The following is a 113,673-nucleotide window of genomic DNA, read 5'->3' as shown; positions in this document are numbered from 1 at the left end:
CGGGAACGCGGCAGGCGGATTCGAGGGTGCGCAGGGCTGTTTCGGAACGCAGGGCGGCGGGCAGTCCGCCGTGGTCGCGAGCGAGGTCGGCGAGACCGTACAGCCCTTCGGCGAAGCCTTCCCCACCGGTACAGAGCGCGGCCGCCAGGTCGGCGAAGTGCCCGGTGAAGCGCAGTCGTTCGCGCCGTCCGTGGCGCACGCCGTCGGCGGCCGGCGCCCACAGCCGCGCGCTGCGCACTCGGCGCACCTGCGGCGGCAGCGCAGGGTGGCGCTGCTCCTCCTGCCGGGCGCTGCGACGGAGCGCGTAGACGTCGAACTCGTGCTGCGCGAGTCCGTGCACCAGCCGGTCGCACCAGAGCCCCGACTCACCCGGCGCATACGGATAACCACCGTCCGTGAGTAGTCCGATCCGCACAAATACACCGCCGATCTCCCTTGTGGACGGCCGCCGTTGGTTTCCGGCGACTCACAGCGGGACGACGTTATGCGGATGTGGCGGTGGTGCGACGGACGGTTGTCCATCGCACCACCGGAAGGGGTGAATGCACGTAACTTTCGCACCCAGGTAGCGTTCTGTCGCGCTACAGTACCGTTTCGTTACGCAGAGTCATGCTGCGGCCAGTCCGAGGCGGGCCTCGATGACCGCTCGGCGCGGCCCCGTATAGCCGCTCCGGCGCGGGCTCACTCGCCGGGGTGCACCCAGGGGTTCGCCTTGCACGCGATACCACCGATGTCCAGCGACTTCGTCTGCTGCTGCATCACGGGCGCCAGGGCTCCCGGCGTCCGGCAGTTCACATGGTTGTGCCCGAGCCGGTGGCCGACCTCGTGGTTGATCAGCATCTGCCGGTAGGCGAGCATCGCCTCCGGTCCGTACGTCTCGGCACCCTGCGCCCACCGGAAGGCGTTGATCATCACGCGCTCGGTCGACGCCGAGTCGCAGGAGACGTTGTCGACGGTCGTGTCCAGACCGGACTTGGCGCACCAGGTGGCGGTGGTGCCGGGGCTCGCCAGGGTGATGACGAACTCGGGCCGGCCCGAGGAGATCCGCTCGAAGGTCATGGCCCCACCGTGGGCCCAGCTCCGCTCGTCGTTCAGCGTCTGCTGGACGGCCCGGGCGAACAGGCCCTGATCCAGGCCGAGCCCCTTCTCGACGTCGATGCGGTAGCGGACCGTGCGCCCCTTGCCGGGCGCCTTGTCGAATCCTGGCACCGCCTCGAAGTCCCCGGACGCCTGCAAGTCGGGGTCGATGGGGAACTGCCGGGCCATCAGCTGCTCGTACGTCGGAGCCGCGCGAGGCGGCGCCGCCTCCTGCGGCGCCGCCGGCCTGCCGTCGGACCGGCCCGGGCGCTCCTGCACGGCGGCGCGGTCCTGTTCCGTCGACCGGGAGCCGACGCTGCCGCTGTGGTCGGCGGCCACCTGCCCGGCGACGACGACCGCAAGGACGGTGATCACGGCGGCGGCCGCGACACCGGTGAACGTGCGCCCCTTGCCGCCCTTGGCCGGCTGCTCCTCCGCCTCGTCCCCGGCGTCGTCCGCCTCACTGTCGACACCGGTCCCGGGCGGCCTGCCGTGACCGCCGTCCTGGTCGGAGTCGTGCGGACCGGATGCGTAAGGGTCCGAGTCGTACGAACCGGTGGCGTACGGATCGGATGCGTACGCAACGGATGCGTACGGATCATCGGCCGGGGCGCCCGCCGGTGCGTCGAAGGCCTCGATGAACTCACGGCGCGGGCCCGGTATCCGCGGCCCGCCCACCGTCGTGCGGGGCGGCGCGGTCCGTACCTGCTGCCCCGCACCCGTCTGCCAGTCGCCCCAGCCGCCGCCGGCCTCGTGGTGCTCGGGATGCCCGCCCCTGGCCGGACCCCCGAGGGGGCCGGTGGCGGAGGTGTGCTGCTCGGGACCGGGACCACGACCCGGGCCTGCGGCCCTGCGCCGGCCGTTCCCGGAGGAGGCCGCGGCGTCCCGCTCGCCGGACACCGGCCCGGGTGCGCCCCCGGTGCCGGCGCCCTTGGCTGCGGGGCCCTTGCGGCTGTGTCGTCCCACGCCCCGGATCAGCTCCTATTGCAGTCGTCGAGCAGTTCCCGGAATGCCTGGGCGACCGTCTCCGGGTACTCCATCATCGCAACGTGCCCGGCGGCCGGGAGCGTCAGCAGCCGGGAGTCCCGGAACGTCGCTGCCGCCTTGCGCGCCATACGGTACGAGACGAGACGGTCCTTGCGCCCGTAGACGAGCAGGGTCGGCGCGAGCACACGCTCCGCCTGACGCCACAGCCCGTGCTGTCCCCCGAGGGTGTACGCGTCCACGATTCCGCGCGCCGACCTGGCCATCGCGTCCCAGAAGTACGGAAGGCGCATGCGCCGCTCCATCTCCTCGACCGCGTGGCGCAGCGCCTCCTCCGTCACCCGTGCGGGGTCCCCGTAGCAGAGCCCGAGTACCCCGCGCGTGCGCTGTTCGGCGCCCCATTCCTTCGTCAGCCGCGCGAAGAGCAGAGCCACGCCGGGCAGGGCGAGCAGCGCGGTCGGCACGGCGGAGCGCTGGACGCGGAGCTCGGGAAGTGCGGGCGAGACGAGGGTGAGCGTGCGCACGAGGTCGGGACGGACGGCCGCCACCCGGGTGCACACGGCGCCGCCGAGCGAGTTGGCGATCAGATGGACGGGGCCGCGTCCGCTCGCGTCAAGGAAGCGGATGACCGCTCTGGCGTGTCCGGTGACCGAGTAATTGCCGTCGTCCGGCGGCGGCGAGTCGCCGAATCCGGGCAGGTCGATCGCCTCCCCGTCCACGGCGTCCCCGAGGAGCGCCATCAGTGCCGACCAGTTCTGCGAGGAGCCGCCGAGGCCGTGCACATACAGCGCGGGCGGCAGCCCGGCGGTGGCCGGCGGGCGGGACCGGACGGTCAGGGTGAGGCCGGGCAGGGTGACGGAGCGCAGCTCCTCGCCCTCGGCGACATGAACCGTCGCGACCTTGGGGGCCACCGCGGCATTGGCGGCGGCGGTTCCCGGCAGCTCGGTCGAAGACATGCGGGCAATGTTACGAGACGATCACGCCCTGACTCGTGTGTTCGGTGTCACAGATCCAGCACGTACCGCGTAGCGCCCGCGATCGGGAACTCCTAGGCTCGTACTAAAGGGCGCATTCCAGGGAAAGCGGTGCGGTATGACAGTCGATCCCACAGAACCGGAAACCTTCACCGAGGACGACGACACCGCCACGAACGACACGGAGGTCCCCGAGGCCGACGCCGCCGAGCAGCACACCGATATACGCCAGGAACGAGACGATCCGGTGAACCGGTCCGAACCGGACGCCGCGAACGAGGCTGACGCGGCCGAACAGGCACGTGTCGTGACGCTCGACGAGGACGACTACCGGTGACCTGCCGCGCTTGCCGCTGGTATGTCCCCGTATTGCCCCCGAACAGGCAGCTTCCGTGACCGTCCGGTCCGTGAAATTCTGCGTCCGCACCACGCGCACCGTCGTTACCCAAAAGTACGATGGCGGGCGCGGCGCACAGCGCATACGGAAGAACTGTGCTTGTTCAACACATTGGGAGGCGGCGTGACAGCCATCGAGCAGACAGAGGCGGCGCGCCCGCGGGGCACGCGCCTGCCACGCCGAGCCCGCAGGAACCAGCTCCTGGGCGCGGCCCAGGAGGTTTTCGTGGCTCAGGGGTACCACTCGGCCGCCATGGACGACATCGCCGAGCGGGCCGGCGTCAGCAAGCCCGTGCTCTACCAGCACTTCCCCGGAAAGCTGGAGCTCTACCTGGCGCTGCTGGACCAGCACTGCGAGTCGCTGCTCCAGGCGGTCCGTACGGCGCTCGCCTCGACGACGGACAACAAACTGCGCGTGGCGGCCACGATGGACGCCTACTTCGCGTATGTCGAGGACGAAGGCGGCGCGTTCCGGCTGGTGTTCGAGTCCGACCTGACGAACGAGCCCGCGGTCCGCGAGCGCGTGGAGCGGGTGTCACTGCAGTGCGCGGAGGCCATCTCCGACGTGATCGCCGAGGACACCGGTCTGTCCAAGGACGAATCCATGCTGCTGGCCGTGGGCCTCGGCGGCGTCTCCCAGGTCGTCGCGCGGTACTGGCTCTCCAGCGGCTCCCGGATCCCGCGGGACACGGCGGTGCAGCTGCTCACGTCCCTGGCATGGCGCGGTATCGCGGGCTTCCCGCTGCACGGCAGTGAGCAGCACACGGCCGAACAGCACTGAGCACTGTTCGCTCCTGGCGTTGTCCACCCGCGCCTGCCGCGTCCGGTCTCCGGGCTAATGTGTGCTGCGTACAGCGCGTTGATCGCGCAACGCAACTGACCGTTCGGAGGGACATAGCCGTGGAGGTCAAGATCGGCGTGCAGCACGCGCCCCGGGAGATCGTTCTGGAGAGCGGGCAGTCCGCCGAGGAGGTCGAGCGCGCGGTGAGCGATGCGCTGGCCGGCAAGGCGCAACTGCTCAGCCTGACGGACGAGAAGGGCCGCAAGGTCCTGGTGCCGGCCGACCGTCTCGCCTACGTCGAGATCGGCGAGACGACGGCGCGGCGTGTGGGGTTCGGCGCCCTGTAGGCACGTCCCGACACGGGCGCCCGGGCGGCGCGGCAGCATCACATAGGGTGAGGGCCCGGCGGTTTCCCGCCGGGCCCTCACCCATGTCCACCGCGCTGCCGGAACTGATCGGCCCATCCCATGTCCGGTCACCCCTGCCCTGGCCCAGGCCCTGCCCCTGGCCCCGAGAAACCCACCACCGCCCGCAACCACCAACGGCCCCGCCCTGTCGAACCACGGCCGCGTAAGGCGGGGATGCCAGTTCAGAGCCCGCTTTCGCCCACTCAGCGAGGGTTGTGCTCCGCTGCCCCGGGGTAGTACGGGCTACGACCGTCCCCTGCCCGCGCCGGTTTCCGTGAGGTGATCAGCAGTGCTTCTGGAAGCGCTCGGTTCCGTCCTGATCGGCTTGGCCCTGTCCTGGGCCGCGACGCGTCATCTCGCCGAACGTCTCCCGTCCCGCCGGGCGGTCTTCACCACGGGCACGCTGGGCGCACTGTTCGGTGCCTATGTGACGCACGTGGCGATCGGCCCCGGCCATGAGACGGCGACGCTGATCGGCTCCGCGGCGATCGCAGCCGTGCTGCTCTCTCTGCTGCTGCGCCCCTCGTCGCGCAGACTGCACCGCGCGCTCCCTTTCTGAAGGGCGAAGACGACCGGCCGGGCCCGAAGGAGCGGCCGGACGAGGACGAACGGCCGCATGAGAATGAGCGGCCGCACGAGAAGGAGCGGCCGGACAAGAGACTCCGCCGCTACCGGCGGCGCTGAGGTGAGGGCGCAGGACGTCCGGCCGGACCGGCCCCCGAAGGTCCCGGCCGGCCGGCTTCCGTGCTCCGTGCTCCGTGCTCCGTGAACGGTCAGGCGGCCAGCCCCAGGGCCGCCATCCGCTTGGTGTGCGCCTTGGTGATCCGGGAGAACATCTCGCCGACCGCGGCAAGGTCGAAGCCGTCCGCCACACCGCCCACGAGCATCGTGGAGAGCGCGTCGCGCTCCGCGACGACCCGCTGCGCCTGGGACAGCGCCTCACCCATCAGCCGCCGCGCCCACAGGGCGAGCCGACCGCCCACCCGCGGGTCGGCCTCGATCGCGGCGCGCACCTTCTCGACGGCGAAGTTGCCGTGACCGGTGTCGTCGAGCACGGCCAGCACCAGCGCGCGGGTGTCGCTGTCCAGGCGGGCCGCCACCTCGCGGTAGAAGTCGCTGGCGATCGAGTCGCCGACATACGCCTTGACCAGGCCCTCCAGCCAGTCCGACGGCGCGGTCTGGCGGTGGAAGTCGTCCAGCGCCTGGGCGAACGGCTCCATCGAGGCCGTCGGCTCGGCCTCGATGGCCGTCAGCCGGTCCCGCAGCTGCTCGAAGTGGTGGAACTCCGCGGAGGCCATCTTCGCCAGCTCCGCCTTGTCGCCGAGCGTCGGCGCGAGCTTCGCGTCCTCGGCGAGCCGCTCGAAGGCCGCCAGCTCGCCGTACGCGAGCGCGCCCAGCAAGTCCACGACGGCTGCGCGGTACTGGGGGTCTGCGGACGCCGTGGCCCAGTCCTGGGCGGCGATCCCGGTATGTTCAGTGGCGTTGTCAGGCGTCTCCATGGAGCGCACAATAGCCCGCCCGCCGATCGGGGGAAGGGCCTGGTCAGCCGTGCCCCGGGCACACTTCCCGTGAACTGTCCCGACACACATGCGCGAATCCGGGGTACAGTGGTAATGCGCCTGCTGAGCATCAGCGTTATTTTCCTCTGCTCAGTGGGCCGTCTGATGAATGAGGATGCCCGGTCGGTGGCCCGATCGGCTCCGACCCGACCGCCCTCCACGCGGATGATGCGCACACCAGGTGCGTACGACCGCAGATGAGGGTCCCCTCCAGCGGCACGACGCTCGAGCGACGGCAGTGGTCCCGCGCCATCCAGCCAATCCACGGCCGGCCCAGTACCCAGGTGCGGTACGACCCCCAGCGTTCGCCTCGCGCCGCGTCTCACAGAAGAGGCAACACCCTGACTACGCAGCCCATGACTTTCCGGGATCTCGGGATCCTCCCCGAGACCGCCGAAGCCCTCGAGGCCGTCGGCATCGTTTCCCCCTTCCCCATCCAGGAGATGACGCTCCCCGTCGCGCTCTCCGGCACCGACGTCATCGGCCAGGCCAAGACCGGCACCGGCAAGACTCTCGGTTTCGGCCTGCCCCTGCTGGAGCGCGTCACCGTCCCCGCGGACGTCGAGGCCGGCCGGGCCAGGCCCGAGGAGCTGACGGACGCGCCGCAGGCGCTCGTCGTCGTCCCCACCCGCGAGCTGTGCACGCAGGTCACCAACGACCTGCTGACCGCCGGCAAGGTGCGTAACGTCCGCGTGCTCGCCATCTACGGCGGCCGGGCGTACGAGCCCCAGGTCGAGGCGCTCAAGAAGGGCGTCGACGTGATCGTCGGCACCCCCGGGCGTCTGCTGGACCTCGCGGGCCAGAAGAAGCTCGACCTCTCGCACGTCCGCGCGCTGGTCCTCGACGAGGCCGACGAGATGCTCGACCTGGGCTTCCTGCCCGACGTCGAGAAGATCATCAAGCTGCTGCCCGCGCGCCGCCAGACGATGCTGTTCTCGGCGACCATGCCGGGTGCGGTCATCGGCCTCGCCCGCCGCTACATGTCGCAGCCCACGCACATCCGCGCGACCGCGCCGGACGACGAGGGCGCGACCGTCGCCAACATCACGCAGCGCGTCTACCGCGCGCACTCCATGGACAAGCCGGAGATGGTCTCCCGCATCCTGCAGGCCGAGGGCCGCGGGCTGGCGATGATCTTCTGCCGTACGAAGCGCACCGCCGCCGACATCGCCGACCAGCTGGCCCAGCGCGGCTTCGCGTCCGGCGCCGTCCACGGTGACCTGGGCCAGGGCGCGCGTGAGCAGGCGCTGCGGGCCTTCCGCAACGGCAAGGTGGACGTGCTCGTGTGCACCGACGTCGCCGCGCGCGGCATCGACGTCGAGGGCGTGACGCACGTCATCAACTACCAGTCGCCGGAGGACGAGAAGACCTACCTCCACCGCATCGGCCGCACCGGCCGCGCGGGCGCCAGCGGCATCGCCGTGACGCTGGTCGACTGGGACGACATCCCGCGCTGGCAGCTGATCAACAAGGCGCTGGACCTGAAGTTCCCCGACCCGGCCGAGACGTACTCCACGTCCGCGCACCTGTTCGAGGAGCTGAACATCCCGGCGGGCACCAAGGGCGTCCTGCCGCGCGCCGACCGCACCCGCGCGGGCCTCGCGGCGGAGGAGCTCGAGGACCTGGGCGAGACGGGCGGCCGCGGCCGCCGGTCCGCGGGCACGGCCACGGCCACGGCCACGGCCGTGCGCGAGGAGCGTCCGGCGCGCACGCCGCGTCAGCGCCGCCGCACGCGCGGTGGGTCCGAGCTGACCGCACCCTCGGTGCCGGAGCAGGCCACCAGCTCCGGCGAGGAGCCGACGGAGCCGCGCACGCCGCGCCGGCGTCGCCGCACCCGGCCGGGCGCGCAGGCGTCACCCGAGGCGACGGCCGTGATGGACCAGGTCGAGACCGTCGAGACCGTCGTCGAGACGGAAGAGGCTCCTCGTCGGGCGCGTCGCCGGACGCGAGCGGCGCAGGAGACCGAGGCGCCGGTGTCGTCCGTGGCCACGGAGACCGAGGCGGCCCCGGAGGCTGTGGAGTCCGCGGAGGAGAAGCCGCGCCGTCGCCGCACGCGCGCTGCGAAGCCCGAGGCCGAGCAGGCGGCCGTCACGGTCGCCGTTGAGGAGCCGGAGGCGGAGCCCAAGCCGCGCCGCACCCGCACACGCGCTGCCAAGGCCGTCGAGCCCGCCGACGCCGTCGAGCCCGAGGCCAAGCCCCGCCGCACCCGCGCCACCAAGGCGGTCGAGACCGTCGACGCCGCGGAAGGCACCGAGCCGGAGGCCAAGCCCCGCCGCACCCGTACGCGCAAGGCGGCGGAACCCAAGGCCGCCGCAGTGGCTGCGCCCGAGGCGGAGGCGGAGCCCAAGCCGCGCCGCACCCGCACACGCGCTGCCAAGGCCGTGGCGCAGCCGGAGAGCTGACGCTGTTCCCGCGCCGATGGCCCGGCCCCACTGGGGGCCGGGCCATCGGCGTTTTCCGCGCCCGCCGCCCCCGCATTCACCAGGCCCTGAACCCCTACCGCCGCCGCCGGGGCATCCGACACCCACAGGGTGCCGGGCACCGCCCCGCGAGCCCGCCGCGTTAGCCTCGTGCGCATGAGCCGGCCGCCCACCTTCGTACCGCCGCCCTGCGCCCGTTCCCTGCGCCTGCCCACCGCACGCGGGGACTTCGCCGTGCTCGACGCCCGGCCGCCCACTGGGAACGTGCGCGGCACCGCGCTGCTGCTGCCCGGATACACCGGGAGCAAGGAAGACTTCATCGCCATGCTCGAGCCGCTCGCCGAAGCCGGTTACCGGGCTGTCGCGGTCGACGGGCGCGGGCAGTACGAGACCGACGGGCCGAACGACCAAGGCGCTTACGCACAGAGCGAGTTGGCCCATGACGTGCTGGCCCAGGCCGCGGCCGCGGGCGGGCGTGTGCATCTCGTCGGGCATTCGCTCGGCGGGCAGATCGCCCGTGCCGCCGTGCTCCTGGACGCCTCTCCGTTCCTCTCGCTGACCCTGATGTCCTCCGGCCCGGCCGAGATCAGCCCGGCGCAGCGGCAGCGGGTCGAGCTGCTGGCCGACGCTCTCGGGGTCATGACGATGGACGAGGTCTGGTCGGCCATGCAGGCCATGGACGCGGCCGCTCCGGAGGACTTCGACGCGGTACGCAACGGTCACCGCGAGGATCTGCGGCGGCGCTGGCTTCGCCATAATCCCGCCCAACTGCTGGTCACCGGGCAGCAGCTGGCCGCCGAGCCCGACCGGATCGACGAACTCGCATCGGTGCGGCCGCTGCCCAAGCATGTGCTGTCGGGAGAGCGGGACGACACCTGGCCCGTACCGCTGCTGGACGAGATGGCTCGGCGGCTCGGCGCGCACCGGACCGTCGTCCAGGGTGCCGAGCACTCCCCGAACACCGACCGCCCCCGGGAGACCGCGCAGGCCCTGGTGCGGTTCTGGGACCGCCACTGAGGACACCGCTGAGGACCGTCAGAGCCCTCGCTCGGCGGGACGTGGTCAGAACTGGGACTGCAGGTGCTGCCAGAAGCCGTCCCGCAGCGCACGCCGCAGGACCGCGTGTCCGCGCAGCGACCGCTGGAGCAGCCGTTCCGCTTCGATCAGCAGGTCCTGGTCCACCGGACCGGGCAGATAGGGCTGACCGGGCAGCAGCTCGGACATCGCGGCGATCCCCCGCTCCCCCAGCCATGTCGCGGCGATCTGCGCACCGATGAAGCGGACCTCGTCGCGGGAGGGCGGCGGAGTGCCCTCGTTCTCGTACGTCGTGACGGGCCGGCGCGTGATGTAGGGGCGGCAGAAGTCGAGATCGAACGTCCGCCGGCTGTCGACCTCCCAGAGCAGCGGCTCCGCCTGGTTGCTGCCTTCTGCGGCCTCGATGCCCCACAGGTGGACCCGTGCGCCGTACCCCTGGGCCGCCTCGACGGCCGACACGAGGTCCTCGTCGCCCCCGATGAGAGCCGCGTCGCTGATGGCGCGGTGCCGGGCGAGGGACTCCAGGTCGGAGCGGATGAGGGAGTCGACGCCCTTCTGCTGGTTGTTCGCGTTGAGGTTGCCGAGGCGCACTTTGACGTCGGGCAGTTCGGCGATGGACTGCTGCTCGGCGGTGTGGATGCGCCGCCGGGCGCCGTCGTACCAGTACACGCGCAGCAGTCGGCTGTCGGCGAAGATCGTGCGGGCCCGGTCGATGAAGGCCTCGATCATGCCCTCGGCGTCCAGGTCGAAGGAGCGCCGGTCCTCGGTGCCCGCAACCAGCAACCCGGCCGCAGCATAGACGTAACCGGCGTCGACGAAGATGGCGTGTGTCGAGGGGGTCTTGGCAACTTCGGCGAGCATCCGCTGCAGGAGCTCATTGGTGCGCTCCAGGCGGTCGGCGATCGGGGTGGTGTCGGCGTCGTTCATACGGTGCTCATTGTCCGTGCCCCGAGCGCTACCCGCCAGTAGTTAGGCATCCGAAAAATTTCCTTAGCGTAGGGAATGTTTGCAGGATGCATCGCGTTGTGGACCTGTGTACCCAGACGGAGAATTCCGTCTGTCAGCAGTTCTCCTTCAGGAGGATCAGACGAAGGGAGAAGCCGTGCGCTTCGAGATCATGCGACTGGACGACGTCGACGGCACCGCCGTGGACAGCACCGTCGTGGACGCCGCCTCCGTCAACCGGATCGTGCAGCAGGCCGCTTCGATCGGCCAGCGCATCCTCATCCGGCCTGCCGAGACCTCGGCTTCGTAGCCCTTACGAGCCCCTACCCTCCGCGCCCCCGTACGACCTCCGTACGGGGGCGCGCTGCGTCAGGCGTCAGGCGTCAGGCGCCCTGGATCACCTGGGTGACGCCGTTGATGATCTGCTGCACGGCGATCGCGGAGAGCATCATGCCCGCGAGCCGGGTCACGAGCACGACACCGCCGTCCTTGATCAGGCGGATGATCAGCAGCGAGTAGCGCATGGTCAGCCAGAGCACGACGTGCATCGCGACGATCGCCGCCCAGACCGAGAGCTGCTCGCCCGGGCTCTGCGCGTGCTGGACCGCCAGGATGACCGAGACGATCGCGCCCGGGCCGGCGAGCAGCGGCATGCCGAGCGGGACCAGGGCGACGTTGACGTCCTTGGTCTGCTTGGGCTCGTCGGTCTTGCCTGTCAGCAGGTCGAGCGCGATCAGCAGCAGGAGCAGCCCGCCGGCGATCATCAGCGCCGGCACGGAGACATGCAGATAGTCCAGGATCTGCTGACCGAGGATGCCGAAGACGGTGATCACGCCGAAGGCGACGGCCACGGCCTGCCAGGCCATCCGGCGCTGCACCTTGGCGGCGCGTCCGGAGGTCAGGGCGAGGAAGATCGGTGTGATCCCGGGGGGATCCATGATGACGAAAAGGGTGAGGAAGAGGGAGCCGAAAACGGCAGCGTCGAACACGGTGAAGGGCCTTGCGGGAGAGGGGTGTACGAGGGTCGGCGGGTCCTACGGGCGCGTTCCGCCCGTACCCGGCACCGGGAACGCGCCCGTGGCGCGGCGGGTGATCTCGCCGTAGATCTCCGGGTCGGTGGTGTACTCGCCGAGCCGGCAGGTCTTGCGGCTGCCGTGGTAGTCGCTGGAGCCGGTCGTCAGCAGACCGAGCTCCCCGGCGAGGCCGCGCAGCCGCGTACGCGTCGCCTCGTCGTGGTCCATGTGGTCGACCTCGATGCCGTCCAGGCCGTGTGCGGCCAGTTCGGCGATGACGCTCTCGGGCACGGTGCGGCCGCGCTTGACGGCGAGCGGATGCGCGAAAACGGTGACCCCGCCGGCGGCCTTGACGAGGCGTATCGCCGTGAAGGGATCGAGCTCGTGCTTCTCGACGTACGCCCGGCCGCCGTCCGCGAGCCAGTCCGGCGTGAACGCGTCCGAGACGGTGCCCACGACGCCGAGCTCGACGAGGGCCTCGGCGACGTGCGGGCGGCCGACGGAGCCGTCACCAGCGATACGGGCGACCTGCGCCCACTCGACGGGGACGCCGAGCTCCTGGAGCTTGCCGACCATGGCCCGGGCGCGCGGCACGCGGTCGTCCCGTACGAGCTCACGCTCCCGCAGCAGGTCGGGCTCCGCCGCGTCGAAGAGGTACGCCAGCATGTGCAGGCCCACACCGTCGAGGCGGCAGGACAGCTCGGCGCCCGTGACGAGGGTCAGGCCCTCGGGGAGGGCGGCGAGGGCGTCGGCGTGGCCGCGGGTGGTGTCGTGGTCGGTGAGGGCGACGACATCCAGCCCGGCAGCGGCGGCGCTGCGCACCAGCTCGGCCGGGGTGTCCGTACCGTCCGAGGCCGTGGAGTGGGTGTGCAGGTCGATGCGCACGCGTGGCTCCGGGGCTCGGGCGGACAGGGGACGATCCAGGATAACCGGCCCGCAGCCCCTCTCGGCGCCATGCGCGTAAGCCGGGCTTCCCCGCACGGCCCCTTACAGGGCTCGACGGCGAGGCACCGACGGCAGTACGCGGACGCCTACGACAACAGTCGCGGCGACAGCGCTCCGCAGGGCAGCAGCTCCACCTCGGCACCCGCGTCGCGCAGGTCCGTCAGCACCAGCTCGTCGTACATCAGCAGCCCGGACTGCTCGGGCCAGACGACGGCCCACAGCCACAACCCCCGCGCCTCACCGGCGAACACGGCGCGATCCTCCGGGGCGGCCGCCACATGCCACAGCGGGGTGGGGCGGCCGGCGGCCAGCATCTTGACCTGCGGCGACATGTCCACCCTGATGTGCGGGCCAGGATCGGGGCCGTCGATGCCCGCATACCGCGCGCCGAGCCCGACGCCCAATTCCTCGGCGATGAGCAGCAGTTCACCGATGCCGCCGAGCGGTCCGGGGCCCGAGCATGCAACGGCGGTGGCGCGGCCGCCACTGCGGTCGTCGCCCGCATAGGCGACGCCCGTGAACAGCCAGCCGACCGGCAGCGGCCAGGGCATCCACACGGGGACCTGCGCGCGGTGCACCACGACACCGAGGGCTTCGACACTGGGCGGGATCACCGGCTGCAGCGGGTGCACGGCGCCGTGCACAGCGCACTGCCAGGAGTCGGCAAAGAGACCGGGCGCCCTCACCCGGCCACCGCACTTCGGGCAACTGGGTTCGCCCCTCATAGGGCTCAACGGTCCTCCCCGGTCGACTCCGCGTCAAGGACGATCACCCGTCCGGAGCGTGCCAGACCGGACGAAAACAGATGCAAGATACATTCATTAGAGGAGGTTGTCTCATTCTCAATTGCGTGGATACGCGTCCATCACGCATCCAGACGGAGGGACAGAGGCGGTGTTGCGTGCGGGGGCAGGGAAAGGGCTGGGCGGATCGCCCGGCCTGCTCGCCGCCGATGTGACGGTCCTCGGGCAGGGCAGCCACACCACGGCGAGCGCGTAGACGATCCTGTCCGGCGGGCGGCGCTGCTCCGCCCGGCACGGCGATCGGCTGGGCCAGGCGTGGCTCGCCGGCCACGAGGGCCGAGGAACCGGAGACCCGGCCGGGGACGGCGTCACCGCCTTCGCGAACCAGCCGTCCGGGATCTCGCGTTGGGGCCCTGCCCACCGGTCCCGTACGGGCCGTCAGTCCAGAGGCACGGACCTGCGCAGCGGATCACGCAGGTCCGTGCCGCGCGCCAGCCAGCGCTCCTGGAGCTCCGCGGCCCCGTGAACACGCTTCCACGCGGCCTCGTTGGACGTCATCGGCAGCAGCGGCAGGAATCGCACCGGGTCCATCGGCTCGTCGAGCTCCAGGTCCTCCACCAGACCGCCCGGCTCGGCCACCAGCACCGAGCTGAACGGCGCGCCCGGCCACAGCGGTTCACCGACGTCGAGCGAGGCACCCGGAGCCACGACCACACCCTCGACCTGCGGGGAGGCGGCCAGTACGGCGAGAGGACGCAGCACCTTGTCCGTGTCGGCGAGCCCGGCCCGCACCGAAAGGATCAGCTCCGCGCGCGGGCCGGCGACCGGGTCGGCGAAGGCCGCCGTGGGATCCGTCATCGGCTGGGCGGACATGCCGAGAGTGGCGTACCGCACGATGTCCCCGCCGTCGCCGGGGAAGCGCAGGACCTCGATGCGGTCCGTGCCGAGGAACGTCACCGCGGCGCGCGCGTCCGGTTCGCCGAGGGCGCTGTGCAGCCGGGCCTCGACCAGAGCAAGAACATCGTTCATGTCGCGAGCATAAAACGCGTAAGGAACGGGCAATCAGAGGGATTGGCCCGTAGTCGGCTGATAGGCTTGGCCGCTGGTCGGGGCAGTTCGCCGACGGGAGCACCTGCCGGCGGCAGCCGGAGGGCGTGTTCCCCGGTCCCCGACGACACGTCATCCCCCAAGGGGGACCGGCCGGAGGAGGTGAGGCTGCGGTGGATCGAAGTCGATCGTGCAGTACCAGCAGCTCTTCCGCACGGCACCGCTCCTCTCGCCACGTCTGATTCGGCGACCGCGGACCGGTGAGCTGAGGCCTTTCCGTACAGGGCCCACGGCATTTCGCACGACGGAAGAGCACTTCGTTTTTGCCTGTCTGTAGCGAACGCCGTCACCGCGACCCTGCGGTGCCGCCCGCTTTGCGGACGTATGTCACACGTCCCCATTCCGGGCTGCGCCACGCCATTCGCCGACGGCCTCTCCGTGAAGGAGCCAGCCATGTCGATGATCCGTGACCTGCGCGCAGCGGTCCGCCCCGCCCTGCGCAAGAGCAGCACGCCGTACAGCACGTACGACACGACGCGCGACCCGTCCGCCTCCAGCGCGGTGGTCGACTGCGCCGTCTACCGCGACGGCAAGCGGATGGAGAGCCCCGCCTGCCAGACGCCGCACGAGGCGATGCTGCAGGTGCGTGAAGGCGGCGGCTTCGCCTGGATCGGACTGCACGAGCCGACGGAAGCGGAATTCGCCGGTATCGCCGCCGAGTTCGGGCTGCACCCGCTCGCGGTCGAGGACGCGGTCCACGCCCACCAGCGGCCCAAGCTGGAGCGGTACGACGACACCCTGTTCACCGTCTTCAAGACGATCCACTACGTCGAGCACGCCGAACTGACCGCCACCAGCGAGGTCGTGGAGACCGGCGAGGTGATGGTCTTCACCGGCCGGGACTTCGTCATCACGGTCCGGCACGGCGGCAAGGGCTCGCTGCGCGCGCTGCGGCACGGCCTGCAGAAGGACGCCGAGCTGCTGGCCAAGGGCCCCTCGGCGGTGCTGCACGCCATCGCCGACCATGTCGTCGACGGCTACATCGCGGTCGCCGCCGCCGTGCAGGACGACATCGACGAGGTCGAGATCGATGTGTTCTCCGCCCCCGCGAAGGGCAGCCCGCGCGGCAGCGACGCCGGGCGGATCTACCAACTCAAGCGCGAGGTCCTGGAGTTCAAGCGGGCCGTGTCCCCGCTGCTGCGGCCGATGCAGCTGCTGAGCGAGCGGCCGATGCGGCTGGTCGACCCGGACATCCAGAAATACTTCCGCGACGTCGCCGACCACCTCGCCCGGGTCCAGGAGGAGGTCATCGGCTTCGACGAGCTGCTGAACTCCATTCTCCAGGCCAACCTGGCGCAGGCGACCGTCGCGCAGAACGAGGACATGCGCAAGATCACGTCCTGGGCGGCCATCATCGCCGTGCCCACGGCGGTGTGCGGCGTCTACGGCATGAACTTCGACCACATGCCGGAGCTGCAGTGGAAGTACGGCTACCCGATGGTGCTCACCGGGATCGTCGGCATCTGTCTCATGATCCACCGCACCCTGAAGCGCAACGGCTGGCTGTGAGGCGTCGGCAGGTCGATAGGCTGCGACCATGACATCCCATCGTCTCGACCAGGCGCTCGTCGAGGAGGCCACGAAGAAGTCCGGCCTCATCTGGGTGCGCGGCGACGGCCCGGAGCAGGCGCTGTGGCACGTGTGGCACGAGGGTGCCGCGCACGTCGTCGGCGACGGGCCCGGTGAGCAGCCGCTGCCCGGCCTGGTCGACGGCGGGGCCGCCGAGGTCACCGTCCGCAGCAAGGACAAGGGCGGGCGGCTGGTCGCGTGGACAGCCGTCGTACGCGAGCTGGCGCCCGGGTCCGAGGCGTGGGAGGCGGCCGTCGGCGAGCTCAAGGGCAAACGGCTGAACGCGCCGGACGCGGAGCGGATGACGGACCGCTGGGCGCGGGAATGCCGCGTGCTGCGGCTGGAGCCACGGGACACGCTCACCGATCTGCCGGACGCCTCGCTCGCCGCGGCGCCGGTACCGAGCCCAGCGATCACCCGCAGGCCCGCCCCGGCGGCCCTGCCGAGGCTCCTGCTGAAGCGCCGCGCCGGCCGCCGCCGCCGCCGCTAGGCGAGCCGACCACGTGGCGCGCAGGCCGGTTGCAGGCGTGGCCGCCGCGCCTGGGCCTGCCGCCCGCGGGCGTGGCCGCGGGGCCGCCTGACGGGCCCGTCACCTGCCTTTCGTGGCCGCTGGGCTCCGAGGCCTGCTCGCTGTGGCCGACGCATCGTCCATCGCCCGCGCCCGCCGTGCGCGCCCCACCCGGAAACGCGCCGCCTGCCGCGCCTGGACGCGCTGCCGCCGGCCAGCGCCGGCCGTGTAGCCGCCGCGCCTGGGGCCGCCGCCTGGCGCTCGTGGCGCACCGCCGCCCGCGGGCGTGGCCGCCGGGCTGCCGTGACGGGACCGTCAACTGCCCGCCGTGGTCGGCGCGTCGTCAATCGCCCGCCCCCGCCCTGCGTGCCCCACCGGGAAGTCGCGCCTGCCGCGCCTGGACGCGCTGCCGCCGGCCAGCGCCGGCCGTGTAGCCGCCGGCCTGGGCCCCGCGCCGCTTCATGGGCGCACCGCCGCCCGCAAGCATGGCCGCTGGGCTCCGACGCCTGCCCGCCGTGGCCGACGCCTCCTCCATCGCCCGCGCCCACCGTGCGCGCCCCACCCTGAAACAGCACCACCCGCGGTCGTGGCCGCCGGGGCCGCCGAGACGGGGGCCGTCAACTGCCTGCCTTGGGGCCTTCGACGCCTGCCCCCCGTGACCGGCGCGCCGTCCACCGTCCGCGCCCGCCGTGCGCGCCCCACCCGGAAGCCGCGCCGCCCGCGGGCGTGGCCGCCGCGACCAAGGTCGTCGTGCCCTCCACCGCTGCCCAGCGCGCTCGGGGGCCAAGCCCGCAGGCGTGGCCGCCCGGGCTGCCGTGACGCGGGCCCGAGGCCTGCCCCCAGTGATCGAGACCTTCGTGCCCCGCACCGATGGCCGGCGCGCTCGGGCAGCGGGGAGCCGTCACCATGGAAGGCGTGGTCCCCGCCGGACGAGGAGGCAGCATGGTCACGCTGCACATCGAGCACGCGATCACCGATCTCACCACCTGGAAGACCGCGTTCGACCGGTTCGGCGACTTCCGGCGGAAGCATGGCGTGCGGGCGTACCGCATCCAGCAGCCAGTCGACAATCCGGCGTACATCGTCGTCGACCTCGAATTCGCGACCGCGGGCGAGGCCGAGCGGTTCCGCGACGCGCTCGTCGCGGATGTCTGGACATCGCGCGAGAAGGCACCCGCGCTGATCGGGACACCGGTGACGAGAGTCCTCGACGTCGTCGAGGAGGGTTAGCGGCGGAGCCGGGGTGTCAGTCGCCCGAGGTCTTCGGGAGCTGGCCGCCGTAGTCCAGCGTCTCGTCCTTCGACGGCTCGGTCAGCGCGAAGTCCTTGTCCCAGTCGCCGAGCGCGAGGACCCCCGCCCCGCCTGCCCGGGTGAAGCGCAGCGGGTACGGCTTGCCGATCAGCGACACGTCGAGCACACCGCCGGCGCCCTCGGCCGCGAGGACCTCGACGGTCCGCACGCCGCCCACCTCTGTCCGGTCCCCCTTGGTCAGCTTGCCCTGCATGCCGAGCAGCCCGTCGAGCAGTACGTCCATGTCCGTGAAGCCGCGGAACTGCTTGTACGCCGGGTCGCCCTTGGGGACCTTCACGTACTTGTCCTCGAGCTTGTCCGCGACCTCCTCGTCGGACCTGCTCGGCTCCTCGCCGTCCTCATCGTCCGTGTGGCTCCAGAAACCGGCGTCGGCCTTCAGGAAGAGGACGTCGCCGATGCGCAGCAGTTCGAAGGTGTTGTCCTTCGAGGTCACCGAGCCGGTGCCGCCGTCCTGCTTAAGCCGCATGTTCAGCTTGTACGTCCCGCCCTTGCTGACCAGCGTGCCGGACAACCGCACCGCGGAAGCCCCGTCGGCGGCCGCGCGCGCCTTGTTCTCGATCTCCTGGGCCGTCAGCTTGCCGATCCCGTTGGTTCCCGCGTCCGGGTCCTCGCCGCAAGCCGTGACCCCGGCGGTCAGCCCGGCACACAACGCGACGGCAAGCACGGCACGACGGGCCCGGCCGGCCGAAGGGAGGGGAGTCACCAGCGCCCTGCCTCTCATCTGTGGGGGGATGGCAGACCGCAGCGTACCCGTGCCGGATGCGCGGTCTTGCAGAGAGCCGTACGGACGTGAGACAGGGCGGCCGTGAACGGTACGGGCTAGCCTGAATCACCTGAATCAGTCGAACAACGGCATCCCGGTAAGGAGGGGCGGCATGGCCGCAGGCGCCCCCCGGGTCTTCGTCTCGCACCTCGCGGGCGTACCCGTCTTCGACCCCAACGGTGATCAGGTCGGCCGCGTACGCGACCTGGTGGCGATGCTGCGCGTCGGGCGGCGTCCGCCCAGGCTGCTGGGCCTCGTCGTCGAGGTGATCAGCCGCCGCCGTATCTTCCTGCCGATGACCCGCGTCACGGGCGTGGAATCGGGTCAGGTCATCACCACGGGCGTGCTGAACATGCGCCGCTTCGAACAGCGCCCGACCGAGCGCCTGGTCCTTGGCGAACTGCTGGACCGGCGGGTGCGCCTCGTGGACAGCGGCGAGGAGGTCACGGTCCTCGACGTGTCGATCCAGCAGCTGCCCGCCCGCCGCGACTGGGAGATCGACAAGGTCTTCGTCCGCAAGGGCAAGGGCGGGGCGCTGCGCCGCAAGGGCGAGGCGCTGACCGTCGAATGGTCCGCGGTCACCGGCTTCTCGCTGGAGGAGCACGGCCAGGGCGCCGAGAGCCTGCTCGCCACCTTCGAGCAGCTGCGCCCGGCCGACCTGGCCAACGTCCTGCACCACCTCTCGCCGAAGCGGCGCGCCGAGGTGGCCGCCGCGCTCGACGACGACCGGCTCGCCGACGTGCTGGAGGAACTCCCGGACGACGACCAGGTGGAGATCCTGGGCAAGCTCAAGGAGGAGCGCGCGGCGGACGTGCTGGAGGCCATGGACCCCGACGACGCGGCCGACCTGCTCTCCGAGCTGCCCGAGGAGGACAAGGAGCGGCTGCTGACGCTGATGCGCCCGGACGACGCGGCCGACGTGCGCCGGCTGATGTCCTACGAGGAGCGCACGGCGGGCGGCCTGATGACCACCGAGCCGATCGTGCTGCGCCCGGACGCCACGGTCGCCGACGCGCTCGCGCGCGTCCGTCAGGCGGACCTCTCCCCCGCGCTCGCGGCCCAGGTGTACGTCTGCCGGCCGCCGGACGAGACGCCGACGGGCAAGTTCCTGGGCACCGTCCACTTCCAGCGGCTGCTGAGGGACCCGCCGTTCACCCTCGTCAGTTCGATCGTCGACAGCGATCTGCCGCCCCTGTCGCCCGGCACCCCGCTGCCCGACGTCACCAGCTACCTCGCCGCGTACAACCTGGTGGCCGCGCCGGTCGTGGACGAGAGCGGCTCGCTGCTCGGCGCCGTCACCGTCGACGACGTGCTCGACCATCTGTTGCCCGAGGACTGGCGCGAGACCGAGTTCGAGGAGTCCGCCCATGGGTAGCGGCGGAGAGCTCGGATCGACCGAGCGGGGCGAGCCGCGCGAGCGCATGCCGGCGGGCGCGAGCGCCGCGTCGCGTGCACGTGTACGGCTGGACCTGCCGCGCCCGCCGCGCCGCACCCTGCTGCCGGAATACGACCCCGAGGCGTTCGGGCGGCTCTCGGAGAAGATCGCACGGTTCCTGGGCACCGGTCGGTTCATCGTCTGGATGACGGTGACCATCATCGTGTGGCTCTGCTGGAACATCTTCGCGCCCGAAGAGCTGCGCTTCGACCAGTATCCGTTCATCTTTCTCACGCTCGCGCTGTCGGTCCAGGCCTCCTACGCCGCCCCGCTGATCCTGCTGGCCCAGAACCGCCAAGGCGACCGGGACCGGGTCACCTACGAGCAGGACCGCAAGCAGAACGAGCGGTCGATCGCCGACACCGAGTATCTGACGCGGGAGATCGCGGCCCTGCGGATGGGCCTCGGCGAGGTGGCGACGCGGGACTGGATCCGCTCCGAGTTCGAGGACTTGATCAAGGAGCTGGAGGAGCGGCGCACCGTATTCCCGTCCGAGCGTCCCGGGCACCGTGACGAAGGCGACCGCTGACAGGGCTTTCCCGAGGCGGGAGGCAGCGCCGTACCATCGTCTCTATGGTTACGGAAGACGCGGTGCTCGAGGCACTGGCGACAGTGAACGACCCCGAGATCAACCGACCGATCACCGACTTGGGCATGGTGAAATCGGTCGACATCGGGGACGACGGCACGGTCGCCGTCACGGTGTACCTCACCGTCTCGGGATGCCCCATGCGCGAGACGATCACCAAGAACGTGACCGACGCGGTCGCCCGTGTCGACGGCGTCAGCCGCGTCGACGTCTCGCTCGACGTGATGAGCGACGCGCAGCGCAAGGACCTCGCGGCCTCGCTGCGGGGCACGACCGCCGAGCGGGAGGTCCCGTTCGCCAAGCCCGGCTCGCTGACCAGGGTGTACGCGGTCGCCTCCGGCAAGGGCGGCGTCGGCAAGTCCTCGGTGACCGTGAACCTGGCGGCCGCGATGGCCGCCGACGGCCTGAAGGTCGGTGTCGTGGACGCCGACATCTACGGCCACAGCGTGCCGCGGATGCTGGGCGCGGACGGCCGTCCCACCCAGGTCGAGAACATGATCATGCCGCCGTCGGCGAACGGTGTGAAGGTCATCTCCATCGGCATGTTCACCCCGGGCAACGCACCCGTGGTGTGGCGCGGCCCGATGCTGCACCGCGCGCTCCAGCAGTTCCTCGCGGACGTGTACTGGGGCGACCTGGACGTGCTGCTGCTCGACCTGCCGCCGGGCACCGGCGACATCGCGATCTCCGTCGCCCAGCTCGTGCCGAACGCCGAGATCCTGGTGGTCACCACCCCGCAGCAGGCGGCGGCCGAGGTCGCCGAGCGGGCCGGGTCCATCGCGGTCCAGACGCACCAGAAGATCGTCGGCGTCGTGGAGAACATGTCGGGGCTGCCGTGCCCGCACTGCGACGAGATGGTCGACGTCTTCGGCACCGGCGGCGGCCAGAGGGTCGCCGACGGCCTGTCACGGACGACCGGCACGACGGTGCCGGTGCTCGGCTCGATCCCGATCGACGTACGGCTGCGCGAGGGCGGCGACGAGGGCAAGCCGGTCGTGCTGACCGACCCCGACTCCCCCGCGGGGTCGGCGCTGCGGTCGATCGCGGGCAAGCTGGGCGGGCGCCAGCGCGGCCTGTCGGGCATGAGCCTGGGCATCACGCCGCGCAACAAGTTCTGACGGGGTCCGGCGGGGTCAGTCCCTGACCGCGCGGTGACCGGGGCCGTGACCGACGTCGGCCGTGCCCCGGCGCCGTACGGCCTCCGGTGGTCGCCTCGTACGGCCTCCGGCCGCGTCCTCGGCCGCCCTCCCGGGCGGATCTCCCGTCCGGGAGGGCGGGTACGGAACGGTCGGGCAGGCCCCGCCCGTCACGCGTACGCGGACACGTCCCGCACCACCGAGAACCCGAGCCCGTACGCGCTCATCCCGCGCCCGTACGCGCCGATGTGCACGCCGTTCCCCGTCGTCCCGGCGAGCACCCAGCCGAACTCCGACTCCCGGTAGTGGAACGGCGTGGGCACCCCGTCGACCGGCAGCGACAGCGTCGACCACGCGGGGCCCGCCAGGTCGTGCGCGAGCTCGAACGCGGTCTCCGTCTGCTGGTCCAGCCAGTCGTCACGCAGGCAGTGGTCCAGCTGCGGCGGCCAGGTGTGCGCCAGCAGCCCCGAACCGGCCAGCAAGGCCGCGGACGAGGCCGTCGTGGCGTCCAGGACGCCCGTGCCGTCGCCGCTGCGTCTGAGCGGGCTCGCCGCGACGGTCACGACCACGGCGAAGCGTTCCTTCTCCGCGCCGGCGACCTCGGACCGTATCGACGGCTCGTCGCCGTGGCCGATCGCGCCGTGCTGGACGGTGCCGTCCGCGGCGGTGCCCACCTGCATCAGCCGACGCGGGCCGGTGAAGGCCTCGTCCAGCCCGTACCAGGGGAAGCCGGCACTCCTGAAACCGTCGGCCGTACGCCGAGCGGCCGCCGCAGCCGTGCCCCCCACAGTCGTGCGGGGGCCGCTGCCGCCCTGGGCCGACGCAGCGCCGGCCGTGTCCTGCGCCGTCACCCCACTCGTCGTCGCCATCTCCGGCCGCCTCCTCTGTCGTTCGTGCCTTCAGCGGACCCGCCCCCCTCGGGCGTCCTCACTGCCGGACAGATGGAGAGAATAGCCATCCCGTCGCTGTGCGCAGGGGATGACAGTGCTCGGGCGTGCTCAGGTGGCGTCCGCGTCGAACGGCGGCCGCTCGTCGCGATCGGCGCCCTCGCGCTTCTTGAGCAGGTCGGGGCCGCCCGCGGGCGAACCGTTCACCGCGGCCGGGACGGCGCTTTCCGACACGCCGGAGAGCTCCTTGCCGTTGACGGCGTCCGCGACCTCGTTGATCTCCTTCTTGAGATCGAAGCTGCTGCGGAGCTCCTTCAGGTCCTTGAGGTCCTCGTTCTCCGCGAGCTGCTTGCGGAGATACGCCTTCGGGTTGAGGTCCTCGAACTCGAAGTCCTTGAACTCCGGCCCGAGTTCGCTGCGGATGTCCTCCTTCGCGCTCTCGGAGAACGCGCGGACCTTCCGGATGAAGCGGGCAGCGTCCTGAATGACCTTCGGCAGCTTGTCGGGGCCGAAGACGAGCACGGCGAGGATGACGAGAGCCACCAGCTCCAGTCCGCCTATGTCATTGAACACCCTGCTGCTCCTCGTGTTCTCTGCGGCCCGCAGGTCGGATGAGGTCCGGACCGGCTCCACGGTACCTGTCGGAGCTGTCGCCCCGGTACTGTCCGGGCACCGCGCAGATGGTCATGAGCTGTCCGCCGAACCGAGGGTCAGCGTCACCGTCCGCTCGTCGCCGCCGCGGGTGAGGGTGAGCTCCAGCCGGTCGCCCGGCCGGTGGGCGCGGATCTTGACGATCAGCTCCTCGCCGCTGTGCACCCGCTGCCCGTCGACCTTGGTGATGACGTCGCCCGGCCGGATTCCGGCCTTGTCGGCCGGGCCGCCGGCGGTGACGGACGGGGTGTTGTCCTTGCCCTTCTCGCCCACGCGCGCGCCGTCCCCGGTGAACTTCATGTCGAGGCTGACGCCGATCACCGGGTGTGTGGCCTTGCCGGTGTTGATCAGTTCCTCGGCGACGCGCTTGCCCTGGTTGATCGGGATCGCGAAGCCGAGACCGATCGAACCGGCCTGGCCGCCGTCGGCCCCCACTCCGGTGTCGGCGGCCCGGATGGCGCTGTTGATGCCGATGACCCGCGCCTTGCTGTCCACGAGCGGACCGCCGGAGTTGCCCGGGTTTATCGGGGCATCGGTCTGGAGTGCGTCGACGTAGCTGACGTCGCTGCCGTCGCCCTTCTCACCACCGGCCGTGATGGGGCGCTCCTTGGCGCTGATGATCCCGGACGTGACGGTGTTCTGGAGGTCGAACGGGGCGCCGATCGCGACGACGGGGTCACCGACGCGGACGTTGTCGGAGTTGCCGAGCGGCAGCGGCTTCAGGCCGGAGACACCGGTGACCTTCACGACCGCGAGGTCGTATCCGCTGTCCTTGCCGACGAGGGTGGCCTCGGCCGTCTCCCCGCCGCTGAAGGTGATCGTGATGTCGCCGGAGGTACCGGCCGGGTCGACGACATGGTTGTTGGTGAGGATGTGGCCCTGCCTGTCGAGGACGAAGCCGGTGCCCGTGCCCTGCTCGCCGCCGCCACTGACGTGCAGGGTGACGACGCTGGGCAGGGCGCTGGCCGCGATGCCGGCGACGCTGTCGGGCGCACGGTCCCTGCTCTCGCGGTCCGCCTGGGGGAGCTCGACCTGGGTGATGCCGCCGTTGCGCTCGACGTACGCACCGACTGCACCGCCGATACCGCCCGCGACGAGCGCGATGACCAGCGCGCCGACGAGCAGCGGGCCGCGCCTGCGCTTCCTGGCGGCGGGCTCGCCGGGCTCGGTGAACGGCCGGCCCGGTGCGCTCCACGGGTCGTACTGGAGCCAGATCGAGTTCAGCGGCTGCGGCCGCTCGGGCGGCAGCGGCTGCGGCTGCGGCTGGTGGAGGTGGTGGGGAGCGGTCGGCTGCGGCTGCTGCGGCTGCTGGGGTACGGACGGCTGCTGGGCGGCCGGCTCGGGCCGCACGGGCGGCAGCGGCGCGGTCTGCGCGTCCAGCGACACGGGCGGCACTGCCTGCGGTGCCTGTGGTGCCTGCGGAGCCGCGTACTGCGGAGGCACGGGCGTGCCCTGTGCCGGGGTCGGGACGGGCCGCTGCACGGGGGGCGCCGGGGCCCACGGGCCCGGGCCGCCGTAGGGCGGGGTGCTGTACGCGTCGGGCTCGTGCAGGGGCGTCGGCCGGGAGGCGGGCGGCGCGGCGGTCGGCGGAGGAACGACGACCGTGTCCGCGGTGCTCGGCTCGGCGGACTGCGTCGCGCCCACCGGGACCGTCGCCTCGGCCGCCGACTGCGGGCTCGCCTCGGGCTCAGTGGCCGACTGCTGTGCGTCGGCCACAGCGGATTGCTCGGGCCCGGAGGCCGTCACCCGTCCCGCACTGGGGCGGCTCCACCACTTCGCCTTCGGTTCGGTGGGCTTCCCGTCGTCCATGCTCTCCCCGCAAACTGCCGGCCACTGCGGTACCCCCGCGGGGCACGCACCCAGGATTCAACCAGGTTTGCGAATCCGTGCGCAGGGGCCCGTCCTTGGTGCCGTCAGTGCGGGGGCGCCAACGACGAGTGAGGAGCCGTCGGAGCCGCGAGATGTGTCGGGGCCGGGGTGGCGGACGGCGACGCCCCGGAGTCGGTGGCAGGCGGGAGCGCCGACGCCGTGGGCCGTATCAGCGGCGGGAGGGCGGTGGAGTCGTACATGAGCAGCGCGGCGGTGTACGGGTGCGCGTGCTGCGGGGCGGGGGGTGCTGTGGGCGCGACGGCGCGGAACGGGCCGCTGCCCGGCCTGACCGGCGTGCCCACCGTGCTGCGGCGCCGGTCGCCCTCCGTGCCGCGCAGGGAGACCACGCCGCCGGTCGTCGTGGCACCGGAAGAGGATCCGCTCGGCCCGGCGGAGGTGCGCACGGGGGTCACCTTGCTGCCGGCGCCCTGGCCACGAGCGCTCGTCTCACCGGAGACGTCCAGGGGGACGGCTCCGCCGAGCGCGATGGCGGCGAAGGACACGGCGCTGGCCGCGGCGAACGCGAAACGTCTGCCGCGCCATGGCGAGCGCTCAGCGTCCCCGCGGCCCACCTCGTGAATGCGGAAGCCGCCGCCCGCTCCCGGCAGGACGGCCGCGTGCGCGCCCCCGGGGACGTACCCGAAGGTCTCCCCGCGCGGTTCGCGGGTATGTCCCGCGGACGGGTTCAGAGCTCCGAGCGCACCGTCGCCGGAGCGGCCACCGAAGGGGCCCCCGCGGTCGTCGTCGACACTGGGCTCCGCCGGCAGGCCCTGGAGCCGGGCGAGCAGCCCCTCGGACAGCGGCGGCGGCGCGGACTGCGCGAAGACGCTCTTCAGTCGGCGCTGGGCGTCCGCCTCCGCCTTGCACTTGGGGCAGGTCGCCAGATGCGCGAGGACACGGTCGCGCACGTCGTGTTTCAGCTCGCCATCGACAAGCGCGGCGAGTCGGTCCCCCAGATGCTGCTCCGCCGGGGTCGGACTGGTGCCGCTCACGCCGTCCCGCCCTCCACGGCAAGGCAGACCACACCCGCCGGCTGCCGCTGCTGCTCGGCACGGGCCTCGGGAGACCGGTGCTGCAGGGCCTTGCGCAGATGCGAGCGGCCGCGGTGGATACGGCTGCGAACGGTGCCGAGCTTCACGCCCAGGGTCGCGGCGATCTCCTCGTACGACAGCCCCTCGATGTCACAGAGCACCACGGCGGCGCGGAACTCCGGTGCGAGGGTGTCCAGCGCCTGCTGGACATCGGCGTCGAAGTGGGTGTCGTTGAAGACCTGCTGGGGGGACGGCTCGCGGCTGGGCAGGCGCTCGGCCGCGTCGTCGCCGAGGGCGTCGAAGCGGATGCGCTGCTTGCGGCGGACCATGTCCAGGAAGAGGTTGGTCGTGATGCGGTGGAGCCAGCCCTCGAACGTGCCGGGGGTGTACGTCGACAGCGAGCGGAAGACGCGGACGAACACCTCCTGGGTGAGGTCTTCGGCGTCGTGCTGGTTCCCCGTGAGGCGGTAGGCCAGGCGGTAGACCCGAGCGCTGTGCGTGCTGACGATCTCCTCCCAGGTGGGAGGGGTCCACGCCTGCGATTCCGCATCCGATGCGAAGGTCGCGGTGGCTACGGAGTCGGAGGGCACGGAACGGTCAGCAATGTTGGTCACGGATTTGGGCTCACCCACCGACCTGAGGAAGCGCCTGAGCACTCCGGTCCGATCCGCAGGTGCAGCCGCACCTCCCCTGTCAGCTCTGGTGGTGTCCAGTGGAGCCCCTACCATAGCCACCTCGCCCGTTAGCTCCGGATAAGAATTTTTACGTGGATTTGGGTCCTGCTGCCGGCCTCGATCCATGTGCTCCCCCCCAACTCCCCCCGTCCTTCTCCAACGTCCGGTCCCATCTGCGGGTTCCCGGCGCAGCGGATACAGTCAGCGTCGCGCCACCTACGGGGACAGGAGAGGGTCATTACCGCCAACCGGCAGACGAGCTGGGCGTTCGCCGACGCCTTTGTCGCCGAGGACGACGCTCTGCGCTGGGCCCGGGAGCGGGCCCGGGAGGCAGGGCTGCCCTCGGTGTCGCCCGGCACCGGCTCCGCGCTGCGCCTGCTGGCGGCCGCCGCCGACGCCAAGGCCGTCGCGGAGATCGGGACCGGGACCGGCGTTTCGGGGATCTATCTCCTCCAGGGCATGCGGCCCGATGGTGTGCTGACCACGGTCGATCTGGAGCCGGAGCGCCAGCAGTTCGCGCGGGAGGCGTTCCGCGCGGCGGGCTTCGCGGGGAACCGCGCGCGCTTCATCCCGGGCGGTGCGCTGGACGTGCTGCCGCGGCTGGCCGACGGCGGATACGACCTCGTCTTCTGCGACGGGGACCGTACGGAGTCGCTGGACTACCTCGCTGAATCGTTGCGCCTGCTGCGTCCGGGCGGGCTCGTCTGCTTCGAGGGCGTCTTCGCGGACGGCCGCACGGTGGACTCGGCGGCCCAGCCGTCGGAGGTGCTGCGGGTGCGGGAGCTGCTGCGTACGGTCCGGGAGAGCTCGGAGCTGCTCCCGACCCTGCTCCCGGTGGGCGACGGCCTGCTCTGCGCGGTCCGCCGCGGGTGAGCGCTGCGCGCTCTTGGGGGGTGCGGCCCGGCCATGCGGCCCACGCCGCAGTGAGCGCGGCCCTCACCGCCATGCAGCGCTGCCTGGGGTGAGCGCGGCACCCTCATGGACATACGGCCCCGCCACAGGGAACTTGGCCCCCGTCGCCGCACAGCCCCGCCACAGGTGAGTGCGCTCGTCGGCCGCGGGGCCCGCATCACGGGAGCCTTGGCCCTCGTGGCCATGCGGCCCACGCCGCAAGTGAGCGCGGCGCTCGTCGCCATGGGGCCCACGCCGCAAGTGAGCCGCAGCCCTCGTGGCCGTGCGGCCCAGCCGAGGTGAGCACGGCACCCTCGTGGCCATGCTCCGCTGCCGCAGGTGAGCGCGGCCCTCGTCCTGTCACCCCGCCGAAGACGAGCGGCGGCACGCTCGTGGGACCTGCGGTCTGCGGCCGGGGGTGACCCTTGGCGCTCGGCGCCGTGGGGCACTGCCGCGGAGCGCTCGTGGGCCGTGCGGCCCGTCCGGCCGGCCGGCCGTGTGCTGACGCCACAGCACAGCGCGGCCCGCCGCAGGGCGAGCGCGGCGCTCATCGCCATGCAGCGCCGCCGCAGGTGAGCCGCGGCGCCCTCGCCGCGTGGGCGTCGCAGCCTGCCGGAACGCCCCAAAAAAAACGCACTGCCCCGGCACCTTCGTGCCCGGGGCAGTGCGAAAGATCAGGGCGTGTCAGCCGACGACCTTCTTGAGCTCGTCGCCCAGCGCGTTCGCTTCGTCCGGAGTCAGCTCGACAACAAGCCGACCGCCGCCTTCGAGCGGAACGCGCATGACGATGCCCCGCCCCTCCTTGGTCACCTCGAGCGGGCCGTCGCCCGTCCGCGGCTTCATGGCCGCCATGCTCGTTCCCCTTCCTGAAACCAGCTCATCGCAGCCGGCGGCCCCATGAGAGGTGCTGTGTCACCGGCATCGAACACATTGCTTCCAGGCCATTATCCCGCATGGCGGGACCCAAAGACCAACATCAGTCGGCATCGCTTACGCAACGCGCTCTCGCAAAACCACCCAATTCGGCGATCCGCCTGCGATACTTCGCCACCGTCCGCAGCCGTCGCGACGAGGATTCTTTGACGCAGGTCACATGTCCTGACCCGGTGATCTCCGCCATGCTGGGCCTCGACACTGCCGTCCTGACCGCAAAGGGGACCCGCCATGGCCGACGCCGTGCTGTACGACGTGAACGACGGACTCGCGACGATCACGATCAACCGGCCCGAGGCCATGAACGCCATGAACGTCGAGGCGAAGGTCGCGCTGCGCGACGCCGCTCAGGCGGCCGCGGCCGATCCCGCCGTGCGCGCGGTGCTGCTCACGGCGACGGGCAAGGCGTTCTGCGTGGGGCAGGACCTCAAGGAGCATGTGGAGCTGCTCGCCGCCGACCGGGAGACGGGCAGCAGCCAGACCATGAGCACGGTGCGCGAGCACTACAACCCGATCGTCCGCGCCCTCGCCGGGATGCCGAAGCCGGTCGTCGCGGGCATCAACGGCGTGGCCGCCGGCGCGGGTCTCGGCTTCGCGCTCGCCGCCGATTACCGGATCGTCGCCGACACCGCCAAGTTCACGACGTCGTTCGCGGGTGTGGCGCTGACCGCGGACTCCGGCGTCTCATGGACGCTGCCCCGGCTGATCGGCCGGAGCCGGGCCGCCGATCTGCTGCTTTTCCCGCGCTCGTTCTCCGCCCAGGAGGCGTACGACTGGGGCATCGCGAACCGCCTCGTCCCGGCCGACGAGCTGGCGGCGGAGGCCGCGGCCGTGGCCCGGGGGCTGGCCGAGGGGCCGACCGTCGCGTACGCCGCGCTCAAGGAGTCGCTCGCGTACGGCGCGGACCGTTCGCTCAGCGAGGCGCTGGACAAGGAGGAGGAGCTCCAGGCGAAGGCGGGTGCCTCCGAGGACCACGCGATCGCCGTGCAGGCCTTCCTGGCGAAGGAAGCGCCCAGGTACCTGGGCCGCTAGGAGTATTCGCGCCGTATGGTCGTCCGCCCGCAGGGCGCGGTCCGCGGCGTCGGTGCCGGGGATCCCACCGTGCCGGAAGGGCTACGGGGCTTCCGCGGCCGAGCCGGTCGCAGATCGGTGAGGCGGCCGGAAGCCCTCGTCGCGGAGCTACTCGGTCTTTGGCCCGCGCAGCGTGGGGCGCCTCCCATGGCCGCAGGGCTACGGCGCCGGAGGCCATGGGGAGCCGGGCGTCGCGAGCCAGGTGAGACGTTGCGGATACGGCTCAGCCCCGGCGGCCGCGGGCCACGCAGTCGGCGAGGTGGTCGTCGACCAGGCCGCATGCCTGCATCAGCGCGTACGCCGTCGTCGGGCCTATGAAGCGCAGGCCGCGCTTCTTGAGCGACTTGGCCAGCGCGGTGGACTCGTCGCTGACGGGCGCCACATCGGCGAGCGTCCGGGGGACGGGGCGCTGTGCGGCGTCGGGGGCGTAGGACCAGATGAGCGCGTCGAGCTCGCCGGCGGGCCAGTCGGCGAGCACGCGCGCGTTGGCCACGGCCGCCTCGATCTTGGCGCGGTTGCGGATGATCCCGGCGTCGGCGAGGAGGCGCTCCTCGTCGGCGTCGGTGAACGCCGCGACGGACGCGATCTTGAAGCCGTCGAAGGCCGTGCGGAAGCCCTCTCGGCGGCGCAGGATCGTGATCCAGGAGAGGCCGGACTGGAAGGCCTCCAGGCAGAGCCGCTCGAACAGGGCGTCGTCGCCGTGGACGGGCCGGCCCCATTCCTCGTCGTGGTACGCCAGGTAGTCCTCGGAGGACAGGCCCCAGGGGCAGCGCGGTGCGCCGTCGGGGCCGGGCAGGGCACCGCCCGTCATCGGTCCGTCTCCTCGCCCGGCTTGGTGAACAGGTCGCGGCGGTCACCCGCCGTCGTCTGTGCACCGGCCAGCGCCGACTCCAGCTCGGCGATGCGCGCGTCCCGCTCGGCGAGCTCGGCCCCGAGCCGGTCCAGGACGTCGTCGACGTCCACCATCCGGTATCCCCGGGGGGACACGGGCAGGCGCAGGGCGTCGAGGTCGGCGCGGCCCACAGGGCGGTGCAGCGGCAGGGGGTCGGCCGGCTGCTCCGGCGCCGCATCGGGCAGGGCCGCGCTGTCGCCGCCGCCGACCACGGCGAGCGTGACCGCGGCGACGACCACGACCATCGCGATCAGCAAGAACAAGAACACGAGCGACCCTCTCCCCGAAGACCCGGGGACACCCCGGGTGGAAACCGTCCCGTGCCGATCGTGCCACGGGACACTGACAGTAGGGTCGCAGGGCGGACGATCTGAGGAGGAAACTGCGGATGCTGCGGCTGGGACGGCGCGAGTTCGACGCGCACGAGCCGGTGATCATGGCGATCGTGAACCGGACGCCCGACTCGTTCTACGACCAGGGCGCCACGTTCCGCGACGAGCCCGCGCTCTCCCGGGTCGAGCAGGCGGTGGCCGAGGGTGCGGCCATCATCGACATCGGCGGGGTGAAGGCGGGCCCCGGCGAGGAGGTGAGCGCCGACGAGGAGGCGCGGCGCACGGTCGGCTTCGTGGCCGAGGTCCGCCGCCGGCACCCCGACGTGGTGATCAGCGTCGACACCTGGCGGCACGAGGTGGGCGAGGCCGTGTGCGTGGCGGGGGCGGATGTGATCAACGACGCGTGGGGCGGGGTGGACCCCCGGCTCGCGGAGGTCGCGGCGCGGTACGGCGCGGGTCTGGTGTGCACGCACGCGGGCGGCGCCGAGCCCCGTACGCGGCCGCACCGGGTCGCCTACGACGACGTGATGGCGGACATCCTGCGGGTCACGGTCTCTCTCGCCGAGCGGGCGGTCGAGCTGGGCGTGCGCCGGGACGGGATCATGATCGATCCCGGGCACGACTTCGGGAAGAACACCCGGCACAGCCTGGAGGCCACCCGCAGACTGGACGAGATGACGCGGACGGGCTGGCCGGTGCTGGTCTCGCTGTCGAACAAGGACTTCGTCGGCGAGACGCTCGACAAGCCGGTCAAGGAGCGGGTGCTCGGCACGCTGGCGACGACCGCGGTCTCGGCCTGGCTCGGTGCGCAGGTGTACCGGGTGCACGAGGTGGCCGAGACCAAGCAGGTGCTCGACATGGTGGCGTCGATCGCGGGCCGGCGTCCGCCCAAGGTCGCCCGGCGCGGTCTGGCCTGACGGCCGTCCGCCCGGCACGCCGCCGTAGGCGTCCGGAGCATGCCGGGTCGGGGCGGGCGTGACGAACGGGCCTACCTGCCCGTCTCCTTGGTGACCATGGCCACGGCTTCTTCCACGTCGTCCGTGACATGGAAGAGCAGCAGGTCACGCTCCGACGCCTTGCCCTGTGCGACCACGGTGCTGCGCAGCCAGTCGACCAGGCCGCCCCAGTACTCGCTGCCGAACAGGACGATCGGGAAGCGGGTGACCTTGCGCGTCTGGACGAGGGTGAGCGCCTCGAACAGCTCGTCCAGGGTGCCGAGGCCGCCGGGCAGAACGACGAAGCCCTGCGCGTACTTCACGAACATCGTCTTGCGGACGAAGAAGTAGCGGAAGTTCACGCCGATGTCGACGTGCGGGTTGATGCCCTGCTCGAAGGGCAGCTCGATGCCGAGGCCGACGGAGATGCCCTTGGCCTCCCGGGCGCCCTTGTTCGCCGCCTCCATGGCGCCCGGGCCGCCGCCGGTGATCACCGCGAAGCCCGCGCCGACCAGCGCCCTGCCGAGCTGCACGCCCACCTCGTACTCCGGCGTGCCGGCAAGGGTGCGGGCGGAGCCGAAAACGCTGATGGCGCTGGGCAGTTCGGCGAGTGCGCCGAAGCCTTCGACGAACTCCGACTGGATGCGCATGACCCGCCAGGGGTCGGTGTGCACCCACTGGGAGTCGCCTTCGGTGTCCAGCAGCCGCTGATCGGTGGTGGTCGGCTGGACCTGTCCCCTGCGGCGCAGTACCGGTCCCAGTCGCTGCTCCTCCAGCGCGCGCAAACCCTCGGAGTTGCTGCTCATGACCTGCTCCCTCCGCCGGACATCATTTTCTTCGGGCCAGGGTAGGGCGGCGGACGTGAAGAATGGCGAAATAAGGGCGATCCGCCAGAATGCGATGGCGGAAAGCACGGCCGCCGGGGGCGCCCGGCGGGTCAGGCGGTGAGCCAGTCCCGCAGCCGCTGCTCGCAGTGTGTGATCTTGTCGACGGCCACGTGCTCGTCCCGCTTGTGGGCGAAGAGCGCGTCACCCGGGCCGTAGTTGACCGCCGGCACACCGAGCGCGCTGAACCGTGAGACGTCGGTCCAGCCGAACTTGGGCTGTGCGGTGCCGCCGACCGCGGCCATGAACGCGGCCGCGGCAGGGTGCGAGAGGCCGGGCAGCGCGCCGCCGGTGTGGTCGTCCACCACGAACTCGCTCACTCCGCAGTCGGCGAACACCTCACGGACATGGGCTTCGGCCTCTTCCATGCTGCGGTCGGGCGCGTACCGGTAGTTGACGACCACCGTGCAGGCGTCGGGGATGACATTGGTGGCCACACCTGCCTCGATGCCGACGGCGTTGAGGCCCTCGCGGTACTCGAGCCCGTCGATCACCGGCCGGCGCGGTTCGTACGCGGCGAGGCGGGCGAGGATCGGAGCGGCGGCGTGGATGGCGTTGGAACCCATCCAGCTGCGGGCGGAGTGCGCGCGCTCGCCCTCCGTGCGGAGGTGCACCCGCAGCGTGCCCTGACAGCCGCCCTCGACCTGGGCGTCGGACGGTTCGAGGAGGACGGCGAAGTCGCCCGTCAGCCAGTCGGGACAGGCCTCGGCCACATGCCCCAGACCGTTGAGATGTGCCGCGACCTCCTCGTTGTCGTAGAAGACAAAGGTGAGGTCGCGGTTCGGCTCGGGGACGGTGGCGGCGATGCGCAGCTGGACCGCGACGCCCGACTTCATGTCGCTGGTGCCGCAGCCCCACAGGACGCCGTTCTCGTCGAGCCGCGAGGGGAGGTTCCCCGCCACCGGAACCGTGTCGATGTGCCCGGCGAGCACGACGCGCTCGCCCCTGCCCAGGTGCGTACGGGCCACGATGTTGTTGCCGTGCCGGTCGACGGTCAGGTGCGGCAGGAGACGCAGGGCTTGCTCGATCGCGTCGGCGAGGGGCTTCTCCTCGCCGCTGACCGAGCGGAAGTCGACCAGCGCGGCGGTGAGCGCCGGGCCGTCCAGAGTGAGGTCAAGCACGGTTTCGGGCATGACTCAGACCCTAACGCCACCTCCAGTAACGTGGGCGTCGTGTCCGAGACCGCCTCCTCCGTCCGGCGCGGCCGCCTCCTTCGCTTCGCGGCCGCGCTCCTCGTGCTGCTGGCTCTCATCGCCTACGTCGTCGTGCAGTACGTCACCGGCGGCGGCCCGCCACGCTGTGTCGTGCGCACGACGGAGGGCAGCGGCACGTCGTACGAACTCTCGGCCGAGCAGGCGGACAACGCGGCGACCATCTCCGCGGTCGGCACCACCCGGGGCATGCCCCAGCGCGCGGTCACCATCGCGCTGGCGACCGCCCTCCAGGAATCGGCCCTGCGCAACATCGAGCACGGCGACCGGGACTCGCTCGGCCTGTTCCAGCAGCGCCCCTCCCAGGGCTGGGGGACGCCGCGGCAGATCCTCGACCCGGTCTACTCGGCCGGGAAGTTCTACGACCACCTCGCCGAGGTTCCCGGCTACTCGCGGCTGCCGCTGACCGTGGCCGCCCAGCGCGTGCAGCGCAGCGGCTTCCCGCAGGCGTACGCGAAGCACGAGCCGGACGCCACGCTGCTGGCCGCGGCGCTCACGGGCCGGGCGGCGGCCACTTTGACCTGTGAGTCCAGGGACGGCGGCAAGGCCGGCGACCCGGCGAAGCTGCGCGCGGAACTGGTGCGGGCCTTCGGCGCGGAGGTACTGCCGCGCGGCGGTGCGGGGCGCGGGAACACCGGCGTGCGCGAGACGGCGGAGCTCACCGTCCCGGTGCCGTCCACGGCGGCGGACAACGGCGGGGCGTCTCCCCGCGGCTGGGAGCTCGCGCACTGGGCGGTGGCCCGGGCGGACGCGCTGCGCATCACGGAGATCTCGTACGGAGGCCGGGTCTGGAGCGCGGCGGAGTCCGGAAAGGGGTGGCGGAAGGAGCCCGCCGGCGCGAGCGGCCCTACCGGAGCGGGTACGCCCGGCGGTGGCACCGCCGATCAGGGCACCGGCGACGTCCGCATCCGCGTCGCACAGTAGTCCGGCTACTCCCCCGAACGAAGCAGTCCGTTCACCGCGCGCGAAGACCGCGCACCCCCGTCGCGCTTGCTCGCACGCCCTCACCGAATCCCTTGCAGTGAAAGGGAAGTGACGGTTCATCACCGTAACGGACATCGCAGCGTTTGCCCGTTTTCCGACGAAACCGATTATGCGACGCGTTACCAATTCTTTACCCGGGGGCACCGCAACTTCCCCCGCCCTCCTCGCGGTTGTCAGGACGTCCGTACGCCGGACAGCACGATCACGCACCACGCACAGTCCGAACGTCCTCTCGCTTCAAGGAGCATCATGTCCCTCCCCCTGACCCGTCGGATCGCCCGTGCCGCGCTGCTCATCGCGGCGGGTGCAGCTCCCGTGGTCGGTGCGGCCGGCTCCGCAGGCGCCGTGGAAGTCCCCCAGGCCCCCGTCGGCGGCCTGACGGCCCTCGACACGGACACCGTCGACGACACGGTCGACGGTGTCTCGAAGGAGACCACCGAGGTGGCCGGCCAGGTCGGCGGCAAGTCGGCCGAGAAGGCCGCGCCTGTCGCGGCCAAGACCGTCGGCAAGGCCGCCAAGACTGCTGCTCCCGTGGCGGCCAAGACCGTCGGCAAGACCGCCAAGACTGCTGCTCCGGTCGCGGCAAAGACCGTCGGCACGGCCGCCGGGACAGCTGCTCCGGTCGTCAAGGAGGCCGCCGGTGAGACCACCGGCGAGGCGGGCGGTCTGGTCGGCGGCGCGGCCAAGGGCGGCGGACTGCCCACCGACTCCCTCGGCGGTGGCGGACTGCCCACCAGCACTCTCGGCGGTCTGCCGCTGGGCGGCTGATCCACTGCCCGCCCGTCGGCCGGCGGGTGAACACGAAGGGCCCGGGAGCACAGCTCCCGGGCCCTTGGCGCATCTATTGGAAGGCACTCAGCCCAGGCGCTTCACGGCCGCCTCGACCCGCTCGTCGGTCGCCGTGAACGCCACCCGGACGAAGCGCTCTCCCGCCTCGCCGTAGAAGTCACCGGGCGCGACCAGGATGCCGAGGTCCGCCAGGTGGGCGACGGTCTCCCAGCACGGCTCGTCGCGGGTCGCCCACAGGTAGAGGCTGGCCTCGCTGTGCTCGATGCGGAATCCATGCGTCTCCAGCGCCGAGCGCAGGGCGGCGCGGCGGGCGGCGTACCTGGCGCGCTGCTCGGTGACGTGCGCGTCGTCGCCGAGGGCCGCCACGGTCGCCGCCTGCACGGGCGCGGGGGTCATCATCCCGCCGTGCTTGCGGATCCGGAGCAACTCGCCGAGCACGTCCGCGTCACCGGCGATGAACGCGGCCCGGTAACCGGCCAGGTTGGAGCGCTTGGAGAGCGAGTGGACGGCGACGACGCCCTCGTACCTGCCGCCGCACACGTCCGGGTGCAGCACGGACACCGGCTCGGCCTCCCAGCCGAGTTCCAGGTAGCACTCGTCGCTGAAGACCAGCACCCCGTGCTCGCGCGCCCAGGCGACGATCCGGATCAGCTCGTCCCTGGCCAGCACCCTGCCGGTCGGGTTGGACGGCGAATTGAGCCACAGCAGCTTCAGCCCGGCCGGGTCGAGCTCGGTCGGATCGTCGTACACCACGGGGTCCGCCCCGCACAGGCGCGCGCCGACCTCGTACGTGGGGTAGGCGAGCCGCGGGTAGGCGACCCGGTCCCCCGGCCCGAGTCCGAGCTGTGTGGGCAGCCAGGCCACCAGCTCCTTGGAGCCGACGACAGGCAGGACATTGGTGTCCGCCACGCCCACCGCGCCGAGCCGCCGGCCGACCCAGCCGACCAGCGCGTCCCGCAGGGCGGCCGTGCCCCACACGGTCGGGTAGCCGGGTGAGTCGGCGGCTGCCACGAGGGCCCGCTGGATCAGCACGGGCACCGGGTCGACGGGCGTGCCGACGGAGAGGTCGACGATTCCGTCCGGATGGGCCGCGGCCGTCGCCTTGTACGGCTCGAGCTTGTCCCAGGGGAAGACGGGGAGGCGCGAAGAGACTGAGGCCACGGCGGCGCTCGCTTTCTGGTACGTGGGCGTCAAACGCCTCGGTCCCGTACGGACGACGAGCCGTACGGGACCGGAGGATGCGGATCGGATCTGCCGTCCCGCGACGGATCAGCGGCTCAGCGGCCGATCCGCCCGCGGGCTGCACCCTGCGGGACCGGATCAGTCGTGGCGGCCGATCAGCCGTTCTGCGGCGGCAGCGCGGCGATGAAGGGGTGGTCGCGCTCGATCAGGCCGAGCTTGGAGGCACCACCGGGCGAGCCGAGCTCGTCGAAGAACTCGACGTTCGCCTTGTAGTAGTCCTTCCACTCCTCCGGGGTGTCGTCCTCGTAGAAGATGGCCTCCACGGGGCAGACCGGCTCACAAGCACCGCAGTCGACGCATTCGTCCGGGTGGATGTACAAGGACCGAGAGCCCTCGTAGATGCAGTCGACGGGGCACTCCTCGATGCACGCCTTGTCCTTGACGTCGACACAAGGCTGCGCGATGACGTAGGTCACGCTGTCGTTCCTCCTCGGTAAGGGCTGGCTTGCGCGGGAGCGCGGCGTCGTCGATGCCCGCCCCTAGTATCTCCGTTCTTGGCAACGATCCGAACAGGAGGGGCTCGCAGAGCTGTGGAATTCACTGCCGGCGGACGACTCGAGATCCGTATTACACCTGATGACGTGGGGAAACGAGTGTCCGTACGGACCCTGGACCCGGCCGGCGGTCCCGGTGCGAAGTTCACCGACACGGTCGGTGTTCTCACATCATGGACCTCCGGTGTGCTGCTGATCACACGAAGGACCGGCGAAACCGTCCGCATCGCGGAATCCTCCCTGGTCGCGGGCAAGGTCGTGCCCGCGGCACCGGCCCGGCGACGGGGACCCGCGGCGGGCTTCGAGGAGCTGGCGCGGGTGACGTCCAGGGCCTGGCAGCCGGTGGAGAGCGAACGGCTCGGCGACTGGGAGCTGCGGGCGGCGTACGGATTCACCCGGCGCGCCAATTCGGTGCTGCCGCTCGGCGACCCGGGCATGGACCTCGACGCGGCGCTGGAGCGGGTGCGTGCGTGGTACGGGCGGCGCGGGCTCCCGGCCTATGTGCAGACCGCGACCGGCGCTGCGGGCACCCAGGAGGAGCTGTGCGCCGAGCTGGAGGAGCGCGGCTGGCAGCGCGAGGTGTCGGCGCAGGTGCAGGTCGGCGGCCTGGCGCAGCTCGGCGATCTGGACGCGGACGTCACGCGGGTGCGGCTGGCGCGCACCGTCGACGAGGCGTGGCTGCGGCGTTACAACCGCGCCGGTGTGCCGGGGCCCCATGTGCTCCAGGTCCTGGGCAGCGGCCCTTCGGTGTGGTTCGCCTCGATACCGGGCACCGGGGAGGTGCCCGCGGCGATCGGCCGGTGTGTGGTCGACGGACGCTGGGCGGGCTTCATGGCCGTGGAGGTCGACCCCGAGAACCGCCGTCAGGGTCTTGCGACGGCGGTGATGGCGGCCTTGGCCCGCCGCGCGCTGGAGGAGGGCGCGTCGGCGGCCTGGCTCCAGGTGGAGGCGGACAACGAGGCGGCCCGGGCGCTGTACGGCGCGATGGGCTTCGCGGTCCATCACCACTACCACCACTTCCGCGCGGCGTAGACGGGTACGAAAAGCGTATGCAGCACGACGCGTGGCGGCAGCCCCGGCGGGAGCGGTTCGCCGAGGAGGCACGGGCCGAACGCCCCGACCTGGCCCTGTTGTGCCTGCTCATCGGCACACAGGCGGACCCCGCGCTGGACGAGGAGGGTATCGACGAGGCCCAGATCGAACTGGACCGCCTCGCGGGGGCGGTGCCGTACGGGCTCACCACACCGCAGGCCTGGGCGGCGGCACTGGCGGACCTGCTCGGCGGCCGCGAGGGCTTCCACGGCACGCCCGGCGACTACCAGCACCTTGAGTCCTCGCTGCTGCAAGAGGTGCTGCGCCGCCGCCGAGGCCTGCCGATCCTGCTCTCGGTGATCTGGACGGAGGTCGCCCGCCGGGCGGGCGGGCACGTGTACGGGGTCGCCCTGCCCGGCCACTTCGTGGTCGGCTTCGGCGACGCGGACGCGCAGGTGCTGGCGGACCCATTCGCCGCGGGCCGGCTGCTGACGGCCACGGACACCGAACTGCTCGTCACCAGCACCACGGGCGCGCCGCTGACCCCGTCGATGCTGACGCCCGCGGACCCGCTCGCGGTGGTCTCACGCATCCTGAACAACATCCGTGCCTGGGCGGCGCCCCGCCCGGAGCGCTCGGACGTCGCCCTGTGGGCGCTCGACCTGCTCCTCCTGCTCCCCGCGCACCCGGCCAGGCTGCGCTACGAGCGCGCCCAACTGCTGGTTCAGCGCGGTGATTTCGCGGCGGGCGCGGTGGAGATGGAGGCGTACGCGGATGTGGTGTCGGCGGTCGAGCCGACGGCGGCCGAAGCGATCAGGGGCCGGGCACGGGCGGCTCGGGCGATGCTGAACTGACGAGGGCGGGCCTCAGCGGAACTCGTGGACGACCTCGATCGGGCCGACGATGTGCGCGTTGAACTCGTCGAGCTCCTCGGCCGGCACCCACAGCTCCAGGATCGTCTCGCCGCCGGCCTGCTGCACGGGGTAGCGCGCGAGGAAGGCGGAGTCGACCTCGAAGCGTGTGACGAAGCCGGCGCCGTCGTATCTCACGTTCCAGTCGCGCGCGATGCGGACGGCGTAGTCCTCGTTCAGCACGGGATAGAAGATCGGCTGCTCGGGCAGGCGCGCGGGCCACGCCCGCCACCCCGACTCCCGTACGAGCTCCAGCTCGACGGGCCCGGTGGGACGCCAGAGGGTGGTGGTCGGGGCCGGGCGCGCGCTGGTCATGACGTCGCTTTCTGGGCGGCGGGCGGAGGTAGGGAGCCGAGCTCGGACGACAGCGCCGGGCCGGCCCGGGGACCGGGCGATTTCGACAGCGGCAAAGCCGCCGGCACGGTCCGTGTGCGAAGCCCCCGCCCGGGAGGAGCGGGCAGGGGCTTCGGTGTCGGTGGTGGCCGCTCAGCTCGGGTTGAGCGAGATGACCGCCGTGCGCTGCGCGGGCGTCTTGCCGCGCAGGGCGGGACCCATCGCCTGGGCCACGTCGTCCGCGGACACCTCGTGCTGCTTGCCGTCGCCCTTGGTGATCATGACACCGTCGAAGACGCCGTCCAGCAGCTGCTCGATGGCCTGCTTGTCGTAGACCTCGACCAGCCTTCCGTCGATCGCCTTCATCGAAAGGATCTGCGGCAGGGACTTCGCCGGGCCGAACTGGATGGACTTGCCACCCGCCTTGATCGTGATCAGGCCGGACATCGCGGGCTGGGCGAATTCCTTCATCGCCCGGTCCAGCTCCGTCTGCGTGATCGTCGGCTCGCGGGTGGCGACGGGCAGCTCCACCACGTTCGGCTTGCCCGTCTCGACCTGGGCGCGGTACGCGTCCTTGACCGAGATCACCGAGCGGCCGACGTCCAGGGTCTGGCCGGCCTTGCCCGGTACGGCGACCGCCTTGCCCGGCTCGAAGCGGATCGTGCCGTCGGTGGCCGAACCGGACGCGCCCGCGAGGTCCGCGAGCGCCACGCTCAGCTTCTCCTCGTCGACGAGGATGACGGGCTCGGCGACGCGTTCGCCGCCGAACAGGGAGCCGATCACCGACACGGGGTTGTAGTCGCTGCCCGCGGCGGCACGCACCGTCGCCTGGCTGTCCAGGGACAGGCCGGCCTTGTCCGGGCCGAGCTCCGCCTTCTTGCCGCCGACCGAGAGCTGGAGCGGCGTCCTGGCCCGCTCGCCGAGCGCCGCGTCGAGCTTGTTGACGGCCTCGTCCCGGGTGCCGCCGCCGATGTCGACGCCGAGGACCGTGGTGCTCTTGGGCACGTCGGAGTGGTTGAGCAGCAGACCCGCGCCGTACGCGATGCCGAGCACAGCGACCACGCCGACGCACGCGAGCATCAGCTTGGAGCGGCCCTTCCCGGCCGGCGCGGGCCGGGACGCGGGCGTCGGGTCCGCATGGGACACGGGGCCCGCCGGTCCGGCAGGACCGGCACCGGGTCCGGCCGGGAACTCCGGTGCGGAGAAGTCGGCATCCGGCCCGTGCGGGCCGTGGGACAGGTCCGCGTCGGGGCCGGCGCGGAGGCCGGAGTGCGGTCCGTCCAGCGTCGGGAACGGGGAGCGGTGCTCCTCGGGGACCACGGGGATGCCGCTGGTGAGCGTGTCACCGGAGACATAACCGCCGCCCGGTTCGGAGGCCGGATTCTGCGGCGTGAGCACCGCGGTGTCGTCGGACATCCGGGGTGCGACGCCGGGGCCGCCGGGCATCCCGCCCAGCGACATGTTCCCGGTGGCCGGGCCGGTCGTGGGACCCGCCGGCCCTGAGCGGCCGGGCGCGCCCGGAGGGCGTACGCCCAGCGGAGGCGTATTGCGGCCGGGAGCGAAGCCGTTGCCGCCCTGGCCGGGGACACCGCCGGGGCCGGGCTGCCCCGGAGCACCGCCCTGCCCGTGGCCCGGGGGAAAACCGTGGCCGGACTGACCCGGGGGGAAACCGTTGCCGGACTGGCCCGGGGCGAAACCGTTGCCGGACTGGCCCGCACCGGGCCGGCCGGGAGCGCTGCCCCGGCCGGGCTGGGGGCCGTCGGGGAAGTAGGGGGTTCCCGTGCCGGGGGGCGTGCCGTTGCCGGGGCGCGGTCGCGTGGGCAGGGCGGGCGCCGGACCGGCGTCCTCGGCGAGGGCCGCCAGGCCGGACTTGCGGGGTGCGCCGTCGTCCGCGCCGGGCCCGAAGGGACCACCGGCGCCGGAGCCGTTCGCACCGGGGCCGCCGACCGCAGCCGAGCCGTTCGCACCCGGGCCGCCCTGCGGCGAGGGCGCGGGCGTCGCGGACTTGCGCGGCGCGAACCAGTCGCTCGGCGCGGACTTCCCCTCGGCGGCCGGGGCCGGGGTCCCGGCCGTGTCCGGCGCCGCCGCGGGCCGCGGAACGCCGCCGGTGCGCTCGCTCTCGCGCTCGCCCGCGGCAGCGTCGGCGTCGGCCGCCGCGGCCCGCCCGGCGTCGGTGTCACTCATCGGCGTGCGCATCACGACGGGCGGGATCGGCCGTGATCCCGGGATGTTGATCCGGATCCGCGTCGTCAGCGTGGTCTCGGTCTTCTTCTCCTCCGGCTGCCGCGGGGAAGCGGCGCCGGTGCCCTCGTCCGGAGCGTCCTGCGTCGGATGCAGCGACGGATACTGGCGGGATCCGTACGGCGGAGTGCCCGAGGGGTACGCGGCGCCACCGCCCCCCTGGGGGCCGGAGGACGAACTGTCAGTTTCACGACTCAAAGCAGGTTCTCCCGGTTGGCTTCGCCGCCCGTTCTTACTGGATAGCTACTGCTGCGGGCGGCTCGGCGGCGCGCACCACCATACTGGCCACGGCCGACGGACACCCCGGGACCGCGGGAAGCGGTCCCGGCCGGCCCTTCGGCGCGCCATACGGGCGCGGCCGGTTCAGGGGCTTCCCGGCCCGTCGGTCGACCCACCCTAGGGGCACGCCGAACCGGCTGCGCGCTGGGGGTACGTGATGCGGCTACCCGCCAAGTCGGCCCGGCCCCCCGCCCGGTTGCGGCAGCCGCGACATGGTGGCGCAGATCACAGCCGCCGCCATGCCGCCGAGCATGTAGACGAGCGGCGCGATCCCGGAGGCGAACATGGCGTCACCCTCGGGGCGTCCGACGCTGAGCACGACGATGGCCAGCAGCCAGCCGACGGCGGACGCGGCCACGCCGAGCTGCGTCCCGGTGGCCCGCAGCGAGCCGTAGAACAGGGCGGCCGTGGCGGCCAGCGCGAGCATCAAGCCGCCCGGGAGCCAGGCGCCTTGGACCAGCGAGCCCGTGATGCCGACGACCGCGCCCAGGAGGGTGAGCCCGAGGTACGCGAGAGCGCGGCCGGGCCTCGGGGCGCGCACGAGGAGGGATCCCGGGACGGGTCCGGCCGCTCCGCCCTTACCGGCCGAACCGCTCTTTCCGGTCGTACCGCTCATGCGGTCACCCCCGAAGTTCCCTCAAGTCCCTCGGAATCCTCACCTCGTGAGACTCTCCCGAAGGGCGCGTTTGCCTCAAGTCCGCCCTCAAGTAGGCCCTCGCGTCCGCCTGCACGTCCACTCCCAGGGCCGCCCGGCGTGGCCTCCGGCTCTGCCAGGCCCGCGAACAGGTCGTGCTCGCGCTCACCCGCCGGCGCGGCGGGGCCGCCCGTGACCAACTGGTAGTACTCCGTGGCGAACAGCGGCTGCGCGAGGTCGTTGGAGAGCGCGAAGACGTCGCCGTCCACCACGATCTGGGTGGCATGCGCGCGCATCGCGGCCGCCTTGCGCTCCGCGTACCCGGAGCCGTCGATCTCCGTGGTGATCTCGGTGTCCTCCACCACACCCGGAATGTCGCCGGTCTCGGCGATGCCGGGGAAGTCCGTCCCCGTGGCGCGCAGCCGGGCGAACGCCTCCTCGGCGGCCGACCGTGGGACCCGGTTCCAGTAGATCTTGGCGATGGTGTGCGGGGTGCCGAGGTCGCGCCGGTAGGCGGGCTCGGCGGCCAGCTCGGCGGCGCGCATCGCGACGCGGTGGGTCTGGATGTGGTCGGGGTGGCCGTACCCCCCGTCGGGGTCGTACGTCACCATCACCTGGGGGCGTACGGCGCGGACGACCTCGACCAGATGCGCGGCGGCCTCGTCCACGTCGGTGTTCCAGAACGCGCCCTCGCGGTGGTTCTGCTCGACGCCCATCATCCCGGAGTCGCGGAACCGGCCCTGCCCGCCGAGGAAGCGGTGGTCGCTGACGCCGAGCTCCTTCATCGCGGCGGCCAGTTCGCCCGCGCGATGGGGGCCGAGCCGGTCCTCCCGGTCGGGCGCGAGATGCGCGAGAGCGGCCGGAATGACCTCGCCCTCCTCGCCCAGGGTGCAGGTCACCAGGGTGACCAGGGCGCCGGAGGCCGCGTACCGGGCCATCGTGGCGCCGTTGTTGATCGACTCGTCGTCCGGGTGCGCATGCACCAGGAGCAGACGACGGGCGGGAAGATCCTTCATACCGAACAGACTAGGCCGTGCGGTCCAGCGGTCGGCTCAGAACTTGATGCCTCCGATCATTCCCGCCACATTCGTGGTCAGCTCCGTGATCGTCGGAGCCACGGAGGAGCTGGCGAGGTAGAACCCGAGCAACACGCAGACCATCGCATGTCCGCCCTTCAACCCGGCTTTCCGGATCAGCAGGAAGACGACGATCGCCAGCAGCACCACCGCCGAAATCGAGAGTGCCACGGCGGTTCACCTCCACAGATATTCGGTAGGGACGGTCCAGTCGCATGTGCCAGGGGGGTCATACCCATCTTGCGCTACGGATCATAACTATCCGTGCGTACGCATCGATCGGTGCACGGCAGCACATGGGGGCGCACAAGCGCGGCTCCGGTGCCCTAGGTTCGGTGCCATGACAGCGACGCAGCAGCTCTCCTTCCCGCGTCAGTCGGCGCGGACCCAGCGCTTCACTCTCGGCGCTCCGCGGTCCTTCACGGTCTCGCCGGACGGTTCGCGGGTCGTCTTCCTGCGATCGGCGTCCGGTACGGACCGGACCGGCCTGCTCTGGGTGCTCGACCTCGACGACGCCGGGCCCCGGGAACGGCCGGCCGCCGATCCGCGCGAGCTGCTCGGCGGCTCGGCGGAGCACCTGCCGGCCGAGGAGCGGGCACGGCGCGAGCGGAGCCGTGAGGGGTCGGCGGGGATCGTCGGCTACGCGGTGGACCAGGCGGTCGAGTTGGCGGCGTTCTCCCTGTCCGGGCGGCTCTTCGCGGCCGAACTGCGGGCCGGTACGGCGCGTGAACTGACCACCGCCGGGCCGGTGATCGATCCCCGGCCGTCCCCCGACGGGCGGCACATCGCGTACGTCGCCCGAGGAGCGCTGCGGGTGACGGGCGCCGAGGGCGACGAGGACCGTGCGCTGGCGGAGCGGGGGGACGGGAACGCGTCCTGGGGTCTGGCCGAGTTCATCGCCGCCGAGGAGATGGGGCGTTCGCGCGGCTTCTGGTGGTCGCCGGAGTCCGACCGGCTGCTCGTCGCGCGGGTGGACGACCGGGAGGTGCGGCGCTGGTGGATCGCGGACCCGGCGCATCCGGACCGTGAGCCGACCGAGGTCGCCTACCCGGCGGCCGGGACGCCCAACGCCGATGTCCGCCTGCACTTCGTCACCTTGGACGGCCGGCACACCGAGGTCGAGTGGGACCGCGCGCGCTTTCCGTACCTCGCACGGGTGCACTGGTCGGCCGCCGGCCCGCCGCTGCTGCTGGTGCAGTCCCGGGACCAGTGCACACAGCTGTATCTGGCGGTCGACCCGGAGACGGGCGGCACGCGGACGGTGCACGTGGACGAGGATCCGGCGTGGCTGGAACTGTCCCCCGGGGTCCCCGCCTGGGCCCCCGAGTCGTCGTACGCGCACGATTTCGGCGGCGGGCGCCTGGTGCGGATCGCCGACGAGGGGGGTGCGCGGGTGCTCGCGGTGGGCGACCGGGTGCTGACCGGCGCGCAGCTCCAGCTGCGGGCCGTCCTGGACATCGGCGAGAGCGACGTCCTGGTGTCGGCGGCGGCCGGTGCCGAGGCCACGGCCCCGGAGATCGGCGAGATCCATGTGTACCGGGTCAACGAGCTGGGTGTGGAGCGTGTCTCTCAGGAGCCGGGAGTGCACGGGGCGGTCCGCTCGGGCGGCGTGACGGTCCTCGCGTCGTCGGCGACCGGGACGAGCGGGGCGAAGGGGGCGAATGTACGCGTACTGCGGGACGGCAAGCAGATCGCCGAGGTCGCCTCGTACGCGGAGCGGCCGGTGCTCACGGCCCGCCCGCGGCTGTTCGAGTCGGGCGAGCACCGGATTCCGTGCGCGGTGCTCCTGCCCTCCGGCCACCGGGAGTCGGACGGTCCGCTGCCGGTGCTGCTCGATCCGTACGGCGGGCCGCACGGTCAGCGGGTGCTCGCCGCGCACCATCCGTATCTGACCTCGCAGTGGTTCGCGGACCAGGGCTTCGCGGTGATCGTCGCGGACGGGCGGGGCGCGCCCGGCCGGTCCCCCGCGTGGGAGAAAGCGGTCAAGAACGCGTTCACGCTGACGCTCGACGACCAGATCGAGGCACTGCACGGGCTGGCCGGATCGCAACCGCTGGATCTGGACCGGGTGGCCATCCGCGGCTGGTCCTACGGCGGCTACCTGGCGGCGATGGCCGTGCTGCGCCGCCCGGACGTCTTCCACGCGGCGGTGGCGGGTGCGCCGGTGACGGATCTGCGGCTGTACGACACGCACTACACGGAGCGGTATCTGGGCGATCCGGCCGCGCAGCCAGAGGTGTACGAGGCCAACTCCCTCGTGGGCGACGACGGTCTGACGGTGGCGGAGACACCGCACCGGCCGATGATGATCATCCATGGTCTGGCGGACGACAATGTGGTGGTCGCCCACTCGCTGCGGCTGTCGTCGGCGCTGCTGGCCGCGGGCCGGCCGCATGAGGTGCTGCCGCTCACGGGCGTGACCCATATGACTCCGCAGGAGCAGATCGCGGAGAACCTGCTGCTGCTCCAGGTGGACTTCCTGAAGCGGTCGCTGGGGCTCGCCTGACGGGCGTCCCTACCAGCCCGGCGGCGGGGACGACGGGGGCCGGGGAGGCGTGTACGGCCCTCCGGCCGCCGGAGGGCCGCTGCCGGGGCGGGGGTATCCGTAGCCGCCGGGTGGCGGTGGCGGTGGCGGTGGCGGTGGCGGACAACCGTACGCGGGCGGCGCGCAGGGCTCCTCCTCGCCGCGCCGCAGCAGCGCGACGAGCAGCACGGCGCCCGCTGCCGACTCGAACAGCCAGGTGGCGACGAGCAGTTGGCTCTCCAGGCCGAGGTCCACGAACCGGTCGAACAGCTTCTGCCGCAGGGCGAAGCCCAGCCCCACCGCGCCGTCGGCCGCGATCAGGACAGCCGCGACAGCCCCCAGCGTCCTGGTGTGCACGGCCTGGAAGAGCCCGCCGACGGCCGCGACGAGCGCGAGGACGGCGACCACGGCGGCAAGCCAGGCCGAGGGCGGCTGAAGGAGCAGCACCGGCGCCTGTTCCCCACCCGTGAAGCGGTCGAGGTAGGCATCGGCGCCCGCCGTGTACGCCCAGCGGACCTGCCAGGCCACGGTGACCGCACCGGCCGTGCCCAGCAGCAGGAAGGCAAGGACCGCGACCGATTGGGCGGGCCTGGTCGGGGTGCGCGGCTGCGGGACGCCCGTGCTGAGCCGCGGGCCCCGGTCGTCGCCGTGGTCCCCGGCGGCTCTGCGTCCGGCGACGGCCGTGATGAGAAGCCCGACGCCGAGTCCCAGAGCGGCGAAAGCGCTGTACAGCGCCCGGGTGCGCAATGCGTCGGTGGCCTGGAGGTCCATGTAGGGCGCGGTGAGCACCCACAGGGAGGGCAGCCGGATGCCGAGGGTGACCACTCCGGCGGCCACCAGCGCGGACGCCGCCACCGGTGAGCGCGGTGCACAGACGGCCACGGCCGCGTACACCAGCAGCAGCACCGGGTCGGCGATCGTCGTCGTCAGCGGGGTCACGCCCCTGCCGCGCAGGTCTCCCGCCCAGAACCCCCACAGATCGGCGGGGTCCTGGGCGGTGAGAAGGTCCCTGAGGATCCATGCTCCGGCGATCAGCGCGAGCAGGGCGGCGAGCGCCGCTCCCGTGATCCGAGCCCCCTGTGTAAGGGTCACGTCCACGATCCTGCATCCGCGCCGGACGCCGGACAAGGGCACGGAAGCCTGCGAACGGGCGCGGCGGGACGGGGCGGGGCGGGGCGGGCGGCCGACCGGGGTCATATGGCGAGACCCCGGCCGGCCAACGGCACCCGCACGGCCGTACGCTGTTCAGCCTGACGCGTTCGTATATCGGAGTTGCGACAGTCAAGTTGCCGGTGTGTTAACGAATTTGATGCGCATTTATCACGCCTTGCACCCCACCTTGACGGAGTGTCAGGCAAGCTCCGCGGCGAAGTGACACGCCGAAGAGTGCCGCACGGGCCCCTCGGTCGTCCGCAGATGCGGGGGCACCGCGAGCAGCGGCACCTCCAGCGCGCAGCGCTCCTGCGCCTTCCAGCACCGGGTGCGGAACCGGCAGCCCGAGGGGATGTTCGTCGGCGACGGCACGTCCCCGGTGAGGATGATCCGCTGCCGGCTCTCGCGCGCCTCGGGGTCCGGGACCGGCGCGGCCGACAGCAGCGCCTGGGTGTACGGGTGGGTGGGGTGGTCGTAGATCTCGGCGTCCTTGCCGATCTCCACCACGCGTCCCAGGTACATCACGCCGACCCGGTCGGAGATGTGCCGCACGATCGACAGGTCGTGGGCGATGAAGACATAGCTCAGCGAGAACTGGCTCTGCAGCTGGTCCAGCAGGTTGATGACCTGCGCCTGCACCGACACGTCCAGCGCGGAGACCGGTTCGTCGGCCACGATGATCTCGGGCCGCAGCGCGAGCCCGCGCGCGATGCCGATGCGCTGGCGCTGGCCGCCGGAGAACTGGTGCGGGTAGCGGTTGATGTACTCGGGATTGAGACCCACGACGTCCAGCAGCTCCTGCACCTTCTGCCGGCGCGAACCCTTGGGCGCGACCTCGGGGTGGATCTCGTACGGCTCGCCGATGATGTCGCCGACCGTCATACGGGGGTTGAGCGAGGTGTACGGGTCCTGGAACACCATCTGGATGTTGCGGCGCACGGCCTTCAGCGCGCGCCCCGACAACGTGGTGACGTCCTCGCCCTTGTACCGGATGGAGCCGGACGTGGGCTGCTCCAGATGGACGAGCATCTTGGCGAGCGTCGACTTCCCGCAGCCCGACTCCCCCACGATGCCGAGCGTCTCGCCCGCGATCAGGTCGAGGTCGACGCCGTCGACCGCCTTGACCGCGCCGACCTGCTTCTTGAACAGGACGCCGCGGGTGAGCGGGTAGTGCTTGTACAGGTCACGTACCTCAAGGATCGCCTCAGCCATTGAGGGCCTCCTCCCAGAAGTGGCACGCGCTGCCGCGTTCACTGTTCACCTCGTACAGCGGAGGCACGTCCGTGCGGCACACGTCCCGCGCCAGCGGGCAGCGCGGGTGGAACGCGCATCCGGGCGGAATGTGCATCAGGTTGGGCGGCAGGCCCTTGATCGCGTAGAGCTCCCGGCCCTTCTGGTCCAGCCGCGGGATCGACTCCAGCAGGCCCTTGGTGTACGGGTGGGCGGGTGCCTTGTAGATGTCGTGGACCGGGGCGGACTCGACGATCCGGCCCGCGTACATCACGGCGATCCTGTCGGCGACGTCGGCGACGACGCCGAGGTCGTGGGTGATCAGGATGAGCCCCATGTCGAGTTCGCGCTGGAGCTCGGCGAGCAGGTCCATCACCTGGGCCTGGACGGTGACGTCGAGGGCGGTGGTGGGCTCGTCGGCGATGATCAGGTCCGGCCCCAGGGAGAGCGCCATCGCGATCATGATGCGCTGGCGCATACCTCCCGAGAACTGGTGGGGATACTGCCCGACGCGTTCCTTCGCGGCCGGGATGCGCACGCGGTCCATCAGCTCGATCGCCTTGGTCTTCGCGTCCTTCTTCGACAGGCCCTGGTGCACGACGAACATCTCGCCCAGCTGGTCCCCGACGCTGAGCACCGGGTTCAGCGAGGAGAGCGCGTCCTGGAAGATCATGGCCATCTCCGCGCCCCTGAGCTTCCGCCGCTCGTCCTCGCCGAGCGTCAGCAGGTCCCGTCCTTTGAAGAGGATCTCGCCGCCGGCGATCCTGCCGGGCGGCATGTCCAGGATCCCCATGACGGCCTGGGCTGTGACGGACTTGCCCGAGCCCGACTCACCGAGCACGGCGAGCGTCTCGCCCGCGTCCACGCTGTAGCTGACGCCGTTAACGGCCTTGGCGACACCGTCGCGGGTGCGGAACTCCACGTGCAGACCACGGACTTCGAGCAGCGTCGCGGCCTCGGCGGGCGGCACTGCGGATGTGACGGACGCGGCGGACAAGGCGGACACCTCCTAACGCAGCTTGGGGTCGAGGGCGTCGCGCACCGCGTCGCCGAGCATGATGAACGCGAGCACCGTCACAGCGAGCGCACCGGCCGGCCAGAGCAGCATGTGGGGGGCGTTGCGGATGTACGGAGAGGCGGCGGAGAGGTCGATGCCCCAGGAGACGGTGGGCGGTTTGAGGCCGACGCCGAGGAAGGACAGCGTCGCCTCCAGCGCGATGTACGTGCCGAGCGCGATGGTCGCGACGACGATCACCGGAGCGACGGCGTTGGGCGCGATGTGCCGCAGCAGCATCCGGGTGTGGGAGGCGCCGAGCGCGCGGGCCGCCTGCACGTAGTCGTTCTGCTTCGCGGTGATGACCGAGCCGCGGGCGATACGGGAGATCTGCGGCCACCCCAGCAGCACCATGAAGCCGACGACGGGCCACACGGTGGTGCTGGTGACGACGGACAGCAGCACCAGGCCGCCGAGCACCACCGGGATGCCGAAGAAGACGTCCGTCAGCCGGGACAGGACCGCGTCCAGGGCGCCGCCGAAGAATCCGGCGAGACCGCCGAGAACGGACCCGAGCAGGGCCACGCCCAGGGTGGCGCAGACGCCGACGGTGACGGAGGCCCGCGCGCCGTAGACGGTACGGGTGTAGACGTCGCAGCCCTGGCCGTTGAAGCCGAAGGGGTGGCCCGGCTGGGAGCCCTCCTGGGCCTTGGCGAGGTCGCACGCGAGCGGGTTTCCCGAGGCGATCAGCGAAGGCCACAGCGAGATGACGATCAGGAAGAGGATGACGAGGGCGGAAACGATGAAGACGGGGTTGCGCCGCAGGTCGCGCCAGGCGTCGGACCACAGGCTGCGGGGCTTGCCCGAAGGCCCGGTGCCCTCGGGCCCGCCGGGAGTCTTCTCCAGGGTCTCGCCCTCGCTCATGGCGAGGTCGGTCACTCCGCCGGCTCCCCCGGCCACGAGGGCGGAGTCCTGATAGGGGCTCTGCTGCTCAGGCATACCGGATCCTCGGGTCGAGAACGGCGTACAGGAGGTCGACCAGCAGGTTCGCCACCAGGAAGACGATGACGAGCACGCTGACGAAGCCCACGACGGTCTGCGTGTTCTGGCGCAGGATCCCCTGGTAGAGCTGGTAGCCCACGCCGTGGATGTTGAAGATCCGCTCGGTGACGATCGCGCCGCCCATCAGGGCGCCGATGTCGGTGCCGATGAACGTGACGACCGGGATGAGCGAGTTCCGCAGCAGGTGGCGGCGGATGACACGCCCCCGGGACAGTCCCTTGGCCTTGGCTGTGCGGACGTAGTCGGAGCGGGCGTTCTCGGCGATGGAGGTACGGGTGAGGCGGGTGACGTAGGCGAGGGAGACCGAGGCCAGGACCAGGCCGGGCACGATCAGCTCGTCGAGCCGCGCGCCGGAGGAGACGGACGGGTCGACGACTGCCCACTTGTAGCCGAGCAGCAGTTGCAGCAGCAGGCCGGTGACGAAGGTGGGCACCGAGATGACGACGAGGGTCAGCAGCAGCACCGAGGTGTCGACGGGGCGGCCCCGGCGCAGCCCGGTGACGACGCCGAGGGTGATGCCGATGACGATCTCGAAGACGATGGCCACGAGGGTCAGCCGAATGGTGACCGGGAAGGCCTCGCCCATCAGCTCGGTGACCTTCTGCCCGTTGAACGCGGTGCCGAAGTCGCCGGTGAAGACGTTGCCCATGTAGGTCAGGTATTGCTGCCACACCGGCTTGTCGAGTCCGAACTCCCCGCGCAGCTGGGCGGCGGTCGCCGGGTCGCACTGGCGGTCCCCGCACAGGCCGGCGATGGGGTCGCCCATGACGTTGACCATGAGGAAGATCAGCAGGGTGGCGCCGACGAAGACCGGGATCATCTGCAGCAGACGCCGGATCACATAACGTCCCATGAAGAGCTCCGGGGGTCGTGGGAAGGGTGACGGCCCGGCACAGTGTGCGCGCCGGGCCGGGTGCTTCCGCCGTCAGTCGACCTTGATCTCGTTGTAGACCGGGACACTGAAGGGGTTGAGGGCCACGCCGGAGATGCGCTCCGAGTAGCCGGCGCTGCCGTTCTGGTACCAGAGCGGGATGGCGGCCATCTCGTCCCGTACGACCTCCTCGGCCTGCTTGAACGTCTCCACGGCCCTGGTCTGGTCGCTCTCGGCGTTGGCCCGGTCGACGAGGTCGTCGAACTTCTTGTTGGTCCACTTGCCGTCGTTGGACGAGGCGTTGGTGTAGTAGAGCGGTTGCAGGAAGTTCTGGATCAGGGGGTAGTCCATCTGCCAGCCCGCTCGGAAGGGACCGGGCATCTTCTTCTCGCCGATCTTGTTGCGGAAGTCGGCGAAGGTGCCGACCGGGCGGCCGACGCAGGCCCGGTCGTTGCCGAGGGCGTTGTTGATGGAGTTGCACACGGCGTCGACCCAGTCCTTGTGGGAGCCGGTGTCCGCGTTGTACGTGATCTTGACCTGGCCGCCGGGGATGCCGCCGCCTTCCGCGATCAGCCGCTTCGCCTCGGCCGGGTCGTATTCGCAGGCCTCGCCGCACAGCGCGTGGTCGGAGCCGCCCTCCGGGCCGAGCACCGGGGAGGTCCAGTCCTTCGCGGGGGTGCGGGTCTTGTGGAAGATGGTGTCGGTGATCTGCTGCCGGTTGATCGCCATGGACAGGCCCTTGCGGACCACCGCCCCGTCAGGGGTGTTCCACGCCTTGTCGTAGAAGGGGAAGGCGAGGGTCTGGAGGATGCCGGCGGGCTCGTTGATGTAGCGGTCGCCGAGGTCGGCCCGGACGTTCTTGAGCTGGGCGGCGGGGACGTCGTCGACGAGGTCGATGTTGCCGGCGATCAGGTCCGTGTAGGCGGTGTTGTTGTCCGTGTAGACGATGAGGTCGATGCCGCCGTTCTGCGCCTTGTCCGGCCCGTTGTACGCGTCCCAGCGGCGCAGCTCCGCCTTGGAGCCCTTCTTGTAGGACTGGAGCATGTACGGGCCGTTGCCGACGGGCTTGGCGAGCCAGGCGTCGTGGTCGTCGAAGAAGGCCCTGGGCAGCGGCGCGAAGGCGGAGTAGCCGAGAGTGTCCGGCCAGGTGGAGAACTTCTGGGAGAGCTTGACGGTGAAGGTGCGGTCGTCGACGACCTTCAGGCCGGACATGGTCTCGGCGCGGGCGGTGCCGCTGGCGGGGTGGACCTGCTCGTATCCCTCGATGTAGCCGAAGAAGTACGCGTTCTTCTGATTGTTCTTCAGGTGGGCGCCGTAGTTCCAGGCGTCGACGAACGACCTCGCGGTGACCTTCTCGCCGTTGCTGAAGGTCCAGCCGTCCTTGAGGGTGACGGTGAAGTTGACGGAGTCGGTGGTCTCGATCCGCTCGGCCAGCATGTCGGTGGCGGCACCCGTCTTCGGGTCGTACTTCTTCAGACCGCGGAAGATCATGTCGAGGACCTTGCCGCCCTGCACCTCATTGGTGTTGGCGGGCTCCAGCGGGTTCTGCGGGTCGGTCCAGGAGGATGTGACGATCCCGTCGGCGCCACCAGCTCCGCTGTTGCCCCCACCGCCGCAGCCCGTCGCCACCAGGGCGACGACGGCGGCACATGCGGCCCACTTGGCGTGCGTGGCTCCACGCATGGGGTTCCTCCCGTGTCATCGGCATGATCTAGGACCGAATATCACCCCATAGCGGATCTAACGCACTTTCAGGGCGTCCGGGTGGACGGTACGGCTGCCGCGAGAGTGACCCTCCTGGGTGTCGACGGCATGGTGCAGGGTCATCCCGTGCGCCTCGTACCGGGCGAGGCCCCGCGACTCGTTCACCCGTCCGGCCATCGCCTTCCCCTACGACAAGGCCCCGCCCGCCGCGGTGCGGCAGACGGGGCCCGATGTGCCCACGGCTCACGAATGCGCGTGGACGACGTCCTTCTCCTCGGCGAAGTGGCACGCCGACTCGTGCGCGGCCGGGGAGTCCGAGCCCTTGAAGCGCTCAGGGACCGCCAGCAGCGGCACCTCGGTGGCGCACTTGTCCTCGGCCTTCCAGCACCGGGTGCGGAAGCGGCAGCCCGACGGCGGGTTGGCCGGGGACGGGACGTCACCGGTGAGGATGATCCGCTCGCGGCCCTCACGGGCCTCCGGGTCGGGGACCGGGACCGCCGACAGCAGCGCCTGGGTGTAGGGGTGCGTCGGGTGGTCGTAGATCTGCGTGTCGGTGCCGATCTCGGCCATCTTTCCGAGGTACATGACGCCGACCCGGTCCGAGATGTGCCGGACGATCGACAGGTCGTGGGCGATGAAGATGTAGGACAGGTTGAACTCGTCCTGCAGCTTCTCCATCAGGTTGATGACCTGTGCCTGGACCGACACGTCCAGCGCGGAGACCGGCTCGTCGCAGATGATGATCTCGGGGTTGAGCGCGAGCCCACGGGCGATGCCGATGCGCTGGCGCTGTCCGCCGGAGAACTGGTGCGGGTAGCGGTGGATGTACTCGGGGTTGAGACCCACGACGTCCAGCAGTTCCTGCACCCTGCGGCGCCGGTCGCCCTTCGGGGCCACCTCGGGGTGGATCTCGAAAGGCTCGCCGATGATGTCGCCGACCGTCATACGGGGGTTGAGCGAGGTGTACGGGTCCTGGAACACCATCTGGATGTTGCGGCGCACGGCCTTCAGCGCGCGCCCCGACAGCTTGGTGATGTCCTGGCCCTTGTAGAAGACCTCACCCGCGGTCGCGGACTCGAGCGTCATCAGCAGCTTGGCGACCGTGGACTTCCCGCAGCCGGACTCACCGACGATGCCGAGCGTCTCCCCCTGGTAGAGGTCGAAGGAGATCCCGTCCACGGCCTTGACCGCGCCGACGTGCTTCTTGAAGAGGATGCCCTGGGTCAGCGGGAAGTGCTTGACCAGGTTGCGCACCTGGAGGATCGGCTCACCGCGCTCGACCGTGGCGTCGAGTGCGGCCACGGCCGCCTCCTCGGTGGCCGCCTCGACGGTCTCCACCTCGGTGACGTTGGGAGTCGCGTCCACGGCCTCGTCGATCTTCTTGAGCTCAGCCATGGATCGTCTCCTTCCAGAAGTGGCACGCGCTGCCGCGGCCCGCCAGCTCGGTGCCGTCCTGCTCGGTCACCGGCGCCAGCGCCGGGATCTCGGTGCGGCAGATGTCGTCCGCCTTGGGGCAGCGCGGATTGAAGGCGCAACCGGTGGGGATCTTGAGCAGGTTGGGCGGCAGGCCCTTGATCGCGTACAGCTCCTGGCCCTTCTGGTCCAGGCGCGGGATCGAGTCGAGCAGACCCCGGGTGTAGGGGTGCGCCGGCCGCTTGTAGAGCTCGTGCACCGGGGCGGTCTCGACGATCCGGCCCGCGTACATCACGGCGATCTTGTCCGCGACGTCGGCGACGACGCCGAGGTCGTGGGTGATCAGGATCAGACCCATGTTGTACTCACGCTGGAGCTCCGCGAGCAGGTCCATGACCTGCGCCTGGACGGTGACGTCCAGGGCGGTCGTCGGCTCGTCGGCGATGATCAGGTCCGGCTCCAGGGCCAGCGCCATGGCGATCATGATGCGCTGGCGCATACCGCCGGAGAACTGGTGCGGGTAGTCGCCGACCCGGGCCCTGGCGGCGGGGATCTTCACCCGGTCCATCAGCTCGATGGCCTTGGCCTTGGCGTCCTTCTTTGACAGGCCCTCGTGCACCCGGAACATCTCGCCGAGCTGGTAGCCGACGGACAGCACCGGGTTGAGCGAGGACAGCGCGTCCTGGAAGATCATGGCGATCTTGCGGCCGCGGATCTTCCGGCGCTCCTCGTTGCTCATGGTGAGCATGTCCTGGCCGCGGAAGAGGATCTGGCCCTTGGGGATGCGGCCGGGCGGCATGTCGAGGATGCCCATGACGGCCTGGGCCGTCACGGACTTGCCGGAGCCGGACTCGCCGAGGACGGCGAGCGTCTCGCCCGCGTCCACGCTGTAGTTGACGCCGTTCACGGCCTTGGCGACACCGTCACGTGTGTGGAACTCCACGTGCAGGTCGCGGACTTCGAGCAGTGCGCCCTCGTAGTCCCCGGAGCTCCGGGGCGCGGGGACGTCCGCTGTTTTGTCGATGATGGTCACGTACGCCTCCCTCAGCGCATCTTCGGGTCGAGGGCGTTGCGTACCGCATCGCCGAACATGAGGAACGAGAGCACCGTGATCGAGACCATCACCGATGGGACGATCAGCACGAACGGCGCGTTGCGCAGCTGCTCACGGCCGCTGGAGACGTCCACGCCCCACGAGACCGTCGGATCGGCGAGGCCGACACCGAGGTAGGACAGCGTGGCCTCGGCCGCGATGTAGCCGCCGAGCGCGATCGTCGCGACGACGATGATCGGGGCGAGTGCGTTGGGCAGCACGTGCTTGAACAGGATGCGGGTGGTCGAGGCGCCGAGCGCCTTGGCCGCCACCACGTAGTCGGCCTGCTTGACGGTGATGACCGCGCCGCGGGCGACACGGGCGATCTGGGTCCAGCCGAGGAAGACCAGGGCGAGGATGACGACCCAGATGGCACGCTTCTCGAAGCTGGTGAGGACCACGAGGGCACCGAGCATGAACGGGATGCCCATGAAGATGTCGGTGAGCCGCGACAGCAGGGTGTCGGTGATGCCGCCGAAGTAGCCGGCCAGCATGCCGACGATCGTGCCGAGGACCGTCACCAGGACGGTGACGCCGACACCGACGACGATCGAGGCGCGGGCGCCGTAGATGACACGCGCGTAGATGGAGCGGCCCTGGCCGTCGTAGCCGAACCAGTCCGGGGCGAAGAAGTGGCTCCAGTTCGGCTGCTGCAGGAAGTGGTTGGCGAGGTCGGCGTCACGCGGCGAGGCCGACGTGAACAGACCCGGGAACGCTGCGATGACCAGCAGCAGCAGGATCATCCCGGCGGAGACCAGGAACAGGGGGTTGCGGCGCAGGTCGCGCCAGGCGTCGGACCACAGGCTGCGCGCCTTGTCCGGCTTGGGAGCCTGGACGGTGAGCGCGGTGTCCGGCGCGGCGGCGGTCGTGTCCTCGGCGGTCGCGGTGGACGCCGCGGTGGCGGCGGTCTTCTCAGGCATACCGGATCCTCGGGTCCAGGACCGCGTAGAGCAGGTCGACGAGCAGGCTGGCGAGCAGGTAGACGAGGACGATCAGCGAGGCGATGCCGACGACCGTGGCGCCCTCGCGGCGGAACAGCGCCTCGTAGATGGCGTCACCGACGCCCTGCACGTTGAAGATGCCCTCGGTGACGATCGCGCCCGTCATCAGGTTGCCGATGTCGGTGCCGAGGAAAGTGACCACCGGCACAAGGGAGTTGCGCATCAGGTGGACGCCGACGATGCGGCGGCGCGGCAGACCCTTGGCGACGGCGGTGCGCATGTAGTCCGCGCGCAGGTTCTCCGCCATCGAGGTGCGGGTCAGACGTGCCACGTACGCGAGGGAGAGCGACCCGAGGACGATGGCCGGCAGCAGCAGGTCGCCGAAGCTCTCGGAGTCCTGCACGGTCGGCGTGGTCAGCCCCCACTGGAAGGCGAAGAGGTACTGCATCAGGTAGCCCAGCACGAAGGAGGGCATCGAGATGAGCACGAGGGTCAGGCCGAGAAGGCCGCGGTCGCGCACCGATTCGGGCTTCAGGCCCGCGACGATGCCGAGGGCGATGCCGACGATCACGGTGAAGCTGAACGCGAAGAGGGTCAGCCGGATGGTGACGGGGAATGCCTGGCCGATGATGTCGGCGATGGGGCGCTGGCTGGCGATCTCCGTACCGAAGTCGCCCTGCAGCAGGCCCCCGAGGTAGTTCAGGTACTGCTGCCACAGGGGCAGGTCGAGACCAAGATCCTCGCGGATCGAGGCGACGATCGCGGGATCGAACGCCTGGTCTCCCATGAGCGCTCTTACGGGGTCGCCGGGGAGCGCGAACATCATGGCGAAGATCAGAAAGGTTGACCCGATGAACACCGGGATCATCTGGAGCAGTCGTCGTGCGACGTAGCGCCCCATAGGTGCCTCCGTGAGGGGTTAACGCGGTCGGGGGCGTGCCTGTGCAGCAGGGCGCGCCTGTGCAGCAGGGCGCCCCCGGACCACCGCCGCCGCCGGATGACCGACGGCGGCGGGTGATGGCCGAGTGGGGATAAGGCCCGTCAAGCGCTGAGCGCTTACTTGACGGTGACTCCGGTGAGCTCGAGGTCGCCGTGGAAGTCCACCGCGACGTTGTCGACGCCCTTGCCGTGGCCACCGTTGATGCGGTAGTACCAGAGCGGGATCGCCGGCATCTTCTCGAGCAGCTTCTTCTCGACCTCCTGGTAGCCCTTCACGGACTCTTCCAGGGAGCTGGCCTTGTCGGCCTCCGCCATCATCTTGTCGATCTCGGCGTCGTTGAAGCGACCGTTGTTCGCCTCGGCCTTGGAGTTGTAGAGCTCCTTGATGAAGTTGACGTTGACCGGGTAGTCGGCCACCCAGCCACCGCGGTACATCGACTTCACCTGGTCGTTGTCACGGGCCTCCAGGTCCGTGGCGAAGTCCGGCTTGGCGTCGCCGACACAGTCGACACCGGTCGCCTTGCGGATGGACTCGCAGACCGCGGTCACCCACTCCTTGTGGCCACCGTCGGCGTTGTACTGGATCATGATCTTGTTACCGGGGACGCCGCCGCCCTCGGTGACAAGCTGCTTCGCCTTGGTGGGGTTGTACGTGAAGACGTCCGTGCCCAGGTCCTGGTTGCCCTTGACCTGCGGCGGCGTGAAGCTCGTCGCGGGGGTACGGGTGTTGTTCAGGACGGTCTTGGTGATCGTCTCACGGTCGATCGCCATGGACAGACCCTGGCGGACCTTGGGGTCCATGTCCTTGAACGTCGCGGAGTAGAACGCCGGGACGAGCGTCTGGATCGCCGCGTACGGCTGCTCGATGGCGCCGTCGCCGAGGTCCTGCTTGTACTTCGGCAGGTCGGTCGGGCCGACCTGGCGGATGATGTCCAGGTTGCCGGAGACGACGTCCTGGTACGCGGCCTCGACGGTCGCGTAGTTCTTGAACTGGATGCCCTTGTTCTGCGCCTTGTTCGGACCCTGGTAGTCAGGGTTCGCGGCGACCTGGATGAGCTTCTTGTGGGTCCACTTCTCGAACTTGTACGGGCCGTTGCCGACGGGCTTCTGGCCGAACGCCTTCGGGTCGTCGTAGAAGACCTTGGGCAGCGGGGCGAACGTGGCGTAGCCCAGCTTGTAGTTGAAGTACGGGACCTTCTCGGTCAGCTCGATCGTGAAGGTGGTGTCGTCCACGACCTTCAGACCCGACATCTTGTCGGACTTCGGGTCACCCTTCTCGGGGTGCACGTCGGCGTAGCCGGCGATGTCGCTGAACCAGAAGCTGTTCTGCTGCTTGTTCTTGACGTTGGCGTACCAGTTCCACGCGTCCACGTAGGACTGCGCGGTGACGGCCTCTCCGTTGTGGAACTTCCAGCCCTGCTTGAGCTTCACGGTCCAGGTCTTGGAGTCTTCCGTCTCCACGGACTCGGCGTTCGTGTAGACGATGTTGCCCTTGGCGTCGAAGTCCAGCAGCTGGGTGAAGAGCGACTGAATCACGTACGAGCCGAGGCTCTCGTTGGTGTCGGCCGGGATCAGCGGCTTCTGCGGCTCACCAACGTCGATCGAGACATAGCCCGCGGGCTTGCCCGAGGCGTTGTTCTTGTCCGAGCCACTGTCGCTGCTGCCACAGGCAGTCGCGGCCAGAGCAACGACGATCGCACCCGCGACCCACTTGGCGCTCTTGGCACCGCGCATGGGTTCCTCCTCATGAGTCCACTTGTCACTACAAGAAGGGCACTGGAAGTCGCGACGACACCCCTGACGACGCTGTGTCAATGCCCCGAGTGTGCTCGTGAGTCGGCGCTCCCCACAGCGCATGACCCATTGACCCGAGCTCAACGGAGCCAACTATTAAGTACGTCCGGGCGGTAAACCACACTTAAAGGGTCTCGTTTTGACAACATCGGCAGGTGTTCACGGATCGAAATCCGGACAAAGCGAGCACAGACAGACACCCGCGAAACGGACCGTTAACACATGTTCCGGAGAGCGACGGCCGATATGCGGACACTCGGGCCATGAAAACGAGTTGACGAACGGCCCGGCCCCCCACAGTGTCTGCGGGGGGCCGGGCCGTTCGGTCAAGACGTGGTAGGTCAGCCGTGCTTGGCGCGCGAGGCGGCGCGGCCGCGCTCCTTCTGGTCGAGGACGACCTTGCGGATGCGCACGGCCTCCGGGGTCACCTCGACGCACTCGTCGTCGCGGCAGAACTCCAGCGACTGCTCCAGCGACAGCTTGCGCGGCGGGACCACGTTCTCGGTGTTGTCCGCGGAAGCAGCACGCATGTTGGTGAGCTTCTTCTCCTTGGTGATGTTCACGTCCATGTCGTCGGAGCGCGAGTTCTCACCGACGATCATGCCCTCGTACACCTCGGTGCCCGGCTCCACGAAGAGCACACCGCGCTCCTGCAGGTTGATCATCGCGAACGGGGTGACGGCACCCGAACGGTCGGCGACCAGGGAGCCGTTGTTGCGCGTGACCAGCGGCCCGAACCACGGCTCGTGGCCCTCGTGGATCGAGTGGGCGATGCCGGTGCCGCGGGTGTTGGTCAGGAACTCCGTACGGAATCCGATCAGGCCGCGGGAGGGGACGACGAACTCCATGCGCACCCAGCCGGAGCCGTGGTTCGACATGTTGTCCATGCGGCCCTTGCGGACACCCATGAGCTGGGTGACGGCGCCCATGTGCTCCTCGGGCACGTCGATCGTCATGCGCTCGACGGGTTCGTGCACCTTGCCGTCGACCTCCTTGGTGACGACCTGGGGCTTGCCGATGGTCAGCTCGAAGCCCTCGCGGCGCATCTGCTCGACCAGGATCGCCAGCGCCAGCTCGCCGCGGCCCTGCACCTCCCAGGCGTCGGGGCGCTCGGTGTCCAGCACGCGCAGCGAGACGTTGCCGATCAGCTCGCGGTCCAGCCGGTCCTTGACCTGGCGGGCGGTCACCTTGCGGTCCTTGACCGCGGACTTGGCGTCGGCGCCCTTGCCGGTGCCACCACGACCGACCAGCGGCGAGGTGTTCGTACCGATCGTCATGGAGATCGCCGGCTGGTCGACCGTGATCAGCGGCAGCGCGATCGGGTTCTCCGGGTCGGCCAGCGTCTCGCCGATCATGATGTCCGGAATACCGGCGACGGCGCAGATGTCACCGGGGCCGGCCACCTCGGCGGGCTTGCGGGTGAGCGCCTCCGTCATCATCAGCTCGCTGATGCGGACGTTGGAGATCGTGCCGTCGCGCTTGATCCAGGCCACGGTCTGGCCCTTGCGCAGCTCGCCCTGCTCGACGCGCAGCAGCGCGATACGGCCGAGGAAGTTGTCGGCGTCGAGGTTGGTGACGTGCGCCTGCAGCGGGGCGGACTCGTCGTACTCGGGAGCCGGGACGTGCTCCAGGAGCGTGGTGAAGAACGGCTCCAGGCTGTCGCTGTCGGCCGGGACGGTGCCGTCCTCCGGCTTGGTCAGCGAGGCCACGCCGTCACGGGCGCAGGCGTAGACGATCGGGAACTCGATCTGCTCCTCGGTCGCGTCCAGGTCCAGGAACAGGTCGTACGTCTCGTCGACGACCTCGGCGATCCGGGAATCCGGGCGGTCCGTCTTGTTGATGCAGAGGATCACCGGCATCTTCGCGGCGAGCGCCTTGCGCAGCACGAAGCGGGTCTGGGGAAGCGGGCCCTCGGAGGCGTCGACGAGGAGGACGACCGCGTCCACCATCGACAGACCGCGCTCGACCTCGCCGCCGAAGTCGGCGTGGCCGGGGGTGTCGATGATGTTGATGGTGATCGGGGACCCGCCGGCCTTGGGGTGGTACTTCACGGCGGTGTTCTTGGCCAGGATCGTGATGCCCTTCTCACGCTCCAGGTCGTTCGAGTCCATCATCCGGTCGTCGAGCTGCTCGGCGGCGTGCGCGGCGAAGGCACCAGCCTGCTTCAGCATGGCGTCGACCAGGGTGGTCTTGCCATGGTCGACGTGGGCGACGATGGCGACGTTACGGATGTCGTGGCGCGTGGGCATGCTGGCTGGCGCTTCTCTCGATCGTGGGATCGGGCGTCGGACCGTGATCCTCGTCCGCCCGCCGGGCGGACACGCCACGGCTTGTCCCATGGTACGGGCACGCCGGGACAAGGGCTTCCCGGAACGGGGGAGGGCGGTCGAAGGAGGCGGGGATCACGCCGCGGGACGGCGTGACGTACATGATCGGCAACGGCCGTGGGAACAGGGGGCGACGTACAGGTGCCGAGCGGCGGGCGCGCTGTAGCGGGGAGCGCGCGGGCTGCTCCGGCGCCGGGCGGAGCTGGGTCAGGAGGTGGCACGAGCTTGCCCGCCGGCTCGGCCGGCGGGCAAGGGACTTGAGCGACTTCTGAGGTTGGCGGGACCGTGCCCGGAGCTACTGCCGCCGGGGGGCCTCGGCCTTGGGCTTCTTGTACCCGATGTCCTGGTAGACGGGGGTCGCGAAGCCGAAGGCGCCGACGTTCGCCAGCGTGGAACGCACGGCGACCAGCTCGGGCCGCTGGTAGAGGGGGATGGACCCGGCCTCGGCCCAGATGCGAGCGTCCGCCCGGCGCATCAGATCACGTGCGGCGTCCTCGTCCAGCTCGGCGGCCGCCTGGTCGAAGAGCTGGTCGATGTGGTCGGTGCCGACGCGGGTGTAGTTCTGCTCGACCAGGAGCGAGCCGTCCGAGGCGGGTCTGGGCTTGGCGTAGATGGGTCGGGCGTCGGTCGCCGGGTAGGCGCTGGCGGGCCAGGAGTACACGGCGAGGTCGAAGTCGCCGGACGCGATGTGATCCTTGAAGTAGCTGTCGTCGGCGACCTTGCTGATCTCGGTACGGATGCCGATGCGCTGCAGCATCTGGGAGATCTTCTCCCCCACGGTGCGCAGCGCCTCCGAGCCCGGGCCCGACGGGAGCACGAAGCGCAGGGTGAGCGGCTTGCCGTCCTTTCCCACCGCCCCGCCCGCCGGCTGGGGGGCGGCCGTGCCGCGCGGGGCGTAGGCCCCTGCCACGCCGTCGTTGTTCCGGCCCGCCGCGGTGTCCGAGCGGTCTGCCGACCCGGTGCCGTCGGCTTGCACGCGCGCCTGGCGCTGAAGGGCGAGGCTCTGGGCCGCGGCGGCCGGGGCGGGGGCGAGGACGTGCGTCCCGGAGGGGGTGTGGTCGCGCAGCCGGGCCCGGTCGGCGGGCTTGTCGTCGCCGACGATGTACAGGCCCTCGTCGGAGGCGGTGTCGCCCGCGCCCGCGGACTTCCCGTCCTCGCCCTTCTCCGCCGTTGCCTCCCTCTTCGCCGTTCCCTTGTTCTCGTTCTCCTTCGTGGCGGCCTCGCCGCCCGCCTTGCCCGGTTCGGAGCTCTTTAGCGCGCCCTGGGGCGTCCAGCCTGCGTCGGCGAGCAGCGCCTGCGCCTCCTGTGTGTTCTGGTCGCCGAGCGCACCGCTGTTGTCGCTGTACGCGCGCTGGCCGGCCAGCGCGACGTGACTGCCGGGCGGCTCGGCCGGCAGGCCGAGCGGTGTCAGCACCGTTTCGGCCAGTTCCTTGCGGTCGATGGCCCGGGCGACGGCCCGCCGGACCCGGTCGTCGGCCAGCGGCCCGGACTCGCCGTTCATCGCGAGCTGGGTGTAGGCGGGCTCCAGCGACCTGCGGACCTGAAAGCCCCGCAGCACCGACTGCTCCGCGGCGTATTCGGCCTGCGCCTTCGCGGTCCGCTCCCGGGTCTTCCGGGCCGACTCGGCGAGGCTCTCGTCGGAGCCGTGCGCCTGGGCCCAGGATGCGAGCGCGGCGGCGGGCGTGATCTCGGAGCCGGGGCCGTGCGCGAGCGGCCGCCCGCCCCGGCCGGCGTCCTTCGCGGCATAGGAGATACGTTCCGCCGCGGACCGGTCGATGTCCGCCACGTCGAGCGTGCCGGAGGTGAGTGCGGTGATGCGCTCCGCGCGGGGCACGGCAGCGAAGACCAGGGTGTCCAGCTTGGCCCGGTGTCCCCACCAGCGCGGATTGCGGACGAGAGTCGTGGTGGCGGCCTTGCGGTCGATCTTCTTGATCGTGAAGGGCCCTGCCGTGGCCACGAGCCGAGCACGGGCCCCGTCGTTGAAGGTGGCCGGCGTCGCGGTCACCTCCTTCGGGTACAGCGGTGTGAACAGCCCCTTCCAGTCGGCGTAGGGCCTGCCGAAGGTGACCTTGACCTCCAGGTCGCTCTTGCCGCGCTCGATCCGCTCGATCCGCTCGTAGCCCGCGTTCCGTGCCGTCCAGAACGCGGAGTCCTTGCCGCTCAGCGCGCGCCACTGGGCGAGGAAGTCGGCTGCGCCGATCTCGCGGCCGTCGCTCCACACGGCCTGCTGGTTGAGCTTGTAGAGCACGACCTGCTTGGGTTCGCGCTCGATGATCTCGGCCGATTCCAGATAGTCGGGGTTGCGCTCCGGACGCCCGCGTTCGTCCAGGACGAACAGCGCGGGCAGCACGGCATCGGCGATCCGGCTGGTGGTGGCGTCGGCGTCAGCCTGGAAGGCGTTCAGCGTGGCGGGCACGGAGTCGACGGCCCAGCGCACGGTGCCGCCGTCCTTCGTCCGGTCCCGCTCGGCGGGAGCGATGTCCTGGGCAACGAGCCCGGCCGTGTTCTCGTCGTCGCCCGAGCCGCAGCCCGCGAGGACGGGCAGGGCGAGCACACCGCTGGTGAGCAGCGCGACGGAGCGGAGCCTTCGGGAGCATGTCCGCCCGCGGAGGGCCTCGACCTGGGACATGGCTTGTACCTCTTAGTCCTGTTTTGCCGAATTTGGAGATGATCACACCGATTCCCCCCACTGAAGTGGACGAGGGTGGCGAGGTAGAGCCGACACGGCGGAAGCCCGTCGAAGCTCACCCGTGCGGGTCAACCAGGAAACGGCCCACAAGTGAGCACAAGGGGCGAAAATAGGGAAACGAGACATCAACCACGAGGGGCGCGCCGGCAGCGCGTGCGCCGGGAATCCCAGCACGTCCCCTTCACAAGCGGGGATGTGACGCGCGACACTCTCAGGCGCATGAACGATGCCACCGCACCCTGCGGAAGTGAGGACACGTCATGTCCCAGCAGGAAGAGATGACGGCGATGCAGCAGCGCATCGACGAGCTGGCCCAGCGCGTCGGACACCTGGAGCAGGCCGTCGATCAACTGTGGGGGTCGGGCCGGGCCCGGCCCGGCGGCCGGTCGAAGGAGCCGAGCCGTCCCGAGCTGGTCACCATCCCGGACACCCCGTACGACAACGCCCTGTGGACGGACTCGGACGACGAGGGGCTGGGCGCTCGCGACCGGCACGCGCCCTGACCGGCCCCCGCGCCCGGACCTCACCCGATCCCACTCCACCCGGAGTCTTCGTTGGCCACAGGTACCGAACCACCACAAATCCATACGGGCGTGCAGGGGGCGGCACGCGCCGCCATCGGCCCCCGCCATCTGCGGACGGACCGCTGGTGGCTCGCCCCGGCCCTGACCGCCGCCGGGCTGCTCGCCTTCGTCGTCTACTCGACCTGGCGCGCGTTCGCGAACGCCCACTACTACGCGGCGCCGTACGTCTCACCGTTCTACTCGCCCTGCCTGGCCGAGAACTGCGTGCCGATGCGGGCGGGACCCAACTGGGAGATCTTCGGCACCTGGTGGGGCCTGTCCCCCGCCCTGCTGATCCTGATCTTCCCGCTCGGCTTCCGGCTGACCTGCTACTACTACCGCAAGGCCTACTACCGGGGCTTCTGGGCCTCGCCCCCGGCCTGCGCGGTCGCCGAGCCGCACACGAAGTACACCGGTGAGACGCGTTTCCCGCTGATCCTGCAGAACATCCACCGGTACTTCTTCTACGCCGCCCTGCCCGTCGCCGGGATCCTCACCTACGACACCGTCCTCGCCTTCCGCGACGAGAACTACGCCTGGGGCCACATGGGCCTCGGCACGCTCGTCTTCCTGGTGAACATCGTGCTGATCTGGGCGTACACCCTCTCCTGCCACTCCTGCCGGCACATCGTCGGCGGCCGGCTGCGGCACTTCTCCAAACACCCGGTGCGCTACCGCCTGTGGGGCTGGGTCGGCAAGCTGAACGCCCGGCACATGCAGCTTGCCTGGACCTCGTTGTTCAGCGTCGCGTTCGCCGACCTCTATGTGTATCTCGTCGCGTCCGGCGCCTTCGACGATCCGCGCTTCTTCTAGGGGAAGGTGCCAACCCACATGACACAGCTCGAACGGCAGCAGTGGGACGTCGTCGTCGTTGGCGCGGGCGGCGCGGGTCTGCGCGCCGCCATCGAGGCGCGCGAGCGCGGCGCGCGTACGGCAGTGATCTGCAAGTCCCTGTTCGGCAAGGCGCACACCGTCATGGCCGAGGGCGGCATCGCCGCCTCCATGGCCAACGTCAACGAGCACGACAACTGGCAGGTCCACTTCCGCGACACGATGCGGGGCGGGAAGTTCCTCAACCAGTGGCGGATGGCCGAGCTGCACGCCCAGGAGGCGCCCGCGCGGGTGTGGGAGCTGGAGACCTGGGGCGCGCTCTTCGACCGGACGAAGGACGGCCGGATCTCCCAGCGGAACTTCGGCGGCCACGAGTATCCGCGCCTCGCGCACGTCGGCGACCGGACCGGTCTGGAGCTGATCCGCACGCTCCAGCAGAAGATCGTCTCGTTGCAGCAGGAGGACAAGGAGGAGTTCGGGGACTACGAGGCCCGGCTCAAGGTCTTCCAGGAGTGCACGGTCACCCGGATCTTGAAGGACGACAGCCGCAAGGACGGCGGCAGCGTCTCGGGGGCCTTCTGCTACGAGCGCGAGTCCGGCCGCTTCTTCGTCCTCGAAGCGCCCTCCGTGGTGCTGGCCACCGGCGGGATCGGCAAGTCCTTCAAGGTGACGTCGAACTCCTGGGAGTACACCGGGGACGGCCACGCGCTGGCCCTGCTCGCGGGCGCGCCGCTGCTCAACATGGAGTTCGTGCAGTTCCACCCGACCGGCATGGTCTGGCCGCCGTCGGTGAAGGGCATCCTCGTCACCGAGTCGGTGCGCGGTGACGGCGGCGTCCTGCGCAACTCCGAGGGCAAGCGGTTCATGTTCGACTACATCCCCGATGTGTTCAAGGACAAGTACGCCGAGTCCGAGGACGAGGGCGACCGCTGGTACGACGACCCGGACAACAACCGGCGCCCACCCGAGCTGCTGCCCCGCGACGAGGTGGCGCGCGCGATCAACGCCGAGGTGAAGGCGGGGCGCGGCTCCCCGCACGGCGGAGTCTTCCTCGATGTGTCGACCCGGATGCCGGCCGACGTCATCCGGCGCCGGCTGCCGTCGATGTACCACCAGTTCAAGGAGCTCGCGGACGTCGACATCACCGCCGAGGCGATGGAGGTCGGGCCCACCTGCCACTACGTGATGGGCGGGATCGCGGTCGAATCCGATTCCGCCGCCGCGGTGGGCGTCCCGGGCCTGTTCGCCGCCGGTGAGGTGGCCGGCGGCATGCACGGCTCCAACCGGCTCGGCGGCAACTCCCTCTCCGACCTGCTGGTCTTCGGCAGGCGGGCGGGTCTCTACGCGGCCGAGTACGCCGAGGGCCGGGCCGTACGCCCCGTGGTGGACGAGGAGCAGATCGACGCGGCGGCGGCCGAGGCGCTGCGCCCGTTCAGCGCGGAGGGGGTCGAGCCGGGGACGGCCCCGGAGAACCCGTACACGCTCCATCAGGAGCTCCAGCAGACGATGAACGACCTGGTCGGCATCATCCGGCGCGCGGGCGAGATGGAGCAGGCCCTCGACAAGCTCGCCGAGCTGCGGGTGCGGGCGCGCCGGGCCGGGGTCGAAGGGCACCGGCAGTTCAATCCCGGCTGGCACCTGTCCCTGGACCTGCGGAACATGCTGCTGGTCAGCGAGTGCGTCGCGCGGGCCGCGCTGGAGCGCACGGAGAGCCGGGGCGGCCACACCCGGGAGGACTGCCCCGCGATGGAGCGCTCCTGGCGTCGGACGAATCTGCTGTGCCGCCTCGCGGATCCGAGCGGCGAGAGCGCGGCCACCGGCCCCGAGCGTGGCCAGATCGTGCTCGAACGCACCACGACCGAGCCCATCCGACCAGACCTGCTCGGCCTCTTCGAGAAGGAGGAGCTGGTCAAGTACCTCGCCGAAGAGGAGCTGACCGAATGAGCACGTACGACGCCCGCTTCCGGGTGTGGCGGGGCGACCAGGACGGCGGGGAGCTCAACGATTTCACCGTCGAGGTCAACGACGGCGAGGTCGTCCTCGACATCATCCACCGCCTCCAGGCCACCCAGGCCCCGGATCTGGCGGTCCGCTGGAACTGCAAGGCCGGCAAGTGCGGATCGTGCAGCGCGGAGATCAACGGACGGCCGCGGCTGCTGTGCATGACCCGGATGTCGGTGTTCTCGCGTGAGGAGACGATCACGGTCACCCCGCTGCGGGCGTTCCCCGTGGTGCGGGACCTGGTGACCGATGTGTCCTTCAACTACGACAAGGCGCGTGAGGTCCCCTCCTTCGTGCCGCCGGCCGGTGTGGCGCCGGGCGAGTACCGGATGCAGCAGATCGACGTGGAGCGCTCGCAGGAGTTCCGCAAGTGCATCGAGTGCTTCCTGTGCCAGGACACCTGCCATGTGGTGCGCGACCACGAGGAGAACAAGGCGGCGTTCGCCGGTCCCCGCTTCCTGATGCGCGTCGCCGAACTGGACATGCACCCGCTGGACGCGGCCGCCGGGTCGGGCATCGACCGCAAGACGGCGGCCCAGGACGAACACGGCCTCGGCTACTGCAACATCACCAAATGCTGCACGGAGGTGTGCCCGGAAGGCATCAAGATCACGGACAACGCGCTGATCCCGCTGAAGGAGCGCGCGGCGGACCGCAAGTACGACCCGCTGGTGTGGCTGGGGAACAGGATCCGGCGCCGGGAGGGGTGAGTGTCCCGGGGGCGACGGCTTCCGAAGGCAGGGGCGCGCGGCCGCGGTGGTGCGGTCGCGGCCCTTCCGCACCCGGCATAGCCTCCCCCATGTGACCCGAAGAGCCACCCGGGCGGTCGTCGCCGTGCTGGTGGCGGCGTGGTGGCTGGTCGTGCCCGCCGCCCCGGTCGCCGGTGCCGCCACCGGCGTCCGCGCCGACGACCCGGTCGAACTGTCCCGGCAGGGCCGGATCACCGACCGTGTGGGTGCGCTGGACGACCGCGAGCCGCAGGTCGAACGGGCACTGGACCGGCTCTACGACAGCTCGCGGCTCCAGCTGTTCGTCGTGTACGTCCGCGACTTCTCGGGCCGCGACGCACCGCAGTGGGCCGGCGAGACGGCCGAGAAGAACGGCCTCGGCGACAGCGACGTCCTGCTCGCCGTCGCCACCCGCGACCGGCAGTACGCGTACTGGGTCGGCGACGCCCCGCGCCTGACCGACCCCCAGCTCGCCGAGGTCGCCGCCACTGGCATCGAGCCCGCACTGCGGCAGAACGACTGGGCAGGCGCGGCGATCGGCGCCGCCGACGGCTACGGCGCCGTTCTGGCGGGCCGCCCGGCCCCCGAGGTCGCCGTCACTCCGGGCGAGGCGGACCCCGGCTCCGACCAGGGCGCCGGGACCGGCGCGGGCGATCTGGTACTGCCCATCGCCGTGCTCGGAGGGGCCGGTGCGCTGGCCGCCTACACCTACGTCAAGCGCAGGCGGCGCACCGCGACCCGGACGACGCCGCGGGGCGGCCAGGAGGGCTGGGGAGAGCCGCGGCAGACACCCCTGCCGGGGCTCGACACCAAGGCCAAGCGGGCGCTCGTGGACACCGACGACGCGCTGCGCACCAGCCAGGAGGAACTCGGCTTCGCCGTCGCGCAGTTCGGCGAGGAGGCGGCCAAGCCCTTCACCGCGGCCGTCGAGCACGCGAGGGACGAACTCACCGCGGCGTTCCGGCTGAGGCAGCAGCTCGACGACGCCCGCCCCGAGGACGACGCCGCCCGGCGCAGGATGCTGCACGAGATCGTCGCCAGGTGCGCCGAGGCCGACCGCCGGCTTGACGCGGAGTTGGAGGATTTCGACCGGCTGCGTGCCCTCGTACAGAACGCGCCCCAGGTGCTCGCGGCGGCCGAGGCCGCCCGCGACGACGTCAGGGGGCGGATGGTCAGCGCGGAGGCCGCGCTGAGCGTGATGCGCCGGCGGTACGCGGCGACGGCGTCCGCGCCGGTCGCGGACGCCGTGGAGGAGGCGGAGGTCCGGCTGCAGTTCGCGACGCACAGTCTCGGCCAGGCGCGGGAGGCGGTCGAGGGCGATGACAAAGCAACGGCCGCCGTGCACGTACGTGCTGCCGAAGGAGCCGTCGCCCAGGCCGTCCGGCTCGCCGCCGGGGTCGACCGGCGGGCGCGGGAGCTGGCGGAAGCGGCCGGAAAGCTCCCCAGCGCCCTCACCGATACCGAAACGGATCTGGCCGAGGCACGGGGGCTGCTGGAAGGGACGCCGGAAGGGAGGTCCGCCGCAGCCCTGCAGGGACGGGTGGCCCGCGCGGAAGCGGTGGCGGCCGAGGTACGGCGCGAGATCGAGGCGGGGCCGTACGACCCCATGGACGCACTGCGCCGGGTCACCGAGGCCGACGCCGCGCTCGACGAGGCGCTGACCGGGGCCCGGGAGCGCGCGCAGGGAACGCTGCACGCCCGGACGCTGCTGGACCGGGCGCTGCTCGGCGCCCGTGCGGCCACCGGCGCGGCCGCCGACTACATCACCACCCACCGCGGCGCGGTCGGCAGCGAGGCCCGCACCCGGCTGGCGGAGGCGCAGCGGCGGCTGGAGCGGGCCGAGGCGCTGGGCGAGGGCGACGCGCAGGCAGCGCTGACGGAGGCGCAGCACGCGGATGCGCCGGCGCGGCAGGCGCTGTCGCTGGCGGAGAACGACGTACGCGGTTACGTGGGTCCCGGAGGGCAGGGCGGTCCGTTCGGGCCCGGCGGCGGGAGCGGACTGGGCGGCGGCACCGGGCTGGGCGGCGCGGTGCTGGGCGGGATCATCCTCGGCGGGATGTTCGGCGGCGGGGGCGAGGGCCGTGGCGGGTTCGCGGACGGCGCGTTCGGGGACGGGTTCGCGGACGACGGGTTCGGGGACGGCTTTCGCGGCAGGCCCGGGAGCTTCGGCGGCGGGGGCACGCGGGGGCGGATGGGCGCTGGCCGGTTCTGACCCTGCTCGATCCCGCCGTATGGCCTCCAAGGTGAAGTGCGATGACCAAGCAGACGCGCTGAAGTCGCGGTAGAGGGTGGCGGCCGTGAGCGGGCTGCGCCCCCTACCCGCCTTCGCGCCACGGCCTGGCGGCCGTGGGAAGTAGCCCCCGAAACCGGGGCAAGCCCCGGACCCCGTTCACGGGCTTCGCGCGGTGTCCTCAAACTCCCTCCGGGCTTTCCCCGGGTGCCGCAGGGAGGTGATTTCGCACAGCGAATCCGGCCCCCTGTCCACGGCCTGGCGGCCGTGGACTGGCCCGGCAAAGCCAGGTGGCGTGTGGGAGTTCGAGGCGCGGGGTCCCGGGGCAGCGCCCGGTTTCGGGAGGACGGGCGGGGGCCAGACCCGCGCAGCGGCCCCGCCCCCGTCAGAACATGCTCAGCAACTGCTCCACCGTCGGCTCCGCGGTCCCCCCGCCGCCGGGGAGCGGGAGTTCGAACCAGACCGTCTTGCCCCGTGGCGTGCGCCGAGAGCCCCATGACGCGCTCAGCAGGCCGACCAGTTGCAGGCCGCGGCCCCCTTCGTCCGTGTCGCGGGCGCGGCGGCGGCGGGGCTGGACCAGGCCCGCGTCCCAGACCTCGCAGACCAGCGTCCGGTCGCGCAGCAGACGCAGCCGGATCTCGCCCTCGCCGTACCGCAGCGCGTTGGTGACCAGCTCGCTGACGAGCAGTTCGACGGTGTCGACGAGCGCCTCGAGGTCCCAGGCGACGAGCTGCGCGCGGGCGAGCTCGCGGGCCCGGCCCACGGAGCGCGGTTCGCGCGGCAGACGCCAGTCGCCCACGGACTCGGCCGACAGGCCCTGGATGCGTGCCATGAGCAGGGCGATGTCGTCCTCGCCGTGCCGGGTGTCCAGCGTGTTCAGCACGTGGTCGCAGACGTCCTCCAGCGGGCGCCCGGGCTCGGTGAGCGCGGCGCGGAAGGCGTGCAGGCCCTCGTCGAGCGGATGGTCGCGGGACTCGACGAGTCCGTCGGTGTACAGCGCGAGGAGCGCTCCTTCGGGGAGATCGACCTCCACCTCCTCGAAGGGCTCGCCGCCCACCCCGAGCGGCATCCCCGGCGGTACGTCCAGCAGGAGGGCTTCCTCGCCCGGCTCGACGAGAACGGGGGGCAGATGGCCGGCGTTGGCGAAGGTGCAGCGCCGGGTGACCGGGTCGTAGACCGCGTACACACAGGTGGCGAGATAGACCTCGGAGAGGTCGGCCTCCCGCGACCTGGGGATCTGGTGCGGGACCTGGGCGCCTCCCGTGGAGCGACGGAGCTGTGAGGGGTTGCCGGGGCTGCCGAGGCCGCGGGCGATCTCGTCGAGCGCGGAGAGCACCTCGGCCGGTTCCAGGTCGAGCAGCGCCAGGGTCCGTACGGCGGTGCGCAGTTCTCCCATGGCGACCGCGGCCCGCAGCCCGCGGCCCATCACATCGCCGACGACGAGGGCGGTGCGGTGGCCGGGGAGTTCGATGACGTCGAACCAGTCGCCGCCCACCTCGGTGGCGGTGGTGCCCGGCAGATAGCGGCAGGCGATGTCCAGGCCGGCGGCCTCGGGGTCGCCGGGCGGGAGCAGGCTGCGCTGCAGTATCAGCGCGCGCTCGTGCTCCCTGCGGTAGAGGCGGGCGTTGTCGATGCAGACGGCCGCGCGGGCCGCGAGCTCGACAGCGAGGGCCCGGTCCCGGTCCCCGAAGGGTTCGCTGCCCTTGGTGCGGGCGAACTGCACCAGCCCGACGACGGTGTCGTGCGCCACCATCGGAACGGCGAGCGTGGACTGGACGAGGCTGCCGTCGCGGCCGGGGATCGTCCGCAGGCTCGCGGTCCGAAGGGCGTCGGCGCAGGGCGAGTTGAACGGGTAGTGGTGGACCTCGCCGACCTGGGTGGGCCCACCGCCCTCGGGCACGCAGTCGGGGGTGGTCATCAGGGGCGCGTCGGACACGGCACTGGCGAAGGCGACCCGGCGCAGTTCGGCGCTGCCGCCGCCGTAGCTCTCGGCGTGCGGGGAGGCGAACTGCCCGGGCGGTGCCTCGTCGCCGGTGAGCAGGCCCTGGTAGAGGTCGACGGAGGCGATGTCGCAGAAGCCGGGGACGGCGACGTCGAGCAGTTCGCGGGCGGTGGTCTCCAGATCGAGGGAGTTGCCGATGCGGGAGCTCGCCTCGTTGAGAAGGGCGAGATTACGCCGGGCGTTGGCCGCCTCACGGGCCGCCATGTGACGGCGTGTGACATCGATGCCCAGTCCCGCGACCCCGACAGGCCTGCCCGATCCGCCGTGCACCCGGTAGAGGTTGATCGACCAGTGCCTGCGTTCGGTGCTGCCCGGTGCCGTGCCGACGATCTGGAGGTCGGTGACGGCCTCTCCGGTCTCCAGGACGCGGCGCAAGGCGGCGTTCATCCGCTCGGCCTCGGGGCGGGAGAGGTAGTCGTCGACGGTGCGTCCGCGGTGCTCCTCGGCGGCGCCGCCGAAGACGGTGGCGAAGCGCTGGTTGGCACGCTGCACCGTGAGGTCCGTACCGAAGAGCAAGAAGCCGAAGGGGGATTGGCCGAAAATGGCCTGCGATGCGGCGAGATCGCTCTCGATCCGGCGCAGTGCGCGCACATCGACGACGATGCACAGCGCGGCCTGTTCGCCGAGGTCGGTCTCGCTCGGCATCACATAGATCTCGGCGAGCCCGTGGGCGCGGTCGTGACCCGGCACACGGAAGGGGACGAGACCGGTCCACTCCTTGCCGTCCAGGATCTCGGCGACCGTGCGGTGACCCCGCGGTCTCAGGTCGGCCGGCATGAAGACCTCGACCGGGTCCTTGCCCCTGACCTGCTCGGCGGTGATGCCGAAGAGCTCCGCGGCCCGCCGGCTCCACTGATCGACGAGCCCGTCCGGGCCGATCGAGAATGACGCGACCTTGATGTAGTCATAGATCGAGCCAGGCGCGCTGCTCTGCCACATGGCACCGCTCGCCGTCTCAGGTATCTCGCTCACGCGACCGTCCCCTCCAGCTCACCGCACCGGACCGGCCATGACCGCAGTATTCAGCACTACGGCTCCGACCGGCACGGCGTTCACGATCACAGAGAGGTCTCGTTCGTTTTCGGCCGAGCCCCCCCGTGATCGTCGTCCCACCAGACACCTAACCAGTCAGGGCCAGCTCGAACCACACGGTCTTGCCGGTCCTGCCGCGCCGGGTACCCCAGCGACGGGCGGTGCAGGCCACCAGTTGCAGCCCTCGGCCACCCTCGTCGTCGGGGTGCGCGGACCGCTCGGTGGGGGGATCGGGCAGCGGATCGGACACCTCCACCAACAGCGTAGGCGCGGCGCCGTTCTCACTCGGCCGGAACATCCGCAGACCGATCGGGCCGGAGGTGTACCGCTGGGAATTGGTCACCAGCTCGCTGACCAGCAGCACGGTCACATCGCCGATGGCGGCGTCGAGGCCCCATGACCTGAGGGTTTCGCGGACGGCGTGGCGTGCGGCACGCACGGCGTTCGGCTGCGCCGGGAAGGTCCACTCGGCGCATTCGCCTTCGCTGCCGGTCACGCCGATCACACCCCATACCGAGCGCGGGAGAAATGACCCTTTTGATGGGTTTAATCAGCACATACCCGATATTGGGTGCCGAGTACCACGGCACGAGCGGGAACGAGGGCACGGCGGTCCGGGCGCACGTGGCGCGGCCCGCGCCGCGCGACCTGGAGCCGGGCCGCGCCCGGCCTGTCAAAAGGGCGTCGGCACGAAAGGCGAGCCGCTCAACTCCCGCGTACGGACCCGGCCGAGCCACACACCTGCCGCCGCTCCGGCGATGGCACGCAGCCCCCTACGCGGACCCGGCCGCCGGACACCGGGGGCCGGGCCGCCACCTCAGCCCCGCGCCACACCACCGCCCGACCGCGCCAGGAGCAGGCGAGCGGCCTCCGCCACGGCGGGCCGGTCCTGGTCGAGCCAATCGACGTCGCCGCACTCGTGGGGTGCGAGCCAGCGCAGCTCGTCATGATCCTGCAGGGCCCGCGGGCGGCCCGAGAGCAGCCGTACCGTCCACACCTGGAGCACATAGCCGGGCTTCAGCGGCCACTCGCCCGGGATGCGCTCCATCGGCTCGGTCTCCACGCCCAGCTCCTCGCGGAGCTCGCGCACCAGCGCCCGCTCGGGGCTCTCCCCCGGCTCCAGCTTGCCGCCGGGCAGCTCCCAGCGGCCGGCCAGCTCCTCGGGGGCGCTGCGCCGGGCGGCGAGGAGCCGCCCCTGGTCGTACACGGCCCCTGCCACCACCACCACGCGATCCTTCATGCGCCGGAGCGTACTGCGCCCGCCGGGCCGCCCGATCGGGGACGATCACCCCGCACGCCCGGGGCGGCGCCGTGACGCCTGCCGCCGAGCACTGCGTCAGGGGCCCGTCTGCCCGATGCGCTCCACCCAGTAGAGCTGCTTGTGACCTCGGCCGTCGAGACTGTCGGCGATCTGCTGGGCCTCGTCGCGGGTGGCATAGCGGCCGACGCGATAGCGGTTGCCGTTGTCGTCCTGCCGGATGACCTGCCAGGGGAGCGCGGCGCCGGCGTCATTCATCGCGAACCTCCCCGACTTGCCCCGCACACTCGTAAGTTGGTACCTGAAACCCCACTCAGCATATGCCTGAGCGTACGCCTGACCTTCACTGAGCGGATAAGGGTTTTCACGAAGAGGCACCGGAAGGGGGCGTATCCGGCTGGATACGCCCCCTTCCGGTGCGTGAAATATGCGGGTGCCCCACGTGCCCCCTCACCCCCTGCCGTACCGAGCGGCAGCCGAGCGGAGCCGCGGGGAACATCAGTCGACCCGCAGCGTCGGCACCGGCATCAGGACCGGCTCCCGCGCCGGTTGGTCGCACGTACGACGGAAGGCAGGAGCGGGACATGACAATGCGTGCGCTGCGGCTCACTGCCCTGGCCTTATGGGCCCCCGGCCGCGGTTGACGCGCCGTCACCACGCCAGGGGCCTACGCCCTCACTTCACGGGGAGGTGGTACGCGACGCGGTAGCGGTCCGCCGGGACGACCACGTCCGCCGTCTCGACCGCGCGCCCCGACGCGTAGTACGTCCGCTCGATCACCATCACCACATGGCCGGGCACGCCGCCGAGCGCCAGCAGCTCCTCCGCGAGGCCGGGCCGTGCGCCGACCTCCTCCACCACGTTGTCCACGACGATGTCGATGGCGGCCATGCGCTCGACGACCCCGCAGCCGCCGAGCGGGCCCTCCTCGGGGAGCATCACCGGGGTGCGGCCCGTGACCTCCAGCGGCTCCCAGGAGGTGGAGAGCATCATGGCCTCGCCCGCGTCCCGGTAGAGATAGCGGGTGCGCATCACGCGGTCGCCGAGCTGGATGCCGAGGCGGGCGGCGATCTCCGGGCCCGCGTCCTCCTGCTCGCTGCTGGACTCCCAGGTGCCCCGGGTCGCGGCCTCCGCCTGCTCCTGGCGGAACGGACTCGCGCCGGACGGCGGCCGGAAGCCGGAGCGGGCCACCCGCCGGGGAACGGGCCTCTCGCGCACATACGTCCCCGATCCGGACCGGCCCTCGACGAGCCCCTCCGCCATCAGCACCTTGCGGGCTTCGAGAGCGACGGTGTCCGAGACGCCGTACTCCTCGCGGATGCGTGCCTGCGAGGGCAGTCGGGTGTGCGGCGGCAGCGAGCCGTTCACGATCTTTTCCCGTAGATCGCTCGCAACGCGCAAGTAGGCGGGCTGCTCACCGAATGTCACTGGCCACTCCCAACAGATTGACAGACCGCAACAGCCTGACAACCGTGGGTCGTTGACCGCAAGTGTGGGCCAAAGTTTCACCCGAAGTGATGATTTGCCGGTGAGGGGTGGTTTACTGCCGGTACGTCAGGGCTCGGAGCCCGGCCCCTGTGGCGTCGGCGCCGTCTGCGGCCTCGCGGCCTCGCGGCCTCGCAGTGTGCCGGTGAGCTTCCCCTCGGTCGCCGCGTCGGCGCAGATCACCGTGTGATCGCCGAACCGCGACTCGGGTGCGGCGGCTGCCCGCCCTGGGCTGCGGGGTCCACGGCTCGTTGCTCCTCTGGTTCGCCCCATCACCTGCGAACGGGCGCGCGGATCATGCGACGTAGGCCCACACCGGACGGCAAGCGGCAAACAAAGGGGACATACGGACGAAGAAGGGGCGGCCGTGAGCGGCCGCCCCTTCCGTCCGTTCCCGACGAGGGTCAGGTGATCAGGGTCGGACTCAGAACTGCAGCGACCAGGCGTCGATCCGGCCCGTGTCGTAACGGGCGTTGTCGCTCACCCGCAGCTTCCAGGTGCCGTTGGCGACCTCGGACGACGCGTTCACCGTGTAGGTGGTGATCACGTTGTCCGCGCTGCCGCCCGACCCGTAGGCCTTCAGGTTGTAGACCGAGCCGTCGGGGGCGACGAGGTCGACCTTCAGGTCACCGATGTAGGTGTGCTTGATGTCGACCGAGACAGCAGGTTGGACGGGGCGTTGCCCGTGACACCGCTGACGGCGATCGGCGACTCCGTCGTGGCGAAGTCGTTGATCGCGTAGTCGCCGGTGTTCTCGAACTTGCTGCCGGGCGGGGTGGTGCTGCCGCCGCCGACGTACAGCAGGCGGTTGGGCGAGCCGGTGCCCGGGTTGCCCACCACGCCGGAGGTGGCGGCGGCGGTCAGGGCCGAGGACACCTGGGCCGGCGTCGCGGTTTTGTTGGCGGCCAGGTACAGCGCGGCCGCACCCGCGACGTGCGGGGTCGCCATCGAGGTGCCGGAGATGGTGTTCGTCGCCGTGTCACTGGTGTTCCACGTCGACTTGATCGACGAGCCAGGGGCGAAGATGTCCAGCACGCTGCCGTAGTTGGAGAAGCTGGAACGGGCGTCGGAGCTGGTGGTGGAACCGACGGTGATGGCCTCGGAGACCCGCGCGGGCGAGTAGTTGGAGGCGTTGGAGCCGTCGTTGCCCGCCGCGACCGCGTAGGTGATGCCGGAGGCGATGGAGTTGCGCACGGCGGTGTCGAGGGCGGTGTCGACGCCGCCGCCGAGGCTCATGTTGGCAACGGCCGGCTTGACGGCGTTCTGCGTCACCCAGTCGATGCCGGCGACGACCTGCTCGGTGGTGCCCGAACCGGAGTTGTCGAGCACGCGGACGCCGACGATCTTGGCCTTCTTGGCGACGCCGTGGGCGGACCCGGCGACGGTGCCGGCGACGTGCGTGCCGTGACCGTGGCCGTCCTGTGCCGTGTTGTCGTTGTCGATGGCGTCGTAGCCGTAGGACGCGCGGCCGCCGAAGTCGCTGTGGGAGATGCGTACGCCGGTGTCGATGACGTACGCCGTCACACCCTCCCCTGCGGTGTCGGGGTAGGTGTAGCTCTGGTTGAGCGGCAGCGCCCTCTGGTCGACCCGGTCGAGGCCCCAGGACGGCGGGCTGGGCTGCGTACCGGAGATCTTGAAGACGCGGTTCTGCACGACGGAGTCCACGGCCGGGTCCGCCGCGAACTTCTTGGCCTGCGCCTCGGTGAGCTGCACGGAGTAGCCGTTGAGCGCGGCGTCGTACGTCCGCTTGATCTTCGCGCCGTACTCGGCCGCGAGAGCCTTGCCCGCCTTCGAGCCCGCGTCTGCCTCGGACTCGTCGAGCGTGACGATGTAGCTGCCCTTGATGACGCCGGGGGCACCGGCGTTCTCGATGACGCCTTCCGGCGCCGGCTCGGCCGCGATGGCCGGAAGGGCGGAGACCGTGCCGAGCGAGAGCGCGGCGACGGCTATGGCGCTGGCCGCGGCGAGTCTTCGCCGCGAGTCACGCATCACAGACATGTGAGGGGTCCTCCTCATAGGTGGTGCGCTGCTGTGGGGGTCATGACAGACGAGCGGCAGGGGCATGCCAACGATTCGGTATCAACGCGGCTACCCCCCTTGTGCGTCTGCCGAGCGAAAGATTGGCGGATCCATAGGAATCGCACAAGAGGTCGGGCAGCAGCGAAACCCGGGCGTCATACGGGCGCCGCGCGACTGCCACGCGGCTGACATGCTGGCGGATATGACGTCCTATCGCTGCCCCGGTTGCACGAGTTACTGGCCGGTCGATTCTGCCACTTGGTGCTGCCGTGACTGCCGCGGCCCCCTGGACCTGGACTTCCGCGCCTCTGCCGTTCCCCGCGTACTGCCGGCGGGCCGCGTGAATTCACTGTGGCGTTACGAAGAGGCACTGCCGCTGTCCGGACCGGCGATCACCCTCGGCGAGGGCCGCACCCCGCTCGTTCCCCTCACGGCGAACGTCTCGGCGAAGCTCGACTTCGTCATGCCGACGCTGTCGTTCAAGGACCGGGGCGCGGTCATGCTGGCGGAGCTCGCCCGCCGGCTCGGACCGCGCCGGGTGATCGCGGACAGCAGCGGGAACGCGGGCACAGCAGTCGCCGCCTACTGCGCGCGGGCGGGTCTTGCGTGCACGGTGTACGTCCCCGAGGGCACGTCAGCGAAGAAGACCGAGCAGATCCAGGCGCACGGCGCCCGCCTGGAGGTGGTCCCCGGCGACCGCGAGGCGACGGCGTCCGCCGCGCGGGCCGCGGCCGACGAACCCGGCGTCTTCTACGCGAGCCACGTCTACAACCCCTACTTCCTGCACGGCACCAAGACCTACGTCTACGAGCTCTGGGAGGACCTCGGCGGCCGGCTCCCGGAGGCGATCGTCGTGCCGGTCGGCAACGGCACCCTCCTGCTCGGCGCCGCACTCGCGCTCGACGAACTGCTCGCGCACGGCCTGATCGACGCCCGCCCGGCGCTGGTCGCCGTCCAGGCGGAGGCGGTCTCCCCGCTGGCCACGGCCTTCCGTGCGGGCGCGGACGACCTCCCGTCCCCCTCTGCCCGGAGGCCGACCCTCGCCGAGGGCATCGCGATCCCGAACCCGCCGCGCGCCCGGCAGATCCTGCGGGCGGTACGGGAGTCGGGCGGCGAGTTCCTGACGGTGACGGAGGACGAGATCCGCACGGCCCAGCAGGACCTGGCGGCACGGGGCCTGTTCGTCGAATCGACGGGCGTGGCGTGCTGGGCGGCGACCGGTTCGTGGACCGACCGCACGGCGGTGGTCCCGCTGTGCGGGGCGGGCCTGAAGACGGGGATGGCGCGGTAGGGCGAGGCGGTCTGTGGCCCCTGACCCCGGTTGGGGTCAGGGGCCACAGCACGTGCGGGAGCGACGCGGTCCTGCGGGACGGAACAGTCACCGAATCGCTGGATGCGAGGGGGAGGTCGTCGAGGTTCGGCCGGGCGGGCTCATGCCCCCGTCTGCGACAGGAGCGGGCTGTGGATGTCGCGCTGGCCTGGCAGTCCCGACCGTGTGTCGGGCTTGTCGTGGTCGTGCTGCTTGCAGAATGTGGCGGTGGAGGGCAGGTAGGTGTCGTCACCGGCGAAGGTGGCGGTGTAACAGGTGTCCTTGTCACGCTGGCCGCGGACCTTGCAGGTCGCCTTGCCCTTGTCGTTGGTGGTGACGGTGCACAGCGTGGTGGTGTCGGTGGTGAAGGTGATGGTCTCGCCCTCCAGGGGCTCGCCCTCGGCGGTCAGCCGGGCGATCAGTTTGAGGCCGTCCCTGCCCTTCGACTCCTTCGACTCCTTTGAGTCCTTCCCCTTCTTGTCCTTCTCCGCCTTCAGCCTCAGCCGGGTCGGGATCCGCTCTTCGACGGTCCCGATCGCCACACCAAGGGGACTGTCGCCGACGGTGATGGTGTCGATGACCGTGTTGGTGGTCGTGTCGATCACCGACACGGTGTCATCGTTGAAGTTGGTGACGTAGACGCGGCTGCTGTCCGGGGTAGCCGCCACATCCTGCGGGTTGTCGCCGACGGGGACGGTGTCGATCACGGCGTTGGCAGCGACGTCGATCACCGACACGGTGTCATCGGCGGCGTTGGTGACGTAGACGCGAGTACCGTCCGGGGCAACCGCCACCCCGACGGGCTGGCTACCGACGGGGATGGTGGTGATCACGGTGTTGGTAGCGATGTCGATCACCGACACGGTGTTATCACCGGTGTTGGTGACGTAGGCGCGCGAACCGTCCGGGGTGACCGCCACTCCAATCGGGTTGTCGCCGACGGTAATGGTGTCGACGACGGTGTTGGTGGCGATGTCGATCACCGACACGGTGTTATCGCCGGTGTTGGTGACGTAGGCGCGCGAACCGTCCGGGGTGACCGCCACTCCAATCGGGTTGTCGCCGACGGTAATGGTGTCGACGACGGTGTTGGTGGCGGTGTCGATCACGGACACCGTGTCATTGAAGGCGTGGGTGACGTAGAGGCTGGAGCCGTCGGGGGTGACCGCCACCTCAAAGGGAACGGCGCCGAGGGTGATGGTGTCGATGACGGTGTTGCCAGTGGTGTCGATCACCGACAGGCTCAGATCGCCGGCGTTGGCGACGTAGACGCGCGAACCGTCCGGGGCGACCGCTACCGCCCGGGGGCGGTCGCCGACGGCAATGGTGTCGACGACGGTGTTGCCGGCGGTGTCGATCACCGACACGGTGTCATCGTCGAAGTTGGCGACGTAGGCGAAGGTTCCGGTTTGCGCGGCCGCGGGCGTGGCCACGGTGACCGGGACGGCCAGGCCCGCCAGGACCGCCACTCCCGCCACCCAGGCCCGCACCAGCACCCACCACGACCCCCCGCCCCCGCGGCTTCGCCCCCCGTTCCCCGGCTCCGAAGCCCCCCGGACCGCGATTCCTGACATGAAGACCTCCTACAGCGCATCCCACCGAGGTGTATGCGAGTGCTCCTGGGACTCGGCGATTGATGCCCCGTCATGGACGTGCGGGGCTCGCCGCAGCGCTGAAGAGCGCCGCAGCCGACGCTAAGTCCGGATCCGCCCGTTCCCCGGCGGAGGCGTCTGGCTGCGGCCGTACGGACGACCCGAATCCCCCTTCCGGCCCCGCCCCACGCGGACCACCCCCGCTACCTCGAACTGAACAGCTCCCGCGTCCTGCGGCCGGGGTGGCACACGCCGAACGCTTCGCCCGCCAGCTCATCGACGACGCGCCCCAACCACCTGGCTGCGGCTACGTGAAGTCCGCGTACGCCATGTGGCGCCCGCAGGTGCGGCACATGAAGAGGTAGCCGGTGGGCTGACTGTCCTTGTTCAGAGCACCGACGTAGCTCTCCACTGCCTCGTCGGCCCACCCCCACGCTGCGGCCTCGCTGCGCAGCGCCTCCAGCGCATCCGGGAACGCAGCCAGCTCGGCCCGCCCCTACCGCTCCCAGGAACGCAGCGCCGTCACCGCAGTGGAAGAACCACCGCGGGTCCTGCCAGGAGGAGAAGCCCGGCGTACGCGCGTCAAGGGACGTCACGACCGCGAGCGGCACATCGTCTCCGATCGGATCGCCGATGAAGTGCGCTTCGTACTCCACGGCCGCGCTGCCGTCCGCGATGCACCACGGGCACAGCGGGTTGGAAGGCGTCTCGACCGCGTACACCGGGCCCGTATGGACGTACCCCCGCGACCGCCCGCAGCAGACACAGGAGGAGCCGTCGCCCAGGGCCTTCACCACCGGCAGGGCCGCGTTGCCGCGGACCCGCCACAGCAGGCCGCCCGCGCTGGTGGCGCGGGCGGCCTGCTCGAAGCCGTGAAAGCCTCGGTCGGCGAGAGGAGCGCCCCTTCCCCGAGCTGGGTGAACAGCTGCCGGGGCAGGCTCTGTTCGGCCGCCGACTGCGGTCCGGCGGCGGCTGCGAACACCGCGTGGGTGCCGCATGGGGCGTACCAAAACACCGCAACGTCAATGAGGTCGCGGAATTGACGGCACGCCAGGAGGAGCTAGACAGGCACGCCTTGCGGGGCTCCGGCTTCATTCGCCGACCACTGCTGATTGCGGACGAGGTCCTGGTACTGCGGGCAGCGGGCGAGCAGTTCCTGGTGCGTTCCGGCATCCAGGGCGTGACCGGACTCCATGATCAGTACGTGATCGGCATGCTGCACGGTGGACAGACGGTGGGCCACGACGACCACGGAGCGGTCCTGCGCAAGCCGCGTAACCAGGTCGCGCAGACGCTGTTCGTTGATGCTGTCCAGTTGCGAGGTGGGTTCGTCCAGCAGGACCACGTCGGCGTCGGTGAGCAGTACGCGCGCCAGGGCGAGGCGCTGGCGTTGTCCGCCCGAGAGGTCCGTCGCACGTCCGAGGAGCGTATCGAGCCCGTCGGGAAGCCGCAGCACCTCGTCGCGCAGCGCCACGGAGTCGAGGGCGTTGAGGAGTACGTCGTCGCCAGGTGCTGCGTCGCAACCCAGCAGGAGGTTGTCGCGTACCGTCCCTTCGAGCAAGGTGAAACTCTGGTCTACGTAGGCCACACGCCGACGGAGGTCGTTCAGCGGCCAGTCCTTCACGTCATGCCCCAGGACGCGGATCGTGCCCTTGTCCGGATGCACAAATCGTTCGATGAGCGTCAGCACCGTGGACTTCCCCGCTCCCGAGTGCCCGACGAGCGCGGTGAGCCCGCGGCGAGGTGCCGAGAAGGTCAGGTTCCCCAGGACCGGCTCGCCGTCGTAACCGAAGGCGATGTCGCTGAATTCGACACCCGGTGCGCCCTCGACCGGCACGGGGCCGGTGGTGGCCGTGTCGTCGGCTTCCTGGGGAAGCGACAGCAGCTCGTCGAAGCGCGTGCGGGCGGCGAGCCCCGCCTGCAATTGGCTGATGCTGGAGGCCACGATCGCGACTGGAGCGACGAGTTGGAGCAGGTAGAGAAGGAAAGCCGTGAAGTCCGGCATGGACAGATCGCCGGAGGCCATCCTGGCGCCGCCACCGAGAATGATGCTGACGAGGGCGATCTGCTGGCCGAGGCCCATCACGGGGCCGATGAGTGATTGCAGCCGGGCGCTGAAGAGTGTGGATTCCGTCAGCTCGGTGGCGTCTTGGGCCAGGGAGGCGGTCGCGTGTTCCTCGGCACGGTAGGCCTTGATGGTCGGCAGCGCGGCGAGTGTGGCGGTGAAGCGCTGCGCCAGTTCGCCGAGGGCTGTCTGCTGGGCGACGATGCTGCGTCGTACGCGGACGATCACCAGGCCGATGACAGCACCGGCCAGGGCGAAGGACCCTACGGTGATCAGGACGAGCACCCAGTCGAGCACGCTCATGACGACCAGGGTGGCCAGGACGGTAATGATCGACAGCGGAAGCTGGATCGCCCCGACATCGATCACGGAGCGCAGCATCATCGCGTCGGAGGTGACACGTGCGACGAGGTTGCCCGGACCTTGGGTTCGGACCTCGCGCAAAGGAAGCCGCATGGTGTGGTCCATGACGCGCGAACGCAGTCTCAGGATCATCTGTTCGCCGATACGGGAGAGCAGATAACCGGAGATGGTCGCCGAGAGTGCTCCGGCGATGGCGACTGCGGTCATCAAGGCGACCGGCCACAGCAGTCCGCGGGTTCCCGAAAGTGCTTCCACGAGGTCTCTGACCATCAGTGGTACTGCCAATGTCGCGGCCGTCGATATCAGTGCCAACAGGGCCGCGAATACTAGCTGCAGGCGGTCTCCACCGGCCAGATATGCGCCCAACCGCAGTCCCGGGGCAGATTTCTTACGGGCGACTGGCATTCGCTTGTTCCACCTCGTGTGAGAATTTCCGGGATTCACGAGTTCATCCGTATCGCGATGGCGGCGGCGATGGTGATGGCCCCTGTCAGGCATCCGGCGTCTGGGTACGAGCCAGTCCACCACACGCTCGCGCGAACAAAGTAACGACAATTCTTGATCCTTCGGCGCTGCCCCGAGGGAGGTGCCCCGGTTCTTGTGAATTGGCCCAGTCCCGGGCGCCTCAAAGTTGGCGTTGATGCGCGGCTCCTTTCGGGCGGTTGTCACCGAGGCCGATGGCTGCCTGTAGCGTGACCGGACGTCAACCATCCTGACTTCCCGGACGGTTGGGTGCAGTGGTTGGTTCAGAAGGTCGGCGAGAGAGAAGGAACGGGCATGTTCAGCAAGAAGGAAACGCATCTGATTGCGCTCAGCGACCTCGGCGACGCTCGTGATGCGGTGCACCAGGCCCTGTCGGATGCCCCCGCTGACGAGCTCCCCGGACTGCGGCGCGCCGCGCGGATCCTGGACGACCTGTCGGAGCGGGCCGGCGAGCCGCGGCTGCGTTGGGCCCGGGGAATCCTTGAGCGTGAAGGCATTGACCCCGTGAGCCATGAGGTGTCGGCCATACGGGCCTTGCGGCTGGAGCTCCCGGGTCTGAGCCTGACGGCCGCCACCGAGCTGGCACGGGAGGTGAAGGCGGCCCAGGGGAGGTGACCGGCCGCTTGAGGCCACCGCCGCGAGAGCCCCTCCGGGATCCCGTCCGGAGGGGCTCTCGCATGCCCGGGGCCTGTTGATGGAAAGTACTTGCCAGACTGGAAAGTTCATGCCAGGCTGGAATACGTAAGCGCCCCTCGTCGACACCAGAAGCCGGAGAACTGATGAACACCTCAGGAGCGATGCAGCCGAGCGCAGAGTCCGCCGCGGCGGCACTGCGCGGCGCGCGTGCCGCGCAGACCGCGGCTCGGCGCCCCCAAGTGGTGCCTGGCTGGTATCCCGCCACGCACGGGCTGTTGCTCGCCGCGGGATTCACCGGCTTCGGCGCGGCACGCATGTGGCCCCAGTGGCAGGGCTGGTTCCTCGCGACAGCCATGCTCTGCTCCGTCGGCTTTCTCGCGGTGACCTGGATCATGATGCGCAGCTCCGGGATTGCTCCCTGGTTCGACCGGCGCGAGCGGGGGGCGTCATGGCGTTCCTGGGGCTCGCCCCTCGTGCCATTCGTCGCGGGCCTCCTGCTGGCGATCCCCTATGGCACGGCCGGCTGGTTCCTCGGGTTCGGTGTGGTCGCCGGGGCTGGGTCCTGGGTAGGGGCCGCCCGTCGGCGTGCCCGCGCTCTGGAGTCGTCGTGAACCGTGCGGACGTTCCCGGCCTGGACAAAGAGATCCATCATCCGACCCGGCTCACCGTGGCGGCGTTCCTCTCCGGTTGCGCGGAGGCCGACTTCGGCACGGTGCGGGACTACTGCGGGGTCACGGACTCCGTGATGAGCAAGACGGTCGCGGCGCTGGAGAAAGCCGGCTACGTGAGTGTGCGAAAGGGGTATCTCGGTAAGCGCCCCCGGACTTGGGTGGCGCTCACCCTGAACGGCAGGCAGGCGCTCGCCGCGCACCTCACCGCGCTCGAAGCCCTCGCGGAAGCCTCTCGGAGGGCGGGCGCACATGGGCAGGCCCCTGGCCACGCCGAGCATGAGGAGAGCTAGGGCCCCTGTCCGGGCGGGCAGAAAACACCGCTGGGTGCCTGGGGGGAGTCAGGCACCCAGCGGTGGGTGTGAATCTGCGGGCGGGAGCTGGTTCAGCAGCCCCAGTTCGCCGTGGCCGAGACGCCGGCGCCGCTGATGGCGCTGACAGCCGCGCCGCAGCCGCCGCTGGAGCCACCGATGAAGCTCAGGACCGTCGGCGTGATGGCCGGGGCGTCGGCCGACACGCCGGCGCCGAACTCCTCGGCGTTGGTGTAGGCGGTGTAGCCGGCGAGGAGCTGGTCTGCGGTGTTCATGAGAATCCTTTACTGAATGCTATGGGAAAGTGCGAAATACTTCTGCCCGAATGTCCGCCTTTTTCAGGCGGGCACCCACCGGGACAATCAGCGGTTGCTGATCAGCAGCCCCAGGCCTTGGTGCTGGCGATGCTGCCCGCGGAGGCACCGAGGGAGAAGTAGATGCACTCGGGGGAGGAAACCGTGGTGATGGTGGGCGTCGCCGCCGGGGACTGGTTGTCCGCGCTGGCGCCGAAGTCCTCGGCGGTGGTGTAGGCGGTGTAGCCGGCGAGGAGCTGGTCTGCGGTGTTCACGGCGATCCTTCACTGATCGAGTTTCAGGGCGGGTTCTTCCTGCCCTGCCTCTATTCGATCGCATGGACTGCCCGGAACGCCACGGAAAAATTATCGTTGATTGGCTCGCCCGCCTTCGCGACCTGCGCGTTGTCTCCCCCGGCCACAACAAGTGGCTCACTGACCGGAGCTGTCAAAGATATGCCCCGGTACAAGTCTGGGCATGACGGGGACTCGCTGCGCAGGAATACCGGCAGCAGGAATGCATGCAGCCCCCACCAGGAATGGTGAGGGCTGCACGGCTGTGAGCGCCTTGAGGGGTCGATCATTTCTTATCGGGTGTCCGGCGTCGGTGTCTTCTCAACGCCTGCCATACATTCAGTTCAAGGCATACCTCTCCCAGAGCGGTCTTGAGCTCTGTCATCTCTGCAACGAGCCGGCTCTCCCGCAGAGGCGGGCGGTGTGCGTCGGCCCCCTGAAGTCCCAGCAGTCCGCCTTCGATGAACGCCTCACGCCAGTCCTCGATGGCCTGCTCCGATATGTTCGTGCGCCGTCCGGCTGCCTCGGCAACCGATTCCCGGCCCGAGATGACACTCAGGACGATGCTGACCTTGTCTTCGACGGAGAGTGCCTGGGGCGGTGGGTCGTACGTGCTGTCTTCCATCCGCTCACGGCCTGGTGGTCATACCAGGCCGATTCCCGGCAGCACCGGAGAGTCCAGATTCCGGGCCGGCATCAGCGGGTCCGTCCCGGCGTTGAGGAACGCCTCGGCGACGACGGCCTCGCGTGCGACGCCGTCGGCCCGGACCGCGTGTCCCACCAGGGCCTCGGCGAGAACTTGGCAGCGATGCTCGCCGAAGCTCAGCTTGCCCTTGCCGGGCCGCGGGTCGTCGGGCTCCCAGGCCGCACCCACCCCATCGGCCACCCGGCGGACGAACGGGGAGGTGGCGGAGCCCAGACCGGGCAATCCCTGGACGGAGGCCGCGATCTCGCCCGCCGCATGCCAGGCATCCGGGCCGAGATAGACCACCAGTGCGTCGCGGCGCGGGAAGTGTTTCAGGGACGAGGTGACCTTGGCCCGGTAGCGGAGCTCCAGCTCCTCCATCCGCGACAACACCGTCCTCCAGGCATCCGGGGCCGACTCCGCGTCGGTCAGGTGTATGTAGAGGCGCAGCATCTGGGACCCCGTGACACGTCCGCGGGAGCCGTCGGTCAGGAAGAACCCGGTCGAAAGGGCGGGTCGCGGCGCCGGGATGTGAAGGGTGACGAGATCGGAGTCCGCGTCCGGCAGCCGGTCGGCGATGCGATCACGGGGGATGCGTACCCGCAGGCCGTCGAGCAGGACTGTCACGCTGTCCGCCCCGGGGACATCGCTGAGCACGGTCGCCTGGACGAGCGTGGTCCGGTGGGGCATAGCGGCGAAGAGCCGCTGGTCGAAGTCGTCGTCGCGCAGGCTTCGTTGCCGGGTGGTGTCGCCCTGCTCCGCCATGCCGGCATGCAGATTCTGGTAGAAGAGTCCGCCGAGCTTCTTGGCGAGGTCGCCTGGGGTCTTGGCGTCCAGTTCCTCGTCTCCGACGACGGCGGTCAAGCCCCCCTCGGCGACCTCGATCTGTCCGAGCTCCTCGGAGATCTCGGGAGCGATGAGCCCAATGGCGGTCGTCATGAGGTGCCTTCCAGACCGAGTACGGAGGTGAAGTTCTGCGGTGCCAGCAGCACCGTGCGTCCGATGCCGGCGGCCGCGCGGTCGCCGGCCGTCAGCCGCGTTCCGAATTTGGCACCGGCGAGCATGCGGTCGATCATGTGCCAGCCGGCGAAAGCCGCGACCCGGGTCATGAAGCCTTCCTCGGTCGTGGCGCGCGTTTCGCGGTACCCACCCCGGAACGCTTCGATCCGGGGGCGCAGACGGTCTATTTCGCGGGCCCCGTGGGCGAGGATGTCCTCGTGGGATGCCTCGCGGCCGAAGCTGTACCCGGGGTCCTCGCTGATGGACTTGGGGATGCCCTGGATCGCCCGGTACAGCCATTCGCCGACGAATCCGCCGACGTCTCGGGCGGCGTCGCCGAAGCGGAATTCCTCCCAGTCGGTCAGATAGAGGTCATCACCGGCGAGGAGGAACTGGTCGAGTCGGACGTCGCAATGGGCAGGCACCATGGGCGCGTCCGCTTCCCGGCGGCGCAACCCGTACAGGGCCGCGATCAGTTCGGCGTCCGGCTGGAGGAGTGCCCAGGACTCGACTTCGGCGAACGCGGAGTGGATGTAGACCGGCATCGACAGCGCATCGAAGTCGTCCATCGGCGGTGTCGGGTGGGGGGTGCTGTCCAGGGTTCCGGTCTCGAGCGACAGCGAGTGCAGGATTCCGAGGATGCGGCCGGCCCTGCGGCACATGTCGTCGTCGAAGTCGTCGTCGGCGGACAGTTCGGACCCGGATCGGGCGTCTTCGAGCCGTGTGAAGGCGACCAGACGCTGCTCCTCGTCCGACCCGAGCAGTTCGGGAGCCCGGAGTTCTGTTCCGCTGAAGCGTGACGCGATCTCCTCGAAGGCCATGATGCGGTGGAACCGCCGCAGTACGTCGGCGGGTTCGCCGCCGACCCGCTTGACGAACACCCCGGCGCCGGTGCTGGTCGTACCGGCCCAGTTGTCATTGCGGCCGATATGGGCCACGACGGTGTCCGGGTCGAAGCGGCCCAGACCGAGCCGTTCGAGGAACATCTCGACCTCTGGGGCCTTCTCCAGTTGAACCGGATCGAAGCGGGCGCGGGTCAGCGAGGGCTTCGATTCTTGATCTGTAATCACGATCACGGAGCGTAGGGACAGCCGGGTGGGCCGACAACAGATGGCTCATCTATCGCCCGTTGTTGTGTTGGGGGGAGGCTGACTAAGGGGGAGATGTGCGTCGGTACCGGTGCGGCACGGCTCTGCGGGTCCAAAGTAACGGGTTTTCTGTGACCTTTTTGCCGGTGGCCGGATCCCATAAGGTACCCGGCATGGCCACTCCGATCCTGCAACGCTTCACGCTGCCCAACGGTCTGCGGGTAGTTCTCTATCCGATAACAGGCGTTCCGGCTGTCGGCGTCAGTGTTCACTACGACGTAGGTTTTCGGTCCGAACCCCAGGGTCGCACCGGCTTCGCCCACCTCTTCGAGCATGTGATGTTCCAGGGCAGCGAGAGCGTTGACCGGATGGAGCACTTCGGACATGTGCAAGCAGCAGGCGGTACCGCCAACGGATCGACGCATCAGGACTACACGGATTTCTATCAAGTGGTTCCGTCAGCCGCTCTGGAGCGAATTCTGTTCCTCGAGGCCGATCGGATGCGCGCGCCGAGACTGACGGAAGAAAATCTGCGGACCCAGGTGAACGTGGTCAAGGAGGAGATCCGGCTCAATGTTCTGAACAAGCCCTATGGCGGCTTCCCCTGGACAGTGCTGCCGGGCCTGCTGTTCCGGACCTATCCCAATGCGCACAACGGCTATGGGGATTTCACCGATCTCGGGCGGGCCACGGTCGACGAGTGTGCCGCGTTCTTCGATGCCCACTACGCGCCGGGCAACGCCGTCCTGACGATCGCCGGCGACATCGAACCTGCCCGGACGGCCGAGTTGGTCCACCGGCACTTCCAGGATGTCCCGTCGCGGCGACTGCCCCCGGCCGTGGACCTGAGCGAGCCGGCACCCGATCAGGAGCTCAGGGGGGAGCACCTCGACCCCCATGCGCCGATGCCGGCCACAGCGGTCGGCTACCGCATGCCGGACCCGCTCTCCGATCTCGACGCCTATCTGGCCCACATGGTGCTCTGCGCCGTCCTCACGGGTTCGGGCGAGTCGTCCAGGCTCAAGCGCCGGCTGATCCATGGCGCCTCCCCGCTGGTCACGGATGTGAGCACCGGCTGCGGTCTCTTCGGTGCTCTGGAGGCCCGCGATCCCGAGACGTTCCTGTGCGTCGCGACGCATCCGCAGGAGACGTCGACCGACCTGTTGCTGGACGTGCTGGACCGCGAGCTCGAGGACTTGGCGGCGAAGGGCCCCGCCGAGGAGGAGCTGATGCGGGCCACGGCGTTGAGCAGCGTGGGCATGCATCGCAAGGCCGACATGTTGCTGGCGCGGACGCGCGCCCTCGGTGCGCAGGAGGTGCTCTTCGGCAGAGCCGAGCTGGTGGACGAACTGCCCGGCCGGCTCGCCGCCGTCACCGCGGAGGACCTCGCGCTGGCCGCCAAGTCGCTGCGGCCGGACTCACGCGGCGTGCTCAGTCTCCGCCCCGCTCCGTAGCTGATATTCCGCCCGAGCCTGTCAGAAAGCTGATCCGTGATCGATACGTCTTTGGTCCGCGCTTCCTCGGGGGAGCCTGCCCGTACCCATCGCAGCGCCGAGGAGATCGGCCGCACCGCTGCCGGCCCCCGCGCGCTGCCGGCCCTCGATGTCCGCAGGCGCTACACCTCGCCGGCGATGGCCGACACGGTCCTGCCCAACGGGCTGCGGGTGATCGCCGCCCGGCACCCGTCGATCCCGATGGTCGAGATGCGGATGTCGGTGCCCTTCGCCGGTGCCACGTTCGAGCACGTGGCCACGGCCGAGGTGCTGGCCACCACCTTGTTCCGTGAGGGGCGTCCTTCCCGGGAGGGCATGGACGCGGCAATGGGCCGTCACGGCGTCACCCTGGCCGCCAGTCGCTCGTCCCGGTGGCTTCACATCTCCGGATCGGCGCCCGCGCACGCACTGGGTACGCTGCTCGGCACCCTGGCCGACGCGCTGACCCACGGTGCCCCCGACGAGGAGGAGATCCGCCAGGTACGTCTCCGGATGGTGCGTCAGATCTCCGTGATCCGGGCGCAGCCGCAGGTGATTGCGCAAGAGGCTCTGCTGGCGCTTTGCTACGGAGAGATGCCCGGTCTGCAGGAGGTGCCTTTCCCTGCACCGGTGGAAGCCGTCACGGCCGAGTCGGTACGGGTGTTGCACAGGGCCCTCGTACGTCCACGAGGGACCGCGCTGGTACTGGTGGGGGACCTCGATCCGGAGCGGGCTGTGGACCTGGTGACCGCTGCAACCGAAGACTGGGGCGGTGCCGGGACGATCACGGCACCGGCGACGCTCCCGCCGACGCCCGGCGGGCGGGTCGCACTCGTGCCCCGGGCGGACGCGGTCCAGTCGCAGATCAGACTCGTCCGCCCTGTGGTGGCACGCACCGACGACCGTTTTCCCGCTCTGAGTCTGGCCAGCCTGGTATTCGGTGGCTACTTCTCCTCACGTCTGGTCACGAACCTCCGTGAAGCCAAGGGGCTGGCCTATCGTGCGGATGCGGGTTTCCACGACCACCTGGACCGGCTGGTTGTCGGTATCGAGGCGGACACCGCTACGGAGGCTACGGCGCAGGCCTACCGTGAGATCCGCGCCGAGCTGGGGCGTCTGGTCGGTGACCCGCCGTCCGCGGCGGAGATCGACGCGGCCCGGGAGTACACCATCGGTATGGCAATGCTCGCTCTGTCCTCCCAGGCGGGGTTTGCCACCAGTGTGATGACGGCCGTTTCTCTGGGGCATGAGCCGGAGCGGGTGACCACGTTCCCGGAGCTCCTGCGCACCGTCACTCTGGGCCAAGTCGCCGACGCAGCACGGGAGTTCTTCGATCCCGATTCCTTCAGCGGGGTCATTGTCGGCGATGAGGGCAAGCTCGCCTCCCTGTTGAGTGCGGCGGGCGGAGGCGGCGTCGCAGCGAGCGCCGCGTCGAGCTGATTCCGGGCAACGCCGCCCCCGAGGGCGGATGGTTCGGAAAGTCCGTATTGGGCAACCTCAAATAAGGCCCAAGTTTGTTGCCCGCATAATGCGCCAGCTATATGATCTTGGTGTCGTTACGCGTTCCGCGCGCGGCCGACGAGCTTCACTTGAGAGATCGACCGAATCTTTCCAACGGGGAACTGTGAAATTATCAGAAGAGGTTGACCGCTGCTTGTGAACGGATTCACGACTGTTTGAGCTGCGTCTTCAGGCGAAATGCCTGGACCTGGTCTCGCAGTCGATGCGGTTCACGAGGGGATACGTCGGTGGAGCGGGATGACCTCCGTTCCACGCGGCACTCCGCAAATCTGACGCCAGGGTTGCCTGTCGATCGGCGGGCCCCTGCGGGTGTTGAAATGGAGACGAGAGGCGATGTCACGCCCTCCGGTAATGCCAGCTGCCGAAAAACTAAAGATCGTCCTGGGGGTTCTGTCGGGGGAACACACGATCGCCGAATCCGCCCGCCGGGCCGGCGTGTCCGAACAGTCCGTGGGGAATTGGAAGCGACAATTCCTGGATGGCGGACGTACGAGCCTCGAAGGAGGTGCCTCACGCATCGCCCAGCGTGAGCGTGATCTCCTTTCCGAAATCACGGAACTGAAGACGGCACTGGGTGAGGCGTATGTCCAATTGAGGGTACGGAGAAAGTCGGGCGAATACCGCACCGTCCCTTTTCAGAACTCGAGGCAATCAGAGAGGACGCCAGGATCAATGTCTCGAGGTTCTGCGAGATCTTGGGAATCCCGCGGCGAACCTACACGCGCTGGAAGATGAAGCACACGCCCTCAGCCCGGCGCGGCTGAGGCCGGCTGATCCGGATGTCCGACACCCCCTGGCGGCGACTGCCGCCAGGGGGTGTCGGTGTCCTTGCGGTGCTCACAGGACCGAAAGCGAGCCGGGCAGCGCCTGCGCGCCGTCCTCGTCGATCAGCTCCGCGATGGACGAGGCGTACTCGAGCAGTTCGGAATGCCATCCCATGTACGCGGCGAAGTCGTGCGCGTGAGTGAAGATCCGCAGCGCCGCCGCGCGCCCCGCCGCCACCCGGTCGGCCGGCACACCGTACGCCTGGCACAGCCCGCCGAGAGCGGCGTGGTAGTCCCGCGGGTCCATGACCAGGCCCGGTGTCCCGCGCAGGAGCGTCATCCGCCATTCCGCGAACTCTCCCAGCAGCCAGCCCAAATCGAAGTCCGCGGGCCCGCGGGCCACGTCCTCACCGGTGAGCAGGCAGCCGCTTCCCGGCCCGCTCCCCGCGATGACCGATCCCAGACTCGGTGCCCCGTGCAGGAAGACGCCGTCCGCGAGATCGGTGGCCAGCGACTCGCACCAGCCCTCCACGTGGCTCCACCGGGCAGTGCCGAGCCGTCGGCGGACCACAGTGTGGAAGGCCGTCGCGGCCCGCGGTCCTCTGCCGTGACGCATCCATGCCGCCAGCCGGGCCGGGCCCGGCGGCCCGGACGCTGCCAGGGAGGGATCCGCGGTGTGGAGCAGACGCAGGCCATGGCCCGTACTGGCCATGGCCGAAGCGACGCGCCCCGGAGTGAGGCGGGGATCGCTCCCCACGCAGAGCTTCGCCACTGCGACCGGCCCAGGGACCCGGTAGAGCAGGGCGTCCCCGACCACCTCCGGGAGCGCCAGGAACGGGTTCGTCGGCTCCAGGGAGCGGATCGCGGAGCGGACGGGAGCGCTGGGAGGGGTCAGGGGTGCCGGACGGTCGGCGCCCGGCCGACGGACCCACGCATAACCGCGGTCGTCCGCGTGGACGGCTGTCCGCAGGAAGCCGGTAGCGAATTCCTCCACCGGAGGCGCGGTGGTACCCGTCACTGCGCGCCCCGGTGCTCGGCGCCACCGGCCGCCAGCCGCGCCCGGAGGCGTTCGAGTGCGGGTACGACCTCGGGCAGCGGGGTGGCGACGGCGGCGTCCATACGTCCGGTTGTCACGCTGAAGCCGGGCTGCGGGGGCACCACGGTCACGTTGGGGCGCTGTTCGAGCGCCGCGACGTGTTGCCGGTAAGCGAACGATTCCACTCCGGAGGGTGGCAACGCCGGAGCGACGGCGATGGGTGCCCGGGTGCATTGCAGGGCGAGCATGAGGGGCGTGTCGGCGACGCCGAGCGCCAGGCGGCTGACGAAGTGGAACGTTGCCGGGTGAACCACGATCGCGTCCGGCCACTGCGCGAGCTCGACGTGACGAGCGCCCACTTCGGGCTCGTCCGGCCACACATCCCGCAGTACCTCGTCGCCGGCGAACGCCGTGAGCGCGGTCCGCGTGACGAACCGTTCTGCGGACCGGGTGACCATCGTCCGCAGCTCGACAGCGGGGTACGCGGTCCGCAGCCAGTTGACCCACATCGGCATGAACATCACCCCGATGGCGCCGGTTCCGACGAAGAGTACTTTGCGGGCACCGAATGCCGGCGCCGATCCCGCGGGCACCTGTGTCGCTTCAGCCATGGAGCCGGTCTTCGGCCGCGAGGATCTCCTGGAGATCGGTCATGGTGGCGCCCAGCCCTTCCGTATGGATCACGCCGGCCGGATTCAGCACGACCTCGTCCACGCCGTTGAGCCGGTAGCGGTGGAGTTCGGCCGCGATCTCGTCGGGCGTCCCGGACACGAATACACCCGCGTCCACCAAGGCGTCCGCCCCCGCGTCCGGATCGTCCGCGTACGCCTGCACCCCCGCCCGGCGCAGCATGTCGGTGTAGTGGGCGGCGCTGAGATGAGCGCCCGCGCCCCGGCGGGCCGCCAGGCGGATGTCACGACCGGGCCGGGCGACGGCGACATGGACCACGGTCGCGACACGTGGGGCCTTGCGGCCTGCCTCCGCCGCACCCTCGGCCAGTGCGGGCACCAGCGTGTCGGCGACGTAGTCGGCGGGCGTCATCCAGGTGACGGCCACGTCGGCGACAGCGCCTGCCATCCGCGCCATCCGCGGGCGCAGCACGCCGAGGCCGAGCTCGACCGGCGGGGCGTCCAGGGAGATGAGTTGCGCGTCGATGGAGTGGTATTCGCCGTCGTGGCGCGCCACTTTGCCGTCGAGCAGCTCCCGCATGGAGGTCATGTACTCCCGCATCGCGGTGAGGGGCTTGGCGTAGCGGGCCGGCAGCAGGGATTCCTGGAACTCCGGGGCGGCCGGGCCGATACCGGCCACGTACGGTGCGCCGGTGAGCGCGGCGACGGAGCGCGCCTGCACGGCGGCGTCATAGGGGTGCCGCAGGGGCGCGAGGGTCACTCCGCTGCCCATGGGGATCCGTAGTCCCATGCCGGCCAGGGTCGCGAAGAGTTGGTGCGTGTCCAGGCGCAGGGACTGCCCGAGCCACAACCTTCCCGAACCACGGCGTTGCAGCAGTCGGGCGACGGGAAGGATCTGCCCGGTGTTCGTGGGCTGGATCGGGTACATGATGCTGGTTTTGTGCCGGGGGGCCATGGTTTTTCTTCCCTCAGTAGGAGCGTTGGCCGACGAGTTCGCGGCGCGCCGTCAACCGGCTCCCGGACTCACGACGTGAGGAGTTGAGCAGGAGCCGGGGGGCGAGCAGCAGGCCGAGCAGGATCCAGCCGCCGAGAACACCGAACGTCTGCCAGTGCTGCCACGCCTGACCGGTTTCGGCGACGATCGCGCTGTCCGGCAGCAACGCCGAGCGAACGCCCTGTGCGATCCACTTGAGCGGGAAGACCTGGCCGATGACCTGCAGCCACTGCGGCATGCTCGTGACCGGGAAGAAGATTCCCGAGACGAAGAGCAGTCCGATCATGGGGATCATGACCCAGGCCAGCGCCTGGCGCGGATTGGGCAGAACGGCGCCGACTGCCGCGCCGATCAGGGTGAGGGCGACCAGACCCAGGGTGACGACCCAGAGGAGCGTGCACCACTGGCCGAGACTCTGCGGGAACCCGGAATCGGTGATGGCTGCGCCTCCGACGAGGAGGACCACGATGCTGAGGACAGCGATCGTGATGACCATCAGGGTCTTGCCCACGAGGTAGGCGAACATTCCGCCGGGTGTGCCCCTCAGGCGCAGCAGCGTGCCGTCCTCGCGCTCCGTGGCCAACTGCTGCGGCAGCCAGACCATCGCGACCAGGAGGAGCAGCGACGCCACGCCTCCGGCGATCACCATTTGGGAGGAGGCCACCGAGCTGCCCGGGATGTTCCCGGTCTGCAAGGACGCGGTGAAGAGGAACATGGCCGGGTTGCCCAGATGCCCCAGGTACTCACGCGGGGTGCGCACGGTCTGCCGCAGTTCGGTCTTTCCCCGGTGCAGCCCAACGACGAGGGCCTGTCGGCTGATCACGCTTCCTCCTGGTGGAGCATGCCCAGATAGGTGTCCTCCAGCGTGGGCCGGCGCACCTCCAGGTCGGGGATCGGTCCGCCGAGCCGGGTGTGGAGTTCCCACACCAGACGGGACGGGTCGTTGGTCTGCTGATGGTGCCGCTCTCCGGCCTCCGACCAGCGGACCTCCGCGTCCGCCTGTATCTGGGCGGCCAGTTGTTCGATGGACCCCGAGGCGATGAGTCGGCCCCCGACCAGCACCGCGATGTGATCGGCCAGTCGTTCCGCCTCGGCGAGATCGTGGGTGGTGAGCAGGACGGTCATGCCTTCCACCGAGCTGAGCCGTTCGACCAGTGTGTGGAAGTCGCGCCGAGCCTCCGGGTCGAACCCGGTGGTCGGTTCGTCGAGGAAGAGCAGTTCCGGCTTACCGATGATGCCCAACGCGACATCCAGGCGCCGCCGCTGGCCGCCCGACAGCTTCTGGCACTCCTGGCCGGCCTGCTCGGTCAGCCCGACGGTGTCCAGCAGCTCCTGCGGGTCGCGGGCGTCGGGGTAGTACAGCGCGAAGTGCTCGACCAGATCCTGGACCCGCCAGCGGGCATGGTCGCGCCAGGACTGCATGACGATGCCCACCCGGGCCCGCCACGCGTCTCCGGCGTTCTCGGGATCGGTCCCCAGCACGCTGACGTCGCCGCTCGAACGGCGACGGAACCCTTCGAGGATCTCAATCGTGGTGCTCTTCCCCGCCCCGTTCGGGCCGAGCAGCGCGAGCACCTCGCCGCGCTGTACGTCGAGGTCCACTCCGTGGAGTACGTCGCGTGACCCATAGCGCATCCGCAGGTTGCGGATGCTGATCGCGGGAGGAGCTGTGCCGGAGGACGGCGCCGCTGCCAGCGGCGCTGCTGCGGGAATGACCATAGTGCTGGACACTAATGTTCCGACGTTCTCCGCACGTGCCTGCAGAGGAGGTTGGCCCAGGTGCCGACTGCGTTTCCCGGGGCGTGATTCACGGCTTCTGACCTGGTCAAACGGTTCTTCGGGCAGCCGGGTGCCAAATAAACGACTGCGTCGCTTACTTGTCGAACGGCCAGCCCTGCCCCACACGCCCGGGGGCGGGGCGGCACCCGACGTGACGCGGGGTCGGCGACGTTCCCTGCCCGCGGCGTCACACCTGCGAACCCGAAGAGTCTCCCACCCACCCGGGTGCCGCCGCTCAGCCCCTCGACACGGTCCTCGCGATCGCGCCGCATCCCGGTGGACGGGTTCGTGCAGCCCGTGAAGTACAGACCCTCCGCACCCTCGGCCGCGCACCCGCGTCGCGCCCGCGGCTGCCCCCGGTCGTCCGGTACACCGAGGTGGCCCACCAGGCCCCGCCGGTAGCCCGTCGCCGCGATCACCGCGTCCGGGCTGATGCGGGTGCCGTCCGCCAGTACCACCTTGCGGTTGTCGAACGACTCCACCGCCGTGACCACTTCGACCGGCCCGCCGCGCACCGCGTCGATCAGGCCCGCGTCGGGCATCGGGATCGCGCCCTCCCGCACCCGGGAGTACAGGCAGGTGTCGGGTCGCGGCAGGCCCTGTTCGGTCAGGTCCGGGACCGCGACGCGGCACAGCAGGTCGCCCGCACGGTCCACCAGCCCTACCGGCAGTCGGCGTACGAGGATGCCCGTGCGCTGGGCCGGCCAGCCCGCTGTGAGTCTCTCTGGTCGACCTGCTCGACGACGCCGATGTGACCCCGCGGCGTCACCTTCCGCCGCCATCGGCCCCCGGCCTGTCTCCCGACGAACTCGCCCAGGTACGCACCGCCTTCACACAGGCCACGGCGCTCCTGCGTGATCGTCTCCCGACGCCGCCCCAATCCCTGTCCGGGTCTCGCGGTCGGCACCCCGGAGCGGTGGCGCAAGGTTGCCTTTACGGCAACCGTCCGGTTCGGAGAGTCGTCGGCTCGGCCTCCTCCAGGTCCTGGATCCGGCACTACCGGGCACTGCCCTTCCACACCGGGGAAAAGCCTGCCCGGCGCCCCTTCCCATGCGCACCGGGTTTGCCGTGCCCCTCCCTCGGTGCGCCCCTCGTTCTGTCCGGCCTCACACGGCACCCGGAAACCCCAGCTCAAAGCACGTACAGACCCGCCCCGAGAGTCAGCGCCAAGTCAGCACACGGCCAGGAAACAGGCTGATCCGGCCGGAGAGAACAGGAAGGGGCCAGACCATAAGATCTGGCCCCTGAACTGGGGTTTTACTGCCTGACCAGCATCTCAGCCGATCATGGCGTCAGCCCGTCACACGTTGAAGCGGAACTCCACCACGTCCCCGTCCTGCATCAGGTACTCCTTGCCCTCCATGCGCGCCTTGCCCTTCGCGCGGGCCTCCGCGACCGAGCCCGTCTCCACCAGGTCCGCGAAGGAGATGACCTCCGCCTTGATGAAGCCCTTCTGGAAGTCGGTGTGGATCACGCCGGCCGCCTCGGGGGCCGTGGCGCCCTTCTTGATCGTCCAGGCGCGGGACTCCTTCGGGCCCGCCGTCAGGTACGTCTGCAGGCCCAGCGTGTCGAAGCCCACGCGGGCCAGCGTCGCCAGGCCCGGCTCCTCGGCGCCGACCGACTGGAGCAGTTCCATGGCGTCCTCCTCGTCGAGCTCGGCGAGGTCCGCCTCCAGCTTGGCGTTCAGGAAGATCGCCTCGGCCGGGGCGACCAGGGCGCGCTGCTCGTCCTTGAAGGCGTCGTCCGTCAGCTCGTCCTCGTCGACGTTGAAGACGTAGAGGAACGGCTTCGTGGTGAGCAGGTGCAGGTCGTGCAGCAGCTCGTCCTTCTCGGAGCCCTGGAGGATGCCCTGCGAGAAGAGCGTGTCGCCCCTCTCCAGGATCTCCTTCGCCGCCTCGACGGCCGCGACCTTCGGGGCCACGTCCTTCTTGATCCGGGACTCCTTCTGGAGCCGGGGCAGGACCTTCTCGATCGTCTGCAGGTCCGCGAGGATCAGCTCGGTGTTGATCGTCTCGATGTCGTCCTTCGGCGAGACCTTGCCGTCGACGTGCACGACGTTCTCGTCCTTGAAGGCGCGGATGACCTGGCAGATCGCGTCCGACTCACGGATGTTCGCCAGGAACTTGTTGCCCAGGCCCTCGCCCTCGCTCGCGCCGCGCACGATGCCCGCGATGTCGACGAAGTCGACCGTCGCCGGGAGGATCCGCTGCGAGCCGAAGATTTCGGCCAGCTTGGTGAGCCGGGCGTCCGGGACGCCGACGACGCCCACGTTCGGCTCGATGGTGGCGAACGGGTAGTTGGCCGCCAGCACGTCGTTCTTGGTCAGGGCGTTGAACAGGGTCGACTTGCCGACATTCGGCAGGCCGACGATTCCGATCGTGAGCGACACGTTGGCGACTTCCTGAGTGGAGAGTGAGGACTGGCGGGGGCCGTACGGCCCTGTTTGGAGGGGGCCGATCCACCAGTTTACGGGCGGGGCGCGCCGGGCAGCGACGGCCGCCGGAAGTCGAACGAACGGCCAAGGTCGGCCAAAGGGCGTGTCTGGTACCTCCGTACCGGCTCCCGGCGACCTACGTTGGTCGATGTGGAGCAGCACAGGACTCGTCGCCCCCAGCCTCGGCAGCGACCGCAGGACACTCTTCCCGCCCGGGGCGCACTCGCCGACGGGACCGTCTACCCCGTGCCCGCCCGGCCTCCGCGGCCGGCGCCGCCGGTCGTCCTCGCACTGCGCCGGCTGCCGAACCCACGACTGACCGGCCTCGGCGCCGGACTTTTCGGGGCCACGGTCATGCTGGTGCTCGGCGGCCTGGACCGGCTGCTCCTGGACGGCTCCGCGGTGGTCTACGGGCTGCTGTTCCTGTCCGTCAGCGCGCTGACCGCACTGTGGGTGCGCGAGGCCGACGTGGTGATGGCTCCGGTCATCGTCCCGATCGCCTTCGCCGTGGGGATCGTGCCGATCTCGGGCGGCGACGGCGGCTTCGGCGGGCAGACCATGGCCGTCGTCACCGCGCTCGCCGTGCACGCGGGCTGGCTGTACGGCGGGACGCTGATCGCCGGACTGATCACCTGCGTACGCAAGGTACGGATGATGGGGCGCCGCCAGCGGCGGGCCCGTGCAGCGCAAGGACCGGGGCGGTCGGGCGAGAGCGGCACGGGCGGCCGCACGCGCCAGGGCTGACCCCGCGGGCAGCAGCACGTGTCACGGCTGCCGGCCTGAGCGGACAGGACGCGTCACGACTGACCGCCTGGGCAGGCCGCACGCGGGGCTGACGGTTCGGGGACGGCCACCCCCGCAAGCGGCCCCCGGCGGCCCCGCGCGATTCAGCGCCCCGCCGCCGCCATCGCCGCCCCCACGATGCCCGCGTTGTTCTGCAGCTCCGCGGTCACGATCTCCGCCCGCACGCCCTCGATCAGCGGCAGGAACTTGTCGGCCTTGCGGCTCACTCCGCCGCCGATGACGAACAGTTCCGGGGAGAACAGCATCTCCACGTGTGCCAGGTACTTCTCGACCCGACGGGCCCAGTGCGCCCAGCTCAGGTCCTCGTCCTCCTTGGCCTTGCTGGAGGCGCGCTTCTCGGCGTCGTAGCCCTTCAGCTCGAGGTGGCCCAGCTCGGTGTTGGGGACCAGGCGGCCGTCGATGAAGACCGCGCTGCCGATGCCCGTACCGAACGTCAGCAGGACCACCGTGCCCTTGCGGTCGCGGCCCGCGCCGAACGTCATCTCCGCCACGCCCGCCGCGTCCGCGTCGTTCAGCACGGTCACCGGCAGTCCGCCGAGGCGGTCGCCGAGGAACCGTGCCGCGTCCTTGTCGACCCAGCCCTTGTCGACATTGGCCGCGGTGCGGGTGATGCCGCCGGTGACGACGCCGGGGAACGTGATGCCGACCGGTCCGGTCCAGCCGAAGTGGGCGACCACCTCGGCGACGCCGTCCGCCACCGCGTCCGGCGTCGATGGCTGCGGGGTCAGCACCTTGTGGCGCTCCGCGGCCAGGTCGCCCCGCTCCAGATCCACGGGAGCGCCCTTGATCCCGGAACCGCCGATGTCCACTCCGAAGACGTTCATGGACACAACGTTACGGGGAGGTGCTGACGGTTACGAGCGGGATCGGCGGGCCCCGGCGTGACCTACTGGCCGGACAGCTCGGCCGCCTCGGCGCGCAGGTCGCGGCGCAGCTCCTTGGGCAGCGAGAAGGTGATGGACTCCTCTGCCGCCTTGACGATCTCGACGTCCTCGAAGCCTCGCTTCGACAGCCACTCCAGCACGCCCTCGACGAGCACCTCGGGCACGGAGGCGCCGGAGGTGACGCCGACCGTGGAGACGCCCTCGAGCCACGCCTCGTCGATCTCCTCGGCGAAGTCGACCAGGTGCGCGCCGTGGGCGCCCGCACCCAGTGCCACCTCGACGAGCCGTACCGAGTTCGACGAGTTCTTCGAGCCGACGACGATGACGAGGTCGGCCTCGGCGCCCATCTGCTTGACGGCCGTCTGACGGTTCTGCGTCGCGTAGCAGATGTCGTCGCTCGGCGGGGAGATGAGACCGGGGAACTTCGTCTTCAGGGCATCGACCGTCTCCATCGTCTCGTCGACGGAGAGCGTGGTCTGGGAGAGCCAGACGACCTTGTCCGGGTTGCGGACCTCGACGTTGGCGACGTCCTCCGGGCCGTCGACGAGCGTGATGTGGTCGGGGGCCTCGCCGGAGGTGCCGATGACCTCCTCGTGGCCCTCGTGGCCGATGAGGAGGATGTCGTAGTCCTCCTTGGCGAAACGCACAGCCTCCTTGTGGACCTTGGTTACCAGCGGACAGGTCGCGTCGATGGTCGCGAGCTTCCGCTCGGCGGCCTCCTCGTGCACGATCGGCGCCACGCCGTGGGCGGAGAACATGACGATCGACCCCTCGGGGACCTCCGCCGTCTCGTCGACGAAGATCGCGCCCTTCCTCTCCAGGGTCTGCACGACGTACTTGTTGTGGACGATCTCGTGGCGGACGTAGACGGGGGCCCCGTACTGCTCCAGGGCCTTCTCCACGGCGATCACGGCACGGTCCACGCCCGCGCAGTAGCCACGGGGAGCGGCGAGGAGGACGCGTCGGGCAGGCGGCGTAGCAGTCATGCGTCCCATCGTAAGGCCGCCCACAGCGGGCGTTGATCGCCTGTGGACAGCGCACCGGCCGTACGCGAGCGACGGAGGGATCGCGACGGAGGCGCTGGTTCCGGAGTGGACCGGTGGGGTGTGGACGTCGATCGCCGTCGTGGTGACGACGCTGCTGAACCCGAGGGGCGTGCGGGAGCGCGCCCCACGGCGGCGGTGACGGGCAGCGGTGACCGTGACGGGGAGCGGTGACGCCTGGTGGTGACGACAGGGCGGCCGGTTCGGGTCGCGGGAGTTGTCGTACCCGGCCGTTACGCTCGCCCGTATGGCTCTCAACACGTCCGCGGAAGCCCCCCTGCCCGTCGGCGAGGTGTCGCGGCTCATCGGGGGGTGGATCGACCGGCTCGGGGCGGTCTGGGTGGAGGGACAGATCACCCAGCTGTCGCGGCGGCCGGGTGCCGGGGTCGTCTTCATGACCCTGCGCGACCCGTCGTACGACATCTCGGTGAGCGTCACCTGCTTCCGGCAGGTGTTCGACGCGGTCGCGGACGTGGTGTCCGAGGGCGCACGCGTCGTGGTGCTCGCCAAGCCGGAGTGGTACGCGCCCCGGGGGCAGCTGTCGCTGCGGGCAACGGAGATAAGGCCGGTCGGCATCGGTGAACTGCTCGCCAGGCTGGAACAGTTGAAGCGCTCCCTGGGTGCGGAGGGCCTGTTCGCGCCGGACCGCAAGCGGGCGCTGCCCTTCCTGCCGCACCGGGTGGGGCTGGTGTGCGGGCGGGCCTCGGCGGCCGAGCGCGACGTGCTGGAGAACGCGCGCCGTCGCTGGCCGCACGTCCGTTTCGAGGTGCGCAACGTGGCGGTCCAGGGCGTGCACGCCGTGACCCAGGTCGTCCAGGCGGTCAAGGAGCTGGACGCGCTGGACGACGTCGACGTGATCATCGTGGCGCGCGGCGGAGGCAGCGTGGAGGACCTGCTGCCGTTCTCCGACGAGCAGCTGGTGCGTGCCGTGGCCGCGTGCACGACACCCGTCGTGTCGGCCATCGGGCACGAGCCGGACGCGCCGCTGCTCGACCTGGTGGCCGACCTTCGCGCGTCGACGCCGACCGACGCGGCGAAGAAGGTGGTGCCGGACGTGGGCGAGGAGCTCCAGCGGGTGCGCCAGCTGCGGGAGCGTGCGCTGCGGACCGTAGAGGGGCTGCTGGACCGCGAGGAGCGCGGCCTGGCCCACTGTCTCGCCCGCCCGTGCATGGAGCATCCGCAGCGGATGGTCGAGCAGCGCGAGGAGGAAGTGGACGCGCTGCTGGCGCGCGGCCGGCGGGTGCTCGGGCATCTCCTCGACCGCGCGGACTCGGAGCTGGCGCACACCCGGGCGCGGGTGCTCTCGCTGTCTCCCGCGGCGACGATGAAGCGGGGTTACGCGGTGCTGCAGCGTGCCGACGGCGCGGTCGTCCGCTCGCCGGAGGACGTGAGCGCGGGCGACGGGCTGCGGGCGCGGGTCGCCCACGGGGAGTTCGCGGTGCGGGTCGAGGAGTGACGCGCGGGGACTGCGGCTCGGGCGCCCGCAGCGGACATATGTACGTTTCTGACACATAGGGTGGACGGCATGGCTGCCAAGACGGAAGAGGCCGCGCTCGGTTACGAGCAGGCGCGGGACGAGCTGATCGAGGTCGTACGCCGCCTGGAGGCGGGCGGGACGACGCTCGAGGAGTCGCTCGCACTGTGGGAGCGCGGCGAGGAGCTGGCGAAGGTGTGCCGCCATTGGCTGGAGGGCGCGCGGGCACGCCTGGACGCGGCGCTGGCCGAAGCCGAGCCGGACGGGGACGGCGGCGAGAGCTAGAGCGCCGGTTCCGGGGCCCGTGTGAGTCGGATCACGACACTCCGACTTTAGTTGAAGCTTGAACCTCATGCTTGTACGGTGAAGTCCTTGGTTGACCCACTATCCGTTTGCGGAAGGTATAGCCCCGATGTCGCTCGCTCTTGATCCCGCCGCCCAGGACCTCCTCTTCCGCGAGGCCCGCACCGCCAACACGTTCACCGACGAGCCGGTGACCGACGAGCAGGTCCAAGCGATCTACGACCTGGTCAAGTACGGGCCGACCGCCTTCAACCAGACCCCGCTGCGCGTCGTGCTGGTCCGCTCCGCCGAGGCCCGAGAGCGTCTCGTGACCCACATGGCCGAGGGCAACCAGGCCAAGACCGCAGGCGCCCCGCTGGTCGCGATCCTGGCCGCCGACAACGAGTTCCACGAGGAGCTCCCGACGCTGCTGCCGCACTTCCCGCAGGCCAAGGACCTCTTCTTCAGCGAGCGCCCGGCCCGCGAGTCCGCCGCGTCCCTCAACGCCGCGCTGCAGGCCGCCTACTTCATCGTCGGCGTCCGCGCCGCCGGACTGGCCGCCGGCCCGATGACCGGTTACGACGCCGCGGGCGTCCAGAAGGAATTCCTGGACGACGACCACACCCCGCTGATGGTCGTCAACATCGGCAAGCCGGGCGAGGACGCCTGGTTCCCGCGCTCCCCGCGCCTGTCGTTCGACGAGGTCGTCACCACCGTCTGAGCCGCCACGCGCGCCCGAGAGGGAAGGGAAAGGCCGCCGCACCCGGTCGGGTGCGGCGGCCTTCGCCGTATACGCGCGGCCTGCGCGCGGCGCTACTGCTATGTGGCCGGGCTCGTGGCGGCCGAGGGCTTCGCGGGCTCCTCCGGCGCACCCGGCCGGGGGGTGAGCGCGGCGGCCATCTCCGCCAGGCGAGCCGGGGAAGCCGTGCCGGTGACCACCGTCGTCGAGCCGTCGGCAGCCAGCACCAAGGCATCGTACTTGGGCCCCTCCCACAGCTGCCAGGTCTCGCCGGCCACCTGCCGGGTCCTGTCGGTCCGGACCGCCCGGTGGGTGACCTCGCGCACGTACTTGTCGGCGGGCTCGGCCGTGGACTGCTCCACCGCGACGTACTGGTCGTCCGGGTCGAGGAAGCCCACGTGCCAGGCGTGGGCGTCGGCGCGGTCGAAGCTGACCGACGTCGCCCTCCACTGCTCACCCAGCCCCTCCGGCACGGCCACCTGATACGGAGCCGCCCGCTGCGCCGTCACCAACTCGACGCGGTAGTCGACCGTCTTGATCGGGTCCGCGTTCTCGTCGTGCGGAACGAGCATGTAGATACCCGCCACGACGACGCCGATCACCGCCATGGACTGGAACATGCCACGGATCGTCTGCTTGCCTCGCATACCTGCCACGCCCCCCATCGTCGCATCCGCCCGTCCTGCTCACACGTGGCCCCCTCTGCTCATTTTGTCGACGTACCGATAGAGTCGCCCCACCCTCCTAGTTACGGCCGTCGTCGTACAGAAAGGTGCGCTCCGATGACCGAGCACCATCTGCCCGCCCCGCTTGAGGTCTCTCCCGAGGCCCCCGACCGCAACCTCGCCCTGGAGCTCGTGCGGGTCACCGAGGCCGCCGCCATGGCCGCCGGCCGCTGGGTCGGCCGCGGTGAGAAGAACGGCGCCGACGGCGCCGCGGTCAAGGCCATGCGGACCCTCGTCTCCACCGTCTCGATGAACGGCGTCGTCGTCATCGGCGAGGGAGAGAAGGACGAGGCCCCGATGCTGTTCAACGGCGAGCGCATCGGTGACGGTACCGGCGCCGAGTGCGACATCGCCGTGGACCCGATCGACGGCACGACCCTGACCGCCAAGGGCATGCCGAACGCCATCGCCGTGCTGGCCGCGGCCGACCGCGGGACGATGTTCGACCCGTCCGCGGTCTTCTACATGGACAAGCTGGTCACCGGCCCCGAGGCCGCCGACTACGTCGACATCAACGCGCCTGTCTCGGTGAACATCCGCCGGGTCGCCAAGGCCAAGCACTCCTCGCCCGAGGACGTCACGGTCGTCATCCTGGACCGTCCGCGGCACGACGGCATCGTCAAGGAGATCCGCGAGACCGGCGCGCGCATCAAGTTCATCTCGGACGGCGATGTCGCCGGATCGATCATGGCCGTCAAGGAGGGCACGGGCGTCGACCTGCTGCTCGGCATCGGCGGCACGCCCGAGGGCATCATCTCGGCCTGCGCGATCAAGTGCCTGGGCGGTGTGATCCAGGGCAAGCTGTGGCCCAAGGACGACGAGGAGCGGCAGCGGGCGATCGACGCCGGCCACGACCTGGACCGCGTCCTGAGCACCAACGACCTGGTCTCCGGCGACAACGTCTTCTTCGTCGCCACCGGCATCACGGATGGCGAGCTGCTGCGCGGCGTGCGCTACCGGGCGGAGACGGCGACGACGCAGTCCCTGGTGATGCGCTCCAAGTCCGGCACGATCCGCCAGATCGACTCCACCCACCGCCTGTCGAAGCTGCGCGCCTACAGCCAGATCGACTTCGACCGGGCGCAGTAGACCGGCGCGGCAGCGAGCGGCCCTCGACGGCCCTGCGGAACGAACGGGAAGGGGCGCCCCTGGTGAGGGGGGCGCCCCTTCCCGTCGTCGCGTGTGCGGGTCGTGCCCGCTGTGCGCTCAGGCCGCCGACGGGGACTTCTTGAGCTCCACCTCGCGCCGGCGGCGCCGGGCCAGGACCACCCGGCGCTCGGCCGCCGTGAGGCCGCCCCACACCCCGTACGGCTCCGGCTGGAGCAGGGCGTGCTCCCGGCACTCGACCATCACGGGACAGCGGGCGCAGACCCGCTTGGCCGCCTCCTCGCGCGACAGACGGGCGGCCGTCGGCTCCTTGGAGGGGGCGAAGAAGAGCCCGGCCTCGTCGCGGCGGCACACCGCCTCCGCGTGCCAGGGACCGGCCTGATCCTCCCGAGCAGGGATGCGCTGAGGCGGAACGGCGGCTACCTGCAAGGACTGATGCGGCAGTTGCAGCACGGTCTACTCCTGACGACGGATTCGCGAGCGAGAGACGATGCAGCAGTCCCTACCCGCTGTGCGCACTCCTATGCACTGAGTGGCACTGAGTTCCGACGCACGGAATTGCGTATCGGCACGCGCGGCGCGAAATGCTCCGGTCCGCGCGGCCGTCAGCCGAGGTGTTTGCGCAGGCGGTCGTGGAGATCGGAGATGCGGCGGCCCCTCTTGGGCTTGGCCTCGACATTGCCGAAAACGGAGTAGCCGTTGACGACGACCACGGGCGCCTCGGGGTCGGCGGCCTCCAGGGTGAGGACCTCGAAGTTCCCGAAGAAGCCCGTGCCGCTGCCGCGCAGCGTGATGTTCTCGGGGACGCGGACATCCACGCTGCCGAAAATGGACGTCGCGTTGATCACGGTGAGGCGCTGGCCGAACAGGGCCTCGGTGAGGTCGATCTCGACGCTGCCGAAGAGGGAGAACGCGTTCGTCCTGCGGCCGACACGCCAGCGGCCCTTGCGGGTGGAGCTGGAGAAGACGGCGACGAGGTTCTCGGCTGGGCCGGTGGGCTCGTCGGCCTCCTGGACGTACGGGGGGCCGCCGGTGCGCCGGACGGCCGCGGGCAAGTCCCTGACGATCGGCTCCAGTTCGCCGAGGGTCTTGGCACGGTAGACGGCGTCGATGCGCTCGGAGTGCTCCTCGGCGTCCAGCCGGCCCTCGGCCAGGGCGTCCCTGAGGATGTCCGCGATCCGGTCGCGGTCGGCGTCCGAGGCCCGGATGGCATGCTCGGCGCGGCCGGTCTCCACGGGCGCGGCCGGCTTCTGGGGCTGCTTCTCGAGGTCCACGGAATCAGCCTAGCGAAACGCGATAGATCGCGACCAGGGGCGACAGGGACGGAACCCGCCGCAATCGGCCGAATTCCCACGGACGGCCGCCCTGGCGCCGATTCACCCGCGTGTGCCCACCACCGACGCCCCACCCGGCCCGCCGCCACGCCGCCTGCGCCCGCACCCGCGCCCGCCCCCGGAAAGCCCACACCCGCGCCGGGATCCCGCGCCCGCCCCGGGAAGCCCGGTCCCGCGCCGGAAAGCCCGCACCCGGGAAGTGAGCCTTACCTCACAGGATCGGGGCCACGGGGGCGCTCTACGCTGGAGGGCGCTGCCAATGGAGGCCAGCCGCTGTCTGTGAAGTGAGGAATGGGCGAAATGCCGGAGTTCGCGTATACGGATCTGCTCCCCCTGGGAGAGGACACCACCCCGTACCGGCTGGTGACCGCCGAAGGTGTCTCCACCTTCGAGGCCGACGGGCGCACCTTCCTCAAGGTCGAGCCCGAGGCCCTGCGCACGCTCGCGGCCGAGGCCATCCACGACATCCAGCACTATCTGCGTCCGGCCCATCTGGCGCAGCTGCGGCGGATCATCGACGATCCCGAGGCGTCGTCCAACGACAAGTTCGTCGCGCTCGACCTGCTGAAGAACGCCAACATCGCCGCCGCCGGCGTGCTCCCCATGTGCCAGGACACCGGCACGGCGATCGTCATGGGCAAGCGCGGACAGAACGTGCTGACCGAGGGCGGCGACGAGGAAGCCCTCTCGCGCGGCATCTACGACGCGTACACCAAGCTCAACCTGCGCTACTCGCAGATGGCTCCGCTCACCATGTGGGAGGAGAAGAACACCGGCTCCAACCTGCCCGCCCAGATCGAGCTGTACGCGACCGACGGCGGCGCGTACAAGTTCCTCTTCATGGCCAAGGGCGGCGGCAGCGCCAACAAGTCCTTCCTCTACCAGGAGACGAAGGCCGTGCTCAACGAGGCGAGCATGATGAAGTTCCTGGAGGAGAAGATCCGCTCGCTCGGCACGGCCGCCTGCCCGCCGTACCACCTGGCGATCGTCGTCGGCGGCACCAGCGCGGAGTTCGCGCTGAAGACCGCCAAGTACGCCTCCGCGCACTACCTGGACGAGCTGCCGTCGGAGGGTTCGGAGCTCGGCCACGGCTTCCGTGACGAGGAGCTGGAGAAGAAGGTCTTCGAGCTCACTCAGAAGATCGGTATCGGCGCGCAGTTCGGCGGCAAGTACTTCTGCCACGACGTGCGCGTGGTGCGTCTGCCGCGCCACGGCGCCTCGCTGCCCGTCGCGATCGCCGTCTCCTGCTCGGCCGACCGCCAGGCCGTCGCGAAGATCACCGCCGAGGGCGTCTTCCTGGAGCAGCTGGAGACCGACCCGGCGCGCTTCCTGCCGGACACGACGGAGGAGCACCTCGCCGACGAGGGCGACGTCGTGCGGATCGACCTCAACCGTCCGATGGACGAGATGCTGGCCGAGCTGACGAAGTACCCGGTCAAGACGCGCCTGTCGCTGACCGGTCCGCTGGTCGTCGCACGTGACATCGCGCACGCGAAGATCAAGGAGCGGCTCGACGCGGGTGAGGAGATGCCGCAGTACCTGAAGGACCACCCGGTGTACTACGCCGGTCCCGCCAAGACTCCCGAGGGCTACGCATCCGGCTCCTTCGGCCCGACGACGGCGGGCCGGATGGACTCCTACGTCGAGCAGTTCCAGGCGGCCGGCGGCTCCAAGATCATGCTGGCCAAGGGGAACAGGTCCAAGCAGGTCACCGACGCGTGCGGCACGCACGGCGGCTTCTACCTCGGCTCGATCGGCGGCCCGGCCGCGCGCCTCGCGCAGGACTGCATCAAGAAGGTCGAGGTCGTCGAGTACGAGGAGCTCGGCATGGAAGCGGTGTGGAAGATCGAGGTGGAGGACTTCCCGGCGTTCATCGTGGTCGACGACAAGGGCAACGACTTCTTCCAGGATCCGGCGCCCGCGCCGACGTTCACCTCCATCCCGGTGCGAGGGCCGGGGCTGGGCTGAGCCGGGAGCGGCAGGGCTGGGCTGGCTGAGCCGGACGCGGCAGGGCCGGAGACGCCCGCAGGGGCGACTCCGGTCGCCGTGATCTACGCCAAGCGCTGCGCCGCCGAGCCGTCGCACGGCGTCAGGCGCGCGCCGTCGCCGGGCCGGCCCAGCGTCACGCACAACGACTGCGCCGCCGCCGGGCGGAGCGTCGCGCCGGAGCGGACGAACTGCTGGTTCGTGCCGCCGTGGCAGTCCCACACGATCAGTTCCGTGCCCGCCCGGTACGCGCCCTCCGGAACGTCCGCGCACCGGTCCTGGCTGAGTTCCGTGTGCAGGGAACGGCGCGCCGGGTCGTACCACCAGCCCTGGTTGCGGCCCGCGTGGCAGTCCCAGGCCACCAGGGGCGTGCCGTTGCGGGTCTCGGCGCCCTTGACGTCCAGGCACGGCCCCGCCGCCGCCTTCAGCGGGCGGTAGGCGTCGTCCCACGCCAGCGGGAGCAGCACCGGCCTGCCCGCCGACGCGACGTCCGCGCAGCTCGCCTCCCGCGCGGTCGATGCGTACAGCTGCGTCAGGCACGACGCGAAGGCAGCGTGGCCGCTTCGGTTCGGGTGGAAGGACTGGCGGACCGAGTTGGCGTCCGGCGGGAAGGGGTTGGTGAGGTCCACGTACAGCCCGCGCGCCCAGGTCTCCTCGTAGCAGACCTCGTGCCCGTGGAAGAGGCGGGAGTTGTCGAGGTACACGGCGCCCGTGCTGCGTGCGGCCTGGCGCATGCCGCGTTCGAAGGCGGGGACGGCGGTGTTGCGGCCCCACACCGTGTCGGAGTCGTAGCCCATGCCGCCGCAGACGAGCTTGCCGGGGAACTTCGGGTTGTCGCGGAAGTCCGGGCCGATCGGGCTCGGGTAGCCCATCACGACGAGCTTGTAGTCACCGTCCGCGTAGCCGGCGTCCCGCATGACGGTGCGCAGGTCGCGCACGGTCTGTTCGACCTTGGGGACCAGGGCGTCGACGCGGGCCTGCCAGCCGGGCGCGTACTTCGGCTCGCAGGGCCCCTGGAGGAGCAGGTAGCGGGTGACGCAGTCGGTCATCACGGGGCCGAACCGGAGGTCGTCGTTGGCGCCGGCGACCAGCAGCACCATTTTGATGCGGGTGTTGCGGGCCTTGACGGCGAGGTTGTCGCTCTGGACGAGTTCGTCGGCGTACTGCTTGTGGCCGCCGATGCGGATGTTGCCGGTGTACGCGCCGGAGCAGGAGACGTTGTACGTGACGTCCGCGGCGATGCCCGTGCGGTGGATCGCGGCGTCGGGCGAGCGGTGGCACCAGTTGTCGGGGCCGTTCGTGCCGGGCTCGTACGTGCCGACGCCCTCGCCGGAGATCTCGCTGTCGCCCAGCGAGATCAGGCCGGTCTTGCGCTGCGCGAGCGGGCGTTCCTCCGGGCTGCCGTAGAGTGCGGTCGCCTCGGCGGCCCGGACGGCTTCGAGTTCGGGCGGCAGCGGCACCGCCGCCGGCGACACAGCCGGGGCGCCGGACGCGGCGGGGGCGGTGAGCGTCGTCCCGCCCAGGACGGTGGCGAGTACAGCGGCGGCGGCCACGGTACGGCTCAGTGTGCGAAGCCTTGGGCCTGTTCCCTTCATTGCGCCTCCCCGAGTTGTGGTTACTCCGGGTATTTACTGGCGGGTAGCGCAGTTGGGAATAGGCGGAACAAGACAACTGCTCAACTTTTCCAGAGGATTCGGGAGGAAGGACAGCGATGAGCGACGCCGAGGTGGACGGGTTCCGGATCGAGCACGACTCCATGGGAGAGGTGCGGGTGCCCGCGCATGCCAAGTGGCGGGCGCAGACCCAGCGGGCCGTGGAGAACTTCCCCGTGTCCGGTCAGCGCCTGGAGCGCGCGCACATCGAGGCCCTGGCCCGTATCAAGGCGGCCGCGGCCCAGGTCAACGCCCAACTGGGCGTCCTGGACGCCGACATCGCTCAGGCGGTCGCCGCCGCGGCGGCGGAGGTCGCCGACGGCCGGTGGGACGATCACTTCCCGGTCGACGTCTTCCAGACCGGCTCCGGCACGTCGTCCAACATGAACGCCAACGAGGTCATCGCGACGCTCGCCACCGAGCGGCTGGGCCGCGACGTGCACCCCAACGACCATGTGAACGCTTCGCAGTCGTCCAACGACGTCTTCCCCTCCTCCATCCACATCGCCGCGACCGCGGCCGTCACGGGTGACCTGATCCCGGCGCTGGAGTACCTGGCGGGCTCCCTGGAGCGCAAGGCGACGGAGTTCGCGGCGGTCGTGAAGTCGGGCCGTACGCATCTGATGGACGCGACGCCGGTGACGCTCGGCCAGGAGTTCGGCGGCTACGCGGCCCAGGTCAGGTACGGCGTCGAGCGCCTGAAGGCGTCCTTGCCGCGGCTCGCCGAACTGCCCCTGGGCGGCACCGCCGTGGGAACCGGCATCAACACCCCACCCGGCTTCTCGGCCGCGGTCATCGCCGAGGTCGCGCGCACGACCGGCCTGCCGCTGACGGAGGCCCGCGACCACTTCGAGGCGCAGGGCGCGCGTGACGGCCTGGTGGAGACGTCCGGCCAGCTCCGTACGATCGCCGTCGGCCTGACCAAGATCTCCAACGACCTGCGCTGGATGGCGTCCGGACCGCGCACAGGGCTCGCCGAGATCACCTTGCCGGACCTCCAGCCCGGCTCCTCGATCATGCCGGGCAAGGTCAACCCCGTGATCCCGGAGGCCGTATTGATGGTGGCGGCCCAGGTGACGGGCAATGACGCCACGGTCGCGGCCGCGGGCGCAGCCGGGAACTTCGAACTCAATGTGATGCTGCCGGTGATGGCGAAGAACCTGCTGGAGTCGGTCCGGCTGCTGGCGTCCGCCTCCCGGCTGCTCGCCGACCGTACGGTCGACGGCATCACGGCGAACGTCGAGCGGGCACGCGAGTACGCCGAGTCCTCCCCCTCCGTCGTCACCCCGCTCAACAAGTACATCGGCTACGAGGAGGCCGCGAAGGTCGCCAAGAAGTCACTCGCCGAACGCAAGACGATCCGCGAGGTCGTGC

107 protein-coding genes and 3 pseudogenes (2 of these 110 cut by a window edge) are annotated in these 113,673 nt (G+C 70.6%); 41 read left to right on the top strand and 69 right to left on the bottom strand.

Annotation, left to right across the window (positions count from 1 at the left end):
- From J7E88_RS07725 to J7E88_RS07715, 3 genes are all read right to left on the bottom strand, one after another.
- On the bottom strand, nt 1-415 hold the 5' portion of the coding sequence (locus J7E88_RS07725; protein WP_215178632.1) for a DUF3492 domain-containing protein. 1,250 nt of this gene lie to the left of the window's left edge; only the first 415 of its 1,665 coding nucleotides appear in the window; the start codon lies at nt 413-415; its stop codon lies beyond the left edge, outside the window.
- 266 nt (nt 416-681) lie between these two features.
- Nucleotides 682-2,043 (bottom strand): DUF3152 domain-containing protein, encoded by a 1,362-nt coding sequence (locus J7E88_RS07720; protein WP_215178630.1) that lies wholly within the window; start codon nt 2,041-2,043, stop codon nt 682-684.
- Between the two features lie 8 nt (nt 2,044-2,051).
- A complete protein-coding gene (locus J7E88_RS07715; protein WP_215178628.1) occupies nt 2,052-3,017 on the bottom strand; it encodes an alpha/beta fold hydrolase in 966 nt (321 codons plus the stop codon).
- 136 nt (nt 3,018-3,153) lie between these two features.
- Between J7E88_RS07715 and J7E88_RS07710 the strand changes: the two genes are divergently transcribed.
- The 4 genes from J7E88_RS07710 to J7E88_RS07695 all read left to right on the top strand — a co-directional run bounded on the left by J7E88_RS07710 (nt 3,154) and on the right by J7E88_RS07695 (nt 5,178).
- Nucleotides 3,154-3,372, top strand: coding sequence for a hypothetical protein (locus tag J7E88_RS07710; protein WP_215178626.1), 219 nt, complete (start codon nt 3,154-3,156; stop codon nt 3,370-3,372).
- 183 nt (nt 3,373-3,555) lie between these two features.
- Entirely contained in the window at nt 3,556-4,212 is a 657-nt protein-coding gene (locus J7E88_RS07705; RefSeq protein WP_215178624.1) for a TetR/AcrR family transcriptional regulator, read from the top strand.
- A gap of 119 nt (nt 4,213-4,331) precedes the next feature.
- Entirely contained in the window at nt 4,332-4,559 is a 228-nt protein-coding gene (locus J7E88_RS07700; protein ID WP_215178622.1) for a DUF3107 domain-containing protein, read from the top strand.
- Nucleotides 4,560-4,908: 349 nt separating this feature from the next.
- Nucleotides 4,909-5,178, top strand: a complete 270-nt coding sequence (locus J7E88_RS07695; RefSeq protein WP_215178620.1) for a hypothetical protein — start codon at nt 4,909-4,911, stop codon at nt 5,176-5,178.
- A gap of 214 nt (nt 5,179-5,392) precedes the next feature.
- Here the strand turns inward: J7E88_RS07695 and J7E88_RS07690 are convergent, their stop codons facing one another.
- Complete coding sequence (locus J7E88_RS07690; RefSeq protein WP_215178618.1) at nt 5,393-6,118, bottom strand: ferritin-like fold-containing protein; 726 nt, start codon at nt 6,116-6,118, stop codon at nt 5,393-5,395.
- Between the two features lie 257 nt (nt 6,119-6,375).
- Here J7E88_RS07690 and J7E88_RS07685 point away from each other — a divergent pair, with 257 nt between their 5' ends.
- Nucleotides 6,376-8,580 carry a DEAD/DEAH box helicase gene (locus J7E88_RS07685; protein ID WP_215178617.1) on the top strand — a complete coding sequence of 735 codons (2,205 nt, stop codon included), beginning with the start codon at nt 6,376-6,378 and terminating at the stop codon, nt 8,578-8,580.
- A 174-nt stretch (nt 8,581-8,754) separates the two neighbouring features.
- Nucleotides 8,755-9,615, top strand: coding sequence for an alpha/beta fold hydrolase (locus tag J7E88_RS07680; RefSeq protein ID WP_215178616.1), 861 nt, complete (start codon nt 8,755-8,757; stop codon nt 9,613-9,615).
- A gap of 45 nt (nt 9,616-9,660) precedes the next feature.
- Here the strand turns inward: J7E88_RS07680 and J7E88_RS07675 are convergent, their stop codons facing one another.
- Entirely contained in the window at nt 9,661-10,560 is a 900-nt protein-coding gene (locus J7E88_RS07675) for an NYN domain-containing protein (RefSeq protein WP_215178615.1), read from the bottom strand.
- A gap of 175 nt (nt 10,561-10,735) precedes the next feature.
- On the opposite strand from J7E88_RS07675, the gene J7E88_RS07670 reads away from it, so the two are divergent.
- Nucleotides 10,736-10,888, top strand: a complete 153-nt coding sequence (locus tag J7E88_RS07670) for a hypothetical protein (protein ID WP_177150633.1) — start codon at nt 10,736-10,738, stop codon at nt 10,886-10,888.
- 73 nt (nt 10,889-10,961) lie between these two features.
- Here the strand turns inward: J7E88_RS07670 and J7E88_RS07665 are convergent, their stop codons facing one another.
- From J7E88_RS07665 to J7E88_RS07650, 4 genes are all read right to left on the bottom strand, one after another.
- Entirely contained in the window at nt 10,962-11,567 is a 606-nt protein-coding gene (locus tag J7E88_RS07665) for a MarC family protein (protein WP_215178614.1), read from the bottom strand.
- A gap of 45 nt (nt 11,568-11,612) precedes the next feature.
- Complete coding sequence (locus tag J7E88_RS07660) at nt 11,613-12,476, bottom strand: PHP domain-containing protein (protein WP_215178613.1); 864 nt, start codon at nt 12,474-12,476, stop codon at nt 11,613-11,615.
- Between the two features lie 146 nt (nt 12,477-12,622).
- Nucleotides 12,623-13,261: a DUF6758 family protein gene (locus J7E88_RS07655; RefSeq protein WP_215178612.1), complete on the bottom strand. Its 639-nt coding sequence runs from the start codon at nt 13,259-13,261 to the stop codon at nt 12,623-12,625.
- 456 nt (nt 13,262-13,717) lie between these two features.
- Nucleotides 13,718-14,308 (bottom strand): suppressor of fused domain protein, encoded by a 591-nt coding sequence (locus J7E88_RS07650; protein ID WP_215178610.1) that lies wholly within the window; start codon nt 14,306-14,308, stop codon nt 13,718-13,720.
- A gap of 471 nt (nt 14,309-14,779) precedes the next feature.
- Between J7E88_RS07650 and J7E88_RS07645 the strand changes: the two genes are divergently transcribed.
- From J7E88_RS07645 to J7E88_RS07635, 3 genes are all read left to right on the top strand, one after another.
- Nucleotides 14,780-15,895: a magnesium and cobalt transport protein CorA gene (locus tag J7E88_RS07645; RefSeq protein ID WP_215178608.1), complete on the top strand. Its 1,116-nt coding sequence runs from the start codon at nt 14,780-14,782 to the stop codon at nt 15,893-15,895.
- Nucleotides 15,896-15,923: 28 nt separating this feature from the next.
- On the top strand, nt 15,924-16,445 hold the full coding sequence (locus J7E88_RS07640) for a hypothetical protein (protein ID WP_215178606.1): 522 nt from the start codon (nt 15,924-15,926) through the stop codon (nt 16,443-16,445).
- 960 nt (nt 16,446-17,405) lie between these two features.
- Nucleotides 17,406-17,693 carry a hypothetical protein gene (locus J7E88_RS07635; RefSeq protein ID WP_215178604.1) on the top strand — a complete coding sequence of 96 codons (288 nt, stop codon included), beginning with the start codon at nt 17,406-17,408 and terminating at the stop codon, nt 17,691-17,693.
- Nucleotides 17,694-17,709: 16 nt separating this feature from the next.
- On the opposite strand, the gene J7E88_RS07630 is transcribed toward J7E88_RS07635, so the two are convergent.
- Complete coding sequence (locus J7E88_RS07630; RefSeq protein WP_374196247.1) at nt 17,710-18,477, bottom strand: hypothetical protein; 768 nt, start codon at nt 18,475-18,477, stop codon at nt 17,710-17,712.
- 172 nt (nt 18,478-18,649) lie between these two features.
- Between J7E88_RS07630 and J7E88_RS07625 the strand changes: the two genes are divergently transcribed.
- Genes J7E88_RS07625 through J7E88_RS07615 form a run of 3 tightly spaced genes read left to right on the top strand, consistent with a single transcriptional unit; the run spans nt 18,650 to nt 21,679 of the window.
- Nucleotides 18,650-19,912: a magnesium transporter MgtE N-terminal domain-containing protein gene (locus J7E88_RS07625; protein ID WP_215178600.1), complete on the top strand. Its 1,263-nt coding sequence runs from the start codon at nt 18,650-18,652 to the stop codon at nt 19,910-19,912.
- On the top strand, nt 19,905-20,501 hold the full coding sequence (locus J7E88_RS07620) for a DUF1003 domain-containing protein (RefSeq protein WP_215178598.1): 597 nt from the start codon (nt 19,905-19,907) through the stop codon (nt 20,499-20,501). The genes J7E88_RS07625 and J7E88_RS07620 overlap by 8 nt, the downstream gene beginning before the upstream one ends.
- Nucleotides 20,502-20,545: 44 nt before the next feature.
- Nucleotides 20,546-21,679, top strand: a complete 1,134-nt coding sequence (locus J7E88_RS07615) for an Mrp/NBP35 family ATP-binding protein (RefSeq protein WP_215178596.1) — start codon at nt 20,546-20,548, stop codon at nt 21,677-21,679.
- Between the two features lie 188 nt (nt 21,680-21,867).
- On the opposite strand, the gene J7E88_RS07610 is transcribed toward J7E88_RS07615, so the two are convergent.
- From J7E88_RS07610 to sigE, 5 genes are all read right to left on the bottom strand, one after another.
- A complete protein-coding gene (locus J7E88_RS07610) occupies nt 21,868-22,566 on the bottom strand; it encodes a hypothetical protein (RefSeq protein ID WP_251022266.1) in 699 nt (232 codons plus the stop codon).
- Between the two features lie 129 nt (nt 22,567-22,695).
- A complete protein-coding gene (locus J7E88_RS07605; protein WP_215178587.1) occupies nt 22,696-23,157 on the bottom strand; it encodes a sec-independent translocase in 462 nt (153 codons plus the stop codon).
- A gap of 111 nt (nt 23,158-23,268) precedes the next feature.
- Nucleotides 23,269-25,044 (bottom strand): S1C family serine protease, encoded by a 1,776-nt coding sequence (locus J7E88_RS07600; protein ID WP_215178585.1) that lies wholly within the window; start codon nt 25,042-25,044, stop codon nt 23,269-23,271.
- A 104-nt stretch (nt 25,045-25,148) separates the two neighbouring features.
- The gene (locus J7E88_RS07595) at nt 25,149-26,096 is read right to left on the bottom strand and encodes a zf-HC2 domain-containing protein (RefSeq protein ID WP_215178583.1); all 948 of its coding nucleotides are present in this window, start codon (nt 26,094-26,096) and stop codon (nt 25,149-25,151) included.
- Nucleotides 26,093-26,863, bottom strand: a complete 771-nt coding sequence (gene sigE, locus J7E88_RS07590; protein ID WP_215178582.1) for an RNA polymerase sigma factor SigE — start codon at nt 26,861-26,863, stop codon at nt 26,093-26,095. Before sigE ends, J7E88_RS07595 begins: the two co-directional genes overlap by 4 nt.
- 141 nt (nt 26,864-27,004) lie before the next feature.
- Between sigE and J7E88_RS07585 the strand changes: the two genes are divergently transcribed.
- Nucleotides 27,005-27,682 carry an O-methyltransferase gene (locus tag J7E88_RS07585; RefSeq protein ID WP_215178985.1) on the top strand — a complete coding sequence of 226 codons (678 nt, stop codon included), beginning with the start codon at nt 27,005-27,007 and terminating at the stop codon, nt 27,680-27,682.
- Between the two features lie 702 nt (nt 27,683-28,384).
- On the opposite strand, the gene J7E88_RS07580 is transcribed toward J7E88_RS07585, so the two are convergent.
- Nucleotides 28,385-28,552, bottom strand: a complete 168-nt coding sequence (locus J7E88_RS07580; protein ID WP_215178580.1) for a DUF3117 domain-containing protein — start codon at nt 28,550-28,552, stop codon at nt 28,385-28,387.
- A gap of 312 nt (nt 28,553-28,864) precedes the next feature.
- On the opposite strand from J7E88_RS07580, the gene J7E88_RS07575 reads away from it, so the two are divergent.
- Nucleotides 28,865-29,665 carry an enoyl-CoA hydratase/isomerase family protein gene (locus tag J7E88_RS07575; RefSeq protein WP_215178578.1) on the top strand — a complete coding sequence of 267 codons (801 nt, stop codon included), beginning with the start codon at nt 28,865-28,867 and terminating at the stop codon, nt 29,663-29,665.
- Between the two features lie 262 nt (nt 29,666-29,927).
- Here J7E88_RS07575 and J7E88_RS07570 read toward each other — a convergent pair whose 3' ends face one another.
- Nucleotides 29,928-30,515 carry a DNA-3-methyladenine glycosylase I gene (locus J7E88_RS07570; RefSeq protein WP_215178576.1) on the bottom strand — a complete coding sequence of 196 codons (588 nt, stop codon included), beginning with the start codon at nt 30,513-30,515 and terminating at the stop codon, nt 29,928-29,930.
- The gene (locus J7E88_RS07565; RefSeq protein WP_215178574.1) at nt 30,512-30,865 is read right to left on the bottom strand and encodes a hypothetical protein; all 354 of its coding nucleotides are present in this window, start codon (nt 30,863-30,865) and stop codon (nt 30,512-30,514) included. Before J7E88_RS07565 ends, J7E88_RS07570 begins: the two co-directional genes overlap by 4 nt.
- 119 nt (nt 30,866-30,984) lie before the next feature.
- Here J7E88_RS07565 and folP point away from each other — a divergent pair, with 119 nt between their 5' ends.
- Nucleotides 30,985-31,845, top strand: a complete 861-nt coding sequence (gene folP, locus J7E88_RS07560; RefSeq protein ID WP_215178572.1) for a dihydropteroate synthase — start codon at nt 30,985-30,987, stop codon at nt 31,843-31,845.
- 71 nt (nt 31,846-31,916) lie between these two features.
- Here the strand turns inward: folP and J7E88_RS07555 are convergent, their stop codons facing one another.
- Both J7E88_RS07555 and dapE read right to left on the bottom strand, forming a co-directional pair.
- Nucleotides 31,917-32,669: a TIGR00730 family Rossman fold protein gene (locus J7E88_RS07555; RefSeq protein ID WP_215178570.1), complete on the bottom strand. Its 753-nt coding sequence runs from the start codon at nt 32,667-32,669 to the stop codon at nt 31,917-31,919.
- 131 nt (nt 32,670-32,800) lie between these two features.
- Complete coding sequence (dapE, locus tag J7E88_RS07550) at nt 32,801-33,880, bottom strand: succinyl-diaminopimelate desuccinylase (protein WP_215178568.1); 1,080 nt, start codon at nt 33,878-33,880, stop codon at nt 32,801-32,803.
- 30 nt (nt 33,881-33,910) lie between these two features.
- Here dapE and J7E88_RS07545 point away from each other — a divergent pair, with 30 nt between their 5' ends.
- Both J7E88_RS07545 and J7E88_RS07540 read left to right on the top strand, forming a co-directional pair.
- Nucleotides 33,911-34,882 carry a hypothetical protein gene (locus J7E88_RS07545; RefSeq protein ID WP_374196245.1) on the top strand — a complete coding sequence of 324 codons (972 nt, stop codon included), beginning with the start codon at nt 33,911-33,913 and terminating at the stop codon, nt 34,880-34,882.
- A gap of 309 nt (nt 34,883-35,191) precedes the next feature.
- Nucleotides 35,192-35,710: an ATP-binding protein gene (locus J7E88_RS07540; RefSeq protein ID WP_215178566.1), complete on the top strand. Its 519-nt coding sequence runs from the start codon at nt 35,192-35,194 to the stop codon at nt 35,708-35,710.
- A gap of 87 nt (nt 35,711-35,797) precedes the next feature.
- Here J7E88_RS07540 and dapC read toward each other — a convergent pair whose 3' ends face one another.
- Both dapC and fdxA read right to left on the bottom strand, forming a co-directional pair.
- The gene (dapC, locus tag J7E88_RS07535) at nt 35,798-36,892 is read right to left on the bottom strand and encodes a succinyldiaminopimelate transaminase (protein ID WP_215178565.1); all 1,095 of its coding nucleotides are present in this window, start codon (nt 36,890-36,892) and stop codon (nt 35,798-35,800) included.
- A gap of 176 nt (nt 36,893-37,068) precedes the next feature.
- Entirely contained in the window at nt 37,069-37,389 is a 321-nt protein-coding gene (fdxA, locus tag J7E88_RS07530; protein WP_003985062.1) for a ferredoxin, read from the bottom strand.
- Nucleotides 37,390-37,503: 114 nt separating this feature from the next.
- On the opposite strand from fdxA, the gene J7E88_RS07525 reads away from it, so the two are divergent.
- Together J7E88_RS07525 and J7E88_RS07520 are read left to right on the top strand one after the other, a co-directional pair.
- Entirely contained in the window at nt 37,504-38,499 is a 996-nt protein-coding gene (locus J7E88_RS07525) for a GNAT family N-acetyltransferase (RefSeq protein ID WP_215178564.1), read from the top strand.
- 17 nt (nt 38,500-38,516) lie between these two features.
- Nucleotides 38,517-39,353 carry a transglutaminase-like domain-containing protein gene (locus J7E88_RS07520; RefSeq protein ID WP_215178563.1) on the top strand — a complete coding sequence of 279 codons (837 nt, stop codon included), beginning with the start codon at nt 38,517-38,519 and terminating at the stop codon, nt 39,351-39,353.
- A 12-nt stretch (nt 39,354-39,365) separates the two neighbouring features.
- Here J7E88_RS07520 and J7E88_RS07515 read toward each other — a convergent pair whose 3' ends face one another.
- The 5 genes from J7E88_RS07515 to J7E88_RS07495 form a co-directional block, all read right to left on the bottom strand.
- Nucleotides 39,366-39,725, bottom strand: coding sequence for a hypothetical protein (locus J7E88_RS07515; protein ID WP_215178561.1), 360 nt, complete (start codon nt 39,723-39,725; stop codon nt 39,366-39,368).
- A gap of 171 nt (nt 39,726-39,896) precedes the next feature.
- On the bottom strand, nt 39,897-42,182 hold the full coding sequence (locus J7E88_RS07510) for a hypothetical protein (protein ID WP_215178559.1): 2,286 nt from the start codon (nt 42,180-42,182) through the stop codon (nt 39,897-39,899).
- Between the two features lie 244 nt (nt 42,183-42,426).
- Complete coding sequence (locus tag J7E88_RS07505) at nt 42,427-42,879, bottom strand: DUF6113 family protein (RefSeq protein WP_251022263.1); 453 nt, start codon at nt 42,877-42,879, stop codon at nt 42,427-42,429.
- Nucleotides 42,876-43,913, bottom strand: coding sequence for an N-acetyl-1-D-myo-inositol-2-amino-2-deoxy-alpha-D-glucopyranoside deacetylase (gene mshB / locus J7E88_RS07500; protein ID WP_215178557.1), 1,038 nt, complete (start codon nt 43,911-43,913; stop codon nt 42,876-42,878). The genes J7E88_RS07505 and mshB overlap by 4 nt, the downstream gene beginning before the upstream one ends.
- Before the next feature lie 36 nt (nt 43,914-43,949).
- A complete protein-coding gene (locus tag J7E88_RS07495) occupies nt 43,950-44,144 on the bottom strand; it encodes a hypothetical protein (protein WP_215178555.1) in 195 nt (64 codons plus the stop codon).
- A gap of 169 nt (nt 44,145-44,313) precedes the next feature.
- Here J7E88_RS07495 and J7E88_RS07490 point away from each other — a divergent pair, with 169 nt between their 5' ends.
- Nucleotides 44,314-46,479 (top strand): alpha/beta fold hydrolase, encoded by a 2,166-nt coding sequence (locus J7E88_RS07490; RefSeq protein WP_215178553.1) that lies wholly within the window; start codon nt 44,314-44,316, stop codon nt 46,477-46,479.
- A gap of 9 nt (nt 46,480-46,488) precedes the next feature.
- Here the strand turns inward: J7E88_RS07490 and J7E88_RS07485 are convergent, their stop codons facing one another.
- The 14 genes from J7E88_RS07485 to J7E88_RS07420 all read right to left on the bottom strand — a co-directional run bounded on the left by J7E88_RS07485 (nt 46,489) and on the right by J7E88_RS07420 (nt 64,646).
- Nucleotides 46,489-47,589: a hypothetical protein gene (locus J7E88_RS07485; protein ID WP_215178551.1), complete on the bottom strand. Its 1,101-nt coding sequence runs from the start codon at nt 47,587-47,589 to the stop codon at nt 46,489-46,491.
- Nucleotides 47,590-47,847: 258 nt separating this feature from the next.
- The gene (locus J7E88_RS07480) at nt 47,848-48,861 is read right to left on the bottom strand and encodes an ABC transporter ATP-binding protein (protein WP_215178549.1); all 1,014 of its coding nucleotides are present in this window, start codon (nt 48,859-48,861) and stop codon (nt 47,848-47,850) included.
- Nucleotides 48,854-49,825: an ABC transporter ATP-binding protein gene (locus J7E88_RS07475; RefSeq protein ID WP_285427519.1), complete on the bottom strand. Its 972-nt coding sequence runs from the start codon at nt 49,823-49,825 to the stop codon at nt 48,854-48,856. The genes J7E88_RS07480 and J7E88_RS07475 overlap by 8 nt, the downstream gene beginning before the upstream one ends.
- Before the next feature lie 63 nt (nt 49,826-49,888).
- Complete coding sequence (locus tag J7E88_RS07470) at nt 49,889-50,872, bottom strand: ABC transporter permease (protein ID WP_215178547.1); 984 nt, start codon at nt 50,870-50,872, stop codon at nt 49,889-49,891.
- Nucleotides 50,865-51,788, bottom strand: a complete 924-nt coding sequence (locus tag J7E88_RS07465; RefSeq protein WP_215178545.1) for an ABC transporter permease — start codon at nt 51,786-51,788, stop codon at nt 50,865-50,867. Before J7E88_RS07465 ends, J7E88_RS07470 begins: the two co-directional genes overlap by 8 nt.
- Nucleotides 51,789-51,860: 72 nt before the next feature.
- Nucleotides 51,861-53,489 (bottom strand): ABC transporter substrate-binding protein, encoded by a 1,629-nt coding sequence (locus tag J7E88_RS07460; RefSeq protein WP_215178544.1) that lies wholly within the window; start codon nt 53,487-53,489, stop codon nt 51,861-51,863.
- 57 nt (nt 53,490-53,546) lie between these two features.
- Nucleotides 53,547-53,687 (bottom strand): hypothetical protein, encoded by a 141-nt coding sequence (locus J7E88_RS07455; protein WP_215178543.1) that lies wholly within the window; start codon nt 53,685-53,687, stop codon nt 53,547-53,549.
- A 66-nt stretch (nt 53,688-53,753) separates the two neighbouring features.
- Nucleotides 53,754-54,905 carry an ABC transporter ATP-binding protein gene (locus J7E88_RS07450; RefSeq protein WP_215178542.1) on the bottom strand — a complete coding sequence of 384 codons (1,152 nt, stop codon included), beginning with the start codon at nt 54,903-54,905 and terminating at the stop codon, nt 53,754-53,756.
- Nucleotides 54,898-55,956, bottom strand: a complete 1,059-nt coding sequence (locus J7E88_RS07445; protein WP_215178541.1) for an ABC transporter ATP-binding protein — start codon at nt 55,954-55,956, stop codon at nt 54,898-54,900. Before J7E88_RS07445 ends, J7E88_RS07450 begins: the two co-directional genes overlap by 8 nt.
- An 11-nt stretch (nt 55,957-55,967) precedes the next feature.
- A complete protein-coding gene (locus J7E88_RS07440; protein ID WP_215178540.1) occupies nt 55,968-56,936 on the bottom strand; it encodes an ABC transporter permease in 969 nt (322 codons plus the stop codon).
- Nucleotides 56,929-57,858 carry an ABC transporter permease gene (locus tag J7E88_RS07435; protein WP_215178538.1) on the bottom strand — a complete coding sequence of 310 codons (930 nt, stop codon included), beginning with the start codon at nt 57,856-57,858 and terminating at the stop codon, nt 56,929-56,931. The genes J7E88_RS07440 and J7E88_RS07435 overlap by 8 nt, the downstream gene beginning before the upstream one ends.
- 155 nt (nt 57,859-58,013) lie before the next feature.
- Nucleotides 58,014-59,630, bottom strand: coding sequence for an ABC transporter substrate-binding protein (locus J7E88_RS07430; RefSeq protein WP_215178536.1), 1,617 nt, complete (start codon nt 59,628-59,630; stop codon nt 58,014-58,016).
- 401 nt (nt 59,631-60,031) lie between these two features.
- On the bottom strand, nt 60,032-61,939 hold the full coding sequence (gene typA / locus J7E88_RS07425; RefSeq protein ID WP_215178534.1) for a translational GTPase TypA: 1,908 nt from the start codon (nt 61,937-61,939) through the stop codon (nt 60,032-60,034).
- A 373-nt stretch (nt 61,940-62,312) separates the two neighbouring features.
- A complete protein-coding gene (locus J7E88_RS07420) occupies nt 62,313-64,646 on the bottom strand; it encodes an ABC transporter family substrate-binding protein (RefSeq protein WP_215178533.1) in 2,334 nt (777 codons plus the stop codon).
- Nucleotides 64,647-64,966: 320 nt separating this feature from the next.
- On the opposite strand from J7E88_RS07420, the gene J7E88_RS07415 reads away from it, so the two are divergent.
- From J7E88_RS07415 to J7E88_RS07395, 5 genes are all read left to right on the top strand, one after another.
- Nucleotides 64,967-65,209, top strand: coding sequence for a hypothetical protein (locus J7E88_RS07415; RefSeq protein WP_215178532.1), 243 nt, complete (start codon nt 64,967-64,969; stop codon nt 65,207-65,209).
- A gap of 51 nt (nt 65,210-65,260) precedes the next feature.
- Entirely contained in the window at nt 65,261-66,082 is an 822-nt protein-coding gene (locus tag J7E88_RS07410) for a hypothetical protein (protein WP_215178531.1), read from the top strand.
- A gap of 18 nt (nt 66,083-66,100) precedes the next feature.
- On the top strand, nt 66,101-68,044 hold the full coding sequence (locus tag J7E88_RS07405; protein WP_215178530.1) for a fumarate reductase/succinate dehydrogenase flavoprotein subunit: 1,944 nt from the start codon (nt 66,101-66,103) through the stop codon (nt 68,042-68,044).
- Nucleotides 68,041-68,811, top strand: a complete 771-nt coding sequence (locus J7E88_RS07400; RefSeq protein ID WP_215178529.1) for a succinate dehydrogenase/fumarate reductase iron-sulfur subunit — start codon at nt 68,041-68,043, stop codon at nt 68,809-68,811. Before J7E88_RS07405 ends, J7E88_RS07400 begins: the two co-directional genes overlap by 4 nt.
- 91 nt (nt 68,812-68,902) lie before the next feature.
- On the top strand, nt 68,903-71,041 hold the full coding sequence (locus J7E88_RS07395) for a TPM domain-containing protein (protein WP_215178528.1): 2,139 nt from the start codon (nt 68,903-68,905) through the stop codon (nt 71,039-71,041).
- A gap of 403 nt (nt 71,042-71,444) precedes the next feature.
- On the opposite strand, the gene J7E88_RS07390 is transcribed toward J7E88_RS07395, so the two are convergent.
- The 6 genes and pseudogenes from J7E88_RS07390 to J7E88_RS07365 all read right to left on the bottom strand — a co-directional run bounded on the left by J7E88_RS07390 (nt 71,445) and on the right by J7E88_RS07365 (nt 78,834).
- On the bottom strand, nt 71,445-74,000 hold the full coding sequence (locus J7E88_RS07390) for a SpoIIE family protein phosphatase (protein WP_215178980.1): 2,556 nt from the start codon (nt 73,998-74,000) through the stop codon (nt 71,445-71,447).
- Nucleotides 74,001-74,181: 181 nt separating this feature from the next.
- The gene (locus J7E88_RS07385; protein WP_215178526.1) at nt 74,182-74,598 is read right to left on the bottom strand and encodes an ATP-binding protein; all 417 of its coding nucleotides are present in this window, start codon (nt 74,596-74,598) and stop codon (nt 74,182-74,184) included.
- 312 nt (nt 74,599-74,910) lie between these two features.
- Nucleotides 74,911-75,333 carry a (deoxy)nucleoside triphosphate pyrophosphohydrolase gene (locus tag J7E88_RS07380; RefSeq protein ID WP_215178524.1) on the bottom strand — a complete coding sequence of 141 codons (423 nt, stop codon included), beginning with the start codon at nt 75,331-75,333 and terminating at the stop codon, nt 74,911-74,913.
- A 96-nt stretch (nt 75,334-75,429) separates the two neighbouring features.
- The gene (locus J7E88_RS07375) at nt 75,430-75,609 is read right to left on the bottom strand and encodes an SPOR domain-containing protein (RefSeq protein ID WP_215178523.1); all 180 of its coding nucleotides are present in this window, start codon (nt 75,607-75,609) and stop codon (nt 75,430-75,432) included.
- A 417-nt stretch (nt 75,610-76,026) separates the two neighbouring features.
- On the bottom strand, nt 76,027-76,779 hold the full coding sequence (locus tag J7E88_RS07370; protein WP_215178522.1) for a GntR family transcriptional regulator: 753 nt from the start codon (nt 76,777-76,779) through the stop codon (nt 76,027-76,029).
- Between the two features lie 481 nt (nt 76,780-77,260).
- A pseudogene (locus tag J7E88_RS07365) lies at nt 77,261-78,834 on the bottom strand (S8 family serine peptidase).
- 223 nt (nt 78,835-79,057) lie between these two features.
- Between J7E88_RS07365 and J7E88_RS07360 the strand changes: the two are divergent.
- The gene (locus J7E88_RS07360; protein ID WP_215178521.1) at nt 79,058-80,146 is read left to right on the top strand and encodes a threonine synthase; all 1,089 of its coding nucleotides are present in this window, start codon (nt 79,058-79,060) and stop codon (nt 80,144-80,146) included.
- A gap of 140 nt (nt 80,147-80,286) precedes the next feature.
- On the opposite strand, the gene J7E88_RS07355 is transcribed toward J7E88_RS07360, so the two are convergent.
- The 4 genes and pseudogenes from J7E88_RS07355 to J7E88_RS07345 all read right to left on the bottom strand — a co-directional run bounded on the left by J7E88_RS07355 (nt 80,287) and on the right by J7E88_RS07345 (nt 84,709).
- Nucleotides 80,287-81,654: a beta-propeller fold lactonase family protein gene (locus tag J7E88_RS07355; protein ID WP_215178520.1), complete on the bottom strand. Its 1,368-nt coding sequence runs from the start codon at nt 81,652-81,654 to the stop codon at nt 80,287-80,289.
- Nucleotides 81,655-82,063: 409 nt separating this feature from the next.
- The gene (locus tag J7E88_RS35630) at nt 82,064-82,210 is read right to left on the bottom strand and encodes a CbrC family protein (protein WP_251022308.1); all 147 of its coding nucleotides are present in this window, start codon (nt 82,208-82,210) and stop codon (nt 82,064-82,066) included.
- 103 nt (nt 82,211-82,313) lie between these two features.
- Nucleotides 82,314-82,754, bottom strand: a pseudogene (locus tag J7E88_RS35625) (CbrC family protein); the annotation flags it as partial.
- A gap of 62 nt (nt 82,755-82,816) precedes the next feature.
- A complete protein-coding gene (locus tag J7E88_RS07345; RefSeq protein ID WP_308307402.1) occupies nt 82,817-84,709 on the bottom strand; it encodes an ABC transporter ATP-binding protein in 1,893 nt (630 codons plus the stop codon).
- A gap of 252 nt (nt 84,710-84,961) precedes the next feature.
- Here J7E88_RS07345 and J7E88_RS07340 point away from each other — a divergent pair, with 252 nt between their 5' ends.
- The 3 genes from J7E88_RS07340 (at nt 84,962) to J7E88_RS35615 (ending at nt 86,264) form a co-directional block, all read left to right on the top strand.
- A complete protein-coding gene (locus J7E88_RS07340; protein ID WP_215178519.1) occupies nt 84,962-85,282 on the top strand; it encodes a hypothetical protein in 321 nt (106 codons plus the stop codon).
- A gap of 164 nt (nt 85,283-85,446) precedes the next feature.
- A complete protein-coding gene (locus J7E88_RS35620; protein ID WP_251022261.1) occupies nt 85,447-85,914 on the top strand; it encodes a hypothetical protein in 468 nt (155 codons plus the stop codon).
- The gene (locus J7E88_RS35615) at nt 85,911-86,264 is read left to right on the top strand and encodes a transcriptional regulator (RefSeq protein ID WP_308307401.1); all 354 of its coding nucleotides are present in this window, start codon (nt 85,911-85,913) and stop codon (nt 86,262-86,264) included. Before J7E88_RS35620 ends, J7E88_RS35615 begins: the two co-directional genes overlap by 4 nt.
- 92 nt (nt 86,265-86,356) lie before the next feature.
- Here J7E88_RS35615 and J7E88_RS07330 read toward each other — a convergent pair whose 3' ends face one another.
- From J7E88_RS07330 to lxmK, 5 genes are all read right to left on the bottom strand, one after another.
- Nucleotides 86,357-86,557, bottom strand: coding sequence for an LxmA leader domain family RiPP (locus J7E88_RS07330; RefSeq protein WP_215178515.1), 201 nt, complete (start codon nt 86,555-86,557; stop codon nt 86,357-86,359).
- 101 nt (nt 86,558-86,658) lie between these two features.
- Complete coding sequence (locus tag J7E88_RS07325) at nt 86,659-86,850, bottom strand: LxmA leader domain family RiPP (RefSeq protein ID WP_215178513.1); 192 nt, start codon at nt 86,848-86,850, stop codon at nt 86,659-86,661.
- A gap of 304 nt (nt 86,851-87,154) precedes the next feature.
- Nucleotides 87,155-87,493 carry a helix-turn-helix domain-containing protein gene (locus J7E88_RS07320; RefSeq protein WP_215178511.1) on the bottom strand — a complete coding sequence of 113 codons (339 nt, stop codon included), beginning with the start codon at nt 87,491-87,493 and terminating at the stop codon, nt 87,155-87,157.
- A gap of 18 nt (nt 87,494-87,511) precedes the next feature.
- On the bottom strand, nt 87,512-88,492 hold the full coding sequence (locus J7E88_RS07315) for a T3SS effector HopA1 family protein (RefSeq protein ID WP_215178509.1): 981 nt from the start codon (nt 88,490-88,492) through the stop codon (nt 87,512-87,514).
- Nucleotides 88,489-89,622 carry a class V lanthionine synthetase subunit LxmK gene (gene lxmK, locus J7E88_RS07310; protein ID WP_215178507.1) on the bottom strand — a complete coding sequence of 378 codons (1,134 nt, stop codon included), beginning with the start codon at nt 89,620-89,622 and terminating at the stop codon, nt 88,489-88,491. Before lxmK ends, J7E88_RS07315 begins: the two co-directional genes overlap by 4 nt.
- 149 nt (nt 89,623-89,771) lie before the next feature.
- Between lxmK and J7E88_RS07305 the strand changes: the two genes are divergently transcribed.
- From J7E88_RS07305 to J7E88_RS07295, 3 genes are all read left to right on the top strand, one after another.
- Nucleotides 89,772-91,094, top strand: coding sequence for a pitrilysin family protein (locus tag J7E88_RS07305; protein ID WP_308307400.1), 1,323 nt, complete (start codon nt 89,772-89,774; stop codon nt 91,092-91,094).
- 36 nt (nt 91,095-91,130) lie between these two features.
- Entirely contained in the window at nt 91,131-92,552 is a 1,422-nt protein-coding gene (locus tag J7E88_RS36980; RefSeq protein ID WP_215178505.1) for a pitrilysin family protein, read from the top strand.
- Between the two features lie 414 nt (nt 92,553-92,966).
- A complete protein-coding gene (locus J7E88_RS07295; RefSeq protein ID WP_308307399.1) occupies nt 92,967-93,368 on the top strand; it encodes a transposase in 402 nt (133 codons plus the stop codon).
- Between the two features lie 102 nt (nt 93,369-93,470).
- Here the strand turns inward: J7E88_RS07295 and J7E88_RS07290 are convergent, their stop codons facing one another.
- The 7 genes and pseudogenes from J7E88_RS07290 to ychF all read right to left on the bottom strand — a co-directional run bounded on the left by J7E88_RS07290 (nt 93,471) and on the right by ychF (nt 100,224).
- On the bottom strand, nt 93,471-94,391 hold the full coding sequence (locus J7E88_RS07290; RefSeq protein WP_215178503.1) for a hypothetical protein: 921 nt from the start codon (nt 94,389-94,391) through the stop codon (nt 93,471-93,473).
- Between the two features lie 20 nt (nt 94,392-94,411).
- Complete coding sequence (locus tag J7E88_RS07285; protein ID WP_215178501.1) at nt 94,412-95,044, bottom strand: flavoprotein; 633 nt, start codon at nt 95,042-95,044, stop codon at nt 94,412-94,414.
- Complete coding sequence (locus J7E88_RS07280) at nt 95,037-96,017, bottom strand: LLM class flavin-dependent oxidoreductase (protein WP_215178499.1); 981 nt, start codon at nt 96,015-96,017, stop codon at nt 95,037-95,039. The genes J7E88_RS07285 and J7E88_RS07280 overlap by 8 nt, the downstream gene beginning before the upstream one ends.
- A 13-nt stretch (nt 96,018-96,030) precedes the next feature.
- Nucleotides 96,031-96,879 carry an ABC transporter permease gene (locus J7E88_RS07275; protein ID WP_215178497.1) on the bottom strand — a complete coding sequence of 283 codons (849 nt, stop codon included), beginning with the start codon at nt 96,877-96,879 and terminating at the stop codon, nt 96,031-96,033.
- Nucleotides 96,876-97,775, bottom strand: a complete 900-nt coding sequence (locus J7E88_RS07270; RefSeq protein ID WP_374196244.1) for an ABC transporter ATP-binding protein — start codon at nt 97,773-97,775, stop codon at nt 96,876-96,878. The genes J7E88_RS07275 and J7E88_RS07270 overlap by 4 nt, the downstream gene beginning before the upstream one ends.
- 320 nt (nt 97,776-98,095) lie before the next feature.
- Nucleotides 98,096-98,617, bottom strand: a pseudogene (locus tag J7E88_RS07265) (NAD(P)/FAD-dependent oxidoreductase); the annotation flags it as partial.
- 518 nt (nt 98,618-99,135) lie between these two features.
- Complete coding sequence (gene ychF, locus J7E88_RS07260; protein WP_215178494.1) at nt 99,136-100,224, bottom strand: redox-regulated ATPase YchF; 1,089 nt, start codon at nt 100,222-100,224, stop codon at nt 99,136-99,138.
- A 195-nt stretch (nt 100,225-100,419) separates the two neighbouring features.
- Between ychF and J7E88_RS07255 the strand changes: the two genes are divergently transcribed.
- A complete protein-coding gene (locus J7E88_RS07255; protein ID WP_215178492.1) occupies nt 100,420-101,013 on the top strand; it encodes a DUF6542 domain-containing protein in 594 nt (197 codons plus the stop codon).
- A 143-nt stretch (nt 101,014-101,156) separates the two neighbouring features.
- On the opposite strand, the gene ppgK is transcribed toward J7E88_RS07255, so the two are convergent.
- A complete protein-coding gene (ppgK, locus tag J7E88_RS07250) occupies nt 101,157-101,897 on the bottom strand; it encodes a polyphosphate--glucose phosphotransferase (RefSeq protein ID WP_215178490.1) in 741 nt (246 codons plus the stop codon).
- Between the two features lie 62 nt (nt 101,898-101,959).
- A complete protein-coding gene (locus J7E88_RS07245; protein WP_374196243.1) occupies nt 101,960-102,952 on the bottom strand; it encodes a 4-hydroxy-3-methylbut-2-enyl diphosphate reductase in 993 nt (330 codons plus the stop codon).
- On the opposite strand from J7E88_RS07245, the gene J7E88_RS07240 reads away from it, so the two are divergent.
- From J7E88_RS07240 to J7E88_RS07225, 4 genes are all read left to right on the top strand, one after another.
- Nucleotides 102,942-103,142, top strand: a complete 201-nt coding sequence (locus J7E88_RS07240) for a hypothetical protein (protein ID WP_215179017.1) — start codon at nt 102,942-102,944, stop codon at nt 103,140-103,142. The two genes, J7E88_RS07245 and J7E88_RS07240, sit on opposite strands and share 11 nt — an antisense overlap.
- A gap of 105 nt (nt 103,143-103,247) precedes the next feature.
- Nucleotides 103,248-104,456: an exodeoxyribonuclease VII large subunit gene (gene xseA / locus J7E88_RS07235; protein WP_215178487.1), complete on the top strand. Its 1,209-nt coding sequence runs from the start codon at nt 103,248-103,250 to the stop codon at nt 104,454-104,456.
- A gap of 69 nt (nt 104,457-104,525) precedes the next feature.
- Nucleotides 104,526-104,759 carry an exodeoxyribonuclease VII small subunit gene (locus tag J7E88_RS07230; RefSeq protein ID WP_215178486.1) on the top strand — a complete coding sequence of 78 codons (234 nt, stop codon included), beginning with the start codon at nt 104,526-104,528 and terminating at the stop codon, nt 104,757-104,759.
- Between the two features lie 127 nt (nt 104,760-104,886).
- Nucleotides 104,887-105,477, top strand: coding sequence for a malonic semialdehyde reductase (locus tag J7E88_RS07225; protein ID WP_215178485.1), 591 nt, complete (start codon nt 104,887-104,889; stop codon nt 105,475-105,477).
- A 98-nt stretch (nt 105,478-105,575) separates the two neighbouring features.
- Here J7E88_RS07225 and J7E88_RS07220 read toward each other — a convergent pair whose 3' ends face one another.
- Nucleotides 105,576-106,142 carry a DUF4245 domain-containing protein gene (locus J7E88_RS07220; protein ID WP_215178971.1) on the bottom strand — a complete coding sequence of 189 codons (567 nt, stop codon included), beginning with the start codon at nt 106,140-106,142 and terminating at the stop codon, nt 105,576-105,578.
- 135 nt (nt 106,143-106,277) lie between these two features.
- Between J7E88_RS07220 and glpX the strand changes: the two genes are divergently transcribed.
- Nucleotides 106,278-107,309 carry a class II fructose-bisphosphatase gene (gene glpX, locus J7E88_RS07215; protein ID WP_215178484.1) on the top strand — a complete coding sequence of 344 codons (1,032 nt, stop codon included), beginning with the start codon at nt 106,278-106,280 and terminating at the stop codon, nt 107,307-107,309.
- Nucleotides 107,310-107,426: 117 nt separating this feature from the next.
- On the opposite strand, the gene J7E88_RS07210 is transcribed toward glpX, so the two are convergent.
- Entirely contained in the window at nt 107,427-107,780 is a 354-nt protein-coding gene (locus tag J7E88_RS07210; RefSeq protein ID WP_177150775.1) for a WhiB family transcriptional regulator, read from the bottom strand.
- Nucleotides 107,781-107,932: 152 nt separating this feature from the next.
- Nucleotides 107,933-108,601 carry a DUF1707 domain-containing protein gene (locus J7E88_RS07205; RefSeq protein ID WP_215178483.1) on the bottom strand — a complete coding sequence of 223 codons (669 nt, stop codon included), beginning with the start codon at nt 108,599-108,601 and terminating at the stop codon, nt 107,933-107,935.
- A gap of 360 nt (nt 108,602-108,961) precedes the next feature.
- On the opposite strand from J7E88_RS07205, the gene J7E88_RS07200 reads away from it, so the two are divergent.
- Nucleotides 108,962-110,629, top strand: a complete 1,668-nt coding sequence (locus J7E88_RS07200) for a fumarate hydratase (RefSeq protein WP_215178482.1) — start codon at nt 108,962-108,964, stop codon at nt 110,627-110,629.
- Nucleotides 110,630-110,712: 83 nt separating this feature from the next.
- On the opposite strand, the gene J7E88_RS07195 is transcribed toward J7E88_RS07200, so the two are convergent.
- Entirely contained in the window at nt 110,713-112,242 is a 1,530-nt protein-coding gene (locus J7E88_RS07195) for a ricin-type beta-trefoil lectin domain protein (RefSeq protein WP_215178480.1), read from the bottom strand.
- Nucleotides 112,243-112,358: 116 nt separating this feature from the next.
- Between J7E88_RS07195 and J7E88_RS07190 the strand changes: the two genes are divergently transcribed.
- Nucleotides 112,359-113,673: the 5' portion of an aspartate ammonia-lyase gene (locus J7E88_RS07190; RefSeq protein WP_215178478.1), read on the top strand. Its footprint extends 86 nt past the window's final position; only the first 1,315 of its 1,401 coding nucleotides appear in the window; the start codon lies at nt 112,359-112,361; its stop codon lies off the right edge, out of view.

The sequence above is a fragment of the Streptomyces sp. ISL-10 genome, assembly GCF_018614575.1.
Classification (GTDB): domain Bacteria; phylum Actinomycetota; class Actinomycetes; order Streptomycetales; family Streptomycetaceae; genus Streptomyces.
This window is presented reverse-complemented; position numbering and strand designations above follow the sequence as displayed.

Bases quoted from the DNA above. Each gene is read 5' to 3' on its own strand.
- J7E88_RS35620 (WP_251022261.1), top strand. From the start codon at position 85,447: ATGAACACCTCAGGAGCGATGCAGCCGAGCGCAGAGTCCGCCGCGGCG.
- J7E88_RS07610 (WP_251022266.1), bottom strand. From the start codon at position 22,566: ATGGCGACGACGAGTGGGGTGACGGCGCAGGACACGGCCGGCGCTGCG.
- J7E88_RS07380 (WP_215178524.1), bottom strand. From the start codon at position 75,333: ATGAAGGATCGCGTGGTGGTGGTGGCAGGGGCCGTGTACGACCAGGGG.
- J7E88_RS07600 (WP_215178585.1), bottom strand. From the start codon at position 25,044: ATGGACGACGGGAAGCCCACCGAACCGAAGGCGAAGTGGTGGAGCCGC.
- J7E88_RS07570 (WP_215178576.1), bottom strand. From the start codon at position 30,515: ATGACGGGCGGTGCCCTGCCCGGCCCCGACGGCGCACCGCGCTGCCCC.
- dapE (WP_215178568.1), bottom strand. From the start codon at position 33,880: ATGCCCGAAACCGTGCTTGACCTCACTCTGGACGGCCCGGCGCTCACC.
- J7E88_RS07515 (WP_215178561.1), bottom strand. From the start codon at position 39,725: ATGACCAGCGCGCGCCCGGCCCCGACCACCACCCTCTGGCGTCCCACC.
- J7E88_RS07655 (WP_215178612.1), bottom strand. From the start codon at position 13,261: ATGAGGGGCGAACCCAGTTGCCCGAAGTGCGGTGGCCGGGTGAGGGCG.
- J7E88_RS07460 (WP_215178544.1), bottom strand. From the start codon at position 53,489: ATGCGTGGAGCCACGCACGCCAAGTGGGCCGCATGTGCCGCCGTCGTC.
- J7E88_RS07635 (WP_215178604.1), top strand. From the start codon at position 17,406: ATGGTCACGCTGCACATCGAGCACGCGATCACCGATCTCACCACCTGG.
- sigE (WP_215178582.1), bottom strand. From the start codon at position 26,863: ATGGTAGGGGCTCCACTGGACACCACCAGAGCTGACAGGGGAGGTGCG.
- J7E88_RS07685 (WP_215178617.1), top strand. From the start codon at position 6,376: ATGAGGGTCCCCTCCAGCGGCACGACGCTCGAGCGACGGCAGTGGTCC.
- J7E88_RS07230 (WP_215178486.1), top strand. From the start codon at position 104,526: ATGGCTGCCAAGACGGAAGAGGCCGCGCTCGGTTACGAGCAGGCGCGG.
- J7E88_RS07450 (WP_215178542.1), bottom strand. From the start codon at position 54,905: ATGGCTGAGCTCAAGAAGATCGACGAGGCCGTGGACGCGACTCCCAAC.
- J7E88_RS07640 (WP_215178606.1), top strand. From the start codon at position 15,924: ATGACATCCCATCGTCTCGACCAGGCGCTCGTCGAGGAGGCCACGAAG.
- J7E88_RS07575 (WP_215178578.1), top strand. From the start codon at position 28,865: ATGGCCGACGCCGTGCTGTACGACGTGAACGACGGACTCGCGACGATC.
- J7E88_RS07470 (WP_215178547.1), bottom strand. From the start codon at position 50,872: ATGCCTGAGCAGCAGAGCCCCTATCAGGACTCCGCCCTCGTGGCCGGG.
- J7E88_RS07505 (WP_251022263.1), bottom strand. From the start codon at position 42,879: ATGAGCGGTACGACCGGAAAGAGCGGTTCGGCCGGTAAGGGCGGAGCG.
- J7E88_RS07555 (WP_215178570.1), bottom strand. From the start codon at position 32,669: ATGAGCAGCAACTCCGAGGGTTTGCGCGCGCTGGAGGAGCAGCGACTG.
- J7E88_RS07285 (WP_215178501.1), bottom strand. From the start codon at position 95,044: ATGGCTGAAGCGACACAGGTGCCCGCGGGATCGGCGCCGGCATTCGGT.
- J7E88_RS07435 (WP_215178538.1), bottom strand. From the start codon at position 57,858: ATGGGGCGCTACGTCGCACGACGACTGCTCCAGATGATCCCGGTGTTC.
- J7E88_RS07200 (WP_215178482.1), top strand. From the start codon at position 108,962: ATGCCGGAGTTCGCGTATACGGATCTGCTCCCCCTGGGAGAGGACACC.
- J7E88_RS07520 (WP_215178563.1), top strand. From the start codon at position 38,517: ATGCAGCACGACGCGTGGCGGCAGCCCCGGCGGGAGCGGTTCGCCGAG.
- J7E88_RS07680 (WP_215178616.1), top strand. From the start codon at position 8,755: ATGAGCCGGCCGCCCACCTTCGTACCGCCGCCCTGCGCCCGTTCCCTG.
- J7E88_RS07415 (WP_215178532.1), top strand. From the start codon at position 64,967: ATGTCCCAGCAGGAAGAGATGACGGCGATGCAGCAGCGCATCGACGAG.
- J7E88_RS07690 (WP_215178618.1), bottom strand. From the start codon at position 6,118: ATGGAGACGCCTGACAACGCCACTGAACATACCGGGATCGCCGCCCAG.
- J7E88_RS07360 (WP_215178521.1), top strand. From the start codon at position 79,058: ATGACGTCCTATCGCTGCCCCGGTTGCACGAGTTACTGGCCGGTCGAT.
- J7E88_RS07710 (WP_215178626.1), top strand. From the start codon at position 3,154: ATGACAGTCGATCCCACAGAACCGGAAACCTTCACCGAGGACGACGAC.
- J7E88_RS07240 (WP_215179017.1), top strand. From the start codon at position 102,942: ATGCGTCCCATCGTAAGGCCGCCCACAGCGGGCGTTGATCGCCTGTGG.
- xseA (WP_215178487.1), top strand. From the start codon at position 103,248: ATGGCTCTCAACACGTCCGCGGAAGCCCCCCTGCCCGTCGGCGAGGTG.
- J7E88_RS07430 (WP_215178536.1), bottom strand. From the start codon at position 59,630: ATGCGCGGTGCCAAGAGCGCCAAGTGGGTCGCGGGTGCGATCGTCGTT.
- J7E88_RS07650 (WP_215178610.1), bottom strand. From the start codon at position 14,308: ATGAACGATGTTCTTGCTCTGGTCGAGGCCCGGCTGCACAGCGCCCTC.
- J7E88_RS07405 (WP_215178530.1), top strand. From the start codon at position 66,101: ATGACACAGCTCGAACGGCAGCAGTGGGACGTCGTCGTCGTTGGCGCG.
- J7E88_RS07480 (WP_215178549.1), bottom strand. From the start codon at position 48,861: ATGGCTGAGGCGATCCTTGAGGTACGTGACCTGTACAAGCACTACCCG.
- J7E88_RS07465 (WP_215178545.1), bottom strand. From the start codon at position 51,788: ATGGGACGTTATGTGATCCGGCGTCTGCTGCAGATGATCCCGGTCTTC.
- J7E88_RS07715 (WP_215178628.1), bottom strand. From the start codon at position 3,017: ATGTCTTCGACCGAGCTGCCGGGAACCGCCGCCGCCAATGCCGCGGTG.
- J7E88_RS07420 (WP_215178533.1), bottom strand. From the start codon at position 64,646: ATGTCCCAGGTCGAGGCCCTCCGCGGGCGGACATGCTCCCGAAGGCTC.
- J7E88_RS07270 (WP_374196244.1), bottom strand. From the start codon at position 97,775: ATGGTCATTCCCGCAGCAGCGCCGCTGGCAGCGGCGCCGTCCTCCGGC.
- J7E88_RS07295 (WP_308307399.1), top strand. From the start codon at position 92,967: ATGTCACGCCCTCCGGTAATGCCAGCTGCCGAAAAACTAAAGATCGTC.
- J7E88_RS07225 (WP_215178485.1), top strand. From the start codon at position 104,887: ATGTCGCTCGCTCTTGATCCCGCCGCCCAGGACCTCCTCTTCCGCGAG.
- J7E88_RS07220 (WP_215178971.1), bottom strand. From the start codon at position 106,142: ATGCGAGGCAAGCAGACGATCCGTGGCATGTTCCAGTCCATGGCGGTG.
- J7E88_RS07675 (WP_215178615.1), bottom strand. From the start codon at position 10,560: ATGAACGACGCCGACACCACCCCGATCGCCGACCGCCTGGAGCGCACC.
- J7E88_RS07320 (WP_215178511.1), bottom strand. From the start codon at position 87,493: ATGGAAGACAGCACGTACGACCCACCGCCCCAGGCACTCTCCGTCGAA.
- J7E88_RS07315 (WP_215178509.1), bottom strand. From the start codon at position 88,492: ATGACGACCGCCATTGGGCTCATCGCTCCCGAGATCTCCGAGGAGCTC.
- folP (WP_215178572.1), top strand. From the start codon at position 30,985: ATGCTGCGGCTGGGACGGCGCGAGTTCGACGCGCACGAGCCGGTGATC.
- J7E88_RS07455 (WP_215178543.1), bottom strand. From the start codon at position 53,687: ATGGCCGGACGGGTGAACGAGTCGCGGGGCCTCGCCCGGTACGAGGCG.
- J7E88_RS07195 (WP_215178480.1), bottom strand. From the start codon at position 112,242: ATGAAGGGAACAGGCCCAAGGCTTCGCACACTGAGCCGTACCGTGGCC.
- J7E88_RS07440 (WP_215178540.1), bottom strand. From the start codon at position 56,936: ATGCCTGAGAAGACCGCCGCCACCGCGGCGTCCACCGCGACCGCCGAG.
- ppgK (WP_215178490.1), bottom strand. From the start codon at position 101,897: ATGAACGTCTTCGGAGTGGACATCGGCGGTTCCGGGATCAAGGGCGCT.
- J7E88_RS07280 (WP_215178499.1), bottom strand. From the start codon at position 96,017: ATGGCCCCCCGGCACAAAACCAGCATCATGTACCCGATCCAGCCCACG.
- J7E88_RS07330 (WP_215178515.1), bottom strand. From the start codon at position 86,557: ATGAACACCGCAGACCAGCTCCTCGCCGGCTACACCGCCTACACCAAC.
- J7E88_RS07625 (WP_215178600.1), top strand. From the start codon at position 18,650: ATGGCCGCAGGCGCCCCCCGGGTCTTCGTCTCGCACCTCGCGGGCGTA.
- J7E88_RS07400 (WP_215178529.1), top strand. From the start codon at position 68,041: ATGAGCACGTACGACGCCCGCTTCCGGGTGTGGCGGGGCGACCAGGAC.
- mshB (WP_215178557.1), bottom strand. From the start codon at position 43,913: ATGAAGGATCTTCCCGCCCGTCGTCTGCTCCTGGTGCATGCGCACCCG.
- J7E88_RS07390 (WP_215178980.1), bottom strand. From the start codon at position 74,000: ATGTGGCAGAGCAGCGCGCCTGGCTCGATCTATGACTACATCAAGGTC.
- J7E88_RS07340 (WP_215178519.1), top strand. From the start codon at position 84,962: ATGTTCAGCAAGAAGGAAACGCATCTGATTGCGCTCAGCGACCTCGGC.
- J7E88_RS07375 (WP_215178523.1), bottom strand. From the start codon at position 75,609: ATGAATGACGCCGGCGCCGCGCTCCCCTGGCAGGTCATCCGGCAGGAC.
- J7E88_RS07620 (WP_215178598.1), top strand. From the start codon at position 19,905: ATGGGTAGCGGCGGAGAGCTCGGATCGACCGAGCGGGGCGAGCCGCGC.
- J7E88_RS07645 (WP_215178608.1), top strand. From the start codon at position 14,780: ATGTCGATGATCCGTGACCTGCGCGCAGCGGTCCGCCCCGCCCTGCGC.
- glpX (WP_215178484.1), top strand. From the start codon at position 106,278: ATGACCGAGCACCATCTGCCCGCCCCGCTTGAGGTCTCTCCCGAGGCC.
- typA (WP_215178534.1), bottom strand. From the start codon at position 61,939: ATGCCCACGCGCCACGACATCCGTAACGTCGCCATCGTCGCCCACGTC.
- J7E88_RS07540 (WP_215178566.1), top strand. From the start codon at position 35,192: ATGTCCCTCCCCCTGACCCGTCGGATCGCCCGTGCCGCGCTGCTCATC.
- J7E88_RS07580 (WP_215178580.1), bottom strand. From the start codon at position 28,552: ATGGCGGCCATGAAGCCGCGGACGGGCGACGGCCCGCTCGAGGTGACC.
- J7E88_RS07490 (WP_215178553.1), top strand. From the start codon at position 44,314: ATGACAGCGACGCAGCAGCTCTCCTTCCCGCGTCAGTCGGCGCGGACC.
- J7E88_RS07245 (WP_374196243.1), bottom strand. From the start codon at position 102,952: ATGGGACGCATGACTGCTACGCCGCCTGCCCGACGCGTCCTCCTCGCC.
- J7E88_RS07615 (WP_215178596.1), top strand. From the start codon at position 20,546: ATGGTTACGGAAGACGCGGTGCTCGAGGCACTGGCGACAGTGAACGAC.